Raw genomic sequence first — 114,130 nt, forward strand, 5'->3', positions numbered from 1 at the left:
CCATGATGCAGTCATGGCTCGAAATTGCACCGCGCCGAGCCCTCTCACCCCCCTAATTCGGATTCTTGCCCAGCCTCATCGGGCAAATCACGACGATCCTCTCGGCCATCCCGCTCGCGATGAAGAGGGGCGTTTCGGCCGATCGTCACGGAGCGTAGCAGCGGGGAGCGTTGGACGTGTCGGGTTCGGGGCTCTGCGCAAGCGAGCCGACGAATGAGCCTGGGACGTACGGTCAAGTCGCGTGGTCCTGGCCTCCCGATGCTGAGGTCAAGCCGGTTGATGATGCGGAGACGCGTCTCGCCGGTGATGGGGGCAAGACAGCCCGGTCCCCAGGGAGATCGCGAAGCAGCCGTTAAAACCAGCGCGCGGGGAAGGCCGGGTCGTCCGGCTGAACCGTGGTACCTGCCGCCTGCATTTTTTTCCGCAGGCGGGCCACGGACCTCAGTCGAGGTCCGGTCTTCCCCGCGCCCTCTCGTTTCTCGAGGGCGATGTCGGCAGCATGACCTGGGCGCGAATGGCGTCGCGGGACTGCGGTGGGCTGTTTGGAGAAATCGTGCAGTGGATGTGGTGCGTGGGCGCGGATACGTCGCGCTCGCGATGCTCATCACGCCTGTGAGGTGGAACGGCCATGCGACACACTCAGTGTCGTCCCGGCCTTGAGCCGGGACCCATCACCACCGGCGGATGTGTGAGGCACGCTGGTGGCTCAGGATGTGCCCAACACGTCTCCCTGTGGTTATGGATCCCGGATCTTCGCGCGCGATGCGCGCTCGTCCGGGACGACGGGGGAGTGTGGGGCGCGGGCTTGCCCTTGACGCCGAGATCGGAGGTCGTCCAGCGCGGACTACTTCCTGATCCGCACACCCTTCGTCGTGAAACGCTGCGGTCGCTGCTCCGGGCGCACCGGCCGCCGTGTCGTTGCGGCCTTGCCGGTGCCCGGCGGCTGATGCGCCGGCACCAGTTGCTCGGGGCGCGAGCCGATCAGGTCGCTGCGGCCCATCGCCCTGAGCGCATCGCGCAGCACCGGCCAATTGTCGGGGTCGTGATAGCGCAGGAATGCCTTGTGCAGCCTTCGCTGCCGCAGGCCCTTGATGGCTTCGACCTTGTCACTACCGCCGTGACGCACGCCGCGCAGCGGGTTGACGCCGGTGTGGTACATCGCCGTTGCGGTCGCCATCGGCGACGGCAGGAAGGTCTGGACCTGATCGGCGCGGTAGCGGTTCTTCTTCAGCCACAGCGCGAGGTTCATCATGTCCTCGTCGCTGGTGCCGGGATGGGCGGCGATGAAATACGGGATCAGGTAGTACTTCTTGCCGGCCTCCTTGGCGGCGGCGTCGAACATCTGCTTGAAGCGGTCATAGCTGCCGATGCCCGGCTTCATCATCTTGTCGAGCGGGCCGCGCTCGGTATGCTCCGGCGCGATCTTGAGATAGCCGCCGACGTGATGCGTGACCAGCTCCTTGATGTAGGCCGGGCTCTCGACCGCGAGGTCGTAGCGCACGCCGGAGGCGACCATCACGCGCTTCACGCCCTTGACCTCGCGCACCTTGCGATAGAGCCGGATGAGGTCGTCATGCGAGGTGTTGAGGTTCGGGCAGATCTCGGGGAACACGCAGGACGGCCTGCGGCAGGCGGCTTCGACCTTGGGGTCCTTGCACGCCATCCGGTACATGTTGGCGGTGGGGCCGCCGATGTCGGAGATCACGCCGGTGAAGCCCGGCGTCTTGTCCCTGATACGTTCGATTTCCTGCAGGATCGAGCCTTCCGAACGGCTCTGGATGATGCGGCCCTCATGCTCGGTGATCGAGCAGAAGGTGCAGCCGCCGAAGCAGCCGCGCATGATCGTCACCGAGAACTTGATCATGTCCCAGGCCGGGATCTTGGCATCGCCATAGGACGGGTGTGGCGCGCGGGCGTAGGGCAGATCGTAGACGCTATCCATCTCCGCCATGGTCAGCGGGATCGGCGGCGGGTTGAGCCAGAGGTCGCGGTCGCCATGACGCTGCACCAGTGGACGCGCATTGCCCGGATTGCTCTCCCGGTGCAGCACGCGCGAGGCGCGGGCATAGGCTTCCTTGTCGGCCTCGACCTGCTCGCAGGACGGCAGCCGGACGACGACGTCGCCCTTCTCGCGCGCAGCGCCTTCGTCGGCGGAGTCGAGATCGTCGGCATGCAGCTCGACAAAGCCCTCGGGCACCTTGCGGAACAGCGCGGTGCCGCGCACCGACTGGATGTCCTTCGGCGCTTCACCGCCGGCGATCCGGTGCGCGACCTCGATCACGGCGCGCTCGGCATTGCCGTAGATCAGGATGTCGGCCTTGGCGTCGGCGAGCACCGAGCGGCGAACCTTGTCGGACCAGTAGTCGTAATGCGCGATGCGGCGCAGCGACGCCTCGATGCCGCCGAGCACGACGGGCACGTCCTTGAACGCCTCGCGGCAGCGCTGGGCGTAGACCAGCGTGCAGCGGTCCGGCCGCTTGCCGCCTTCGCCGCCGGGCGTATAGGCGTCGTCGCTGCGGATGCGGCGGTCGGCGGTGTAGCGGTTGACCATGGAGTCCATGTTGCCGCCGGTGACGCCGAAGAACACGCGCGGCCTACCGAGCGCCTTGAACGGCTCGGCGGAGTGCCAGTCGGGCTGCGAGATGATGCCGACGCGAAAGCCCTGGGCCTCGAGCAGCCGGCCGATGATCGCCATGCCGAAGGAAGGATGGTCGACATAGGCGTCGCCGGTCACCAGCACGATGTCGCACGCGTCCCAGCCGAGCGCGTCCATCTCCTTGCGGCTCATCGGCAGGAACGGCGCAGGCTTCAGGTCCGCGCGATGGCGCGGCCAGGAACTCAGCGGTGGGGCGGTGAGGGCGATGTTCATCGCCCACGCATAGAGCCGCGGCGCTGCGAGTTCAACCGAAGCCCCGGTCGCAGGCGAGGGCAGGTGGTCAATTTGTCCGGAATGGTTCCCGCGGCGTTGCGCGGCCGACCTGACGTCGCAGTTCCTGCCGTCTCAGTTGAGGTGATGCGACGCGCCGTTGCGGCGCTTGAGCCAGCCGTGCCCGAAATAGGCCAGCAGCGCGGCTGCCGCGAGCATGATCCAGATCGAGGGCATCTTCGAGCGCGGGCTGCCGCCGGCCTCGCCGACCGTGACGGGCTCGGTCACCGACACCAGCCGCAGGCCGGCGGCGTCGGTCGCGCGGCGCATGTCGGCGATGGCGGAGTGGGGCAGCGGGTCGGCGGCGAACAGCCGACCTGTCGCCGGCCCCGGCTCGTCCGACGCGGCGAGGTCGCTCGGTGGCGGCTCGATCGAAGACTGCGCGGCCTGGCTGCCGGAGGGCAGCTGGGCGAAGGAGTTCAGGTTGGCCGGCCGATGCGGCTTCGGTCCGTGCTGCGCCATCCGGTCCGGCTTCTCGGCCCTGTCCATTTTCTTGGGCGTCATGCTCTGCGGCACCGCGACCCGCACCTGAGGCCGCGAATAGGACGCCGGCTGGGTGACGGCCAGCATGCGGTTGGACCAGGCCATATAGGCCTTGCAGAGATCGTTGCAGTACTGGCCGTTGACCATGTCGCCGTTGGCGGATCCGGCCTGCGCGGCGCCGGGCGCGGCAATGCAGATGACGGAGACCAGCGCGGCGACCGCTCCGAGCCTCGACGATGTCAAAACAGGCAATGCGCTCAACTGGCCGATCATCGCAATTTCCCCCGTCGCGGTTTCACGCCGTTTGGGGAATAACGACAGGCGGAATGGTCGAGAGTTGGATCAGATCGCGTCAACATCCGGATGAGTTGAGGTCAATTTGCTGATGCGAGGCGTTATCAATAATGGGCGGGCTTTGCTGTTCGACATCGACGGCACGCTCGCCGACACCGATGCGCTGCATCTGCAGGCCTTCAACGCGGTGTTTGGGCCGTATGGCCACGTGTTCGACCGCGCGCGGGCGGCCCGCGAACTGCTCGGCCGATCCAATTTGTCGATCTCCGCCCAATTTCTGCCGGATGAGGCGCCCGAGCGGCGCGCGGCGGTCATGGCGCAGAAGGAGGAGGTGTTTCGCAGCCTCGCCGCCGGCGCGCTGCAGCCGTTGCCGGGCCTGACGGCGCTGCTCGATCGGGCCGCGGCGGCGGCGATTCCGGTGGTGGCCGTGACCAACGCGCCGCGGGCCAATGCCGAGCTGATCCTGCACGGCCTCGGGCTGATGGACCGGTTTCGCGCCGTGATCATCGGCGACGAGTTGCCGCACGGCAAGCCGCACCCGCTGCCCTATCTGGAAGGCCTGCGTGCGATCGATGCCGTGCCGGAAAGGTCGGTCGCCTTCGAGGATTCCCGCGCCGGCATCGCGGCGGCGACGGCGGCCGGCATCGCGACCGTCGGCATGCGCACCAACCTTGGTCACGACGAACTGATCGCGGCGGGCGCGGCGCTCACTGCGGCGGCGTTCGACGAGGCCGACGTCCTGGATCTGGTGATGGCGCGGCTGGGAGAGAGAATGTGAGCCATGACCCGCTTCCGGCGACGATACCGCCGGCGGCGGAGCTGACATGTCGCTGACATCGGGCAACAGCTTGCGGTCACCGTCCTTGCGCGATGGTCTCGACGAACGTGGCCGCCGGGTTGGCCGTCACGAGATCAAGGTGAGACGCATGCGCAAGTTGTTGATCGCGGCTGGTCCCTCGGAACTGTCGTTCCGGCTGATGCTGCAGGTCGATGAGGAGGGATCCGCGTCCAGTCAGCGCGGCCGGCGCGGCAGCGGAGCCGGGCGAGCCAAGCGCGCCGATGGCCGCGCCAAGCGGTCGGCCCGGCGGTTTCGCTGGGCGCGGCCGTCGCGCGCAATGGCCGCCATCATTCGCGGCTTGCGGGCGACGCTGCAGGCTCTCTCTCCCGTGGAGATCCCGAGCGATGGGAGCGTACGGCAGGAGAGCTTGCGGGACATGTCGCCGGTTGCGCCGCGGCTTCGCGTCGTCAGAGGCTGCGGAGGAGCGCGCGAGGCCGCCGCCGTGCCGGCCGCCGCGCCCAATGCGATCTTCTGCGCTGCGGCCACGCCCCGCCATCACGTCCGGTCGATGGACACGCCACGCGCCCAGCGCCGGCGGCTGCGCGCGCGCTGATCGCGTCACCGCATGCGTGCCCTGCATGCTCTGTCCGTCGCACCTTGCTTGTCCGCAGCCCGATGCCGTGATTGAAACGGACGGTGCGCGCCAGGCTCGCTGTGCTCGCCTCGCAGGAGGACGGATCGATCATGTTCGTGGCGCGTGTCCTGTCGGTGGCTGCCGCCCTGCTGCTCGTGACCGCTTGCCTCGCGGCCGACACGCCCGGCGAGACCAGGGGCACGGTGCTGGAGCCGTCGTCGGCGAATCTCGCGCTGACCTGGAGCTTGGCCCATGTGGTGTTGCCGGCGGCGCTCGTCGGCGGACGGCGCTGGGAGGGGCATGCGGAGGACGCGCCCGACGTGATCGGGATCGCGCCGCTCGTGATCGTGATGCACGGGTCGAGCGGCGTCGCGCCGGCGGTGAAGGAGTTCCAGGCCTGGCTCGCCGATGAGCTCGGCGTGGCGTCGGTGGCGCCCGACAGCCTCGCGATTCCCGACCGGCTGACCTACGCCTCGCCGGTCGACGTCGCGATCTATGAGCGCGTCCACGCCTTGCGGCTGGCCGAACTGGAGAACGCGCTGAAGGCGTCGCGCGATTGGAGCTGGGTGGACCGGCTGCGGATCGTGCTGGCAGGCACCAGCGAGGGCGCGGTGGCGGTCGGCCGCTACGCCGGCAAGGATGTGGCGGCGCGGCTGATCTATTCGTGGTCGTGCGAGGACAACTACTTCGTCACCGCGCCCAGGCTCGGCATCGGCCCAAAGGAGCCGGTGCTGAACGCGATCTCGGCGCGCGATCCGTATTTCTCCGCGGCCAATCCCTGGAACAAGGACCGCGCCGTCACCGGCTCCTGCGCCGCCGCGCTCAAAGACGATGCGAAGGCGGAGGTGATGGTGATCGATGCCGACGTGCACACGATCCTGAACCGGCCGGAGGTGCGCGAGCGGAGCGCTCGATTCCTGCGCGGCGTGCTGGAGCCCTGATCGGGCGGGCGGAGGATTGACGAGTGCTGAGACTGCTCGTGCTCGAAGGCAACTCGCTGGACGGCCGGCGCCGCTGGGCCGAGGTCGCCGGCGCCACGCCGTCGGAGAGCTACGCGGCCGTGCTGCGCGCGCTGGCGCCGGACGCGGTGATCGACATCGCCACACCCGCCGATGCCGATGCGCGCCTGCCGCAGCCGATCGAGGCCTATCAGGGCATCGTCATCACGGGATCAGCGCTCAACATCTATCAGCGCGAGCCGGAAGCGCTGCGCCAGATCGAGCTGGTGCGGACGATCTTCGCGCGGGGCGTGCCGATGTTCGGCTCATGCTGGGGACTCCAGCTCGCGACCGTGGCGGCCGGCGGCGAGGTGTCGCTCAATCCGGCCGGCCGCGAGGTCGGCTTTGCGCGCAAGATCGCGCTGACGGATGCGGGCCGCGATCACCCGATGCATGCGGCGCGGGGTGCCGTGTTCGATGCACCGGCGATCCACAGCGACATCGTCACCCGGCTGCCGCCGGATGCGACGGTCACCGCGCACAATGCCATGAGCGAGGTGCAGGCCGCGGAGATCCGCAGCGGCCCCGGCCGGTTCTGGGGCGTCCAATATCATCCGGAATTCAGCCTGCAGGACGTCGCCTGGGTGATTCGCCGCATCGGCCAGCCGCTGGTCGAGGAGGGCTTCTTCGTCGATCCGGCGGAGCTCGAGCGCTACGCAGCCGATCTCGCCACCCTGCATCACGACCGCGCCCGGCGCGACATTCTGTGGCGGCTCGGGCTCGACCAGGACGTCGCGAATGACGGGGTCCGGCAGGCCGAGATCAGCAACTGGATCGCCTCGCTCGCGTGACGCTGAGAACGCTACCGCATGAACTGAATGATGAGCGGCGCCAGCGCCACGTTCATCAGCCCGACCAGCACCATCACGAGGCCGGCGATCGCGCCTTCCTCGCGGCCGATCTGGTGGGCGCGCGCGGTGCCCGCGCCATGCGCGCCGACGCCAAACAGCGCGCCCTTGGCGAGCGTCGAGCGCAGTGGCAGCCGCGCCAGCACGACGTCGCCGACGGCGGCGCCGATGATGCCGGTGAGCACGACGAACACGGCGGTGAGATCGGGGATGCCGCCGATCTCGCCTGAGACTTCCATCGCGAACGGCGTGCTCATCGAGCGCGGCAACAGGCTCAGACGCAGCTCGCCATCGATGCCGAGGACATAGGCCAGTGCCCAACTGGTCGCCACGGCGGTGAGGCTGCCCGCGACCATGCCGGCCAACAGCAGCGGCCAGCGGCGGCGGATCAGCGCGCGTTGCTCATAGATCGGCACGGCGAAGGCGACGGTCGCCGGGCCGAGCAGCGCCACCAGCCAATGCGTGCCGCGGATGTAGTCGCGATAGGAGACGTTGAGCGCGAGCGCCGCGATCATCAGCAGCGCGGGCGCCACCGCGAGCGGCATCAGCCACCAGCGCGGCCAGCGCCGGTGCATGCGCTTCGCCAGCAGATAGAGCAGGATCGTCGCGAGCGACCAGACCGCCGCCTGGATCAGCGGCTCACGCCACAGCGCGGCGAGGGTCATGACGCTCGGTCCAACGGTAGCAGAGGTCGACGGTGAGCGCAGTCACGCACATCACGGCGGTGGTGCTGACGACGATCAAGGCGAAGATCTTCAGGCCGAGCAGGCCGAACAGCTCGCGATGGTCGAGCAGCGCCAGCACCGCCGGCACGAAGAACAGCAGCATCTCGGCCAGCATCCAATTTGCGCCGCGCTTGATGCTGGCGACCTTCAATCCGCCTGCCAGGACCAGAGTGAGCGCCAGCGCCATTCCGATGATGCCGCCTGGCAGCGGCAGGCCGGTCGCCCGGGCCAGCGCCTCGCCGGCAGCCCAGAACAGGCCGAGCAGACCGATCTGCACCAGCCGGTTGCGGCGGAGCAGGCGATGAGCCCCAATGGAAATGCTGCGATGCATCATGTGGCGGCGTCCGTAAGTGATTGCGCGATCAAGGTATGCCGCATCGCAACATGTAGAAAGCGAATTGAATGAATGATATCAAGTCGAAAATCGAATACTGAGCCTGATTATGGAACTTCGAACCCTCAGGACCTTCGTCGAGGTCGTCCGCCAAGGCGGCTTCTCGCAGGCTGCCAAGGTGGTGTTTGCGACCCAGTCGACCGTGAGCAAGGCCGTAAAGCAGCTCGAGGACGAGCTCGGCCTGCCGCTTCTGGACCGGCTCGGCCACAAGAGCCGCATGACCGCGGCCGGCGAGATCGTCTATCGCCGCGCGATCCGGCTGCTGGCGGAGCGTGACGACCTGCAGGCAGAGCTCGCCGAACTGCGCGGCCTGAAGCGCGGCGTGCTGCGCCTCGGCCTGCCGCCGATCGGGTCGAGCACGCTGTTCGCGCCGTTGTTCGCGCTCTACCGCCAGCTCTATCCCGAGATCGAGATCCGCCTGGTGGAGCACGGCAGCGACCGGCTCAGCGAATTGCTGGCTGCAGGCGACATCGATTTTGCCGGCCTGCTGCCGCCCATCGCCGATGAGTTTGCCGCGCAGATCGTGCGCCGCGAGCCGCTGATGGCGCTCGTCTCTGTCAATCATTCGCTGGCCCGCCGCAAAACGATCACGCTCGCCGAGCTGCGCGACACGCCGTTCGTGCTGTTCGAAGCCGGCTTCGCGCTCAATCGTATTCTCCGCGAGGCCTGCCGCCGCAATGGCTTCGAGCCGGTGGTTGCTGCACGCAGCACGCAGATCGATTTCATTGCCGAGCTCGCCGGCGCCGGTCTCGGGGTTGCCTTCCTGCCGCGCATGATCGCGACCCAGCGCACGCAGGTGCCGATCAGTCTCGTCCTGCTTGACGAGCCCGGCACCGAATGGACGTTGGCGATGGCCTGGCGTCGTGGCGCCTATCTGTCGCCGGCCGCGGCGGCTTGGCTCCGGTTGGTGCGCGAGCGCGGCGAGGCGTGAGCATGAGTGCGGCGATGTCGCTTCATCTGCGAGGAACGTGCGGCGAGACGGTCGGTGTCGCCATGACGATTGGCGAGGACCTGAGCTCCACGCGTAGCTCGCAATGATCGAGCACTTGTCGCAACGACGCGAAAGCGGAGCCCGGAGAGGCGATCTCGGACGTGCGGACGGGAACGGCAAGAGCTGACGAAGGTTGCCTTCGCGCGCTGACTCGTTGATCTGCGCGAGTGGACAATCGATGAGTGAGGAAGATCACGAGCACCCAGATCGCAAACCGCGAGATCGCAGGGAGCTGCGCGACGCGGACGCTCCCGCGACGAAGCGGCCAGGCCCGGAAAGCATGCCTTCGGCTGGCCCGCATGCGCGGCCCGACCTGACCGACAAGGACAAGACTCCCGGCACTGGCATGTTGCCGGAGCCGGGCGACGCCAATCCCAGTCCCACAGGCTGACGTCCCGTGCGTGACTGAGTGCGCGGGAACCAGGGGTGCTTTGACGCGTTTCCGCCTGCTCCGAAAGAACGTGACACGCGCAGGCGTGCCGCGCGCTCATTGATTGAACCGGAGGGCAAGGATGTGCCGCTGGATCGCGTACCGCGGTGAGACGACCGCCTTCGAGCACTATGAGACCGAGCCGGAACACTCGCTGGTGACGCAGAGCATCCGCGCGCTGGAATCCACCGCAGGCACAAATGGCGATGGTTTCGGTCTCGGCTGGTACGGCGATCATCCCGAGCCCGGCCTGTATCGCGAGACACGTCCGGCGTGGTCCGATGAGAATCTCCGCTATCTTTGCCGGCACCTGCATTCACATCTGTTCTTCGCGCATGTGCGCGCCGCGACCGGCACGGCCGTGACCCGTCAGAACTGCCATCCGTTTGCCTGCGGCCGCTGGCTGTTCATGCACAACGGCTTCGTCGGGAGCTGGAACAGGCTGCGCCGCAAGATCGAGGCTATGATTCCGGACGCGCTGTATCCATCGCGGCTCGGCACCACTGATTCCGAAGCCGTGTTCCTCGCCATCGTCGGCGCCGGCATCGATCAGGACCCGATCGGTGCGACATCGAACGTGCTGCGCGCGCTCCGCCAGCTGGTCAACGAGGACGGCCTGCGTGAGCACCTGCGCTTCACGTCCGCCCTGTCGAATGGCCACGATCTCTACGCGTTTCGCTTCGCTGAGAATGATCGCGCCAACTCGCTCTACTACCGGGAAGATGGCGATCAAGTGATCGTCGTCTCCGAGCCTTTTGACAAGGAGCCGGACTGGATCGAGGTTCCGCCCGATCACGTGCTGGTCGCGCGCGCGTCCAGACCCGCCGAAATCGTTCCGCTATTTGCCACGGACTCTGCCGGTTTCGTCGCGGAACGCAAACGATCACAGAGGGTTGTCGGCGGCACATAACACAACAGAAACTGGATGATCCGCGATGTGCGGCATTTGTGGTGAAGTCAGGACTTCCGGACAGCCCGCGCTCGCGGCGCTCGGCCGAGTCAACGATGCGATGCAGGCGCGCGGTCCCGACGCCGCCGGCCTCTACGTGCAGGGCGGAATCGCGCTCGGCCACCGTCGTCTCAGCATTCTCGATCTATCAGCCGCCGCGCAGCAGCCGATGATCGATGCCGCGCTCGGCCTCGGCATCGTGTTCAATGGGTGCATCTATAATTTCCGCGAGCTGCGCGCCGAGCTGCAGGCGAAGGGCTATCGCTTCTTCTCCGACGGCGATACCGAGGTGATCCTCAAGGCCTATCATGCCTGGGGCAAGACCTGTGTTCAGCGCTTCAAGGGCATGTTCGCCTTCGCGCTGTGGGAGCGCGACAGCGGGCGCGTCGTGATCGCGCGCGACCGTCTCGGCATCAAGCCGCTGTACTACACCGAGGGGCCGGGCTTCCTCCGCTTTGCCTCGTCCCTGCCGGCGCTGCTCGCCGGTGGTGATGTCGACACCTCGATCGACCGAACGGCGCTGCATCATTTCTTCAGTTTTCACGCCGCCGTTCCGGCGCCCCGTACGATCCTCAATGGCGTGAAGAAGCTCGAGCCGGCGACGTTGCTGACGATCGAGCCCGATGGAGCGCAGCGCCGCGAAAGGTACTGGCAGTTCAGCGTCGGCGCGTCGCGCTCCACCGATCGCGCCATGAGTCAGGAAGAATGGTCGGATGCAATACTGGACGCGATGACATCGGCGGTGGACCGTCGCCGTGTCGCTGACGTGCCCGTCGGTGTGCTGTTGTCGGGCGGGCTGGATTCGTCGCTGCTGGTCGCGCTGCTGTCCAAGCTGGGACACGAGGACATCCGCACCTTCTCGATCGGTTTTGACGCGGTGGGCAAGCACACCGGCGATGAATTCCACTACTCCGACATCATTGCACGGACGTTCGGCACCAACCACGAGCAGATCAGGATCGGCGGCAACCGCGCGCTCGACGCCTTGCCCGATGCCATCGCCGCCATGTCTGAGCCGATGGTCAGCCACGACGCGGTCGCGTTCCATCTCCTGTCGTCGGAGGTCGCCAAGCGCGTCAAGGTGGTGCAGAGCGGGCAGGGCGCCGACGAGGTGTTCGGTGGCTACAGCTGGTATCCAGGCTTCCTCTCGGCCAACGATCCCGTTCAGCAATATCAGAATGCCTATTTCGACTGGACGCATTCGGATCTGCAGCGGCTGCTGGCGCCGGAGTTGCTCGGCGACGACGTGAGCCTGGCATTCGTGGAGCGCTTCTTCGGAGATCATGCCGGCGCCTCGGCGGCGGACAAGGTGCTGCAGATCGATGCCGAGATCATGCTGGTCGACGATCCCGTGAAGCGGGTCGACAACATGACGATGGCGTTCGGGCTGGAGGCCCGCGTGCCGTTCCTCGATCACGACGTGGTGGAGCTCGCCGCGCGCATGCCCGCCGAGCTGAAGGTGAAGAACGGCGGCAAGCACATTCTCAAGGAGGCGGCACGCCGCTGCGTGCCGGCGGAGGTGATCGACCGTCCCAAGGGATACTTTCCGGTGCCGTCGCTGCGCTATCTGCGCGGCCCGTTCCTCGACTATGTCCGCGACGTTCTCAACGACGAGAAGGCGCGCGCACGCGGCCTCTACCAGCGCGACCTTATCGACCACATGCTGCAAAACCCCGAAGCCGAGATGAGCCCCAAGGGACATTCGCGGCTGTGGCAGGCGGCCCTGCTCGAGGCATGGCTGCAGACTCACGGCATTTGACGTCTGACAGGATTGATCACATGGGATTGGATCCACGCATCTTGGAGAAGCTGCGGCTCGGCCTGAGCGATGACGAGCGTCGTCTGGTGATCCGCTCGGCCAGCGGCAGCGAGGAAGTCACGGAATATTCGTTCGGCATCGAGGAGGAGTACTTTCTCGTCGATGCGCAGACGCACGATGTCGCGATCCAGACCCCGGACGATCTGTTCGAGGCCGCCAACTGGTCGACCGGCGGACAGGCCATGCGCGAGATGCTGCAGGCGCAGCTCGAGGTCGCCACCAACGTGCATGTCGATGTCGGCGACGCGCGCGAGGAGATGAAATTCCTGCGGCGCGAGGTTGCCAGCGTGGCGAGTCAGTATGGCCTGACGATCCTGGCCTGCTCCACGCATCCGACCGCGAGGTGGCGCAGCTCACAGCCGAGTCCCAAGCCGCGCTACGCGGAGATGATGGAGGACCTTCGGATCGTCGGCCAGCGTAACATGCTGTGCGGCATGCACGTGCACGTCCAATTGCCGGACCCCGAGCGGCGGTTCGCGGTCATGCGGGCGATGATCCCGCATATCCCGGTGTTCGTCGCGCTATCTGCGTCCTCGCCGTTCTGGAATTCGCGCGAGACGGGCCTGAAGGGCTATCGGCTTGCCGCCTATGACGAGCTGCCGCGCAGCGGCCTGCCCGAGCTGTTCACCTCGAAGCAGCAATATGATCGCTATGTCGCGGCGCTGACGAAGTCCGGCGTGATGCCGGACGAGAGTCATGTCTGGTGGGCGATGCGGCCGTCGCTGCGGCATCCGACCTTGGAGTTGCGTGCGCCCGACGTCTGCACGTCGGTGGATGACGCCGTGGCGATTGCCTCGCTCTATCGCGTCCTGGCCCGCTACCTCTATCTCAATCCCGATCTTGCGGAGGCCGTCGGCAATGTCGAGCGCGCGATCGCGGTCGAGAACAAGTGGCGGGCGCAGCGCTATGGCACTGACTGTCTGTTCGTGACCGAGGACGGTCCGGTGACGGGCCAGGAGATCCTCAATCGCATGATCGCGGACGTCGCGCCGCATGCGGAGGCCCTGGGATGTCTCACCGAGGTCGAGCACTGCCGCATCATCATGCAGTTCGGCAGCTCGGCCGACTATCAGCTGCAGGCCTATCGCGAGTCCGGCGGACAGTTGTCGGCCGTGACGCGCTGGATCGAGGCGGCGACGGTGTCGCGCGCCGAGCCGCCGCGCTCACAGGCACCGGTCGAGCCGGCACAATGACGCGGGCCTAGGTCGGCTGCCTGATCACATGGCCGTCGCGCGCGATGAGGCGGCCGTCCTTGTAGACTGAGCGGCCCTTTGGCACGGCGACGACAGCCTGCGGAACGTGCTCGGCATCGAGGGTGACAAAGTCGGCCCGCGCACCGACGCGCAGGCCGTAGTCCGCAAGCCTCAAGGCCTTGGCGCCGGCCTCGGTGACGAGGTCAAAGGCCATCCGCAGCTCGTCATCGACATAGAAGCCGGAGCGATAGCCGACCATCATGGCGCGGTTCAACAGATCGCCGTCGCCATAGGGCCACCAGGAGTCGCGGATGTTGTCGTTGCCGCTGAACACGGTGACCCCCGCCGCACGCAACAGCGCCACGGGCGGGAAGGGCCGCGCGCCCGGCGCGTTGGTCATGATGGCGACGCCAGACGCCGCCAGGACGTCGGCAATCTTCTTCAGCGGGTCAGCAGGCACGTCGCCGAGGGCGTAGGCGTGGCTGACCGCGACGCGGCCTTGCATGCCGAGGGCGCGCGTGCGCGCCGCGATCTGCTCCAGCTCGAACAGGCCGAGCATGCCCGGATCGTGCAGATGGATATCGACATCGACGCCGTGCTTGTGGGCTGTGCCGAACACGACGTCGAGATGCCTTTCGACGTCGCGGTCGAAGCTGGCGGGATCGAGCCCGCCGACGAGGTTGGCGCCGAGCCTGATGGCCTCGTCGAGCAGCTCGGGTGTGCCCGGGCTCTTGAGGATGCCGCTCTGCGGAAAGGCGACGAGCTGGATCTCGATCAGCTCGCGATACTCGTCGCGGACGCGCAGGATCGTTTCCAGCGATGTGAGGCCGACGGAGCCGTCCACCATCACGTGGCTGCGCATCCGTGTCGTGCCGTGGCCGATACAAAGATCGAGCTGGTTGCGGGCGCGCACGTCCATCGGTGCAGCCGCGGCCATGTTCTGCGCCTGGAACGTGACGCGCTCATGCACGTCGAAGCCGTTGGTGCAGGGCTTGTGCGGCTTCCAGGCATCGCCGTAGAAGCTGGTGTCGAGATGGATGTGGCCCTCGACGAAGCCGGGCACGACCAGTGCGCCGCCGAGATCGATCACCTCGCGCGCCTCGGGGCGCTCGGTCTCAGCGAGAAGCCCGCTGATGCGGCCGCCGTCGACCGTAATCGCATGGCGCGCGCTGCGGTCGAGCCGCGCATTGATGAACAGCTTGTCGACGGCCATGCACAATCCTTCCCATCTATCCGCCAGCATCGGAGCCGCCGGAGGGCGGTCCGATGCTGGTGCCGATGAGACCACATTCTTGGCCAGGAGCCGCGACAGCCGCAAGCGTCTTCAGGCGGCGATCGCCTGCGGCAGTCCGGCGAGCCAGTCGCGCGCCAGCGTCACGTCCGCCTGCGACAACTGGTGCCCCGCCGGAAGCGTCGTGTGGGTCACGTCGGCGCCGGCCTCGGTGAGCTGCGTGCACAGCTTCGCCGAATTGCTGACGGGTACGATCGGATCAGCGAGCCCCGATAGCATCAGCACCGGCCGGCGCGCGAGCCTGGCGGCCGGAGGATGCGCCAGCGGCACCATGGCGCGGAACAGCACTGCACCGGTCAGCGCTTCCGGCTGCAGTAGCAGCAGCGCGGCGGCGATGTTGGCGCCGTTGGAGTAGCCGACCGCGAGCGGCGCTCCGATCCCGTAGTGCTGCCGCGCCGCGTCGATGAAGGCGCCGAGCTCCAGAGCGCGCCGGCGGACGTCGTCCTCGTCGAACACGCCCTCGGCAAGCCGGCGGAAGAAGCGCGGCATGCCATGTTCGAGCACCTGGCCGCGTGGCGACAGCAGGGCGGCGCCGGGCGACAGCGTAGTGCCGAGCGGCAGCAGATCGTTCTCGTCGCCGCCGGTGCCGTGCAGGAGCAGCAGTGGGGCTGCTCCCGGCGTGGTTGCGGGCTGGAAGCGGTGAGTGAAGGACAATGCCACGGTCATGATGCGGCCTCTTCGAGGTTGGGCAGCACGCCTTCGATCTGCTTGCGGTGCGATTCGAGGAAAGCGGGCAGCTTGAGGTTTCGTCCGAGCTCGGCGACCGGCTCGTCGACCGCGAAGCCCGGGATATCGGTCGCGATCTCGAACAGCACCCCGCCCGGCTCGCGGAAGTAGATCGAGCGGAAGTAGTTGCGGTCCTTCTGCTCGGTCGGATGCAGGCCGTGGCGATCGACCAGCCGCTGCGCCATCACGCCCTGTGCGGCGTCATCGGCGGCGCGGAAGGCGATGTGATGCACCGACCCGGCGCCCTGCGCGCCGCGGAGAAAGCCCCTGGCCTCGTAGATGTCGACCACGCTGCCCTCGGCGTCGCCCGGCGCCTTGAAGCGGATCACCGAGCCTTCGCGGCCCGTCTCTTCGAAGCCGAACACGTCGGTCAGCACGGCGGCAGTCCTCTCGGCGGAGTCGAGCAGCAGGGTCACGCCGTGGAAGCCGCGGATCGCGTGCTCGGCCGGAATGTCGCCATTGCTGTAGCCGGGCTCGTTCTCTGCGCCGGGGACGCCGACCAGCGCCAGCGCCATGCCATCCGGATCGGCGAACGGCAGCACCGACTCGCCAAAGCGCTTCTCCAGCGCCTCATAGGCGATGCCCTTCTCGGTGAGGCGCTGCGTCCAGTAGCTAAGGGAGCGCTGCGGCACCCGGAACGCGGTCTGGTGGGTCTCGCCGACGCCGCGGCGGCCCGGCCGCACGCCGGCCCAGGGGAAGAAGGTCAGGATGGTGCCGGGGCGGCCGGTCTCATCGCCGTAGTAGAAGTGATAGGTGCCGGGATCGTCGAAATTGACCGTCTTCTTGACGAAGCGCAGCCCGAGGTCGCGGGTGTAGAAGCCGAAATTGCGGATCGGATCGCCGGCAATCGCAGTCACGTGGTGCAGTCCGGGCATGTGGGTCTCCTGTCGATGGGCCGCCGAAAGGGCCGTTGAATTCCTGGGCGCAATATTGGCCGGCTTTGATTTGGAGACAATCCGTGCTCTTGTGACGTCTCTGTCTACGATTTGGCGACAATGGCAGGCCTATGGACAAGCTGAGCAGCCTGCGGGCCTTCGTGAAGGTGGTCGAGAGCGGCAGCTTCGCCGAGGCCGGCCGGCAGCTGCGGCTGTCGCGCTCGGCGATCTCGAAATATATCGGCGAGCTTGAGCAGAGCCTCGGCGTCCAGCTGATCGTCCGGACCACCCGCCATGCCAGCCCGACCGAGACCGGCCAGCTCTATTTCGAGCGCGCAGTCTCGATTCTCGCCGAGCTCGACGCCGCCGATCAGGCCGTCAGCCAGTCGCAGGCCGCGCCGCGCGGGCTCTTGCGCGTCAACGCGCCGATGTCGTTCGGCACCATGCGGCTCGGTCCCGTCGTCGCCGATTTCATGGCCCGCTATCCCGAGCTGCAGTTGCAGATCGTGCTGAGCGACGATCTGCTGGATCCCGTGCAGGACGGCTTCGACGTGACGTTGCGGATCGCCGAGCTGGAATCGTCGAGCCTAGTGGCGCGGCGGATCATGCCGGTGGAGCGCGTGATCTGCGCCGCGCCGGCCTATCTCGCGCGGCACGGCACGCCTGGCAGCCCGGAGGAGCTGCGTCGCCACACCTCTCTCACCTACGGTTTCCTGCTGACCGGCAATCAGTGGAAGCTCACCGGCCGCGACGGCGACCACTGGGTCCAGCCGGCGTGGTCGTTGTGCGTCAACAATGCCGAGGTGCTGCGCGACGTCGCCATCAAGGGACAGGGCATTGCGCTGATCCCGCGCTTCATCGCGGCGGACGCGCTCGAGAGCGGCGCGCTGACCGCGATCCTCGCCGATTACGCCGCGCCGCCGCTCGCGCTCTATGCGATCTATCCGCCGACGCGGCACCTCTCGGTGAAGGTGCGGCTGTTCATCGACTTCCTGGTCGAGCGCTTCGGCAAGGAGCGCGACGTGACCAGACCGTAGGCTGCAACTGAACTGGAAATCGCCTCGAACCTTTAACCGGGCGCTGATAGTGTTCCGAGCCGGCAGCAGAGAGGTAACGATGCATGGGGCGGCTGAGCACGCATATTCTGGATACGGTCAGGGGCAAGCCCGCGGCCGGCGTCGCGATCGATCTCGATGTCCTCGAACCGGACGGCTCCTGGCGCCGCGTCAAGCAGGTCCGGAGCAATGCCGACGGGCGCACCGACCAGCCGATGCTGGCGGACGATGACTTCGCCATCGGCACCTACATGCTGACCTTCCATATGGGCGCTTATTTCAGGACCCACGGCCTCGCCTCGGGCGACCCGCTGTTTCTCGATCTGATCCCGCTCCGCTTTTCCGTCGCCGATGCCAGCGCGCACTACCATGTGCCGCTGCTCGCGACGCCCTGGAGCTACCAGACTTATCGCGGGAGCTGAGCCGGATGAGTGCTGACGTCTATCCCCGCGATATGGTCGGCTACGGCCGCACGCCGCCGCATCCGCGCTGGCCGGGCGATGCCCGCGTCGCGGTGCAGTTCGTGATCAACTACGAGGAGGGCGGCGAGAACAACATCCTCCACGGTGACGCCGCCTCCGAAGCCTTCCTGTCCGAGATCGTCGGCGCCCAGCCCTGGCCGGGCCAGCGCCACATGAACATGGAGTCGATCTACGAGTTCGGCTCGCGCGCCGGCTTCTGGCGGCTGTGGCGGATGTTCACCGCGCGCAAGCTGCCGGTGACGGTGTTCGCGATCGCCACCGCGATGGCCCGCAGTCCAGACGCCGTGGCCGCGATGAAGGAAGCCGGCTGGGAGATCGCCTCCCACGGCCTGAAATGGATCGACTACCGCGATGTCCCCGAGGCCGACGAGCGCGCCGATATCGAGGAGGCGATCCGGCTCCATACCGAGCTGACGGGCGAGCGGCCGCTCGGCTTCTACCAGGGCCGCACGTCGGAGCGCACGCTCGACATCGTGTTGAATGAGCAGGGCTTCGTCTACAGCGCCGATTCCTATGCCGACGAATTGCCGTACTGGATCTCGGGGCCGCACGGCCCGCAACTGATCGTGCCCTATACGCTCGATGCCAACGACATGCGCTTCGCCACCCCCCAGGGCTTCAATTCCGGCGACCAGTTCTTCGCCTATCTGAAGGACAGTTTCGATACGCTCTACGCAGAGGGTGCGGAGAGCCCGCGCATGATGTCCATCGGGTTGCACTGCCGGCTGGTCGGCCGCCCCGGGCGCGCGGCCGCGCTGGCCCGTTTCCTCGACTATATCACGGGTCATGACAAGGTCTGGGTCGCGACCCGGCTCGACATCGCCCGGCACTGGATCCGGACGCATCCGCCGGCCGGCGCGTGGCGGCCGTCGCAGATGTCGCGCGTGCTGTTCGTCGAGCGCTATGGCGACATCTTCGAGCATTCGCCTGAAATCGCCGACCGCGCCTATCGCGCCGGCCTGTCCGCCTTCGACGACGCCGCGGATGCGCTGCATACGACGCTCATGAACGTCGTTCGCGCCATGAGCCGCGACGAGAAGCTGAAGCTGATCCGCGCCCATCCGGAGCTCGCCGGCCGCGAGGCGCTGGCGGGTGAGATGACGAACGACTCGATCGGCGAGCAGGGTCGGCTCGGCTTCACCTCGCTCTCGCGCGCCGAGTTCGAGCGCGTCGCCGACATCAACCGCCGCTATCGCGACAAGTTCGGCATGCCGCTGATCGTCGCTCTGGCGCTGCACGCCGACCGCCCCTCGGTCATCGCCGAGATGGAGCGTCGCATCGGCAACGACCCGGACACCGAGATCGTCAACGCCATCGACCAGATCGGTCACATCACGCGGGCGAGGTTGGCGAAGAAGTTCGATCAGGACTGAGCGAGGATCCGTTCGGCGTCGGCCGCGACATCGAGCAGCAGGCGGTCGCGGCCGCGGGCCGCGATGAGTTGCAGACCGAATGGCAGTCCGTGAACGTTGGTGCCGCAGGGGATCGAGATCGCCGGCACGCCGGCGTGATTGGCGTAAGGCGTGAACACCGCATGCGCGCGCGGGCTCGCCGGCTTGCCGCCGATCTTGGATGGGCCGAGCTGCGTGAATGGCCAGGCGACGCAGGGCACGGTCGGCGCCAGCAGCACGTCGGCCTGCGTGAAGAAGCTTGCGAAGGCCCGCGCGATCTGCGCGCTTGCCTCGAGCGCACGCGCGACATCGGCGCCGCTCAGGCCGAGCCCGCGCTCGATCTGCTTGGCGATATCGGGATCGAATTGCGCCGGATCATTGTGGAAGGCGTCGCCGTAGAGCGCGGCCAGCCCGGCATGCTGGAGCGGCATCACCGCGTCCTCGGCAAGGCCGGCCGGCCAGACGGGATCCTTGTCGACAATCGGCATGCCGCCGGCGCGGAGGCGGTCGACCGCCCGCTGCAGGCCAGCGCTGGTGTCGCCATCGACCGCGACGTCCAGCCCGAGCCGCGGCGAGAACGCCACGCGCAGCGGCGTTGCATGATCCGCCACGGCCACGTCGAACGTATCGGGATCGCGCGGGTCGGCGCCGGCCATGATCTCGAACGCAAGCCTGGCATCGCCGACATCGGTCGCGATCGGCGCGATCACCGAGATGCGCCAGAATGGCTCGGGGAATCCCGGCCCGTAGGGAATGGCACCGAACGACGGCTTGAAGCCGACCACGCCGACATGGGCCGGCGGCCGGCGGCTCGAGCCGCCGGCATCGGTGCCGATCGCGAGCGGCACGAGCCCAGCCGCCACCGCAACGGCGGGACCGCCCGACGAGCCGCCGGGCGTGAGCTGCAGGTCCTGCGGATGAACAGTCGGTCCGAACAGCTGCGAGGTCGTCACGCCCTTGCAGGCGAACTCGGAGGTTGCGCCGATGCCAACGATCACGGCGCCAGCGCGGCGCAGCCGCGCGATCGCGATCGCATCCTCGGGCGCGATGAAATCAGCGAACAGCCGCGAGCCCTGCGTGATGCACCAGTCCTCGACCCAGATGTTGTCCTTGACCACGATCGGCACGCCGGCGAGCGGCATTGCTTCGCCGGCGGCCACGCGCGCATCGACGGCATCGGCCTCGGCGCGCGTTCGCGCCGGATCTGTCGTGACGACGGCGTTGAGGTCACGGGCCGCGGCGATGCGCGCCAGCGCCTGCTCGGCCATCTCTCTGGCGGTGCTTTGCCGCGCCATGACGGCGCGTGCGATGTCACTCGCGCGCATGGGATCGCTCCATCAGCAGTACGGCTGTGCCTGCGGCCGCCGTCAATCCGAGTGCGACGAAGCTGCCGCCGAGGCCGACGCGGGGCGTCAGCAAGGCGACGAGCAGCGGCGCGGCGACGAGGCCGAGAAACGAGGCGGTGAGCACTGCACCTGTCGCCTCGGCGACGCGTCCGGGCTTGGCGAGATTGGCGATCTCGGCGATGAACACGCCGTTCCAGCCGCTCGCCGTCAGCCCGAACACGATCGTGAGCAGGACCAGGATCGACCGGCTCAGCAGCGGCCCCCAGAGACCGAGCAGCAGCGCGCAGACCGCCATGCCGACGCCTGCCATCACCAGCACGGTCCGCGCCGAGCGCAGGCGTGTCGCGACCACGCCCCAGCCCAGCCGTCCCATCAGGCCGGCGCCTTGCGCCGAGGCCAGCACCCAGCCGGCCTCGACATGGCTGAGCCCGAGCTCCGCCGTGCCGAAGCTGACGAAGCAGGTGTTGAGGATGACCTGCATGCCACTGAACGGAATCGAGGCGACCGCGAGCGCGGCCATGCGGCGGTCGGCGCTGATCAGTCGCAGCCGATCGGACAGGCCGAGCCGCGGCATGGCCGGCGGCGTGATCGCATAGGCCGGCCGCAGACGCTCGAAGCCGGCGAAGGCGATGGCGGCGCAGACGATCACGGCGGCATAAGCGGAACTCGGTGCCAGCAGCACGGCGATCGGCGGCAGCAGCAGCGAGCCGACGACGGCGCCGATCTGGCTGCCGGTCTGCCGGATCGAAAACACCATCGCGCGCTTCTCGGCCGGCACGAGACGTCCGAGCAGCGCTGAGCTTGCCGGTGTCTCCGGTCCGACCGCGAGCCCCAGCATCAGTCCGGCGCCGAGCAGGGCCCATCCACCCTCGAACAGGGCCAGCGACATGCCGGCGCAGACGGCGACCGCGCACAGCGCTGCGACGCGCAGCGAGCCGACGCGTTGGACCAGCGTGCCGCCCCAGAACGAGGAGACGAGGCTGATGGTGAAGGCCGCGGTGGAAAACAGCGACAGCTGCTCGATGCCGAGGCCGGCGCGCGGCGCGACGACGCCCGGCGCGAACAGCGCCAGCGACACCAGGGCCTGCAGCGCGTTCATCGCAGCGACCGCAGGCCACAGCGGCGCCGCTGGTGCTGACGCTTGCTTCGCGGCTATCATGCCGCGACAACCTGATGGCGGAGCACGAAATGGCCGGTGGAATCTCGGTTCATGCGGTTGATGTGGCGAACGGGCGCCCCGCGCGGGGCCTGCGCGTCGCGATCTGGCGCGTGACGCCGGATCGCACGCTGCTCGCGGAGGGACAGCTCGGCGCCGACGGCACCTTGCAGGCGCCGGTCGTCAAGGGTGACGGCGTCATCGCCGGCGAGTATGAGGTGCTGTTTCATGTCGGCGAGTTCTTCGGGGTTGGCGCTCAGACGAAATTCCTCACCACAGTGCCGTTTCGCTTCGCGATCGACAAGGTCGAGGAGCACTTTCATCTGCCGCTGAAATTCACCCCCTGGGGCTATTCGATCTTCCGTGGCGCTTAGGGAAGCGCGTCTGACGCTATATCGTAAACTCAACGAATAAGTTGCCCCGACGGTCGAGCCCGTCAATCAGTCGCTGGTCATGCCCGGGCTTGTCCCGGGCGTCCACGTCCCTCAGCGATCGCCGGCCGACGTGGATGGCCGGGACAAGCCCGGCCATGACGGCTTGGAGTTGGACGGGCACGAACTCCCAATTTCAGGAAGGGGCACTCAGCCTCAACCCGTCAGCCGCTTCGACAGGCCGGTGGCGCGCTCCATGATCGCCATCAGTGCGATGGTGGCGATGATCAGCACGCTCGACAGCGCGGCGATGGTGACGTCGAGCTTGCCCTCGAGGTCCTGCCACATCCGGATCGGCAGCATGTCGGTGGCGGCATCGCGCAGGAACAGCGACACCGGCACGTTGTCGAACGACGACATGAAGGCGATGAACGCACCGGAGATGATGCCGGGACGGATCAGCGGCAGCACGATGCGGCGGAACGTGTAGAGCCTGGAGGCGCCGAGGATCGCCGAGCTTTCCAGCAAGGTTGGCTCGAGCTGGGCCAGTGCCGCGACGGTGTTGCGGACCACATAGGGCACGCAGACGATGGTGTGGCCGATCACCAGCGTCAGCAGCGACACCGGCAGGCCGATCAGCGAGAAGAACATCAGCGCCGCCAGGCCGAAGGCGAGTGCCGGCAGTACCAGCGGCGACATGAACAACGAGTCGAGCAGCTTCGCAGTCAGGCTCTTGGAGCGCGAGATCGCGAGCGAGGCGGCCACGCCCAGCACGATGGAGAGCCCCGTCGACCACAGCGCGACGACGACGCTGTTGCGTGCGGCGAACTGCAGCTGCCAGGCGTTCCACAATTCGACGTACCAGCGCGCCGAATAGCCCAGCGGCGGGAATTTCAGCGAGAAGCCCGAGGTGAAGGAGACGATCACCACGACCAGCGACGGCGACACGACGAGGATCAGCGCCAGCACGGCGATGACCGTCATCACGATCTGGAAGCTCAGCGCTTCCCAGTTCCGCTGCCGGCCGCTCATCTGGCGTCTCCATAGCCGCGAGCACGGCGGCCGAGTGTCGAGAACAGCGCAACGATGGCGAGCACCGCGAACAGGAAGATGATCGAGATCGCCGCGGCGAACGGCCAGTTCTGCAGGGTCGAGGCCTGCTGGTAGAGATACATCGGCATGAACAGCATCTGCCCGCCGCCGACCAGGGACTGCGTGATGAAGGCGGTGATCGCGGCGGCATAGGTCAGGGTGCAGCCGGCGATGATGCCGGGCATCGACAGCGGCAGCATCACCTTGACGAAGGTGCGCCAGCTACCGGCGCCGAGTGAGGCCGAGGCGTCGGAGAGATTGGGATCGATGCGGCCGATCGCGGTGATCAAGGGCAGCACCATCAGCGGCATCTGCACCTGCGCCAGCGCCGCGATCAGTCCGCCCTGGGTGTAGATCATGCGCAGCGGCGCGCCGATCAGCCCGAGCGATTGTAGCACGGAGTTGATGATGCCCTGCCGGCCCAGGATCACGATCCAGGCAAAGGTGCGGACGACGACGCTGGTGAGCAGCGGCAGCAGCACGATCATGATGATCAGGGTCTGCACCCGGCTGCCCGAGCGCTGGTACAGCCAGGCGATGGGATAGCCGAGCACGAGGCAGGCGAGCGTCACCTCGGCGCCGAGCAGCAAGGTCGAGCCGAGCACGGCGAGGCTGAAGGGGTCGGTCAGGAACTTGATGTACTGGCCGAGCCCCCACACCGTCGCGGCGGTGTCGTTGTGCAGCGAGAGATAGAGCAGTTGCGCCAACGGCAGCACGAAGAAGATCGCGAACGCAGCAGCGAGGGGCAGCGCGAGCCCCAGGCTGAAGCTGGTCACGTCTCCAGGTGCTGTCGTGGCGCTCTTCATCGCGTCAGATCTTGATGTCGCGATTGAACTTCTCGATCCAGGATGCGCGCTGCTCGTTGATCTTCTTCCAGTCCTGGAACACGAACTTCTTCTTCAGCTCCGCGGTGTCCTTGGCCAGCACCTTGGCGATCTCGCCGGTCATGGCCACCTTGGTGTTGGTCGGCACGATCAGATAGGGCGAGTTCATCAGCGTGGTCTGCACCTCCGGCGACAGCGCCGCCTCGATCAGCTTGAAGGCGAGCTCCTTGTTCGGCGAGTTCTTGACGATGTGGATCGTGGTCTTGAAGGCGATGGCGCCTTCCTTGGGCGCCACGAACTCGACCGGCACGCCACGCGCTTTCAGGATCTGGATGGCGTTGAAATTGCCGGGCGAGATGTCGATCTGGCCTTGCTGGAACAGGGTCGCCAGGGCGCCGGGATTGGCGGCGACGGCGGCGAGGTTCGGCTTCAGCTCCTCCAGCGCCTTGAAGCCCTCGTCGACATTGGCCTCGGAGCCGCCGCGCATGCGCGCGATCTCGACCAGCCAGCCGGTGCCGAGCGTGGAGTTCAGGTTGGTGATGCCGACCTTGCCCTTGAACTCGGGCTTCCACAGATCGGCCCAGGAGGTTGGCGGCGTCTTCACCGTCTCTGGATTGTAGGTCAGGCCGACGACCTGGAAGAACGGCGCCGGGCCCATCGCGTCCTGCGCTTCCGGAATCAGGTCCTTGAAGTACGCGCTCTTGTCGGCCGGGAACGGATCGACGAGATCCTGGCCGATCGCGACCAGCGCCGGACCCGGATCGTGCAGCATGACGTCGATCGGCGGATTGGCCTTGGCCGCATTGACCTTGGCGATCTGATCGACCGACAGCATCGGGTCGAGCACGATGGCGGCATCGGCATTGGCCTTGCGGAACGCCGGCACGAGGACCGCCTTGTGCGCCTCCTCCCAACTGCCGGTGAAGGTCGCGAACACCAGCGGCCGCGCCTGCGCGAGGCTCAGGCCCGGGAAGGCGTGCATGGCTCCCAGCGTCAAGGCGCTGGTCAGGAGCCGGCGGCGATCAAGCATCATGTTTCACTCCGATGTGTCTGTTGGTCTATTGCGGGAAGACGGTGGCGAGGCCGGGTGCGATCGGTGCGACCCGCACCGGCGCGCCGGCATCGCGCAGTGGCGTGTCGCCGGTGCGGGCCTGCGAAATCTTGATGCTCGAGCCGTCGCTGGCCTTGATCTCATGGACCACGGTTGCGCCGAGCGGCAGCGCCATGCCGATCTCGCCGGCAAAGCCGGTGTCGTCGCTGACGAAGGTGAGATGCTCGGGACGCAGGCACACGGTGACCTTGTCTGAGGCACGTACCGGGGTGGGGGCGCGCGCGATGATCTCGCCGCCGGCCTCCAGGCCAACCTTGACACTGCCCGCGTCGGTCGCGATCACCGTCCCCTTCATCTTGTTCGCGGTGCCGACGAAGCTGTTCACGAACAGCGTCTGTGGCTGATCGTAGATCTCGGAGGGCGTGCCGAACTGCTCGAGATGACCATGGCTCAGAACGGCGACGCGGTCGGCCATCGACAGCGCCTCCTCCTGGTCGTGGGTCACGATCAAAGTTGTGATCCCGGCCATGCGCTGCAGCCGCTTGACCTCGATCTGCATGTCCAACCGCAAATTCTTGTCGAGCGCGGCGAACGGCTCGTCGAGCAGCAGGATCGACGGTTTGATCGCGAGCGCGCGCGCCAGGGCCACGCGCTGTTGCTGGCCGCCCGACAATTGCCGCGGCAGCCGCTCACCGAACGGGCCGAGCTGCACCATGTCGAGCAGCCGCTGCGCCTCCCTGTTGCGCGTGGCCTTGTCGACGCCGCGCGCGGCGAGGCCGTAGCCGACATTCTCGGTGATCGAGAGATGAGGAAACAGCGCGTAGTTCTGGAACACGATGCCGACCGCGCGCCGGTTGGGCGGCAGCGCATCGACGACGTCGTTGCCGATGATGACGCGCCCCTCGCTGTGGCCGATGAAGCCGGCGATGATGCGCAGCAAGGTTGTCTTGCCGCAGCCCGAGGGCCCAAGCAGGGCGATGATCTCGCCGCCTTTCACATCGAGATTGATATCGGATACGGCCACCGTGCCGCTGGCGAAGCGGTGGGTGATCCGATCCAGAACGAGCGACTTGGCTTCCGATACGCTGGCCATGGGCTTCCTGCTCAACTGATCTGAAAAAGCAAGAAGCGTGCCGCCTTTTCAGGCAACGAAGGCGGCTTGTGTACAGAAGAGAAAGTGGGGGTATGGGAGTATGACGGGATTCGCCCGAGCTCGCAGCTAACAAGATCTGGCTCGCTCTCTCCCCACGTCATTCCGGGCTCGCGCCGACAGCGTCCCGGAATGACGTGGGGAGAGAGCGTTGCGACTCACACGGCCCAACTACCCGTCGCGATGCTCCAGCCGCGCCGCGAGCGCTTCCGTCAGGCCCGTCGTCGGCTTCGCGGCCGGGCGGCGGAAGGTGCCGGCGGTGGCCTTGCGCATCTTCAACGCCAGCAGTGCCTCGGCCTGCTTCACCGCGGCGATCACCTGATCGACCACGGGCACGGGAATGCGGTGCGCGACGCGGGCCGCGAGCCCGGAGAGCGGTGCGCCGGCGAAGATCAGCACGTCGGCCTCGTTCTCCTCCACCGCGCGCAGCGCCAGCTCGACCAGCAGCTCTTCCTTCTCGTGCTGCACGTCGGAGATCTGCTTGAAGCTGCCGTCGAGCATGCGGATGCCGGCGCAGCGCTCCATCAGGCCGTGCATGCGCACGCACTCCTCGTACCAGGGACCCAGCGCCTGCGCGAAGGTGACGATGGCGAAGCGGCGTCCGGCCATGCAGGCGGTCAGCATCGCCGCCTCGGCAAGTCCGATCACCGGCACGTCGAACAGCTCGCGGGCCGCGAACAGGCCGGGATCGCCGAACGCGGCGATGATCGCGGCGTCGAACGTGCCGTTGCGCTCCGCCAGCATCTCCAGCGCGACGGCGCCGCCGATCTGCGCCTCCGCGCGGGTCGCGATATAGGGCACACCGCGCGGCGCGGTGCAGGGGATCAGGGTCGTGCCGGGTGCGGCAGCGTCGCGGCCGACCTGCAGCATCAGGTCGGTGATGTCGGTGCGGATGTTGGGATTGAGCAGCAGGATGTTCATCGGGCGCGCCTGATGGTCGGAAATGCAAGATTGCCGGAAATGCGAGCGCCTTGTCCACGCCCGGCGCAGCCTATCATGTCATCAGGATCAGGCGCGTGGGTCGCTCACTTGCTGGTCACATGCACGGCTGGCGTCGCGCCGCCGTTCCATTGACCGCCGATCGCGCGCTCGATCTGGGCCGCGAGCTGCAGCAGCAGGCCGTCGTCGGCCTGCTTGCCGATCGCCTGGATGCCGAGCGGCAGGCCGTGCTCATTGGTCGCGAGCGGCAGCGAGATCGCCGGGACGCCGCAGAGATTGGCGAGCGGCGTGAAGGCGAAGTTGCGCCACAGGTTCTCGAACCAGTCGAGCACGTCGGGATTGTCGCTGATGGTCAGGTATTCGGTGGTGCCGATCTTCGGCGTCGGCAGCGCCGTGATCGGGGTCAGGATGATGTCCCAGTCCTCGAAGAACGCGCCGAAGGCGCGCGACGTCGTATTGAACACCGCCTGCATCGCCGCACGCTCGGCGAAGCTGGTGCCCTTGCCCGCTTCCCAGATCCGGATGTTGATCGGCTCGATCAGGTCGGCTGGCGGCCGCCCGAGCTTGCGTGATGCGAGCAGGTTGTTGATGACGATCGCGAAGTTCGAGATGTAGCAGGTGGTTTGCGCCGCGAACGCCTGGCGGTAATCGACGTCGGGCAGCGCGTAGCCGATGTGGTGGCCGAGGCCCTCGAGGATTTTGCCCACACGCTCCAGCTCTGAAGCAATATGCGGCGTGGCGCGGTAGTCGCCCCATTGATGCGACAGCGCAATCCTCAGCTTGCCGGGATCGCGCTTGATCAGCTCGACATAGGGCTCCGGCGTGGTCCAATACGGCATGAACTCGCCGGGCGCGCCGCCGCGGCAATGATCGACGAATGCCGCGGTGTCGCGCACGCTGCGCGACTGGCAGCCCTGGATCGAGACCAGGCCGCTTAGATCCGACAGATGCGGCGCGATCGAGAACACGCCGCGCGAGACCTTCAGGCCGATATTGCCGTTGACGCCGGCGGGAATCCGGATCGAGCCGCCGCCGTCGGTCGCGTGCGCGATCGGCACGACGCCGGCGGCGACCATCGCCGCGCTGCCCGCCGACGAGCCGCAGGTCGTGTAGTCGGTATTCCACGGATTGCGCGTGACGTAGACGGCCGGGTTCTCGGCCGAGCTGCAGACGCCGAACTCCGGCGTGGTGGTGCGGCCCATCAGATTGAGGCCGGCCTTGCGCATCTTCGCCGTCAGGTGCGTGTCGGCGGCGGGACGGTTGCCGCGCATGAACAGCGAGCCCTGCTCCTGCAGCCGTCCGGCCATCGTCGGCCCGAGATCCTTCATCAGGAACGGCACGCCGGCGAAGGGGCCTGCGAGATTGGCGCCGGCCTTGCCCGGATCTTCCACGGCATCGGCGAAGACTTCGACCACGCCGGACAGCGCGGGATCGACTTTTGCGATTGCCTCGGCGGCCTGCCTTGCCAGCTCCGCCGCCGTCAGCTCGCCGCTGCGAACGCGCGCCGCCAGCGCCATGCCATCATGCCGGGCCCACTCGTCCCAGCTCATCGCCAACGTCATCTGTCTTCCGATCCTTGCGCGCCGACCATCGATGCTACGCGTTCGAACGGTGCGATGATCAGGCGCTGTTCCACTTCCGGCGCCGCGAACCTTAGTTTGCACGAGAGCCAAGTCAATCAGTCGCCCTGCATGCTGCCATACGATCCTATCATGCGGCGCGGCCGACGACCGTCCACAATGAAGCCGACATACGAGCCGTTCCGGAAAACGGGACCGCAGCCCGCGGCGCCGGACGTTGACGCTCGTCAAGGCCAGCGCATGGCGCGCGTGCTTGATGGGGTCATGGATATCCTGACCTTCGGTGCGGCGGGCGCAGCGCTGCTCGTTACGCCCGGCCCAACGAACACGCTGCTCGCCACTGCCGGTGCGAGTCGTGGCGTGCGCGCCTCCGTTCATCTGCTGCTCGCCGAGCTTGCCGGCTATCTGCTCGCGATCGCGACGCTGCGCATCACGCTCGGTCCGCTCGTCGCGACCGCGCCGCTGGTCGGACAGGCTCTCCGTGTCGTGGTCGTGCTCTATCTGCTGCACCTCGCTGCCGCGCTCTGGCGCCACGGCAGCAGCAGCAGCGCAAGCGATGCGGCGCCGGTCACCCTGCGCGGCGTGTTCATCACGACGCTGTTCAATCCAAAGGCCATCATCTTCGCTTTCACCTTGCTGCCGCCGGAAGGCGATGCGGCGAGCCTATGGCCGTTCTTGGTCGTGCTCGGACTCTCGACTGCGACGATCGGAGGAGCCTGGATCGTGCTCGGCGCGACGCTGCGCTGCGGCCTCGGGCATGTCGTGCCGGCGTCGCTCGGCTATCGCTGTAGCGCTGCGGCCCTGGCGCTGCTGGCCTGTGTGATCCTGGCGCCCGCCCTTGGCGCGCTGTGAACGGTTCCGCTTGTTACTGGTGCTGCCAGCGGACGCGCGCGCAGGCTAGACGACGCGGCCTGCAGCATTCGATCGGGATGCCGCAGGCCGCGTCGCGAAGCTATCAAGGACCTAGTTGAAGGCCATCGGCGCCGCGCTGGCCATCCAGCCGTCCGGCCGCGTGTTGCGGGCGAGCCGCTGGTAGCTCGGCGCACGGGCCTCGCGCGTGACACGAGCCGCCGCGCCGAACATCGCGGAACCGCCATTCGGGTTCACGATCGTGTAGCCGGCGATCGAGCGGGGATGTTCGCGGGTGACGTGGCCGCCGGAATTGCCGTCATGCACATACCAGATGTTGCCGGCGACCTGCTGCTGCAGGATCATGACGTGGCCGGACCGGACGGCAGCCATTCCCGGTGCGGGAGCTGCGCGCGGAAAGCGACGCCAGTTCGATGCGAGATTCAGCTCGGGAACGACCCGGCCGAACGTGTAGAGCGACGCTTCGCAGCCGCAAAAGGCATGCGGACATCCCGATGGGCGGCCGCCGACGACGCGACCTTCGCCGGGAATCGAGGCCATCGCGTTCATGTAGGAGTGGTGACGGTGCGAGTAGTGATGATGATGGTGACGAGGACGCGCCTCGGCTTGAACGGAGAGAGCCAGCAATGCGGCGACGACAATAACAACGCGGTACATTCGGAGGACTCCTGTACGCTGTGAAATCCCCCTGCCGCGCGCCAATCAACGTCTAAACATGTCTTCAAGGTGACCGAATCACCCCTGAGCCATGCAAATGCGGGACGGCGCTGCCCGCTCAGACTGGTTCCAAATCATTCGGAATGATTGACTCTCGACGTCGAGGATGACTCACAACAAATGAATGTTCCGCTTTGGGAAGGTCAGACTACCGACTAACAGCGCGGCGACCGCAGCTGGCCTTCAGTCGTCCTGATAGCTGCAAGGATGCAATCAGGATAAGCAATCAGGACAAGTAACATCCTCCACGCGTGCGGCGCTCTTGGACATTCCGTTCCAGACCACGACAGGAGATCGTCATGACCACGTTCCGCGGCAGCTGCCTCTGCGGCCAGGTCGGCTTCGAGGTCGACGGGCCGTTCGACAAATTCCTCAATTGCCATTGCTCGCGCTGTCGCAAGGCCAGCGGCACGGCGCACTCCTGTGAGGTCATCGTCAAGGCGGCGGCGCTGCGCTGGCTGCGTGGCGAGGCGAACGTCACGCGGTTCGACTTGCCCCGGGCGCGCAGTTTCGCCACCGCCTTCTGCAGCACTTGCGGCAGCCCGATGCCACATCTGACGCGCAGCGGCCGCGAGGCGATCATTCCCGCCGGAGGCTTCGATGAGCCGCTCGGCGCCGTTCCCGATCGCCACGTGCATTGGGCGTCCCGCGCCGACTGGTACGTCGATGGTGACGGGCTGGGCGTCGAGGACTGACACGATCAAGAATGCCGCTCGTCGGGCGACTCATGCCCCTCGTGCCGAGATCGGACAAGCCTGTCGAGGCGTCAGATACGCCCGATCGCCGCTGCGTCCGGAATCCGATTTCACGAGCAAGTTCAGGCTGATTTGGGCTGTCCAGTCCCGGCAGAAAAAATATCCCGCTTGGCAATTTCGGAAAATCATGATTTTTTGTCGCTGTCCCGCCTCATCGACGAGGGGCGCTGCGCGGTCGTCACGAAGCGTGGAGGTGGGATGTGATGGGCGGGCCGGTTTGCAGCGTGGTCATTCGCGCGGACGAACAACATCGGCTCGCACGGTCAAGTCGCGTGGTCCTGATACTCCGATGCCAGTATCAAGCCTGCGCCGGCGCCAACGGCGCCGCGTGGGTGACGGTGACCAGAAAGCCCGGCGCACCGGGGAGAATGCGAAGCAGCCGTTAAAGCCATCGCGCAGGGAGGGCCGGATCGTCCGGCTGGACCTGTGGTACCTGCCGCCTGCATTTTTTGAGCAGGCGGGCCACGGGCCTCAGTCGAGGTCCGGCCTTCCCTGCACCCTCGCTTTGGAGAGGGTGACTGCAAGAGCAATACTCGGACGCGAAAGCGGGTGCGAGGATGAGCTGCCACGCCGGCAAACTTCGTGGCCATCCCGCGCAGCGATGACGCAGTGATAAGGTGACAGGCCCACCGAATACTCCCGTGTCGTCCCCGCGAAAGCGGGAACCCATAAACACCGAAGCCTGCGCTGGACCGAGCTGGAGCCACAGCCGCGCATCATCACAGACGCCGCGGAGTATGGATCCCGGCGTTCGCCGGGAAGACAGCGGAGGATACGGCGAGCGATGACAACGCGGCACGGAAGCCCCTTTCCCATTGACCCCCTTCTCGATTGGCCTATCTCTTCAACACCGCAAAGAAACGGAACTGGATACCCTGATGACCGCACATCCGCGCAACTTCGATGCCGCCATCGATCCCGTCAAGCTCGACCGCCTGGCCGAGGTGGCGGTGAAGGTTGGCCTGCAATTGCAGCCGGGTCAGGATCTGCTGCTGACCGCGCCGTCGGTGGCGCTGCCGCTGGTGCGCAAGGTCGCCGAGCACGCCTACAAGGCCGGTGCGGGAATCGTGACCTCGTTCTTCTCCGACGAGGAGCTGACCTTGGCGCGCTACCGTTTCGGTCATGACAACAGCTTCGATCGCGCCGCCGACTGGCTCTACCAGGGCATGGCCAAGGCATTCTCGGAGAACACCGCGCGGCTCGCCATCGTCGGCGACAATCCGATGCTGCTGTCGGGACAGGATCCGGCCAAGGTGGCACGTGCCAGCAAGGCGAACTCCAAGGCCTACCAGCCGGCGCTGGAGAAGATCACCAATTTCGAGACCAACTGGAACATCATCGCCTATCCGAGCCCGTCCTGGGCCAAGCTGGTTTTCCCGGACGTGCCAGAGGAGGTCGCGGTGGCGAAGCTCGCCGATGCGATCTTCGCCGCGTCGCGCGTCGATCGCGAGGATGCCGTGTCCGCCTGGGAGCGCCACAACGCGGTGCTGCGCGAGCGCACCGGGTGGCTCAACGGCCAGCGCTTCAGCGCGCTGCATTACACCGGACCCGGCATGGACCTGACGATCGGTCTCGCCGACGACCACGAATGGGAGGGCGGCGCCTCGACCGCCAAGAACGGCATCACCTGCAATGCCAACATTCCGACCGAGGAAGTGTTCACGACGCCGCATTGCCGCCGTGTGTCGGGTCACGTCGTCAGCTCCAAGCCGCTGTCCTATCAGGGCACGCTGATCGACAACATCCAGGTCAGGTTCGAGGAGGGCCGCATCGTCGAGGCCAGGGCCTCGAAGGGCGAGGAGGTCCTGAACAAGGTGCTCGACACCGACGAGGGCGCGCGCCGGCTCGGCGAGGTCGCGCTGGTGCCGCACTCCTCGCCGATCTCCAAGAGCGGCCTGTTGTTCTACAACACGCTGTTCGACGAGAACGCCGCCTCGCACATCGCGCTCGGCCAGTGCTACTCGAAATGCTTCATCAACGGCACCTCGCTGTCGCCGGAGCAGATCGCCGCCCAGGGCGGCAACCGAAGCCTGATCCACATCGACTGGATGATCGGCGCGGCCGACACCGACATCGACGGCCTCCATGAAGATGGCCGTCGCGTGCCGGTGTTCCGCAAGGGCGAGTGGGCCTGATGCATGACGGGCCGGCGTCACGCGTGCACCGGCCCGAAACGAGCCGCGAGCGATGCTCGCGGCGGTGTCGTCGTCGGTCGAACGTGCCTACTGCTTGGCGCTGCCGGTGGTGGCCTGCACGTCGATCGTGATCCGCTCCGACATGACCGGCTTGTTGTGCGGGATGTGGCTCCAGTCGCCGAGCACGAGCTGCAAGGTGTGCTTGCCCGGCGTGAGATTGACCGAGGCTTCGGTCTGGCCCTTGCCGAAATGCACGTGGCCGGCATCGACCGGGATCGCCTCGTTGAGCGAGTCGCCCTCGAGCGCGGGCGCGTCGATCAGCAGGTGGTGGTGGCCGGTGTTGGGGGCCTCGGTGCCGGACGGGGCAACGCCCATGCCGGACAGGCCGAAACGGATCAGGACCGGCGAGGAGACGGTGTCGCCGTCCTTCAGGTTGATGAAGTAGGCCTTGGCGTTGTCGGGGGCGGGCGTTTCGCCCGCCATGACGAGGCTGGCGGTTGCAAGGGTGGCGGCGGACAGCGTGAGGGCGAGTGCGAGGCTCAGTCGGCGCATCCTGGGAAATCCTTATCTCTGCGAAGGCGGCAAATCTTTAAAGGCGACGGCACAACTCAGGATGGGCAGGGCGACCAGAGGGAAGCCTGTCCGCATCTTGCAGTGCGGTCAAAGAGTAGATCAGCAGGTTTGGCGAGGCCGCGAACAAATTGCGGCGTTCGCGTGGAGTTTATAGCGCTTGCGTGTTTGTGATGCGACGGCTGGTCGCGGCGATCGGTTCAAATCTTAACGACTTCGGAAAGCAGCCATTAGGTGCAATCGGCTACGGTCGCGGGCTCACGCCGCCGTTCAGCCGGTCATTTCAATCCGATGCATTTGAGGTCCAAGATGTCCCCGTCCTTGATCGAAACCGCCAATCTCGCCGTCGACCTGGCGCCCGCTCCGATCGAGCCGTCCTGGATCATCGAGGGCAGTCCGACCGCGACCTCCTGCACCATCGCACGCAGCAGCGACGGGCTGGGCTCGACCATCGTCTGGCATTGCACCGAGGGCAAGTTCAACTGGTACTACGATTTCGACGAGACGATCCTGATCCTCGAAGGCGCGATCGTGCTGGAGAGCGAGGGCATGCCGGCGAAGCGCTATGGGCCGGGCGACGTGATCTTCTTCCGCGACGGCGCCCATGCCAAATGGCATGTCGAGGGCCACGTCAAGAAGCTCGCCTTCTGCCTGAAGACGCAGCCCTACCTGCTCGGCCTCGCGGTGCGCGTGATCAACAAGCTCAAGCGCATGTTCCTGACGCCGGAAGGCCGCCGCGGCACCAGCCTCGCGGGCGCTTAGACCCCGTCGAGGATGATCACGGTCGGGACCTGTGGCAGCAGCTCGCGCGACATCTTCAAGCTGCGCTCGGCGCGGCGGTCGATCTCGAACTGCTGGCCGATCTTGCGCATGAACGCGTCGAGCGGCGTCGCGAAGCGGTGCATCGGCAGCACCACGGAGGCGCGCAGCCGCTTGGTGATCTCCGAGATGCCGTCGAGCGACATCGTGTAGGTGCCGTCGATCGGCACCATCACCACGTCGAGCCGGCCGATGGCGGCGAAATGCGTCTCGTCCAGCTTGACGTGCAAATGGCCGAGATGGCCGATGCACAGGCCGGCAACCTCGAAGATGAAGATCGAGTTGCCGTCCTTGATCATGTCGGCGCCGATGGAATCGCTGAAGTAGCGGCGGATGTCGGTGGTGATGTTGCGGATCAGCACGTCGCCGATCCGCTCGAAGATCTGGGCCGGCTTGCCGTCGTCGCCCCAGCCGCGCAGCACATGCGGGATGCGCGGATCGGGCGCCAGCGTGTAATGCGTCGAGTGCGCCCGGTTCATGGTGATCACGTCGGGCAGCCGTCCGACTTGATAAGCGCCGCTGTAGTCGGTGGCGATGCGGATGCCCATCGGCGTGTCGATGAAGTAGGTCGAGTGGCCGGCATAGGTGATGGTCACCTCGTTGCCGGCCGCCGCCGCCCGGCGCAAGCTGACAGGCGTGGCGCGCGGCGGGGCGCTGGCCATCGCCAGGCACTCGCTGGTGCGCGGCCCCGATTGCGCCACAGCGGGCGATGCGAACGAGACCAGGACGGCAAGCAGCGAGACCAGCGGGCGCAGCATGGCGGTTCCTCTTCAACAGCGCGTGTGAGTGTAGCGAGGAATCCGGATCAGAACTATCCTCGGCGCGACGTCCGGCTGGACAGGGCGGCGCAACGATGCGGGAGCATGGCATGACGGATCGGGTGTTGCGGCCGCTGCGGGAGATCGATGCAGGCGTGCTCCGCATCGCCCATTTCGAGAGCGGGCCGGCCGACGGCCCCGTCGTCATCTTGCTGCACGGCTATCCCTACGACATCCACTCCTACGTCGAGGTCGCGCCGCGCCTTGCAGCTCATGGCTGCCGCGTCATCGTCCCCTATGTGCGCGGCTATGGCCCGACGCGGTTCCGCGACGCATCGACGCCGCGCTCGGGGCAGCAGGCTGCGATTGGCGCCGACCTGATCGCGCTGATGGATGCGCTGGCGATCCCGCGCGCGGTGTTCGCCGGCTATGATTGGGGGGGCCGCGCGGCTTGCGTCGGCGCGGCGCTGTGGCCCGAGCGCTGCACGGGCCTGGTCTCCGTGAACGGCTACCTGATCCAGGACATTGCGCGGGCATTGGAGCCGGCGCCGGTGCCGCGCGAGTTCGCGTTCTGGTATCAATGGTACTTCCAGACCGAGCGCGGCCGCGCCGGGCTTGCCGCCAACCGCGCCGAGATCGCCAGGCTGCTGTGGCAGCAATGGTCGCCGCACTGGCGCTTCGACGACGCGACCTTCGCGCGCGCGGCGAAGGCGTTCGACAATCCCGATCACGTCGACGTCGTGATCCACAGCTATCGCCATCGCTACGGGCTGGCCGAGGGGGATCCGCGCTATCAGGAGCTGGAGCGGCGACTGGCGAGCCTGCCCGTTATCACCGTGCCCACGATCACGCTCGATGGCGACGCCGACGGCGTGATCCCGGCAACGGACGGCCAGGCGCATGCTGCGAAGTTCAGCAACCGGATCGGCCATCGCGTGATCGCGCGGGCCGGCCACAATTTGCCGCAGGAAGAGCCGGCGGCGTTCGCCGCCGCCGTGATGGAGGTGCTGCGCTGAACACTTCAGGTTCGTGCCGGCCTCAGCTTCCAGGCCGCGAGCAAGAGGCCCGCCGTCATCAGACCGCAGACGATGGCAGCCTCGGGCAGCGCGAGCGCCAGTGCCGCGGTCGCCGCCCAGCCGATCGAGGAGAACGCCTCGGCAAAGGTCGCCAGCCGCGACGAGGTCTGGCGGCGGCGGAACTGGCTGCGCCGCGCCTGGATCCGGAACCAGAGCTGGATGGCCGTGGAGGAGACGGTCGCGACCAGAACGGCAACGGCCGTGATCACCGCCTGCGCCGGCGCGACCCAGCCGAGCGCGAGCACGAGAGGCGCGAAGATCACCGCGATCGTGATCAGCACGACCTCGACCTTGGCGCGCACGATGCGCGTCGCCGGCAGCGGCGCCGTCGCCACCAGTTCGGGCGCGTCCTCGCCGGAGATGGTGAGCCAGGCGAGGCCGCCCGCGAGCTGGCCCGCCGCCATCACGACGACCGGCGTGATCAGGAACACCGCCTGCGAGCTGTCGGAGTAGCTGCGCCACAGCAGCAGCGCCGGAGGCACCAGATAGAGCAGTTGCATCAGCGTCTGCGAGATCAGCCAGGGATCGCGCCGCAGCAGCATGAACTCCTTGCGCCGCAGCGCCTGCTGCCGCGAGCCGCCCCGAAACGACCTGACGCGTGCGCCGGCGCGGCTGGAGATGCCCTGGGCCGCGGCGCTGATCGCGGTGTCGGCGAAGCGCGGCGAGAACACCGCCATGACGACGCCGAGCAACAGCAGGCCCGCCGCCAGCAGGATCAGCAGCGCCTGGCCGTCGCCGAGCGCCGCGCGGGCCGGCAGCCAAACAAGACTGTCGGGATCGGGCGCGATGGCGGCTGCGGCATCCGAGGTGAGGATGGCGAAGCGCGACAGCGTGCCGTAGGACACGATCGCCGCGATCTGCAGCACGATGACGAAGCCGGCGCCGATCACGGCGGCCAGGATCTGGGCGACCAGCCGCGTTCGCGCCGGGCCGATCAGGCGGAACAGGACGATCGTGATCGCAATGGCGATCGCCGCCGCCGACAGGCCGACGGCCGCGACCACGACGAACGCCGCGAGCCAGCGTGCGCCGCCCTCGATCAGCAGCACGTCGACGAACGGTGTCGCGAGCAGCAGCGCCATGCTGGTCACGGAGAGCGCGATGGCCGCGATCCGGACCGAAAAGATCTCGGCCAACCGCACCGGCGACGACATGATGAGATCGAGGTCGGCGCGCGCGTAGAACACGCGGGTGACGGATTCGATCGCCTGCGACAGCATCAGCGCCCAGGACAGCATGATGGTCGCGGTGATGACGATCAGCGCGGTCTTGTCGAGCGGCAGCTCGACATCGGCGTAGCGACCGACCACGACCCAGGCCGGCAGATGCATGAGGGCGCCGAACAGCACGAGACCGATGACGGCGGCCCGCGTGCGGCGGCGCCTGCCGGCCGTGATCATGCCGAGCCATTCCCGCCCGGCGAGCCTGAGCTCGTGACGGGCGAACCAGGCGAGCGTCGCCGCCCGCGTCATGCCGCGGACTCGACGTCGACCAGCGCGATGAACAGCTCCTCCAGGCTGGTGTCGGTGCGTCCGTTCTGCTGGCGCAGCTCGGCCAGAGTGCCTTCGGCGAGGACGCGCCCGGCGGCGATCACGCCGATCCGGTCGGCCATGCGCTCGGCGACTTCGAGAATGTGCGTGGTCATGATTACCGTGCCGCCGCGGCGGACGCGCTCGGCGAGCAGGCCCTTGACGTGCCGCGCCGACACCGCGTCCAGGCCCGTCAGCGGCTCGTCCAGGATGATCAGCCGCGGGTCGTGGATCAGCGCGCCGGCGAGCGCCACCTTCTGGCGCATGCCCTTGGAAAAGCCTTCGCAGCGCTCGTGCAGATGCGGCTCCAGCCCGAGCGAGGCCAGAAGCTCGGTTGCCGCGTTACTCGAGGTCGCGGGATCGATGCCCCACAGTCCGGCGACGAATTCGAGATATTCGAGCGGCGTGAGCTTGTCGTAGATCATGGGCTCGTCGGAGACCCAGGCCATCACCTGCTTGGCCGCGATCGGGTCGCGCAGCGCATCGATGCCGAAGATCTCGATCCGCCCGGCATCCGGGCGCAGCAGGCCCGCGACCATGCGCAGCGTCGTCGTCTTGCCGGCGCCGTTCGGGCCGACCAGTGCATAGAATTCGCCCGAGCGCACCACGAGGTCGAGTGCATCGACCGCCGGCCGTTCGAAACACTTCGTCAATCCTCGCACAGCGAGGGCGGGGCTGCCTGGGGTCATGACGGCACTATCGCCTCGTTCGGTTCGCGTCTGCAATGTGGATGCAACTCGTTGCGGCGCGGTGAACGAGCCGCCGCATCGTGTCCTTCGGCGCCGGCCGGTTCCGTCGGCGCACCGTCCGCATTCCTGCCGTGCTCGTCCCGCGAACTCCCGGCCACGTCTCAAGTTGTGGGCGCGCGGCAACGATGCGGCGATCGTCAATGGTTCACGGAAGCCGTCCCCTCAGGCGACAGCGCTCGGACCTCCGCCATCAGGGGCAAGGCCTGATACCGGGAGATGCCGGTCTCGTCGATCACGAACAACGGCCGCACCTGCCGCGCATCGCTGTCCTGGATCATCGCCATGCGCTGATTGTCGAGCATGAGCCAATGCCCGTCGAGGCGCGCCGCCGCGACGGCATGATCCTCGCCCCGGACGACATCGTGCAGGATCACGATCCGCAGATCGTCGGAGGCAATGCCAGCCATCCGAAGTGCGACGAACTTGGCGATCGCGTAGTCCTCGCAGTCGCCGGCACGGCGTTCGAACGTAGTGAGAGGGGAGGCCCACACGTCCATCTGGCCATATTGAGCGAGATCACTGGCCGGCCGGATGGCCAGATTGACCGCGCGATTGATCTCGCCGAGCCTGGCCCGTCCCGCGCGGAGACGGCCCTGATCGATGATCGCCAGCAGGCTGAGGGCGGCGAGGGAGACGCAGCGCTCGCGGTCGCCGTCGCACAGCGCAAGCTGCACGCGCTCGTCTTCGAGCTTGCGCGCGAGCGCCAACCACTTGTCGCGCAACGCGCCGGCCTCCAGGCCGACCCGCGGCAGGCCGAATGGTTCCGCCGTATCCTCGATGGCGGCTGCAAGCCCCAATGGCTGCGCGACAGGACCGGCGCTCGCTGGGCTGCCGATCCATATGGCGGCGCTGGCGGCCGCGGCCGCCAGCGAGGCGCGCATCAGCGCGAGAAAATTCATGTGACGCCCCGTGCCCGGATCTCGGCCGGCGCGACGCAGCGCCTGGCGGAACCGGATGCTTGTTGGGGGTCAGCATGGGTGCGGAGGCTTGGTCTCTGCTTAAAACGGGCGATCCGGCGACCAAATCGCAGGATTTACGCTGAACGTTGTGTTGCTCCGATGCGACAAATCCTAGCGAAAGCTGAGCGAGGGTCGCGAAGGTCAGGAGGGCTCGCGGTGAAGTTGTGCTTCGAACTCAGCTGCAGCTCCTGCCAAATTGATGCAATTCGCCGATTCTTTGTTCTCCCACCCGCAGTCCTCCACTTGAAATCCGTTGTCAGGGGTAAGCCGATGCGGATGTTGATGTCGGCAAAGGTATTGGATGGTCTATGAATACTTGGAATTACTTTGGTTTTCTGAAGTGATGCAAATTTTGACTTGGCAGATCTCGGACGGCGCCAGCTTTAAAGAGGGCGAAAACTCGACAACATCGTAGCGATCCCGCGGAAGTCGCCGTTTTTGGCCACCTGAAGCACAAGCTGAAGGTGGTTCCGCCAGACACTTGCCAGTGATATGCACGCCTTGAACACTCATTCTTATGTATTCATTAACCATAGTCGGTGGCCCCGTGAATTACGCTGGCAATTCTGACGCCGCGCTTTTCTCCGAAGGCCGGGGCGCCTCTTCGCACGGTCACGTGCGGCTGGAGGCCCCGCATGCCCATGCGCCGACGGACGCCATCGTCGTTCCGGACGCGCATTTTCTGTTCAATGCCGATTTCAAGCGGTCTGGCCTCGACCTGGTCCTCTCGTCCGATGGGCGCGAGATGGTGCTGCCGGACTATTTCAAGGGCGAGAAACGGGCGCCGCTGGCCTCGCCGGATGGCGCGCATCTGACCGGCGACCTCGTCAATGCGCTCTCCGGCGCGGTGCAGGTCAGCCAGGCCGGGGCGGCTGCGAGCGTGAGCAAGGTCATCGGCCATGTGACCAAGCTGCAGGGCACCGCGACCGTCATCCGCAACGGCGTTTCGATCCTCCTTCACAACGGCGACAACGTCGAGAAGGGCGACGTGGTCCAGTCCGGCTCGGATTCGACGCTCGGCATCACCTTCATCGACGGCACCGTGTTCGGCCTGTCGTCCAATGCGCGGATGGTGCTGAATGAAATGGTGTACGACCCCAACGGGTCGAACAATTCCTCGCTGATCAGCCTCGTTGCCGGCACGATCTCGTTCGTGGCCGGCGAGACCGCCAAGCACGGCGACATGAAGGTCGACACGCCCGTGGCGACCATGGGCATTCGCGGCACCGCCGTGCTGGTCGAGATCGACTTCACGGTGCCGGGGCAGGGCGGTCTGCCCGATGCCAAGTTCCAGGTGCTGGTCGAGCCCGATGGCCGCACCGGCTCCTACGTGCTGTTCGACAAGACGACGCTGCAGCCGATCGCTGTGGTGAATCAGGCCGGACAGCAGATCCAGATCAGCAACGGAATCGTGAATCAGAGCGCTGTGCCGCTCACGCCGGACATCCAGAAGCTCATCAACGACGTCTTCACGCTGAAGTTCACCGACAACACCAATCCGAAGTCGACAACCCATTTCACCGACATCGGGGTGCCGCAGACGCTGACGCCGTTGACCTTGCCCAATGGCACCAGCGCGACGCCGACCTATCAGGTGACCGACAATACGGGCTCGACACCCACGACGAGCTCGACGTCCGAGCAGCCGTCGCACATTCCGGGTGCGCCGGAGGTCAGGATTCTCGATGCCGGCGGCCGGCTGACCACGACCTTCGGTCTGGCCGAGCGGGCCGGTCAGACGGGCAACGGCGCCGACCTCGACACCGTCCTCACCCGCGTCAATTTCCTCGACGTCAATAACATCGACCGGCCGACGGTCTCGGTGAGCTTCAAGTCCTATGCGTTCAAGAGCGCGCAGCAGGCCGACGTCACGGCATCGCTGAACGCCCTGCAGTTGCAGGATGTCATGGCGACGGCCGTGAAGATCACGGTGGTGCCGGATCCGACCAACAAGAATTTCGGCTCGGCAATGCTGAGCTACAGTGTTCCCGACAACTACTTCGATTTTCTGGCCGCGGGCGAGACGCTGACGCTGACCTACGTCGTGCGCGTCGACAACAATTTCGCGCCGTCGAACGAGTATACCGAGGTGCCGATCACGATCACGGTGACCGGCACCAACGACAAGCCCGAGATCACGGCGAACGTCCCGGCCATCGCGTTCGAGGGCGGCACCAGCGTGCCCGGCGGGCCGCTCACCTCCGAGGACCCGACCTCCGGCACGCTGACGTTCAAGGATGTTGACCTCACCGACACCCATAGCGTGTCGGCCAAGCTGACCGGCGCGGTTCTTGAAAGCGGCGGCAGCATTCCGCCAGCGCCACTGGCGCTGTTCGAGCAGGCGCTGACGGCATCCCTGGCCTCCGACAGCACCGGCAGCGGCACCGGCAAGATCAACTGGAGCTTCGCCAACCTACCGGTCTATGTCGCCGATTTCATTCCCGCGGGTCAGAAGGTGACGCTCACCTACACGGTGACCGTGACGGACTCGCATGGCGCGACGTCGACCCAGACGATCACGGTGACGATCACCGGCACCGACGATCCGGCCGTGGTCTGGATCGCCACGACCCAGCCCGGCGAAAGCAGCGGCGGCCAGGTTCATTTGTGGAGCGACGGCGCGAACTGGGCAACCGGCCTGGCTCCGACCACCGATGATGACGTCATCATCATCACCGATCAGCTGCACGGCCTGACGCCGGCCTTTCCGGTGACGATCGATGACGACGCCTACGCCTACGCCAAATCGGTCACGCTGAATGATTTCGGCGGCGGCGCCGTTCCGGAGCTCGACAATAACGGCACGCTGACGATCAGCGGCGCACTGACGGCCAAGGCCGACTCGCGCATCTACAACTTCTCGGGTGCGACGATCACCGTCGGCGGCTCGGCGCAGATTCTCGAGCAAAGCGAGCTGCACAATGCCGGCACCGTGCTGCTGGCTGGCGGCGGCGTCTTCGGGGCGAACGCCGGCATCGTCAACACCGGAATGATCGAGCTGTCCGGCGGCACGCTGACCGTGCATGGTGACGTTGCGAACGCCGATGAGGACAGCTCCGGTCTCATCGAGGTCGACCTCGGCGCGACGCTGACTCTGGATGGCGGCAGCATCGATGGCGGCGCCATCGTCATCCAGGGCGCGCCGATCGTTCAGAACTTCGGAACGTTGGAGAGCGGCGGGGAGACACCCCAACCTGCCAACGGCCTGCTCGTTCTGAAGGGCGGAGCCGCGATCAGTGATGGCGAGCTGAAAAATTTTGGCTCGATCGAGGTCTCCGGCAGCGGCAACACCCTCTCGGACGAAGCCGTCACGAATGCCGGCCTGATCGATGTCGAGGCCGATGGTGAGCTTACGCTAAACGGCGGCACCAGCATCGATAATGCGGGTGGCAATATCACGGTCGAGGGCTCCGCGACCCTGACGCTATCGCATGCGGATATTACTGGCGGCACGCTGACCAACGAGTCCGGCGGAACGATAGCCCTGATCGGCCACGCCACGCTGAGCGGCGGCACGCTCGACAATTTCGAGACGATCGCCGTGTCCGGCAGCGGCAATGCGTTCGAGGACGAGACGATCACGAATGCGAACGCTGCCGCGATCACCATTGCGCTGAGCGGTGCACTCTCGCTGAGCGGCACGAGTATCGCCGGCGGCGCTGTCAGCAACGAAGGGACGATCTCCGTCGACGGCGACAGCACGATCGAGGGCAGCGCCGTCGCGGGTGGTACGCTGCTGATCGGCGAGACCGGCGCGTTCGCGGAGATCACGGCCATCCTGACGGTCAAGGGCAGCGCGTCATTGACCGACGTCGATATCGCCATCGGCGACGGCTCGATGCTTCAGGTCGCTGCAGAGGAGAGCGCAACACTGATCGGCGTCAGCGTCGACAACGGCGGCACTGTCCAGGTGGACGACGGCGCGCTGCTGCTGATCGAGGACAGCACGATCACCGGCGGCGATCTCGTCAACCACGGCATCGTGCATGTCGAGACCGCGGCTGCGACCACCTTCGACAACGTTACTATCGATAACACGGACGGTCAGATCATCATCGATAAGGATGGTGAGATGCCGGTGGAATCGATCCTGGTGCTCGACGGGAGCACGACGCTCACCGGCGGCACGTTGGAAATTCGGAGCGTCGGCACGCTGGAGATCGCCGGCAACGATGTGACCCTGTCCGGAATGGACGTCTGGAATTTCGGCGTCTGCACCGTCGACCTCGGTGCGATCCTCGACCTTGCCGATACCAAGGTGAGTCATGACGGCACGCTCTACATCTACGGCACGATCTCCGCGAGCGGGCTGAGCGGCATCGGCGGAACGATCTTCAACTATGGCACGATCGAGATCACGGCGGGCAAGTTCGAGATCGCCGGCGACGTCGAAGGCTCCGGGATCATCAAGGTCGATGCCGGCGCAACGCTGACGGTCGATGGTCACGTGGACCAGACGATCGACTTCAGCAGCGAGGGGAGCAGCGAACTCGTCATCGATGATGCCGGCTTCTCCGCCAAGATCGCCGGCCTCGGCGTCGACGACAGGATCGATCTGCAGACGATCAAGTGGAGCGAGGCGACAACGGCGTCTTACGATGCCGAGACGGGCGTGCTTACCGTCATCGACGGCCAAGGGCACAGCATTGCCCTGACGCTCGAAGGCGACTTCAGCGACTTGCATTTCGCGGGCAGCAATGACGGGCATGACGGAACGCTGATCACGCTGACGGCCGAAGACACGGCGCCTGTGATCGCGGATTCCGGCCGGCCCGGTACAATCACCGAAGCGACCGCGCAAACAGGGTCGTCCGATCAGCACAGCGTCGCCGGCAGCGTCAAGTTCACCGATGTCGACCTGACCGATCGGCCAACCGCATCGATCGGGGCGCAGAGCGTGACTTGGACTGCGGCCGATCAGCAGAAAGATTTGTCGAGTCAGCTGACGCCGGACCAGATCGCAGCGCTGGAACAGGCGCTGCACTTGAGCCAGGGCGGCAACGCCAACGATGGCAAGGTCGACTGGACTTATGCCATCACCGACGGCTCGCTCGATTTCCTCGGCGCCGGCCAGACCGTCACGGTCACCACCACGGTGACGCTCGACGACCATCAGGGCAAGAGCGCGACCTCGACGATCGTCGTCAACATCACCGGGACCAACGACCTGCCGGTCGTGACGAGCGAGGTGCAGGCGGCCGAAATCGCCGAGCGCGCGGCGATGTCCGGCTCGGATCTGCTCGACACTGTAAGCGGCGCGATCGCTTTCGAGGATGCGGACATCACCGATGCGCATGTCTTGAAGGTGACCGGCGTCGCGACCTCCGGCAACGACCACGGGCTGCCGTCGGATCTGTCCGTGCTCAAGAGCTGGCTGTCGCTCGGCTCGCTCACAGAATCCGGCAGTGGTGCGGGATCGCAGGCCTGGACCTTCGCTGCCAATGACAAGGTGTTCGACTATCTCGGTGTCGGCGAGCATGTCACGCTGACCTACACGGTCGCGATCGACGACGGTCACGGCGTCGTGGTCGATGTGCCCGTCACCATCACGGTCAACGGCGCAGAGGATGCGCCCGTCATCACAGGTGAAACGAACCCGACGGTCCAGACCGTCATCCTGGCCGAGCAGGCGAGGGTGCTCGCGAGCACCGCCAGCACCAATGCCGAGGGCCTGCCGACCGAAACGTTCGATCGCGTGTCGGCCGGCAACATCTCCGATAACGGGCGCGGCCACGGCAGCTTCTACAGCGAGGCGCTGCACGCGAGGTTCACGGCCAGCGGCAATGCGGGGATCGTGCACGGCTCCTCGCCGGTATCGGCGGCGCCCTACATGGTCGACGGTGTGGACAAGACCAACTATCTCAGCATCGGCAGCCACGCCCAGGAGACCATCACCTTCGACAGCGTCAAGAACAGCTTCGGGCTGTATTGGGGCTCGGTCGACAGCTACAACAGCATCTCCTTCTACAACGGCAACAAGCTGGTCGCCTCCTACTCGGGCAGCGAGGTCGCGCCGCTGCTCGCCAATGGCGGGCAGACGTCGCTGGCCTCGAACGGCTATGTCGAGTTCCTCGGCCTGTCGCCGTTCAACAAGGTGGTGCTTGCCAGCAGCCAGAATGCGTTCGAGCTCGACAACGTCTCGGCGGGCTACATCCCGGATCAGCCGGTGAAATTGGCGAGCGGCATGTCCGGCACCTTGACGGTGCTCGACGGGGATGTCGGCGACACGCTGACCGCTTCGGTGGTCGAAAATGGCGTGATCAAATACAATGGCTCTCTGAGCCTGCCTTCGAATGCCCACGTCCAGGCGCTGGCCGATGCCCACGCGATCACCTTCGACAGCACGAGCTCCGGTGGCGGCTCCGATGTCCTGCACTGGACATATCATCCGGCCGACGTGAACCTGGATTTCCTCAATTCCGGCGACACGCTGACCATCACCTATCAGGCGAAGGTCAGCGACGGCCACGGCGGCACGGCGACCAAGGCACTGACCGTCACGTTGGCGGGCAATGGTGCATCGACGGTCAACGGCACGGACCAGAGCGACAATTTCGTCAATGTCGGCGGTGGCGTGACGATCTTCGGCAAGGACGGCAACGACACCTTCGTCTTCAACCCGCATTTCGGCAGCGCCACGATCGGCGATTTCGACGTCAACAAGGACATCGTCGAGATCGATCACTCGCTGTTCGCCAGCGTCGCTGCGCTCGTGGCGTCGGCGCAGTCCGCCAATGGCGGCCACGATACGATCATCACCGATGCGGCGCATGATACGCTCACCCTCAAGGGGGTGACGCTTGAGCAGTTCAAGGCGCATCACGACGGTTTTCACCTCGTCTGAGCCCGCGCGCCCGCCGCGCGATGCGGACGGCGGCGTCGCCGAGCGGAACGCGGTCGGGATAACCGGACGACTCGGATCGCCGGCTTCGGCGTGATATCGGATGCTGCATGAAACGATTGAGAGCAGTTCCTCGGTGGTTCGCGCGCAAGTTCGGTTATGCGCGCATGATCTGCCTGCTGCTGCTGATCGGCTTCGCGGCGTTGCGTGTGGCAGACCCTGCCCTGGTGCAGGAGCTGCGCGTCCGGACCTTCGATACTTTCCAGGTGCTGAGTCCGCGGATCAAGACGCTGCGGCCGGTGACCATCGTCGATATCGACGAGAAGAGTCTCGCGAATCCCAAGCTCGGTCAGTGGCCCTGGCCGCGCACGCGGATCGCCGAGATCATCGACACTCTGACCCGACTCGGCGCCGTGGTAATTGCCTTCGACGTCGTGTTTGCCGAGCCGGACCGGCTCAATCCCGGGCTCGCGGCCGAGACTTTTTCAAATCTCGACGAGCCGACGCGCGAGAAGCTGAGGATATTGCCATCCAATGACCAGGTGCTCGCCGACGCGCTGAAGCGCTCGCGCGTGGTGCTCGGCGAATCCGGTGGTCCTGAGGCTCGTGCAGGCCTCGACAAGACTTTGCCTGTGACAGGCATCGCGACGCTGGGCCACAGCCAGGATGCAACGCCATTCATGTGGAATTTTCCCGGGCTGCTGCGCAACGTCCCCGTGATCGAGCATGCGGCCGCTGGTCGCGGCCTGTTCACCATCAAACCGGAGCGCGATGGCATCATTCGCCGGGTGCCGATGATCATGCTGGCTCAGGGGGATATCATGCCTTCCCTGAGCTTCGAGATGCTGCGGGTCGCGACCCGCACGGATACGATTCGGATCAGGACTGACAAGAGTGGCATCATCGGTCTTGGTCTGGGTGCTGTACAGATTCCGACCGACGCGAATGGGCAGCTCTGGCTGCATTATGCCGAGAGTGACCCATCGATCTACGTGTCGGCCATTGACGTTCTGGAGGGTCGGGTGCCGCCGGAGAAGATCGCCGGCAAACTGGTGCTGATCGGGCCATCGGCCACCGGCCTGAACGACATCAAGACCACGCCGATTTCTCCGGCCATGCCGGGCGTCGAGGTGCATGCTCAGGTGCTCGAGAGTGCTCTGACCGGTGCGATTCTGACGCCGCCCTATTGGGGACTCCCGGCCGAGTTCTTCGGTGCGCTCCTTCTCGGCCTGCTCGTGATCGTCTTCGCGCCGCAACTCGGCGCCGTCACACTCGTGGTGGTCGGGGCGCTGTTCGCGGCCGCTCTGCTCGGGATCTCCTGGTACTTCTACACCCAGCATCGGCTGCTGATCGACTTCACCTATCCGATGCTGTCGACGACGGCGATCTATCTGACGCTGATCTTCGCGAACTTCGTCCGCGAGCAGAACCAGCGTCGGCAGATGCGCTCGGTGTTCGGGCAATATCTGTCGCCGGTGCTGGTCGAGCAGCTTGCCCAATCGCCGCCGACGCTGGGCGGCGAGGAGCGCGAGATCACGGTGATGTTCTCGGACGTGCGCGGCTTCACCACGATCTCGGAGAGCTACAAGCACGATCCGCAGGGCCTGACACAGCTGATGAACCGCTTCCTCACGCCGCTGACCAACGCGATCATCGCTCGCAAGGGCTATGTCGACAAATACATGGGCGACGCCATCATGGCGTTCTGGAACGCGCCGCTCGCCGACAAGGATCATCAGATAAATGCCTGCGAAGCGGCGATCGACATGCTCGAGCGGATCGATCAGGTGAACGGCGAACGCGAGCAGGAGGCCGAGCATGGCGGCCACGTCTACATTCCGCTCAAGGTCGGAATCGGCCTCAACACCGGCATCGGCGTGGTCGGCAACATGGGCTCCGACCTGAAGTTCAACTATTCGGCGCTTGGCGACAGCGTAAACCTCGCCTCGCGCCTGGAGGGCCAGACCAAGGAGTACGGCTTTCCGATCATCGTCGGCTCGGCGACTGCGATGGCGGTGAAGGACAAGCTCGCGATCCTCGAGCTCGATTTCATCATGGTCAAGGGCAAGAGCGAGCCGGAAGTCATCTACGCCATCACGGGCCGCGAGGACGTGATGTATTCCGAGCGCTTCCAGTTGCTCCGCAACCTCACCATCGAGATGCTGGCGAGCTATCGCAGCCGCGATTGGGAAGGGGCGCTGGCCGCGATCGAGCGCGGCCGCAAGAGCGACCAGGGGCAAGACTTGGCCAAGCTCTATGATCTCTATGACGCACGCATCCGCAACTACCAGGTCAATCCGCCGCCCGAGGATTGGAACGGGGCGTACGCACTGCTGACGAAGTAGCAGGTGCTCCGTTCCCGAGTTCGCATCATGTCGCGGCGGCCTCGTTGGCCAGGTCCGGTGTCGGCGCGATGAGTATGCTCATCACTTGCAGACCACATAAGCCGAATAGGGCGGGCAACGCTTGCTGCGTTCTTCCGTGCCGGGGACGGGGCGGGTGGAATGCCGTGGCGGGAGGCTTCGCTTGGCACGCGGCAGCTTGCCCGGATCGTGCTTCGATGACGATGGGACGAAGGGGTTTCCAGGCCCATTGGATGATGTCTGGGCGTCCACCGCCGCGAGCTTGCCGATGAGTGCGAGCGACAGGATGACGAGCTTGACCGAACGATAGCGCGCTCCAGTCCGCGGGACGGGTACAAGGATAGCGCAATCGAGCAGGCGTCGAGCGCATTGCGTTTGTTGCGAGGTTGCAACAGGGGGATAAGAAGCAACTTGTGTCATGTGACGGCGATTGCATGAGTCTGCGCGAACTTATAGCATGGCTCTACTCAAGATAGAAAGAGCTGCAGAGGGGGGCATCGATGCAGTCTTCTGAGGACAGGAGTGCGGCTGGTTTGACGCAGGGCAGGCCGGCACGGGGTGCGATCAAGCGTCTCACTCTACCAGTTGCGGGCAGCCTCATCGCTGCTGTGGCTTGTGTGCTCGGGGCCGGCGCGGTGTCGGCCGCGGATCTCCCGGTCAAGGCGCCGCCTCCGCCGGTGTCGCTGTGGGAGTTCGAGGTCGGCGCCCGCTATTTCTACAGTTCGGGCCGCACCCGCTACACGTTGGGCGATCCTTTCGTCGCTGGCCAAACCAATTCTCTGCTGACCTACAAGAATCTCAACAGCCATGCCGGCGAGGGGTTCGCCAGGGCCGATCACAGTCTGGGTTTCTTCGCCAAGGGCTTTGCGGGCGGTGGCAACATCTTCAGCGGCAGGCTCAACGACGAAGACTTCCCGCCAGCCGTCATTCCGTACTCGAATACGGACAGCAGCGTGAACAGCGGCAGGCTCTGGTACGGCACGATCGACGCCGGCTACAATTTCTGGAGAGGGCCGGCGTTCAAGGTCGGCGGCTTCATCGGCTACAACCATTTCTACGAAACCGTCAACGCATACGGATGTATCCAGGTCGCGACCAATCCGTTTATCTGTGGTCTCGATCCTGTTGCGGGGGGCGTGCTGGTGCTCAGCAAGACCGAGAACTGGGATTCGCTCCGTGTGGGGTTGAACGGCGTCTTCAAGCTCGGCCAGAACTGGAACGTCACCCTCGATGGCGCCGTTCTGCCCTATGTCCGGCTGAGCGGATTCGACAATCACTGGCTGCGGCCAGACATCAATCCGCTTCCGCAATCTGGAAATGGCTGGGGCTACCAGCTCGAGGGCGTTGTGTCATACGACGTGACGAGAAATTTCAGCGTCGGCGTCGGTGGCCGCTATTGGTACGCCCGGACGACCAGTGGGACCACCCAATTTCCTGGAGTCCCGGGGTCGCCCACGACCTTCAGCTACGAGCGGTACGGTGGCTTTCTCCAGGCCTCCTACAAATTTGACTCGGGCGCCTTCGGGAAATGAAATATTGGCTATCGTGCTGAAGAGGAAGCCCGGCAAAACGCCGGGCTTCTTGCTTTGCGAGCGCGACAGCAGCCGGCCCGGTCAGTTATTCCGCCCCGATCGTCGTCAGGTCCTGGAACCAGTGTTGCGCCTGCACGAACTTCTTGATCTTCGGCGCTAGCGCGTGCGGGTTGGTGTCGTGCACGACCCAGACCAGCACCGCATCGTCGACCACAGCCGCATGCGCCTGCGCGATCAACTCGTCCTGCTTGGCTGGATCGAATGTCTGCTTGGCTTCAGCAATCAGCGCATCGACCTTGGGGTTCTTGTAGCCGCCCCAGTTGACGCCGGTGGGCGCGATCTGGTCGGAGGCGAAGAAGCGGACGATCGCGTAGAGCGGGTCCGATGTGACATAGGCGATGTTGTTGGCGGTGATGCCGGCGTTCATCTCGTCCGCCGCGCCCTTGCGCCAATGCGTGTACAGCGTCTCCAACTCGACGACCTTGAAGTCGACGTCGATGCCGATTTCCTTGAAGCTCTGCTGCAGATATTCGTTCATCGGCAGCGACAGCATCTGGCCGGTGCCACCCTGCGCGATGATGAAGGTCGTCTTCAGCGGCTTGGCTGGCGAATAGCCGGCCTCCTCGACCAGCTTCTTGGCGGCGGCGACATCATATTTCAGCTCGAAGCTCGGCTTGCCGAACCACGGGCTCGACGGGTCGACCTGGCCCTTGGCCGGCTTGGCCAGGCCGTTCATCAGCCCGACGACCTCGTCGCGGTTGATGGCGAGGTTGAGCGCCCTGCGCAGCCGGATGTCGGTCCAGGGCGATCCCGGCAGCACGCTGAGATGATAGTTCCAGACATGCGGCGTGACGTTGTCGACGAGCTTCATGCCGGCCGCCTTGAGCTGCGGCACGGCGTCCGGCGCCGGCGTCTCGATCAGGTCGACTTGGCCGGCGAGCAGCGCGTTGGTGCGCGTCAGCGCCTCCGGCATCGGCACCAGCACCAGCTTGTCCGTCTTCGGCAGCCGGTCCTTGTTCCAATATTCGGAATTCTTCGTGAGCTCGGCGAGCTCGCGCGGCACCAGCTTGGTCAGCTTGAACGGGCCGGTGCCGGAGGGCTGGCTGGCGAACTTGTCCCAGTCCTTGCCGAGCTTCTCATACTGCGCCGGGCTCGAAATCAGGAACCACAGCATCTGATAGGGGAAGAAGGAGTCGACCGTCTTGGTGGTGATCTCCACCGTGGAGTCGTCGATCTTGGCGTAGCGCGCCACCGACGGCAGCCGCGTCTTCACCTGCGCGCTCTGCCGCTTGTCGAACTGCGGTGCCTTATCGTTGAGCACCTTGTCCAGATTCCAGATCACCGCGTCGGCATTGAAGTCGCTGCCGTCGTGGAACTTGACGCCCTTGCGCAGGGTGAAGCGCCACTTGGTCTTGTCGGCCTCGTCGACCTTCCACTCGCTGGCGAGACCCGGAATCAGCTTGCCCGGTCTGTCGGCTGTGCTCATGTCCCACGCGACCAGCGGATCATAGATCGTATAGCCGGTAAACTGATAGGCGCCGGCGCCGCGATCGGGCTGGCCGGTCGTCAGCGGGATGTCGGCCATCGAGATGCCGTAGCGCAGAACGGTTTCGGCCCGCGCCGCGCCGGCAGAGAGGCCGAGCGCAAGCGCGGTGGCAAGCAGTGAGTTGAGGATACGCATGCGGGTGAAGCTCCGTGGCAATCGGATCAATTCGATCCGCGAAACCTGCAATCCGGGTGCCAAGCCCCGGTCGTGATCATTTGAGTACAAACGGTTGTGACCTCGCGTCGCAGGGCCGTGCGCGAAGGCACCGCTGGCATAGCCGTTGCATAACGATGCACAGAATTTAGCCAGCTTGATCGGAGATGTTGATCGTGCTTTCGCGTATTGCGACCTCAATGAAGGAACGTGCGGCTGTTGCGGCTGCCATGATGACGACGGTCTCGGTCCTCGCGCTGCCGGCGCAAGCCTGCGCGGAATCCGTGCTGCGCATCGGCATGACTGCGGCGGACATTCCGCGCACGCTCGGCCAGCCCGACCAGGGCTTCGAGGGCAACCGCTTCACCGGCCTCACCATGTATGACGCGTTGACGGCGTGGGACCTGTCGTCGGCGGACAAGCCGAGCGTCGTCATTCCCGGCCTCGCCGCCGAATGGAAGGTCGACGACGCCGACAAGACCAAATGGACGTTCAAGCTGCGTCCCGGCGTCACCTTCCATGACGGCGCGCCGTTCAACGCCGATGCCGTGGTGTGGAACGTCGAGAAGGTGCTGAAGCAAGACGCGCCGCAGTTCGATCCGAGCCAGGTCGGCGTCACCGCCTCGCGCATGCCGACGCTGGCGTCGGCGCGCAAGATCGACGATCTCACGGTGGAGCTGACGACCAAGGAGCCGGACAGCTTCCTGCCGATCAACCTCACCAACCTGTTCATGGCGAGCCCGACCAAGTGGCAGAAGCTCTATGAGGCCGCGACCGGCGCCGACGACAAGGCGAAGTCGCAAGCCGCCTGGGCCGCCTTCGCCAAGGACGCCTCTGGCACCGGCCCGTGGAAGATGACCAAGTTCACGCCGCGCGAGCGGCTGGAGCTGTCGAAGAACGAGGCCTATTGGGACAAGGCGCGCGTGCCGAAGTCCGACAAGATGATCCTGCTGCCGATGCCGGAAGCCAATGCGCGCACCGCGGCGCTGCTGTCGGGTCAGGTCGACTGGGTCGAGGCGCCGGCGCCGGATGCGCTACCCGAGATCAAGCAGCGCGGCTTCAAGCTCTACGCCAATGAGCAGCCGCATGTCTGGCCCTGGCAGTTCTCGCGCGTCGAAGGCTCGCCCTGGAACGACATCCGCGTCCGCAAGGCCGCCAATCTCTGCATCGATCGCGAAGGCCTGAAGGATGGTCTGCTCGCCGGACTGATGGTGCCGGCGACCGGCACCTTCGAGAAGGGCCATCCCTGGCGCGGCAATGTCACCTTCGAGATCAAGTACGACAAGGCGGCCGCACAGAAGCTGATGCAGGAGGCCGGCTACGGCCCGAACAAGAAGCTCGAGGTCAAGACGCAGACCTCGGCGTCGGGCTCGGGCCAGATGCAACCGCTGCCGATGAACGAATATCTGCAGCAGGCGCTGGCCGAGTGCTATTTCGACGTCAAGCTCGACGTCATCGAGTGGAACACGCTGTTCACCAACTGGCGCCGCGGCGCCAAGGATCCCTCGGCCAACGGCGCCAATGCCACCAACGTCACCTATGCGGCGATGGATCCGTTCTTCGCGCTGGTCCGCTTCCTGCAGTCATCGATGGCGCCGCCGGTGTCCAACAATTGGGGCTTCATCAACAATCCGAAGTTCGACGAGCTGGTGAAGAAGGCGCGCCAGACCTTCGATCCCACCGAGCGCGACAAGGCGCTCGCCGAGCTGCATGCGGCCTCGGTCGACGACGCGGCGTTCCTCTACGTCGCCCACGACGTCGGCCCGCGCGCCATGAGCCCGAAGGTCAAGGGCGTGGTGCAGCCGAAGAGCTGGTTCATCGACTTCTCACCGATCTCGGTGGAGCCGTGATCTTGATAGAGGGGTAGTCTCTGCACGTGCGCCGTTGCGCTCCCTCCCCCCTTGTGGGGGAGGGTCGGGGAGGGGGGTATTCCGGCGGGAGTCTTCGTGTGGACCCCCACCCCCGACCCCTCCCCGCAAGGGGGAGGGGAGTTCCATTGGCACCTTCTTTCACCAAGGAGAAGGTCAGAACAAGGTGACTCGTGCTCTCTTATGCTGCCAGGCGGATGGTCTATGCGATTCCGATCATCATCGGCGTCGCGCTCGTCTGCTTCATGCTCGTTCACATCACGCCCGGTGATCCCTTGGTCGCGGTGCTGCCGGCCGACGCGTCGCAGGAGCTCGCGCAGCAGCTCCGCGTCGCCTATGGCTTCGACAAGCCGCTGCCGGTGCAGTTCGGGCTATGGCTGTGGCGCGCGGTCAATGGTGATCTCGGCAGCTCGATCGCGACCGGTCGCCCCGTGCTGGCGGAAGTGCTGCGCGCGGTGTCCAACACTGTCACGCTCGCGATCGCGGCCGCCATCATCGGCTTCTCGCTCGGCCTGTTCTTCGGCCTCGTCGCCGGTTATTTCCGCGATAGTTGGATCGACAAGGTCGCGACCTCGATCGCGATCGCCGGCGTCTCGGTGCCGCATTACTGGCTCGGCATGGTCCTGGTGATCATCTTCTCGGTCGAGCTGAACTGGCTGCCCGCGGTGGGCGCGGGTCCGTCCGGCTCGGGCGCCTGGGCGTGGGACTGGGCGCATATCCGCTTCCTGGTGCTGCCCGCGATCACCACGTCGGTGATCCCGATGGGCATCATCACCCGCACCGTGCGCGCGCTGACGGGCGACATCCTGAGCCAGGATTTCGTCGAGGCGCTGCGTGCCAAGGGGCTGCGCGAGACCCATGTGTTCCGCCATGTGCTGAAGAATGCCGCACCGACGGCGCTGGCGATCATGGGGCTGCAGCTCGGCTACATGCTCGGCGGCTCGATCCTGATCGAGACCGTGTTCTCATGGCCCGGCTCTGGGCTGTTGTTGAACTCGGCGATCTTCCAGCGCGATCTGCCGCTCTTGCAGGGCACGATCCTGGTGCTCGCGATGTTCTTCGTCATCCTCAACCTCGTGGTCGACATCGCGCAGGCCGCGATCGATCCGCGCATCAAGCGAGGCTAGTGCGGTGAGCGTCAGTCCTACGAGCACGATGAACGACGCCTCGCTGCAGGCCGCACCGGTCGCGAACGCACGCGGCTATTGGGCGACCGTCGGCCGCCGCATCGTCAGGGACAAGGTCAGCATGGTCTGCGTCGCGGTCCTGATGCTGATCCTGCTCTCCGCTTTGCTCGCGCCCTATCTGCATCTCGCCGATCCCTATCAGGGCTCGATGATCCGCCGCCTGCGCCACATCGGCACGCCGAGCTATCCGCTCGGCACCGACGAGCTCGGACGCGATATGCTGGCGCGGCTGATCTATGGCGGCCGGCTGTCGCTGCTGATCGGCATCTCGCCGGTGATCCTCGCCTTCGGCATCGGCACGCTGCTCGGCCTCGTCGCCGGCTATGTCGGCGGCTGGGTCAACACCGCGATCATGCGCACCATCGACGTGTTCTACGCCTTCCCCTCGGTGCTGCTGGCGATCGCGATCTCGGGCGCGCTCGGCGCCGGCATCACCAACTCCATCGTCTCCTTGACCATCGTGTTCGTGCCGCAGATCACCCGCGTCGCCGAGAGCGTCACCACGGGTGTGCGCAACCGCGATTTCGTCGAGGCGGCGCGGGCCTCCGGTGCCTCATCGTTCACGATCATGCGCGCGCACATGCTCGGCAACGTGCTCGGGCCGATCTTCGTCTACGCCACCGGCCTGATCTCGGTATCGATGATCCTCGCTGCGGGCCTCTCGTTCCTTGGTCTCGGCACCAAGCCGCCGGAGCCGGAATGGGGCCTGATGCTGAACACGCTCCGCACCGCGATCTACGTCAATCCGTGGGTGGCGGCGCTGCCGGGCGTGATGATTTTTGCTGTCTCCATCTGCTTCAACCTGCTCAGCGACGGCCTGCGCAGCGCCATGGACATCCGGAGCTGATGATCATGAGTGAAGCAACGGCAGTCACCGGCCTGGAGCCGATCGAGGACCTCGGCGGCAAGGCGCAGCCGCTGCTGCGGGTCGATCGTCTGACGAAACACTTCCCCGTCCGTGGCGGGCTGTTCGGTGCGCGCAAGACGGTGCGCGCGGTCGACGATGTCTCGTTTGCCATTGGCAAGGGCGAGACCGTCGGCATCGTCGGCGAATCCGGCTGCGGCAAGTCGACGACGGCGCGGCTCTTGATGCACCTGATGGAGCGGGATGCCGGCGAGATCATCTTCGACGGCCGCCAGGTCGGGCATGAGATGTCACTGCGCGAGCTGCGTCGCGGCATGCAGATGGTGTTCCAGGATTCCTATGCCTCGCTCAATCCGCGGCTGACGATCGAGGAGTCGATCGCGTTCGGGCCGAAGGTGCACGGCATGACCGACATCGCGGCACGGGCGCTCGCCCGCGAGCTGCTCGGCAAGGTCGGCCTGAGGCCCGAAACCTTCGCCAACCGTTATCCGCACGAGATCTCCGGTGGTCAGCGCCAGCGCGTCAACATCGCCCGCGCGCTCGCGCTGTCGCCGCGCCTGGTGATCCTCGACGAGGCGGTGTCGGCGCTCGACAAGTCGGTCGAGGCGCAGGTGCTGAACCTGCTGATGGACCTGAAGCGCGAGTTCGGCCTGACCTATCTGTTCATCAGCCACGACCTCAACGTCATCAACTACATCTCCGATCGCGTATTGGTGATGTATCTCGGCGAGGTCGTCGAGCTCGGTCCGGTCGAGCAGGTCTGGGCCAAGCCGGCGCACCCGTATACGCGGGCGCTGCTGGCGGCGATGCCGTCATCCGATCCGGACCGGCGCACCGAGACGCCGCCGCTCTCGGGCGATCCGCCGAACCCGATCGATCCGCCGGCCGGCTGCCGTTTCCACACCCGCTGCCCGTTTGCGGAAGCGCCCTGCTCGAATGTCGCGCCAAGATTGACGGAGCTGGATACAATGGGCCATCAGGCCGCCTGCCACATGGCGATCCCAGGTTCGGGACACAGCCGGGCGCCGGCCGCCTGACGGGCAGACACCAGCAGCGAGAAGCGGAATGACCAGACCCACGCCCCAACAAGTCAGTGCCATCGCGGAGGCCTCCGGGCTGCCCGTCGACAAGGAGGTTGCGACCCGCATCGCCGACTCGATCGGACCGGCCTTCGACAACTTCGCCGCGGTCGCCGGCACCCTGCCGTTCGACCTGGAGCCTGCGAGCTACGTCGTGGCGCAGACGCTGAAGGTGGGCCGATGAGCACCGAACCTTCCTTGATGACCCTGACCGACGTCGCGAAGGCGATCGCGGACAGGAAGCTCTCTTCGGTCGAGGTGACGCGCTCCTGCCTGCACCGCATCGCGCAATGGCAGCCGAAGCTGAACGCCTTCATGGCGATCGAGTCCGAGCCGGCGTTGAAGGCGGCCGCCGAGGCCGATTCCGCCCTGGCCAAGGACGGCCAGAAGGGCCCGCTGCATGGCGTGCCGCTCGCCCACAAGGACATGTACTACGAGGCCGGCCACATCTCGACCTGCGGCTCGCTGATCCGGCGCGACTTCGTGGCGACGACGACGTCGACCGCGCTGCAGCGGCTGAAGGATGCCGGATCGATCCGGCTCGGCACCTTGCAGATGGCCGAGTTCGCCTATGGCCCGACCGGCCACAACGCGCATTACGGTCCGGTGCACAATCCCTGGAAGCTCGGCTACGTCACCGGCGGCTCGTCGTCCGGCTCCGGCTCGGCGGTCGGCGCGCGTCTCACCTTTGCGGCGCTCGGCTCCGACACCGGCGGCTCGATCCGCATGCCCGCGAATTTCTGCGGCGTCACCGGCCTGAAGGTCACCTGGGGCCGCGTCAGCCGCGCCGGTGCGATGCCGCTGTCGCAGTCGCTCGACACGGTCGGACCTCTTGCTCAGACTGCCGAGGATTGCGCGTTGCTGCTCGGGCTGATGGCCGGTCCTGATCCCGAGGATCCGACCGCCAGCTCCGCGACCGTGCCGGACTATGTCGCGGCCACCCAGGCCTCGATCAAGGGTCTCAGGATCGGCGTGCCCAAGGCGTTCTATGTCGACGACCTCGATCCTGAGGTGGCGCACTGTCTCGATGCGACGATCGCGGTCCTGAAGACCGAGGGCGCCGATGTGGTTCAGGTCGAGCTGCCGGATCAGCGCCAGCTCACCGCGGCCTGCCAGCTCGTGCTAGCGGTCGAGGCGGCCGCCTTCCACAAGCGCTGGATGATCGAGCGGCCGCAGGACTACGGCCCCCAGGTGCTGATGCGGCTGCAGAACGCGCTGGCCGTCTCCGGCGTCGCCTATCTCGAAGCGCTGCGTTGGCGCGGTGCTGCCCTGGCGGCGCATGTCGCAGCGACGTCAGGCGTCGATGCGGTGGTCGCACCGGTGTCGCCGCTGGTGACACCTTCGATCGTCGAGAGCGACGTTGGCGGCGCGCCGGGTGCGGAGGCCGTGATCCAGCGCATCACCCGCTTCACCCGCCCGGTGAACTATCTCGGCCTGCCATCGCTGGCGATCCCGACCGGCTTCACGTCGACGGGTCTTCCGGTCGGCATGCAACTGATCGGCCGCTCGTTCGATGAGGCGACGATCCTGACCATCGGCGCCGCCTTCCAGCGCGCGACTGATTTCCACGCCAGGGTGCCGACGCTGCCATGAGGGAGACCTGTGCATACCGTCCGACGATCTCACCCTCCCCTGGAGGGGGAGGGTCGATTGCGCATGGCATGCGCAATCGGGGTGGGGTGACGGCCTCTCCCCTTGGAAGCGAGTCCATGGAGGGGCTGTCACCCCACCCCGTCTCGCATTCCCGCTGCGCTTCGTGCGAGCCGACCCTCCCCCTCCAGGGGAGGGTGGCAGCTCACTTCGCAATTGGCCACGGCGTTCCTGACGGCAAGGTGAGATAGCCTCCCCATGACCAACCTCGTCGAGATCGACAATCTCACCATCCGCTTCACCGGCGAGCGCACCGTGCATGCGGTGAACGACGTCAGCCTGTCGCTCGGCGACGGCGAGGTGCTCGGCCTGCTCGGCGAGTCCGGCTCGGGCAAGAGCGTGACGATGCGCGCGCTGATGCGGCTGCTGCCGAACAAGCGGACGCAGATCTCAGGCAGTGTCAAGGCGCTGGGCCGCGACGTGCTGGCGATGAACGACGAGGAGCTGTCGCAGTTTCGCGGCCGCTCCGTGTCGATGATCTTCCAGGAGCCGGGGCTTGCACTCGATCCGGTCTATACCATCGGCCGGCAGATCGCCGAGACCGTCATGCGGCACGAGGGCAAGAGTTTTGCAGAAGCGCAGGCGCGGGCGCTGGAGATGCTCGACGTCGTCAGGATTCCCTCGGCGAAGCGTCGCCTGGAGTCCTATCCGCACGAGATGTCCGGCGGCATGCGCCAGCGGGCGATGATCGCGCTGGCGCTGGCGTGCCGGCCGAAAGTGTTGCTGGCGGACGAGCCCACCACCGCACTCGACGCCACCGTGCAGATCCAGATCCTGCTGCTGCTGCGCGAACTGCAGCGCGAGTTCGGCATGTCCGTCATCTTCGTCACCCACGACATCGGCGTCGCGATCGAGATCTGCGACCGCCTCGCCGTGATGTATGCCGGAGAGATCGTGGAGCAGGGCAGCTTGCGCGAGATCGTGCGCCAACCCGTGCACCCCTACGCGCGCGGCCTACTGGCTTCGACGATCCACGGTGCCAAGCGCGGCGAGCGGCTGCAGACCATTCCCGGCACGCCACCCTCGCTCGACCGGGCGCCGCGGAGCTGCTCGTTCGCACCGCGCTGCAGCCTGGCGCAGCCGCGCTGCTCGGAGGCGATGCCGCCGAACATTGCGCTCGGGCCGCAGCGGCTGGCGCGCTGTATCCTGGCCGAGGCGCCGGCAAGTGTGGCGGCGACGTAACGGTTCGCCCGAAACGCGCTACTCACCGGCCGAAACCGTGCATCGCGTGTCGAAGCGTCGCGGCGGCCTCGCTAAGGTGCTGGCACGCGTGGGACCGATCGTCCGCGCCGGATGAGGACGCGCCATGCACGTATCGAACGAAGGTATCCTGGTCATTCTGTTCGTTGGCCTGGTTGCAGGCTGGCTCGCGGGCAAGATCGTGCGCGGCACCGGCTTCGGGCTGGTCGGCGACATCGTGATCGGCGTGCTCGGCGCTTTGGTCGCGAGCCTGATCTTCCCGCGGCTTGGCGTCCGGATCGGGACCGGCCTCGTGTCGGAAATCGTCTATTCCGCGCTCGGCGCCATCATTCTTCTGTTGGTGGTGCGGCTCGTGCGGACCGGCGGGCGGCTCTAGGGCTTGCGATCCGGCGTGGCTGAACGTTTGCACTGCGCCACGCGACATACCCAAGCACATAGCTAATTTACGCTAAAGTGAGCATCGTTGGACGCTCACCGCAGGAATCAGTATATTTCGCCTTGTTTGCCGCCAGTTTGTGCTTTTGATCGGCGGTCATGCAGCTCATTTGATCAATTGAAGAGATGGTGGTGATGGCGGCCGCACCTCACGTGAGGCAATCCGAGCTCAGCGATGCCTTGCGCGGTTGCCGCAGCGCCTTCATCGGCGTTGGGGCGATGAGCTGCATCATCAACCTGCTCTACCTTACCGGCTCGATCTTCATGCTCGAGGTCTACGACCGGGTGCTGCCCAGCCGGTCCGTGCCGACCCTGATCGGCCTGATCATCATCGCCGCCGGGCTTTACGCCGCTCAGGGCGCGCTCGACATGATCCGTAGCCGTATTCTCGGCCGCATCGGCACCGCCCTGGATGAGAGCCTGAACGCGCGGGTGTTCGACACCGTGGTGCGGTTGCCGCTGGCGGCCGGCGGTCGCAACGAAGGGCTGCAGCCGTTGCGCGACCTCGACAACATCAGGAGCTTTCTCGGCAGCCAGGGGCCGGGCGCGTTCTTCGATCTGCCGTGGCTGCCGCTGTATCTGGCGATCTGCTTCGCCTTTCACGTGATGCTCGGCGTCACCGCGCTGGCCGGCGCCATCATCCTCGTCACCCTGACGCTGATCACCGAATTCCTCACCCGCACTCCCGCCAAGGAGGCGATGGGGCTCGCCGCCCGCCGCAATGATCTCGCCACCGCAAGCCGGCGCAACGCGGAGGTGCTGGTCGCGATGGGCATGACCGGGCGCATGCTGTCGCGCTGGAGCGAGACCAACGAAAAGTATCTCGCCGGCAACCAGCGCGCCAGCGACGTCGCCGGCGGTCTCGGCGCCATCGCCAAGGTGCTGCGCATGATGCTGCAGTCCGCGGTGCTCGCGGTCGGCGCCTATCTCGTGATCCATCAGGAGGCGACCGCGGGCATCATCATCGCCGGCTCGATCCTGAGCGCGCGGGCGCTGGCGCCGGTCGATCTCGCGATCGCGCATTGGAAGAGCTTCGTTGCCGCGCGTCAGAGCTGGCGCCGTCTCAGCCATCTGTTGCAGACGATGCCGCAGCGACCGGCGCCGACCCTGTTGCAGCCGCCGGTCGGCAAGCTCTCGGTCGAGGCCATCTCGATCGTCGCGCCCGGCGATCAGAAGGCGATCGTGCAGGACGTGAGCTTCGCGCTGTCCGCCGGCAACGGCCTTGGCATCATCGGCCCGAGCGCGTCGGGCAAGTCGTCGCTGGTCCGCGCGCTGGTCGGCGTCTGGCGTCCGGTGCGCGGCCATGTCCGGCTCGACGGCGCGGCGCTCGACCAATGGTCGACGGACGAGCTCGGCCGCCACATCGGCTATCTGCCGCAGGATGTCGAACTGTTCGGCGGCACCGTGGCGCAGAACATCTGCCGCTTCGATCCGAAAGCCTCCGCTGACGGCATCATCGCCGCCGCCAAGGAGGCCGGCGTGCACGACATGATCATCAAGATGCGCGACGGCTACGATACAGAGATCGGCGAGCAGGGCGCCGCGCTCTCGGCGGGCCAGGCGCAGCGCGTGGCGTTGGCGCGCGCGCTCTATGGCAATCCGTTCCTGATCGTGCTCGACGAGCCCAACTCCAATCTCGACACCGAAGGCGACGAGGCGTTGTCGCGCGCGGTGCGCTCGGCGCGGGCGCGCGGCGCGATCGTCGTCATCGTCGCACACCGGCCGATCGGCATCGAGGCGGTGGACCAGGTCCTGGTCATGAAGGACGGCCGCGCGCAGGCCTTCGGTCCGAAGGAGACGGTGCTGGCGCAGGTGCTTCAGCCGCGCCCGCCGGCACCGATCAAGATCGTCTCGGAGGCCGGAGTGACGAAGTCATGAGCAGTCAAGTCGTCGCAGGTCCTCTTCCGAGGGCGCGCAAGCCGGAGAGCGTGCGCGAGTCGATAAGGCGTCACCTGCTGGTCGGCATGGGCGTCGTCGTTGCAGTCGCCGGCGGGCTCGGCGGCTGGGCCGCGACGCAGCAGATCTCCGGCGCGCTGATCGCGCCGGGCCAGATCGTGGTCGAATCCAACGTCAAGAAGGTGCAGCATCCGACCGGCGGCGTGGTCGGCGAGCTCAGGGCGCGCGACGGCGACGTCGTCAAGTCCGGCGACATCGTTGTCAGGTTGGACGACACCGTGACCAAGGCGAGCCTCGCCATCGTCACCAAGAATCTCGACGCGCTGCAGGCGCGCGCCGCCCGGCTCGAGGCGGAGCAGCGCGGCTGGGCCAAGATCCTGTTCCCGCCGCAGCTGCTGCAGCGGTTGAGCGATCCCGACGTCAACAGCCTGCTCGCCTCCGAGACCAAGCTGTTCGAGGTCCGCGTCAACGGCCGCGTCGGGCAGAAGGCGCAGCTGCGCGAGCGCGTCACCCAGCTGAACGAGGAGATCGAGGGCCTCTCGGCGCAGGTCAGCGCCAAGGACCAGGAGATCGCGCTGGTGCAGAAGGAGCTCGATGGCGTGCGCCAGCTGTATGAGCAGCATCTGGTGCAGCTGTCGCGCCTGACCGCCCTGGAGCGCGACGCCGCCCGCCTCAATGGCGAGCGCGCGCAGTTCATCGCGGCCCGCGCCCAGGCCAAGGGCAAGATCAGCGAGACCGAGCTGCAGATCATCCAGGTCGACAAGGACATGGTGAGCGAGGTGTCCAAGGACCTGCGCGAGACCACCGACAAGATCGGCGAGTTTGTCGAGCGCAAGGTCACCGCCGAGGACCAGCTGCGCCGCGTCGACATCCGCGCGCCGCAGGACGGCATGGTGCTGCAGTCGACCGTCCACACCGTGGGCGGCGTCATCACCGCGGGCGACGCCATCATGCTGATCGTGCCGCAGAGCGACGACCTCCAGGTCGAAGCCAAGGTCAATCCGCAGGACATCGACAAGCTGCAGGTCGGCCAGAAGACTTTGCTGCGGCTCTCCGCCTTCAACCAGCGCACCACGCCGGAATTGAATGGCGTCGTCAGCCGCGTCTCGCCCGACGTCACCACCGACCAGCGCACCGGCCAGAGCTATTACACCATCCGCGTCTCAATGCCGCCGGAGGAGATCGCCCGGCTCGGCGACGTCAAGCTGATTCCGGGCATGCCGGTCGAAGCCTTCGTCCAGACCGGCGACCGCACCGTGATCTCCTACCTGATGAAGCCGCTGCACGACCAGCTGATGCGTGCGTTCCGGGAGAAGTGAGGCAAGGGCGATCACGCCGCTGCTTCGAGACCATTGGCGCTGCCCCAAACTCAGTGTCATCCCCGCGAACGCGGGGATCCATAGCCACCGGCGGACATTGGCTTGCCCGAGGGCTCAACGTGTGGCCTGCCTCAAGCGAGATCACGCGGTATGGGTCCCGGGTCTGCGCCCGCTGACGCTTTGCGTCACCGGGCTTGCCCGGGACGACACCGATTTTATTGGTCGAGCTTCGTCAGCAACAGCTCCAGCGCGCTTTTCGCGAACAGCTGCATGTTGGCAAAGCGGTCGCTGCGGCCGCTCTCCAGGGTGACTACAGCGGTCGCGGGGCCGGCCACCGCGAAACAGGCATGGCCAGCGGCGTCGCCATAGCGGTTACCGGTCGGGCCGGCCGCGCCGGTCTCCGACAAGCCCCAATCGGTCGCAAACCGTGTCCTGATCTGCCGCGCCAGCAGCTCCGCATAAGGCTCCGACGCCGAGCGAATGCCCTTCATCGCCTCGTCCGGAATGTCCATCAGCACGCGGCGGGCGTCGCGCGTATAGACCACGGCGCCGCCGAGGAAATAGGCGGAGGCGCCGGGCACCGCGAGCAGCGCCGCCGCGATCAGGCCGCCGGCGGAGGACTCCGCAACGGCAATGGTCTGCTTGTTGGCGATCAGCCGCGCCGCGACCTTCTCGGCGACAGCGATGAGGTGCTGCATGGCGGTCATCCTTCGGCAGCGTCGACACCCGCTGCCGCCGGCTGCTGTTCATTCCCCACCATCATGCGCCGAAAGCGCGCGCCAAGGAAGGCGCTGCCCCTCGCAGCGATCACGCAATGACCGGCTCGCGCGCCGCGACGGCCTGGCGGCCGCCGCGATAGACGGTCATCGCTGCGATGATACCGAGCACGGCGGCGCACATCAGCCAGTAGCCGGGCGAGGCCTTGTCGCCGGTCTTGTTGATGAGCCAGGTCGAGACCGTCGGCGTCGCGGTGCCGAACAGCCCAGCCGCCAGCGCAAAGGCGATCGAGAAGCAGGTGGTGCGGACATGCGCAGGCACGATCTCGACCAGGCAGCCCAGCATGGTGCCGCTGTAGACGCCGAAATAGAACGAGAACAGCATTTCGACCGCGAGCAGCTTGCCGAAGCTCGGCGCCGCCGCGAGCCAGTGCAAGGCGGGATAGGCGGTCAGCAACGCCAGAGCCGCGATGGTCACCAGCACCGGCTTGCGTCCGATCCGATCCGACACCGCGCCGCCAACCGGATTCCATAAGAAGTTGGTTACGGCGACCAGCAAAGTGACGAGCAGTGAATCCGCCGCCGACAGCTTCAGCTCCTTGCCGAAACCGGGACCGTAGACGGTGATGAAGTAGAACATCGTCGTGGTCAGCACTGCGATCATCATGCCGAGGATCACGATGCGCCAGTTCTCCAGCGCCGAGGCGAATACTTCGCGCGCGGTCGGGTGCTTCTTCATCGCGAGGAAGGCCGGCGTCTCCTCCAGCGTGCGGCGCAGGAAGAAGATCAGCGGAATGATCAGGCAACCGATGAAGAACGGGATGCGCCAGCCCCAGGCCGCCACCATGTCCGCCGGCATGGCCTGGTTGAGCACATAGCCGATGACCGACGCGACGAAGATCGCGACCTGCTGGCTGGACGACTGGAACGAGGTGTAGAGGCCGCGATTGCCGGGCGTGGAGATCTCGGACAGATAGACCGACACGCCGCCGAGCTCGACGCCGGCCGAGAAGCCCTGCAACAGCCGCCCGAGCAGCACGATGATCGGGGCCGCGATGCCGATCGTCGCATAGGTCGGGCAGAACGCGATGACAACGGTGCCGACCGCCATGATGCCGAGCGTCACGATCAGGCCCTGGCGCCGGCCGATCTTGTCGACATAGGCACCGAGCACGATCGCGCCGACCGGCCGCATCAGGGCGCCGAGCCAGAACACGCCATAGGCGTTCAGCAGAGATGCAGTCTCGTTCTCCGATGGGAAGAACGCCTTGGCGATGATCGGGGCATAGAACCCGAACAGGAAGAAGTCGAACTGCTCGAGGAAATTGCCGCTGGTGGCGCGCAGGATCGCGCCGATGCGCGAATGGATCGTAGCCGGCTGCGGGATTGACGTTGAGGACACGCGGGGAAACTCCTACCGTCGAGAGGCTCGTGCGGAGGATTTCTACGCCGGCCGAAGGGAAAGGTGCGACAATCTGCCACACCAAGCCATGGCGGCCAATAGCTTTGCGCTCAAGGCGCCCTAGGCCTGAACAGAATTGCCGGCGGCCGACTTCTGCTGCGTTGCATCCTTCAGCCATTGCCGGAACGCCTTCAGCTTCGGCGGATCGGTTCGTCCCTCCGGGGTCACCAGATAGAACCCGGCGTCGCTCGGCAGCGCCATCTTGAACGGCACCACCAGCCGGCCCTTGGCGATGTCGTCCTGGACGTAGGCTGTGCGGCCGATCGCGACGCCGAGCCCGTCGATCGCAGCCTGGACGGTCATCAGCGACAGGTCGAAGCTCAGCCGGCCCTGCCTCGACATCTCCACCGGCAGACCCGCCGCGGTCAGCCAGAGCCGCCAGTCGTCGTCATAGCCGCCGCTGGCCTGCAGCAGCGTGTGATGCGCGAGGTCCTCCGGACAGCGTAGCGGCTTGTCGCCCTGCAGCAGCGCCGGACTGCACACCGGAAACAGCTCGTCGGCCATCAGCCATTCGGCCCGGACGCCCGGCCAGTGGCCGCGGCCATAGCGGATCGCAGCGTCGACGTCGTCCTTGCGGAAGTCGACCAGGGTGGTCGAGGTCGTGATCCGCACGTCGATGCCGGGATGGGCTTCCTGGAATGCCGTCAGCCGCGGCAGCAGCCATTTGGCGGCCAGCGAGGCGATGGTGGAGACCGTCAGCACCTTGGCGTTGTCCTTGCGCACCAGCCGCTCGGTCGCCAGCCGGAGATCGTCGAACGCCGCCCGCACCAGCGGGAGATAGTCGCGGGCCTGCGGCGTCAACGCCAAGCTACGGTTCTGGCGGACGAAAAGGCGCAGCCCGAGCTCATCCTCCAAGCGCTTGATCTGATGGCTGATCGCGGTCTGCGTCACGTTCAGTTCGGAGGCCGCGCGGGTGAAGCTCAGATGCCGCGCCGCGGCCTCGAACGCCCGCAATCCATTCAGCGACGGCAGCCGGGTCACTCAGGGTCTCCCGTTTGCATGACGTTATATCATCCGAAGCGGTAGTAAATGTCGTTTGTAGATGAAAGGCAAGCCTCCGATAGTGCAGGTTCAGTGCAATACAGGAGGCTTTCATGTCTTTCTACGTCTCCTCGTCAATGACGAAACATCATACTCCCGGCTTCTGGTCGGGGGTGGCCGAGCTACTCGCCGCCTGGCGCCTCCGCTACCGCACACGGCACGAGCTGGCGCAATGGTCGGAGCGCGACCTGCACGACCTCGGCCTGTCCCGTAGCGATATCGCCGCCGAGATCGACAAGCCGTTCTGGCGGGGTTGAGCCCCTCACTCGTCCCGTCGCGCCGGCGCCGCTCCGCAAAGGAGGGCGCCGGCAATTTGATCTCCGCCGGAGTCCGTCATGCCGACGTCCGCCGTTGCCGATTTCGCCGCCGCGTCCAACGCCATTCACACCCGGCGTGGCGACGAGGTGCGGCTGCGCTTCGTGACATCGGCTGATGCCGAGGCGCTGCAGACCTATGTGCGCTCCTTGAGCCCGCGCTCGCGTCACAAGCGTTTCCTCGGCGCGCTGAGCGAACTGCCTCCGGCTGTGCTCGACGATTTCGTCGCGCTCGGCCGCAACGACCGTTACAGCCTGATCGGCGTGATGGATCACGACGGCGTCGAGAGCATCGTGGCCGAAGCGCGCTACGCGCTCGACCGCGATACCGGCCGCGTCGAGTTCGGCCTGTCGGTGCAGGACCGCTGGCAGGGCCACGGCATCGGCCCGGCGCTGATCGCGAATCTCGAGCGCCGCGCGGTTGCGCTCGGCGGCGTCACGCTATCGGGCGATGCGCTGCGTACCAACGACGTGATGATTGCGCTCGCCAGGAAGTCCGGCTTCGATCTTCGCCAGTATCCCGATGACTGGACCTTGGTGCGATTCGAGAAGGAGCTGAGGCACCGGTCTACGGAATCGCCAAGCGGCGGCCTGAGGGTAGTGGACCGTGAGCCGCGCATCATAGCACATTCATGATATGACGTCCGTCATGCCACGCGCAGGCGGAGTATCCCATGCGCTGCGGTCTGTCCACGTTCCTCTCCGCGAGCTGCGCGTACTGGATCGCCCGGTCAAGCCGGGCGATGACAGTCGTTGTGAGGCGAGCATCGGCAATCGAATGACTACGCCGCGCCTCAAAACATCTCCACCCACGGCCTGAGCTCGATCTCCCAGCTCCAGGCGCTGCGCGGCTGCTGAAGCACGCTCCAATAGCTGGCAGCGATGGCGTCCGGGTCGAGCATCGAGTCCGGGCGCTCGGCGGGCTCCTGCCTTGCCGCACTCCTGATCCCGCCGTCGATGACGAAGTGCGCGACGTGGATGCCCTGCGGCGACAGTTCGCGCGCCATGCTCTGGGCGAGGCCGCGCAGCGCGAACTTGCCCATCGCGAACGGCGCCGACTGGGCGTAGCCCTTCACGCTGGCGGAGGCGCCGGTGAACAGGATGGCGCCGTGCTTGTTCGGCAGCATGCGCTGTGCCGCCTGCTGCGCCACCAAGAAGCCGCCGAAGGCGCTGACGGCAATCGACTGCTGCACGTCGGCCGGCACGAGATCGGTGAGCGCTCCGCGCGCCCGCGCGCTGGCATTGTAGACCACGAGATCAGGCGCGCCGATCTCGCGCTCGACGATGCCGAACAGCCGCTCGACCTCCTCCGGATTGGTCGCATCGCAGGGGTAGGCGCGGGCGCCGGTCTCGTTGCAGAGCGCGCCGAGCTTCTCGATCTTGCGCGCAGCCAGCGCCACGCGGATCTTCTCGCGCGCGAACAGCCGCGCCAGCGAGGCCGAGAGCCCTTCGCCGGCACCGACGATGAGGGCGATCTTGTAGGCTGGGATATCCATGGGCAGGTCCTTGGGCCAAAGCGTCCGCAGGAATCAAGCTAATGCACCGGCGGCCGACTTCCTACGGCTCGTCCCCACATTTTTGCCACGCGCCCTCAGGTGGGGCGCGGCTGCAATCCGGCGAGGCAACCAATCTCCTCCAGCACGACGTCGAGTCGGCTTCGATCGTGCAGGAACGCGTATTTGCCGCGGAGCATGGCCAACGAGCGCGCATGATATTTCTGCGGCTTCTGTGTCCACGTGAAGTCACCCAGCTGCACGCTGAAGACGTCGCGCTGTCCCGCCAGTGCCTGCTCGTTGGCGAGCGTCCACGGCATGAACAGCGCGCCGACTTGGCGGGTCAGGATCGGCATCAAGGTCAGTGACAGTTCCGGCCACAGCTCGAACTCGCCTTCGGCGCGCGGCCATAGCATGCGGTGGATCCAGGCCAGCACATGCGGCGCGCGGCCTTCGATCAGGGCGCCGGCGGTCGGATCGGTCCACAGCTCGTAGAGCTGGCCCCACAGTCCGAAATCGCCGTAGGCCGGACGGTGGCCGAACAGATACGGCCTGACCGAGAGATGTCGTTCGAGCAGGTCGAGCATTTCGGCAAAGCCCTGCTCGATCTGCGGCGCGTTGATCTCGTTCGAGCCGACATACCAGAGCCGCTCGACCATGCGGGCGCGGACTTTATCCGCCACTTCGCCGCACTCGGCCTCGTCCGCCCTGGGGGCGCGGATGCGGGCGATGCGTCCGGCCGAGGCGCGCTGATCGAGATCACGGGCCCAGCGATAATGGAACATCCACTTGTTGCCCCACTCGTCGCCGAACTCCTCGATCAAGGCCGAGATGAAGCTCGTCAGCGCGTCGCCGGGATGAATCGTGGGTTGCGGAAAGTCGAGCTCCAGCGCGTCGATGATCGGCGTCGAATCCTGCATCGGCACCTCGCCGGGGCCGACCACCAGCGGAATGATCGGCAGCTTGGCGTGCCGCGCGAACTCCGCCTCGCTTTCCGCATTGCGCAATATCCATTGATGCGGAATGCCCTTGTAACGCAGATACGATCGCACCTTGACCGAATAGGGCGACATCTCCGCCCCGAAGATGCGATAAACCTCCGTCGGCTGATTGGTCATGGATCTGCTCCCGGTTCGGCGCACGCCGCTGCTTGTTGTGTATCCCATCAGGCGCAACCTGTCGAAGAGTCCATCAGAGACTTGCGGAAACGAACGAGGGCTTAACGATCATGCATCAGTTCCTGAAACGCGATGACGTGATGACCGGCGGCGCGAGGCCGGAGTTGCTGGCGCCCGATACCACGGGGCTGAACTTCTATCGCGCGGATCCGGCGCTCACCGATCTCCTGCGCATCCATCTGCCCGAGACGCTGTTTCGGCACCTCGTGCCGCATCTCGACCGTCTCGGCGAGCTCGCCGGCTCCTATCTCGACGAATGCGCCCGCTTGGCTGACCGTCATGGCCCCGTGCTGCACCAGCGCGACCGCTTCGGCCGCGACGTGCAGTGGGTCGAGTATCATCCCGCGTATCGCGAGCTGGAGCGCGCCGCCTTTAGCGAGTTCGGCATTCATGCGATGTCGATCCGCAAGGGCATTCTCGGCTGGCCGAGCAAATATCCCGTCGCGGCAAAGCACGCCTTCACCTTCCTGTTCAACCAGGCGGAGTTCGGTCTGGGCTGTCCGATCAATGTCACCGATGGCTGCGCCAAGCTGCTGGCGAGCTTCGGCAGCGACGGGCTCAAGGCCAAGTACCTCGATGGCCTGACGCAGACCGACATGAGAAAGCTGACCCAGGGTGGCCAGTTCATGACCGAGAAGGAGGGCGGCTCCGATGTCGGCACTTTGACGACGGTCGCCGTCCCGGAGGGCGACCATTGGCGCCTGCATGGCGAGAAATGGTTCTGCTCCAATGCCGATGCGAAAGTGGTGATGCTGCTGGCGCGGCCGCAAGATGCCGAAGCGGGAACGCGCGGCGTCGGCCTGTTCTTGATGCCGCGCTTCCTCGATGACGGCAGCCAGAACCACTATCGGATCGTGCGCCTCAAGGACAAGCTCGGCACCCGCTCGATGGCCTCGGGCGAGATCAAGCTGGAGGGCGCGATCGCCTATGCGGTCGGGCGGCTCGATCGCGGCTTCGTGCAGATGGCCGAGATGGTCAACTCGTCGCGTCTCTCCAACGGCGTCAAGTCGACTGCGCTGATGCGGCGGGCTTGGCACGACGCGATCACGGTCGCGCGCAACCGCGTGGTGTTCGGAAAACGCATCGTCGACCTGCCGCTCGGGCGGCGGCAACTGCTGAAGATCCTGCTCGCGACCGAGCAGGCGCTGTCGATGAGCTTCCTCACCGCCGACGCGCTCGACCGTGCCGAGGCCGGCAGCCAGGAGGCCGCGGCGCTGCTGCGCATCCTGACGCCGACATTGAAGTTCCGTGCCACGCGCGACGCGCGCAAGGTCTGCGGCGATGCCTTGGAGATGCGCGGCGGCATCGGCTATGTCGAGGAGTTCGTCACCGCGCGGCTGCTGCGCGACGCCCATCTCGGCTCGATCTGGGAGGGCACCGGCAACATCGTCGCGCTCGATGCGCTGAAGCGCGCCGTGGGCCGGCACGGTGCGGAGGCCGCGCTGGCAGCCGACCTGCATGCGCGGCTCGACGACAGCGCCGCCGTGCCGCAGGCCTGGCGCGATCAGCTGCATCGACTCGTGGATCGTGCCGTGGGCTTTGCGCGCGAGGTCGCGGGACGCGCCGACAATGAGTCCGAAGCGCGCCGCGCCACCAGCCTGCTGTATCACGTGGCGAGCGCCGTCTCGACGACCTGGGAAAGCGCGCGCATCCACGCGATGCGCGGTGACGCGCGCAGGCTGTTGCTGGCGAAGCTCATCGTCGCGCACCGGCTGACGCCGTCCGATCCGTTCCGGCTCGCGGAAAATAGGATGGATGATGCCATCGCGACACTGCTGCTCGGCGAACGTACCGCTGATATGGAGGAGGTTGGCGAACTGCTGTCAGCGGCGTAGGCTTGCCGCGACCAACAACAAACAAGATCGGGAGAACGCCAATGAAAGCCGCCGTGCTGATGGAGGTCAACAAGCCGCTGGTGATCGAGGACATCAGTGTGCCCAAGCCGGGGCCGCGGGAAGTGCTCATCCGCACGGCGGTGGCCGGTCTCTGCCATTCCGACCTGCACTTCATCGAAGGCCTGTATCCGCATCCGCTGCCCGCCGTGCTCGGCCATGAATCGGCTGGGATCGTCGAGCAGGTCGGCGCCGACGTAACCTATGTGAAGCCGGGCGATCATGTCGTCACGTGTTTGTCCGTGTTCTGCGGCACCTGCGACAACTGCACGACGGGCCGCCCGGTGCTGTGCACCGATACGACGGTGAAGATGCCGCCCGGCGCCTCCAACCGGCTGTCATGGGGACGAAGTGAGAAGCTGCACCAGTTTCTCAACCTCTCGTCCTTCGCCGAGCAGATGCTGGTGCACGAGAATGCGATCGTGAAGATCCGCCCGGACATGCCGCTCGACCTCGCGGCGCTGATCGGCTGCGGCGTCATCACCGGCTATGGCGCCGTCGTCAACACGGCGCGGGTGCAGGCCGGCGAGACCGTGGCCGTGATCGGCTGCGGCGGCGTCGGCATGGCTGCGATCAACGGCGCCGAGATCGCGGGCGCGGGCCGTATCATCGCCATCGACACCAATCCGGCCAAGCTGCAGCTTGCGACGAAACTGGGTGCGACTGACATCATCAATCCCGCTGAGGGCGACGTCGTGGCGCAGGTGCGCGAGCTCACCAAGGGCGGCGTGCATCACGCCTTCGAGGTGCTCGGGCGCAAGGAGACCGCCGAGCAGGCTTTCGCGATGCTGGCGCCTGGCGGCACCGCGACCATCGTCGGCATGATCCCGTTCGGCCAGAAGATCGAGCTGCACGGCTTCGACTTCCTGCGCGAGCGCCGCATCCAGGGCTCGTCGATGGGCTCGAACCACTTCCGCGTCGACATGCCCCGTCTCGTTGAGTTCTATCTGCGCGGCAAGCTGCATCTGGAGGACTGGATCTCCGCCAAGCTGAAGCTGTCCGAGATCAACGAGGGCTTTGCCAACATGAAAGCCGGCAAGACGCTGCGCAGCGTGATCATGTTCGACGCGTGAGGTGGGTGGTCGGGTGTGAGGCAGGTGATGAGGTTCGGCGGGTCTGCCTATTAGTTACCCGTCATGCCCGGGCTTGACCCGGGCATCCAGCCTCTCTGGAAGATGGATGGCCGGCCTGGCCATGACGATGTAGGACGACGGCGGAATTTGGCTAGGCGTTGTTGAAGAAGCCCGATCGCGAACTAGTCCGCAAACAGCGGCGGCGGGACGAAGCCGCCGAACTCGCGCTCGATCAGCTCGGCGAGCTTGAGCGGCGTGCGATCCTCGAAGAACGGGCCGACGATCTGCACCCCGACCGGCAGGCCGTCGGCAAGCCCAAGCGGAATCGCGGTGGCGGGCAGTCCGGGCAAGGTGGCGATGCCCGGCCAGGCGAGCTGATCGGTGTAGCAGTGCTCGACGCCGTCGATGCTGATGCGGCGCTGCTCCTGGTCGGGCGAATGGTCGTGCGGATAGGCCGGCGTCGGCATGATCGGGCAAATCACGGCATCGAAATGCTCGAACAGCGTTCGCCATTGCGCGCGCAGCCGCGCCCGCGCCCCGCCGGCCTGCACCCAGTCGCGATGGCTGAGCGCGATGCCGCGCAGCCGCTCGGCCGCGAGGCTCGCTGCCTCCTTCGGCAATTGCGCGGCCGCGTGGCTGGCGCCGGCGTGGACCTCCGCCGGCATGGTGGCGCCGATGAAGCCGAGCAGCATGCGCATGTAGAGCCGGCTCGATGCGGCGAAGTCCGGCAGCAGCGGGCTCTCCGTCGTGACGCTGACGCCGGCCCGCGCGAGGTCGGCCGCCAGCCGCTCGATCGCGCCGCGCACGGCGCTGTTGGTCGGCAGCAGCGGATCGCTCGCGACCACCAGCACGCGGAAATCCTGCAGGCGACCGTGACGCGGCGGAGGCAGGTCGAGGCGAAACGCCTTGCCGGCTTCGAGCGGGTCGGGGCCCGCGATCACATCGAGCAGCAGCGACAGATCAGCGGCCGAGCGGGCCATCGGGCCGACGACGGCGAGGTCCGCCTCGCCCGGCAGCGGCTGAAACGGCGGTGGCGTGTGGCCGCGCGAGGCCGCGAGGCCGTAGGTCGGCTTGTGCGCGGTGACGCCGCAATGAAACGCGGGGACCCGGAGCGAGCCGCCGATATCGGAGCCGAGCGACAGCGAGCCGTAGCCGGCCGCCAGTGCCGCGGCCGATCCGCCGGACGAACCGCCTGGCGTGCGGCCGAGATCGTAGGGATTGTTGGTGGTGCCGTAGATGTCGTTGTAGCTCTGCCAGTCGCCGAGCCCGAGCGGCACGTTGGTCTTGCCGAGCACGATGCCGCCGGCATCCTTCACGCGCGTCACCGTCAGCGCATCCTCGGCCGCGATGAAATCCCTATGCTGCGGAAAACCCCAGGTCGTCGGCAGGCCGGCGACGTTGTAGGATTCCTTCACCGTGAGCGGAAGGCCGAGCAGGGGCCGCCGTTCGCCGCGCGCCAGCGCCGCGTCGGCGACGTCAGCGGCAGCGAGCGCGCGCTCGAAATCGCGCACGCAGACGGCGTTGATCTCGGAGTCATGACGTTCGATGCGGTCGATGGCGAGCTTGGTCAGCTCCACCGACGAGATCTGACGATCTGCCAATGCCTTCGCCGTGTCGACGGCGGTTGCGAACGTCCATTGCGGTGCGGCCAAGGTCGATCCTCCCGGTGCGATGTTTGCCGGGAGTCTTAACCGATGCGGATGGCGATCGCTTGACCAAAATTGCGGACTATCCTCTAGCCCGGCAGCATCCGCTGCATGACGCGGTCGCGATAGATGAAGACGTGCGCGATCGCGGCGGCGACGTGAACGACGATCAGGATCAGCAGCAGCCATTCGGATGCCTGGTGCAGCCCGTCGATGGCGCGGTTACCGGCCGGGTTGCGCGCGGCCAGCATAGGCACCGGAAGCAGGAAGAAGAACGACACGCTCCAGCCGCGGAACGAGGCGAACAGCCAGCCGGTGATGGTGCTCGCCAGCACCATCACATAGAGCATCCAGTGCACGACCTCCGAGCTCAGCCGCTGCCAGGGCGGCAGTGAGCTCTCCGGTGCGACGGGGTGGGTGAGCCGCCAGAAGAAGCGCACCAGGATCAGCGCGAGGATGGTGAGACCGAACGAGATGTGCAGGATCATCGGCGCGCCGGGGGGTGTGTTCGCGTGCAGGTCCGGCATCAGCCAGCCGATCGGATACTGGATGGCGAGCAGCGCCACCGCCAGCCAGTGCAGGATCTTCGCGGGCGTGCCGTAATGCAAGCGTGGCGTCATAACGAGTTTTCCGTTGTGATCGGTCTGGCGCCATCAGCCTCGCGGCTGGACGTTTCGCAAGACGCCGGGGTGCGGATGCTAGGCCGCTCCTATGAGAATTCCGACGCCGAGCACGATGATGCCGCCGAGCACGATCTGGAACACCGCCTGCAGGAACGGCGTGTCCATGTAGCGCGCGCGGATGTAGGCGATCGCCCACAGCTCGAAGAATACGACGAGACTGGCGATCGCGGTCGCAATCCAGAACGCGTTGGTCCAGGAGTCCGGGACGAGATAGGGCATCGTGTGCCCCAATCCGCCGAGCGTGGTCATCGCGCCGCACACGGCGCCGCGCAGCCACGGCGAGCCGCGGCCCGTCAGCGAGCCGTCGTCGGACAGCGCCTCGGCAAAGCCCATGCTGATGCCGGCACCGATCGAGGCGGCGAGACCGACCAGGAAGGTCTGGAAGTTCTGATGTGTGGCGAAGGCGGCGGCGAACAGCGGCGCCAGCGTCGAGACCGAGCCGTCCATCAGGCCGGCGAGACCGGGCTGGACATATTGCAGCACGAACACGCGCCGCCGCGTCTCGTCCTCCTTGTGCCGGACGTCCGGGCTGAGGATCTTGTCGGTCAGTTTCGCCGCGACCTTCTCGTGGCCCTTCTCGGCCTCGGCGAGATCGCCGAGCAGCCGGCGCACGCCGACGTCCTTGGCCTGCTCGGCGGCCTTGGCGTAGAAGCGCTCGGCCTCGAACTCCATCGTGCCGACCTCGCGGCGGATGGCGTCGAGCGACAGGTTCTTGGTCAGCCAGATCGGCCGGCGCTGCATGAAGCCCTTGACGTTCTCGCGCCGGATCGGCGGCAGGTTCTTGCCGAAGCGCTCCTCATAGAGCTCGAGCAGCATGTGGCGGTGGCCCTTCTCCTCCTCGGCCATCTGCTCGAACAGCTTGGCCGAATCCGGATAACGTTCCGCCAGATCCTCCGCGAAGCTCATATAGATGCGGCCGTCTTCCTCTTCGGCCGAGATCGCGATTGCCAGGATCTCGCGCTCGGTGAGGTCGGCGAAGTTCTTCATTCCAAGGTCCCCGGATCTCTCGCTCTCAACATTCGAGTGTTTAGAACGTTTCTAAAGTCTATATGGATTTGCCGCACCGCGGTCAAACTCCGGCCGCTGATTGGTCGCGAAACCCTTTCGTGACGTCGCATTCAAGCTCCAGTCATGGAACTGCGAGGATAGTCCGTCGTTCGCGTTCCGCTCAGCCACCTAAGGAGTTCCAATGGATAGCGTCAAATATCGGCTCAACGATCCAGGGTTGGCGCCGCGCCGCACCCGGATGGACATCCCGGGCTGGGCGGGCGAACGCCAGCCACGCGCGAATGGCTCGCATGAGCAGGTCTGGCATTGCGTACCATTCTCGGAAGGTGCGCAATATGGCATCGAGCTGTTTTATCCCTACGACTTCGAGCTGCAGGTCACCACGCGCGACGGCAAGCTGGAGCTGTCCGGCGACTGGGGCGAGCCGCCGAGCCCGAGCCTGCAATGGCCGCCATTCCGCAATTTCGGCGATGCCTTCTACACCTACCAGATCCTGCTCGATCTCAAGGTGCCCAACGGCTTTGCGATCCGGACCGAGCCGCATCCGCGATTCTACACCGACCGCACCGACACCTGCCCGATCGCGGTGCCGGCGCTGGTGCGCAGTTTCTGGCCGATGCTGTTCTTTTGTGTGTTCAAGGCGCCTGCCGAGGGCCGGACCCACGTCTTCCGCCCCGGCGAGCCGTTCGCGCAGGTGATCGTGATTCCCGAGGAGGCGAACTTCACCGTCGAGCCGATGAGCCCCGACGAAGCGGCGGAACGCGAGCTGCAGTCACGCCGGATCCATGCCAGCCGGCCGGTGCTCGCCAAGGACACCGAATGGGTGTCGAGCACCGATACGGTGTTCGACGGCACCTACCGCCACCTGCATCGCGCCGCGAAGGAGAAGGCGCGCAAATCGTGAGGACGCTCTGCTGACATGAAAGAGGCGCCGACCTCGCGGCCGGCGCCCCGTCAAACCATCATCGCGATGCGATCAGTAGCGATCGTAGTACCAGTGATGGTGGTGATGATGGTGATGGTGGTGATACCAGCGCCGCGGCGGCACCACGTAGACGCGCGGACCATAGCCGTAGCCATAGCCATAGCCGCGCCAGTAGCCATGGTGGTGATGGTGATGATGATGGTGGTGATGGTACCATTGCGCGAGCTGAACCTTCGGCTCGGCCGTCGGCGGTCCCTGCTCGTCGAGTGCTTGAAGCACCTTGGCGGCGTTCGGAATCGGCTCGAGCAGGTCGGCGTAGGAATTGGCCTTCAGGACATCGGTCGGGGCGGGAGCCGCCGACGCCTGCGCCGTGCCGAGCGCGCCGACAGCGGCGACCGCGCCCAACAAGCCTGCGATCTTCTTATCCATAAATCATCTCCTGATGCGCATCGCCCGGATGCAGAAACGTCAACCCCGAATGTTCGTTCCTCGATTCGCCTGATAGTTCGAAACGGCGTCCGAAATCAGGCTGTCAGTCTGTTCAGGAACGTTAACAGGAGCTCATTGACTCGTTCATGTTGCTCCTGCTGCACCCAATGACCGGCGCGATCGATCAGCTCGCACAGCATCATGTTGGTGCACACTCGGGATTGCATCGCCTCAAACACGCCGGGCCGTTGGTAGATGCCCCAGTCTTGCAGGCCCGAGATGAATGCAGACGGAACGTCGATGGTGAGATCCGACCACGTCTGCAATTCAGCGTCGAATAGGCCGGACGTGCCGCAGCGGTACCACTGCAGTCCGCCCTGGAAGCCGTTTCGTTCATATTCGGCGGTGTAGACAGCGAGTTCATGGTCCGGCAGCCAGCGATTCGCCGCGATCGCCGCCGCATCTGGCATCTCCTCGGCGACGGTCCCGGCCATCGTCTTGCCGAGGTCCATTACGTAGTAGGTCGGTAGCTTCGCGAGCTCGCTCGCGCTCCACGCCTGCAGCGGGTAAGGGGCGTTGCCCGCCCAGTCCGCGCTCTTGTGATGGTAATAGGCGCGCAGGAAGTCATGCAGTCCCTGCGGCGCCCGATGCATGTCCGTATTGGCCTGCCGCGTCGCGTAGTACCATTGATAGTGCTTGCGCGGCCGCGGCAGCGCGGCCAGTTCGCGATGCACGGGATCCTCCTGCGGCGCGAGCGGATGACCGGCGATGTCGAACGGTGCTGCCGGTGGCCCCGGGAACGGTGCGCTCATCATCACGACCGATCGAAAGACATCGGGGCGGATCACCGCGCACCACGCCGCGACGGGGCTGCCGAAGTCGTGGCCGATGACAGAAGCGACATGGCGATGGCCGAATGCATAGACCACGCCAAGCGCATCACGCACCAGATTGGTGAATCGAAACGGCGCGAGATCGTCGTCATAGTCGGCGCTCCACCCCGTGGTGCGGCCATAGCCGCGCTGGTCCGGCGCCAGCACGTGATATCCGGCGGCGGCCAACGCCGGCATCACCTTGCGCCAGCTATAGGCCAGCTCGGGAAAGCCGTGTAGCAGCAGCATACAGGGGCGGCCGGGCGTCTCGAAGCCGGCTTCCAGCACGTGCATGCGCAGGCCGTTGATGCCGTCGACGAAGCGCGAGCGGATCGTGGATGGGAGGGGAAGCGGGGGAAGGGACTGGGACATGGCGTGCACTCTCCTCGCGTCGTCCCGGCCAAGCGAGCGAAGCGAGCGCGAGCCGGGATCCAGGGATCCATAACCACAGGCGCTCATGTGGCGCCAAGCTGGAGCTTATACCCTTCGCATCATCGGCTGCGGTGGCTATGGTTCCCGGCGCAAGGCCGGGACGACAGCTACCGTTATTGGAGCTATGCCGCGCCCTTCTTCGGCCAGTAGCGCTCGCGCAGGTGGCGCTTGACCAGCTTGCCGGTCGGCGTGCGCGGCAGTTCCGGCTCGAAGTCGATCGAGCGCGGGCACTTGATCGGCGACAGATGCTGGCGGCAGAACAGGATCAATTGCTCTTCGAGCGCCTTGCCGGCGCGCGCCATGTCGTGCGGCTGCACCACCGCCTTGACCTCCTCGCCCATCTCCTCGTTGGGAACGCCGAACACCGCGACGTCGGCCACCTCCGGGTGGGTGATGAGGACGTCCTCGGTCTCCTGCGGGTAGATGTTCACGCCGCCGGAGATGATCATGTAGGACTTGCGGTCGGTGAGATAGAGGAAGCCGTCGGCATCGAGATAGCCGACATCGCCGAGGGTCGACCAGCCCTTGTCATTATAGGCGCGCTTCGTCTTCTCCGGATCGTTGTGATAGGAGAACACAGGTGCGTCGGCAAAGTAGACCGAGCCGATCTCCCCGATGGGCAGCTCCTGGTCGTCCTCGCCGAGGATCTTGATCTTGCCGACGACGGCACGGCCGACGCTGCCGCGGTGCTCCAGCCACTGCTTCGAGGTGCAGACGGTGACGCCGTTGCCTTCGGAGCCGGCATAATATTCAATCAGGATCGGACCCCACCATTCGATCATCCTGGCCTTGACGTCGACCGGGCAGGGCGCTGCGGCGTGGATCGCACCCTTCAAGGTCGAGACGTCGTAGCGCTTGCGGACGTCCTCCGGCAGCTTGAGCATGCGCACGAACATGGTCGGCACAAGCTGTGACTGCGTGACCTTGTATGTCTCGACGAGCTTCAGGAACTCCTCGGCGTCGAAATGCTCCATGATGATCGAGGTGCCGCCGAGCACGGATACCATCATGTTGAAGCGCAGCGGCGCAGCGTGATAGAGCGGTGCCGGCGACAGGTAGATGCTGTCGGCGTTCATGCCGCACATGTCGGCGCAGAGCACGCGCAGGAACTGGTTCGGCTGATCGATCGGATTGCCTTCGAAGTCCTTCTTGATGCCCTTCGGCCGTCCCGTCGTGCCCGACGAGTACAGCATGTCATAGCCGGCGACCTGGTCGGCAATCGGCGTCGTCGGCTGGGCACCAGCCTCCTTGTCCCAGGAGCGGAAGCCGGGCTCGGGCTCGTCGACCATGAAGAACAGCGGGCCGTCCGTGCCGCTCACGAGATCGCGGACCTGCTCGGCGCATTTCGGCGAGGTGATGAAGACCTTGGCGCCGCAATCCTTGATGATGTAGGCGATCTCGTCCTTGGTGAGATAGCGGCTGATCGCGGTATAGTAGAGACCGGAACGCTGCGCGGCCCAGGCGATCTCCATGAAGGCCAGCCGGTTCTCCATCAGGAAGGCGATATGGTCGCCGGCTTTCAGGCCCAGCGCACGAAAAAGCTGCGCGCCCTGATTGGAGAGCTCGTCGAGCTCGCGATAGGTGATGGCCTTGCCGCTGCCGGCCATCTGATAGGCGATCTTGTCGGGATGGCTTCGGGCGTGGATGGAGGGGTGGGTCATGAGGGCACACCGCTTGATCAGGATGGCTGTCGTCCCCGCGAAAGCGGAGACCCATAACCACCGAATGAAATTGGGAAGCGAGCTGGAGCTCCAGCTCAGCTCGACCACGAACACGTGGGAGTATGGGGCCCGGCGCAAGGCCGGGACGACACCATTGCTGTAGCGAGGACTACAGCCGCTCCACGATCGTCACGTTCGCCATGCCGCCGCCTTCGCACATCGTCTGCAACCCATAGCGCTTGTTGCGGGCCTTCAGCGCATGCAGCAGCGTGGTCATCAGCTTGGTGCCGGAGCCGCCGAGCGGATGGCCGAGCGCGATGGCGCCGCCATTGACGTTGAGCCTGTCAGGATCGGCGCGGGTTGCCTTCAGCCACGCGGTCGGCACCGATGCGAAGGCCTCGTTGACCTCGTAAAGATCGATGTCGTCGATCGACATGCCCGCCTTCTGCAGCGCGCGCTGCGTCGCCGGCAGCGGCGCCTCCAGCATGATCACGGGGTCGCCGCCCATCATGGTCATGTGGTGGACGCGGGCCAGCGGCTTGACGCCGAGCGACTTCAGGCCGCGCTCGTTGACGACCATGACGCCGGACGCGCCGTCGCAGATCTGGCTGGCCGTGGCCGCCGTCAGCCTGCCGTTCTCGGCGATCAGCTTGACGTTTCTGATGCCGTCGAGGCTGACGTCGAAGCGGATGCCCTCGTCGATGTGGTGGGTGTCGGTCGAGCCGTCGGTACGGGTGATCTGGAGCGGGATGATCTCGTCCTTGAAGTGCCCTGCTTGCGTGGCGGCAATCGCGCGCTGATGGCTGTTATAGGCGTATTCGTCGAGCTCATCCTTGGAGAGACCGTACTTCTCCGCCATCATTTCCGCGCCGGTGAACTGGCTGAACTGGATGTTCGGATAGCGGCTCTCGATGCCAGGGCTCTTGTAGTGCCCGAAGCCGTTCTTCGCCGGCAGGGTCGATGACAGGCCCATCGGCACCCGGGTCATCGACTCCACGCCGGCGGCGATCACGACATCCATCGCGCCGGACATCACCGCCTGCGCAGCGAAGTGCAGCGCCTGCTGCGACGAGCCGCACTGCCGGTCGATCGAGGTGCCCGGCACGCTCTCCGGCAGCTTCGAGGCCATCACCGCATTGCGCGCGATGTTGTTCGATTGCTCGCCGGTCTGCATGACGCAGCCCATGATCACGTCCTCGACCTGGTCCGGCGCGGCGCCGGAGCGATCGACCAGCGTATCCAGCACCTTCGCAGCGAGATCGGCCGGATGCCAGCCGGCCAGACGGCCACCCTTGCGGCCGCCGGCCGTGCGTGCGGCCGCGACGATGTAGGCTTCCGCCATGACGTGTCCTCCCTAGACTTGGTGTTCGTGATTGCGCGCGATTTAAATGCTCCAATGTCGGTTAGTCAATCGATCAATTAACTCTTGAGATCAACTCCGGCTTCGGCTTATCTGCCGCGATCAATTGCGAGATGCGTCTTGGGACCTCAGCTCCAGAACAGCGTGCCGGAAAAGCTTCCCGCGGGACGGAATGCCACCGCGGAGAAGCTGCTGGACGCAGCGAGCGAGCTGATGATTCAGAGGTCCTCGATCGAAATTTCGCTCAGCGACATCGCCCAGAAGTCCGGCGCCAACGCCGCCCTGGTCAAATATCATTTCGGCAACAAGGACGGGCTGCTGTTGGCGCTGCTCGCCCGCGATGCTGCGACCGAGGTCGCCAATCTCGATTATCTGCTGGCGCAGCCGCTTGCGCCGACGGCCAAGCTCAAGCTGCACATCAGCGGCATCATCCGCGCCTATCACCGGTTTCCCTACATGAACCGGCTGATCCACTATCTGCTGCACGAGAGCAGCGCCGAAGCCGCGGATGAAGTGTCGAAGTTCTTCGTCGCGCCGCTGTTGGATTTCCATCGCCGGCTGATCGAGGAGGGCGTCGCCAAGGGCGAGTTCCGCGCCGTGGATCCGGTGCTGTTCTATACCAGCCTGATCGGCGCCTGCGATCATCTGTTCTTCGGCCGCCACGCGATGTCGCGCGCGATCGGCGTCGGCCCGGTCACCGATGATGTCTGCCGTCAGTACATCGCCCACATGGAGGCGCTGATCTGCGGCGGAATGTTGAAGAGGGCGAATGGCGAATAGGGAGTAGCGAATAGAGGTTCGCCCTATTCGCTACTCCCCATTCGCTATTCGCAAACAAAAAACGTCCAAGGAGGAAGCGTATTATGCAGTTGAACAACGTTGCCGTTCTCATCACCGGCGGTGGCTCGGGCCTGGGCGCCGCCACGGCGCGCGCCATGGCTGCCAAGGGCGCCAAGATCGCCGTGCTCGACCAGAGCAAGGAGAATGCGGAGAAGGTTGCCGCCGAGTTGAAGGGCGTCGCCATTCATGCCGACGTCACCGACGAGGAGCAGGTCAAGGCCGGCATCGCCAAGGCGGAAGCGGCGCATGGCGTCGCCCGCGTGCTGGTCAACTGCGCCGGCATCGGCGGCTCGCAGCGCATCGTCGGCAAGGACGGCGTCTATCCGCTCGCGAAGTTCGCCCGCATCATCAACGTCAACCTGATCGGCACCTTCAACGTGCTGCGGCTGTTCGCCGAGCGCCTCGTCACCGCCGAGCCGATCGGCGAGGAGCGTGGCGTCATCATCAACACGGCCAGCGTTGCCGCGTTCGAGGGCCAGATCGGACAGATCGCGTATTCGGCCTCGAAGGGCGGTGTCGTCGGTCTGACGTTGCCGGCGGCGCGCGATCTCGCCAGCCAGAAGATCCGCGTCAACACCATCGCGCCCGGCCTGTTCCTGACGCCGCTGCTGATGGGACTGAACGAAGAGGCGCGCAAGAGCCTGGGCGCCCAGGTGCCACATCCGGCCCGGCTCGGCGACGCCTCCGAGTACGGTAACCTCGCCGTCCACATCGTCGAGAATCCGATGCTGAACGGCGAGACCATCCGCCTCGACGGTGCCATCCGCATGGCGCCGCGCTAGCGGCAAGCTCCGCTGTCGTCCCGGCCTTGCGCCGGGACCCATACGCCGCGGCGTCTGAAACAGGCAATCTGACAGACGCCGTAGGTACAACACAAGCCGGTGGCTATGGATCCCGGCGTTCGCCGGGATGTTACTAAGGGTGGAGCGCGCGTCATGTCCCAACCGCTGCTGATCGAGCACGACAATGGTGTCGACCGGGTGACGCTCAATCGTCCGGACAGCCTCAACGCGCTCGATCCGGCGCTGATCGACGCGCTCAATGCCTATTTCGAAAGCCTGCAGCGCAATCGCACCACGCGGGTCGTCGTGCTGAAGGGCGCCGGCAAGAACTTCTGCGCCGGGCTCGATCTGAAAGCCGCGATGCAGCGTCGCGGCGGTGTCAATGAGCCCCCTGGCGTCACCGAGTCGTTGGATTCGCAGCGGCGCATCGCCGATATCGTGATGCTGATGCGGCGTTGTCCGCAGCCGATCATTGCGCTGGTGCAGGGCGCAGCCGCCGGCGGCGGCTTCGCCCTGGCGCTCGCGGCCGACATCCGCATCGCGTCGCGCTCGGCGCGGATGAACTGCGCCTTCATCAAGCTTGGCTTAGGGGGCTGCGACATCGGCACCAGCTACTTCCTGCCGCGCCTCGTCGGCGTCTCCGTCGCGTCTGAGCTCATTCTCACCGGCCGCTTCATCGGCGCCGAGCGCGCGCTGATGGTCGGGCTGGTGTCGGAGATCGTCGAGGACGACATGCTCGACAGCGCGGCCGCGCCCTTCGTCGATGCGATGATGACGGCCTCGCCGGTCGGACTTCGACTCTCGAAGGAATGCCTCAACATGAGCGTCGATGCGTCGTCGATCGAGGCCGTCATCGCCATGGAGGATCGCAACCAGGTGCTGTGCAGCCGCTCCGAAGATTTCAAGGAAGGTATTCAAGCCTTTCTTGAGAAGCGAAAGCCGGTCTATACCAACCGGTAGATATCAAGATCCGCAAAGGACGATATTTCGGGAGACGCAAAATGGACGGGACGGCAGCGAAGGTGCTGGAGAAGCCGGCATTCCGCAAGGTCAACTGGCTGGCGCGCGACATCGATGTCATCAGGCGCGGTGACGGCGTCATCGTCATCAAGTCGCGCATTCCGCTGCAGGCCTATGAGCCGCATTTGGCGGCGCCGCTCGCCCGCTGGGCCAAGGAGACGCCGACGCGGACCTGGCTCGCGCAACGTGGCGGCCCCGATCGTCGGTGGCGCAAGCTGTCCTATGCCGAGGCGAAACGGACCGTCGACGGGCTGACGCAGGGCCTGCTCAATCTGAAACTCGACGGCCGCCCGGTCGCGATCCTCTCCGGCAATTCAATCGAGCATGCGCTCATCACCATGGCCGCGATGCAGGCCCGTTCGCCGGCCGCTCCGGTGTCGCCGGCCTATTCGTTGATGAGCCATGATCATCTCAAGCTCAAATATCTGTTCGGGCTGGTGAAGCCGGGCGTTGTCATGGTGCAGGACGGCCCGACCTTCGAGAAGGCGTTGAAGGCGCTCGATCTCGACGGCGTCACCGTCATTCATGTCACGCGTCCGTGCGAGGGCATCCCCAGCGTCAGCTTCGCCGATCTCGCCGCGACGCCGGTCACCGGCGAGGTCGATGCCTCGATCGCGCAGATCACGCCGGATACCGTCGGCAAGCTCTTGTTCACCTCCGGCTCGACCGGCATGCCCAAGGCGGTCATCAACACCCAGCGCATGATGTGCGCCAATGCGGCGATGATGATGCAGACGCGGCCCCGCGGGCCTGATGCGCCGGTCTCTACCGTGCTCGACTGGATGCCGTGGAATCACACCATGGGCGGCAACGCGCTGTTCAATCCGCTCTTGATCGAGGGCGGCACGCTCTACATCGATGACGGCCGGCCGATGCCCGGCATGTTCGACGAAACCATCCGGAACCTGCGCGAGGTCTCGCCGACCTATTACGCCAACGTCCCCGCCGGCTATGCGGCGCTCGCGGCGGCGATGGAAAAGGACGACGCGCTGTGCCGCTCCTTCTTCAAGGATCTGGGCATCATGGCCTATGGCGGCGCGCGGCTGCCGGACGATCTGTACGAGCGCATGCAGGCGCTGGCGGTCAAGACCACCGGCGAGCGCATCGTGTTCTACACCGGCTGGGGCTCGACCGAGACGGCGCCGACCTCGACCGGCACCTATTGGAACACGGAGCGGGTCGGGCTCATCGGCCTGCCGTTCCCCGGCGTCGAGCTGAAGATGGTGCCGACCGGCGACAAGTACGAGCTGCGCCTGCGCGGCATCAACGTGATGCCCGGCTATTTCGGCCAGCCCGAGCTGACGAAGAAGGCGTTCGACGAGGAAGGGTTCTACTGCATCGGCGATGCCGGCGTGTTCGTCGATCCCAATGACCCGGCGCAAGGAATCATCTTCGCCGGCCGCGTGGTCGAAGATTTCAAGCTCACGACAGGCACCTTCGTCCATGTCGGCTCGCTTCGCACCGATGCGATCGCAGCCGCAACGCCGGCGATCCACGATGCGCTGGTGACGGGGCAGGACCGCGAATATGTCGGTCTCCTGGCCTGGCCCAATCTGCACGCCTGCCGCCAGTTGGTCGGTGATCCCAATGCGACGTTCGAGGATGTGGTGAAGCATCCTGCCGTCATCGACTGCGTCCGCCGTGGTCTCGAAGCCCATAATAAAGAGTGCGAGGGCGCGACCAGCCGGCGCATCGGCCGCGCCATGTTGATGGTCGAGCCGCCCTCGATCGATGGCCATGAGCTGACCGACAAGGGCTACATCAACCAGCGCGCCGGTCTCGAACGCCGCGCCGCGCTGGTCGAGCGGCTCTACGCGGCCGAGCCCGACAGCGACGTGATCGTGCTGTGATGACGCATTTTGAAACCGTCATTCCGGGGCACTCGCGCAGCGAGTGAACCCGGAATCCAGAGATAAATCAGATCGAGATTCCGGGTTCGATGCTGCGCATCGCCCCGGAATGACGATCAGGAAGCAGGTGAGGCCATGAACTTCGATTTCTCCGACGACCAGAAGCAGCTGCGGGACCAGGCGCGGAAGTTCCTCGCCGAGAAGTGTCCGCCCAAGGCGGTGCGTGTCGTGCTCGACGGCAAGGAGCCATACGACCGCGCGCTGTGGAAGGGCTTTGCCGAGATGGGCTTCCTCGGCGTGGCCATTCCGGAAGAATATGGCGGCGCGGGCGCCGGCCATCTCGAGCTCTGCGTGATCGCCGAGGAGGTCGGCCGCGCGCTGGCGCCGGTGCCGTTCTCGTCCACGGTCTATCTCGCCGCCGAAGCGCTGATGCTGGCTGGCAGCGATGCGCAGAAGCAGACCTGGCTGCCGAAAATAGCGAGCGGCGAGGCAATCGGCACGCTGGCGCTGTTCGAGGGCACCGGTAATCCGTCGCCGAAAGCGATCAAGTGTGAGGCCGCCAACGGCGTGCTCAACGGCACCAAGAAGCCGGTCGCCGACGGCGCCATCGCCGATCTCATCATCGTTGCCGCGCGTACCGGCTCGACCGGCCGCGACAGCGACATCTCGCTGTTCCTGGTCGACACCAGGGCGGGCGGTGTCGAAGCGAAGGCGCTGACCAATCTCGATCCGACCCGCGGCCAGGCCGAGCTCACCTTCAAGAACTGCAGGGCGGAGCCGCTCGGCGCCGCCGGCGAGGGCTGGAGCATCATCACCCAGGTGCTCGATCGCGCCGCGGTGCTCACCGCCTTCGAGCAGGTCGGCGGCTCCGACCGCGCGTTGGAGATGGGCCGCGACTACGCGCTCGACCGCATCGCCTTCGGCCGGCCGATCGGCTCGTTCCAGGCGGTCAAGCACATGCTCGCGGACATGTACGTGTCCGCGACCTTGGCGCGCTCGAATTCCTATTACGGCGCCTGGGCGCTCTCGACCAACGCTCCTGAGCTGCCGGAGGCCGCGGCCTCAGCGCGCATCAGCGCGACGCAAGCCTTTCAACACTGCGCCAAGAACAACATCCAGGTCCATGGCGGCATGGGTTTCACCTGGGAGTTCGACTGCCACATGTACTACCGCCGCGCCAACGCGCTCGCGCTCGGTCTCGGCAGTCTGTCCTATTGGGAGGACCAGCTGATCGACCGCATGCGCAAGCGCAATGCGGCGTGAGGTAAGGTGAGAACTCGTAGGGTGGGCAAAGCGAAGCGTGCCCACCATCGCGTCATGTGATTGCAACGGTGGGCACGGCGCGCTGCGCCTTTGCCCACCCTACGAAAGCAGGGTTTGACCATGAACTTCGATGACACCCCGCAGGAGGCTGCATTTCGCAGCCAGGCCCGCGTCTGGATCGCCGCCAATGCGCCCAAGCAGTATGAGGACGAGCTGCGCGCGACCTCGCTCGGCCGCGTCGCGCTGAAGAACGCTGACATTCTCGACGTCGCCAAGGCTTGGCAGAAGAAGAAGGCGGAGGCCGGCTGGGCCTGCCTGCATTGGCCGAAAGACTATGGCGGCCGCGGCGCCTCGCCGATCGAGCGCGTGATCTGGCAGCAGGAGGAGGGGCCCTACGGCAAGCTCTCCGGCATGTTCATCATCGGCCACGGCATGTGCGGCCCGACCATGATGGCCTACGCCTCCGAGGCGCATAAGCGGCAGTATCTGCCGCCGCTGGCCTCGGGCGAGAAGGTCTGGTGCCAGCTGTTCTCCGAGCCGGCCGGCGGTTCCGACGTCGCCGGCCTGCGCACCCGCGCCGAGAAGCGTGGCGACGACTGGATGATCAACGGCCAGAAGATCTGGACCTCGGGCGCGCATTATTCCGACTACGGCATCCTGCTGACGCGCACCGATCCGACGGTGCCGAAACACAAGGGGCTCACCATGTTCTTCCTGGACATGAAGAGTCCGGGCGTCGAGATCAGGCCGATCAAGCAGGCCAGCGGTCACTCCGATTTCAATGAGGTCTATTTCACCGACGTCGTGATCCCGGACTCGCAACGGCTCGGCGCCGTCAATGACGGCTGGAACGTCGCGCTGACAACGCTGATGAACGAGCGCATGTCGATCGGCGCCGGTGTCTCCACCGGTTTCCCGGAGCTGTTCGACTTCTGCTCGAACGTCATGCTCGATGATCGGCCCGCGATCGAGGACCGCAACGTTCGCTCAAAGCTGGCGAACTGGGCGGTGAAGGCGAGCGGACTGAAATACACCAGCATCCGTGCCATCTCGGCGCTGTCGAAGGGCGAGCGGCCGGGACCTGAGAACTCGATCGGCAAGCTGGTGGCGGGGCCGATGATCCAGGACGTCGCGGCTTACGCGCTGGACCTGCAGGGTGCCGCCGGCGTGCTGAGCGGCCCGGAGGCTGAGCTCGCCGGAAAATTCCAGGCGATGCTGTTGCGCGCGCCCGGCACCCGCGTCGAAGGCGGCACCGACGAGATCATGCGCAACATCATCGCCGAGCGCGTGCTCGGGTTGCCGGGTGACATCCGTGTCGACAAGGACGTGCCGTTCAATCAGGTGCCGACCCGGGGACGAAACTAACACGTGCAGTCGTAGGGCGGGTTAGCGCAGCGTAACCCGCCGTCAGCTCGTACAACGCTGATCAAGTGGCGGGTTACGCCTTCGGCCAACCCGCCCTACGCATCGGGAGTGAGGGTTAGACCATGAACTTCGACGACACCCCGCAGGAAGCCGCCTTTCGCGACACCGCGCGCGCCTGGGTCGCGGCCAACGCGCCGAAGGAGCTGGAGGAGGAGCTGGCGAGCTCCTCGCTCGGGCGTATCCGGCTCAAGCATGCCGACATCGTCGAGGTCGGCAAGGCCTGGCAGAAGAAGAAGTCCGATGCCGGTTGGGCCTGCCTGCACTGGCCGAAGGAGTATGGCGGCCGCGGTGCGACGCCGATCGAGCGCGTGATCTGGCAGCAGGAGGAGGGCGTGTACGGCAAGCTGACGCAGCCGTTCCAGATCGGCGAGGGCATGTGCGGCCCGACCGTGATGGCCTATGGCAGCGAAGAGCACAAGCGGCGCTATCTGCCCAAGCTCGCCTCCGGCGAGGAGATCTGGTGCCAGCTGTTCTCCGAGCCGGCGGGCGGCTCCGACGTCGCGGGTCTGCGCACCCGCGCCGAGAAGCGCGGCGACGACTGGCTCATCAACGGTCAGAAGATCTGGACGTCGGGCGCGCACTACTCGGATTACGGCCTGCTGATCACGCGCACCGATCCCAACGTGCCCAAGCACAAGGGCCTGACGATGTTCTTCCTGGACATGAAGAGCCCGGGCGTCGAGGTCCGCCCGATCAAGCAGGCCAATGGGATGCAGGAGTTCAACGAGGTCTATTTCACCGACGTGGTGATCCCGGACAGCCAGCGGCTCGGCGCGGTCGGCGACGGCTGGAACGTGTCGCTGACCACCTTGATGAACGAGCGCATGTCGATCGGCGCGCGGCTCGCCACCGGCTTCCCGGAGATGTTCGAGTTCTGCGCCAATCTGATGACCGAGAGCGGACTCGCCATCGACGATCGCGCCACGCGCTCGAAACTGGCGTCGTGGGCGGTCAAGGCCAGCGGGCTGAAATACACGAGCTATCGCGCGATCTCGGCGCTGTCCAAGGGCGAGCGGCCGGGACCTGAGAATTCCATCGGCAAGCTGGTCGCCGGCGTCATGCTGCAGGATATCGCAACCTACGCGATGGATCTCGAAGGCGGCGCCGGCGTGCTGACCGGCGCGGACGAGGCGGTGACGCAGGGCCAGTTTCAGCAGATGCTGCTGACCTCGCCCTCGATGCGCATCGCCGGCGGCACCGACGAGATCCTGCGCAACATCATCGCCGAGCGCGTGCTCGGCCTGCCCGGCGATATCCGTGTCGACAAGGACGTGCCGTTCAACAAGGTGCCGACCAAGGGGCGGAGCTAATCCCACGGCATCACGACGACTGTCATTCCGGGGCAAGGCCGTAGGCCCTGAACCCGGAATCTCGATGTCGGCTTGGGTTTATTCTGAACAATGTCGAGATTCCGGGGGCGGCCGCCCCGGAATGACGGGGTGTGGAGGGCGAGCACAACGCGAGCGCCTCCGATCGAACTGTACGGAAGGTTGTCATGTCATCAGCGGCGCCAAAGTCAGAGCAAGATCCCATCACCATTCTCGAAGAGCTGATGGCCGCGCGCTTCTCCTGCCGCAGCTTCCGCGCGGAGCCCGTGCCGCGCGCCACCATCGAGCGCATCCTGGCGGCGGCGCAGAAAACCGCGTCATGGTGCAACAGCCAGCCCTGGCTGGTCGAGATCACGTCGGGCCCGGCGACTGAGGCTTTCCGGAAGGTGATGTATGCGGCGGCCTCCAGCGGCAAGCCGGCGTCAGGCGACTTCCCGTTTCCGCGCGAATACACCGGCGTCTATCTGGACCGGCGGCGCGAGAGTGGATTCCAGCTCTACAACGCGCTCGACATCCCGCGCGGCGACAAGGCCGGCTATGCCCGGCAGGCGCTGGAGAACTACAACTTCTTTGGCGCGCCGCATGTGGCGATCATCCACAGCGACGAGGCGCTCGGCACCTACGGCGCGATCGACTGCGGTGGCTACGTCACGAGCTTCATGCTGGCGGCGCAGGCGCTCGGCATCGCCACCGTGCCGCAGGCGGCGCTGGCATTTCATTCCGACGTGGTGCGGCAGCATTTCGGATTAGGTGACGACCGCAAGGTGGTCTGCGGCATCTCGTTCGGTTATCCCGATCTCGGTCACAAGGCGAACTCCTACCGCACCAGCCGCGCCGCGGTTGCCGAGACGGTCCGTTTTCACGACGAATAACTTCGCGTCCGTAAGTCGTGCGTGCGTATTTGTTGCCGGCGGAGTTCCGTTTTGCGGGACTCCGGACGGGGCAAGACGACCCACGAGTCCCTTTTTGTAAACCGAGTTTGCTGAACAGGGAGCAGCTCGGGCGGCGGTGCCATGATTTTGCCGAGCTGTCGTCCACGTTCGGCGAGCGCGTTTCGGCAACGATGCTCGCGCTCTCCTGCCCGACCTTCACATCGAAAGCCGCTCTGAAATCAACAGTTTGTCCGCGATCCGCCAATCGAGGCTCACTGCTGCAGGGACCGGAGGGGTGGCAAGGGTCGGTGCAGGAGCGCTAGTGGTTGCTGTTGCCCGATTTGGGCGCGCATTTTTCCCTGAGCTCGTGGGCTTCAAGCAATGATATTGACAAAATCCTCTCCAACATTTTGAGTTGCATTGCCCGAGCGTCAACGATGCAAAATTGTAGTAGCTCGATGATCTTCTCGATTGAAGGTTCAGTCACGGCTCAAAACCTGAAGTGTCAGCGATGGATTCCATGAATACGCCCTCCAACCTTTACGTCCTCGAGGTGGATGAGGCGACGCTCCTTGGTCACCGCCTCTTGAAGGCTTTCCATAAGCTCAGGCTGAAGCGGCACCGGGAACAGCTCATTGCGCTGGCTGAGCGGCTCGTGGAAGATGAAGAAAGATATCCGGCAGGGCCTGGCGGCTGACGTCTTCGAGTCCTTGCCACGTCAGCGTCGGCCGCGTCAGGCCGATCTGCTTGCAGAGTGACTTCCACGTCGTTTCATCGCAGTCGACGAGCACGGCCATTACCGACATCCCATCCATCATGTGAGGTACGCCGAGCGGCCGCGCCTTCCAGCCGCACTTCTCGAACCGCGGCAGCCACCAGGTTTCGAGCACGATCGAAAAGCCGGTCAACCCGATCGAGATGCCGTACTCCATGATCGCAGTCAGCAGCAGCATGTCGATCCGCGGGCCCGCATGCTCGCCGCGGCGCTCGGGGATCACGAAGATGCGCGACAGCTCGTAGACGTCGGGGCGCTGGATCGTGCCGCGCAGATTCAGATACGGGAAGATGTCGCTCATCAGCGTCGGCATCAGCGTTGGCACCGCGCGCATCGAGCCGATCAACTGGCCGTTGTCGATGCAGAACAGATAGACCGAATCCTCGGTGTCGAACTGATCGATCTCGCGCCCGTCGGGACGATCGAGCGCCATCCACTTGCGCTGCTTGACGTAGATCTCGTGGCGCAGCCGGTAATACGGATCGAAATATTTCTCGTACAGAGCGCGATTATCTTTTCGAACGACATGAATCTCAGGCATCGAAACCCCCGGTCGTCTGAATCAAATTGGGGTTTGCAGATTGCCGATGCGCTCGAATTGATCCAGTGGGAGAAACGACAGATCAGATCGATATCTCGCCGTTGACAAGAGCGGTCGCGACCGTCGCCGTCTTGTTCTTGGTTGCTAGCTTGCGCTGTGCTTCTTCCAGATGCCACCGGACGTTGCGTTCGGAGACACCGAGGATGCGCGCCGTCTCCCACGCGGTCTTGCCGCGCGCCGCCCAGCTCAGCACCTCGGCCTCGATTCGCGACAGGCGTCGGCTCTGGTTGCTCGCGGCGGAGCGCGCCAATGCGCGCAGCCTGCTGTGCGTGAAGATGCTGATCAGGTGCAGCGCGCCCCGCGCGTCGGGGGCGAGATTCGGATTTTCGCCTGCAAGGCTGACGGCGCCCACGGCATCGTCGTAGTGAATGGGAACGCAGAAGCCTTCGTTCAACCGGAAGTCCTTCGCGCGCATCATCACCTCATGCGCGCCGGGCTCGTCCTCGCGGTTGTAGGGCACCTCCGTCCATGCGAATGGATTCAATGTCGAGATGCAGTGCCGCGGAATCGGATCGCAGCGGTGGAATTGCTCGCGCGCATACATGTCGAACCATTCCCGCGGCCAGCCGTTGGCGAGAATGGTCTGCTGCAGCGATTGGCCCGAGGTCGGCACGCCGGCCATGATGTAGGCGTGAAAGCCCAGGTCGCTGATCATCTTCTCGAACTGGGAGAGCACGCTTGCGCTGGTCTTCGACGCCTCGATCGCATCGACGTACTCCAGAGCTCGTCGTCCCCAATACGCGTCCATCACTTGCATGTGAAAGTCTCCGCCCGCGGTTCAAGCTAGCCACGGACAAAAAGCTGTCAACCGCAAATTGGAGATTTAGGTCGATAGTTCGTTGAGCGTGTGTCAGAACACCGGCTGGATACAGACGTTTGCATGCAAAATTTATCAGTTCGGAGCGCAGCTGCGCTCAGAATCTTGGCATTCTCTTCTCTGCAAACGATTTCACGCCTTCGCGGATCTCGGCTCCGCTCATGCTGTCCTGATGCCTGCGGCGAGCGGCCGCATCGTCGAGGGCTCCGCGGGCAAATTCGTTGATGGCGCGCTTCATGCCGCGCATGGCCGACGGAGCGTTGCCGGCCAGAATGGCCGCCAGCCGGTCGACCTCCGCATCGAGCGCATCGGCCGCCACCAAGCCGGTGAGATAGCCGATGCGCAGCATCTCAGCCGCGTTGATCTTCTCCGCCGTCAGGAACAGACGCTTCGCATTGTCGATGCCGAGACGGGACACGTAGCGCTTGATGCCGTTGGGGTAGTAGTGCAGCCCGAGCCGCGCCGCCGGCATGAACATCTCGCTCGTATCGACCCCGATCCGGAAATCGCAGGCCAGCGCCAGATCGGTCGAACCGCCATAGACCCCGCCGTTGAGCCGGCAGATCGTCGGCAGAGCGAGGTCCTCCAGCCGGTCGACGACCTCCTCGAATGCCGGGCTGGAAGCCTCGGCTGTATCCGCCGGCGTTGTGCCGATGGCGCCAAGGTCGAAGCCGGCGCTGAAGGCGCGTCCGGTGCCGGTCAGGACCAGCACGCGCAAGGCCGGGTCGGCCTCGACCTGGTCGAACAGCGCCAGCAGCGCGCCGAGATCCTCCGGCTGCAGCCGGTTGAGATGGCGCGGACGGTTGAGCCGAATGGTGGCGCGGGCGCCGTCGATGATCAGGAGCGGCTTGCTCGGCGCGTCATCGGCCTGGGAGGTCCGTCCGGTCGTCATGTCCTGTTCTCCATGGTTCGGCGCTTGGCCTCGGCATCGATGCTCTGCGCCAGATCGGGGTGGCGTGCCATCAGCACGCGGAAATCGACGAGGTCGAGGACCAGCAGCTTCGACAGCCCGGTCGTGCTGATGTCGGCCGAGCGCAGGTTGTTCCCGAGCAGCGCCATCTCGCCGAAGAACGCGCCCTCGCCGAGCCGGACCTTCTTGCCGGGAAGGTCGACCTCGACCTCGCCGGAGGCGATGAAATACATGCAGTCGCCCGGCTCGCCCTTGCGGATCACGGTGGCGCGCGGCGGCAGGTCGATGGTGCGCAGCATCTGCGCAACGTCGGCGATCGTGGAGGGCCCGAGGCTGGCGAAGAACGGTACCCTGCTGACCGATTTCCAGGTCTTCAGAAAGTTGTCGCGCCGGGTTTCCGCGGCGAAGGCGGTGGCCAGGATGCCGGTCCACAGGCCGAACACGCCGAGGCCGGAGATCATCACCGTGGCGGCGACCACCCGCCCGAGCGGCGTGATCGGCACCACGTCGCCATAGCCCGTGGTGGTGAGGGTCGCGACGGCCCACCATAGCGCGGACGGGATGGTGCCGAAGGTGGCCGGCTGCTCGTCGTGCTTGAGCGCGTATTCGGCGACCGATCCGAGAAACAGCACCAGCAGGAACAGCACCAGCACCGACAGCAGCGGGCGTGCTTCGACCACGAGCACCCGGCGGAGCTGGCGCAGGCCCGGGACGCCGGGGATCACCTTGAGCACCCAGATGACCGCCAGCAGCCACGCGGTGCGTACCTCCATGCCCGAGACCAGCGCGACCGGAACGGCAAGGCCGGAGAGCGTGTCCAGCAGCCCCCGGCCCGACATCAGGTAGGCGGCGGCGCGCTGCGCCCGCGCCGCCTGCTGAACCCGAACGGCCCATTCGACGACGAAAAAGACAAGGCATCCCCACAGCAGGGCGATGATCCAGCGCCGTCCAGCTTCGTAGGCCGGGTCCATCGTCAACAGCACCGTGGCGCTCATGCCGAGCGCCACGGCCACATGGGCCGCTCTGGTCATGTTGCGCCCGGCCAACGCGGTGACGAATGCCGCCAGGGCAGGGTGCTGCGGTTTGGTCATGGGCGGCGGGCGTCAGTCGCTGGTCTCAGAGCCGCAGGAGATCGCGGCGGCGTCAAGGTGCCCCGATCGGGGAAATCCCGTCAACGATGCGGGTCGGTCGGTTGGGCAGCGTCATCCGGCAGGTCCAGCCGTTCTACTTCGAGCGGGGAATTTTTCCGTGCCGGCTCAAATACCGGTTCAAACGTCGTCTGATCGCCGTATATCAGAGGTCGGCATGGACACGCTAAATTAGCCAAAAGGAGGCCGGAACCGAGCGTCCGCCCTCCCGCGTCCCAAGAGTCTGGTTGATCCCGATGGATACCTCACACCTGGTCGAACATGCGGGCGCCGCCGGCAGCCTCTTCGCCTCGATCTTCGTGGTCGCCACGCTGTCGATGCGGACGATGATTCCGCTGCGGGTTTTCGCCATCCTCACCAACATCGTCCTGATCGCGACTGCGGTGCCGATGCACAACTATCCGGTCCTGATCCTGCACGGGGTGCTGCTGCCGCTCAACAGCTACCGGCTCCACCAGATGCTGCAGCTGGTCCGCGACGTGAAGCAGTCGGTCAACAGCGACCTCTCCATGGAATGGCTGAAGCCGTTCATGACCGAGCGCAAATGCGGTCCCGGCGAGGTGCTGTTCTACAAGGACGAGAAGGCCGACAGCATGTACTACATCGTCAGCGGCCGCTTCCGCCTGGTCGAATCCGGTATCGAGCTGCCGGTCGGTGCGATCGTCGGCGAGTTCGGCATGATCTCGCCGTCCAATACGCGCACGCAGACACTGGAATGCGTCGAGGGCGGCCTGATCCTGTCGGTCTCCTACGACCAGGTCGAGCAGCTCTACGTCCAGAACCCCGCCTTCGCCTTCTACTTCCTGCGCCTCGCCAGCGCCCGGCTGTTCCAGAACATCGAAACGCTCGAGCGGCGTCTGGCGCAACAGACCACCGCGCCGGCGCCCGTCGCCAAGCCGGCGTGATCCGGGAGCCTGAAGCCCAGTGAAAAGCGTCCGGTCCTCGCTGCGATATCTCTTCGCCGACGTCATCGGCGGCGACGATGGCGAGCCGCCTTTTCTGCCTCAGGGCCTTCCTGACGCCGCCGTGCCGGCGGTGAGCGATGGCATCCATCTGCTGATGGAGTATCAGGGCGCGAGCTACGCGCAGCTCTATGTCGATCGCATCAAGCGGTTCGTGCGCAGATCGAACGTCGATGCCGGCATGCTGTCCGAGATCGCGCAACTGCTGGCCGCCCGCATGGCCTATGAGGATCCGATCCGGATCGCCCAGCTCAGATTGATCAGCCTCGACATGGGGCGGCGCCCGGGGGGGCGCGAGAGCGACGACGTCAGGAGGTTCCGCCTCGACGAGCTGATCGGTGCGCTGCCGCAAGCCGTGGCGGAATCGTTGCTGGCAGTCTTCGAGCAGATCGGCTGGCTGGGTCGGCGCCGGGTCAAGGTCCGCTTTTCGGTCCGATCGCGGTTGGCCATTCGCCGCCTCAAGCTGATGGCCGGCCTGCGGCGCTGGCGGCTGCAGTCGGTGCGCTATGGCGAGGAGCGCGCCTGGGCCGAGCGGTGGCTGCACATGATCGCGCGCGCGCTGGACAAGCAGCCTGCGGCGGCGCCCGCCGTGATCGCGACGGCGACCATGATCCAGGGGCAGGGCGACGGCTACCGGCAGGGTCTCGCCGATTGGCATGCCATCATCGATGGCCTGGCCAAGCCCACCTTCGATGGCGTCCTGCCGATCTCGGATCTTGCCTCCGCCATCGCCGAGGCGCGCGCCGTTGCGCTGGCAGAGCCGGGACAGGGGGCGCTGAAGCGGACCATCGCGCAGATCCGGGCGAGGGCGCTCTCAGTGCCGAAGGCCAACGCCGCGGAATGACGCCGCCGCAGCGACGGTTGCCGCGGCGTGGGTAACCTTACCCCCGGCGGGATTGCCGCGAAGGGTAGCAGGGTGCGATTTGAAGTTCCCTTTCGCGTGCAATTCGCTACCGGAGATGTCATAAGCGTCGCATACGCGTCGAATTGGCCGGGTATTCTCATCAGATTGCGCTGAACGCCTCCAGTTCCCCGTGCGTCCAAGGTTGGGTTCCAAGGGTCAGTCGTAGCGAGAGCGTCAGCTTTGTCTTTTCCCTCTTTGTCGTCGCAGGTTCCGGTTGGTGCGCTGGTCGGCTGGATGCTGCTGCTGACCTTCAAGCACATCATTGGCGACTTCGTGCTGCAGAACGCCTGGATGGCCTATGGCAAGGACCAGCGGAAGGGCTGGGCGCTGCCGCTGTTGGTGCACTGCCTGATCCATCTCGCCGTCGCCATGGTCCTGATCCTGATCGTCGCGCCGAGATTCTGGTTCGTCGCCGTGATCGACTTCGCCATTCACATCACCATCGATCGCCTGAAGGGCATCTGCTCATCGCGGTTCGGCATGAATACCGAGCACCCCTGGTTCTGGACCCTGATCGGCGTCGATCAGGCGCTGCATCACCTCACCGGCTTCGGGCTCTCGATCTTCATGGCCGCGAACGGCTGAGCCCGGCCACGGCGCGTCTCGGCGCACCGGCCGCGGCAGCCCCCGTGTCAAGCCGGGGGTGGGACGACCGTTCGGTTTGGTTAACCGACCGTTAGCGATTCGCGCTGCATCGTCGCGGCATGGCAATCAAACCGATGCTTCAAAGCCGCGATGCGTTCGAGAGCGATTCGTGCCCGGTCGGCGACGAGCTTCTCGGCGAGCTCTACCGTGCCGACGCCAACGGGCTGCCCGCGCTGGTCGAGAGCGTGTCCGCCGATGTGAGGGCCATGCTGGCGCTGTTCTGCTACAGGCGCACGCATCTTCACCCGCTGGCGCTTGCGATTGCATCCACCTGCAGCGAGCAGGACCTGTCGCAGTTCGGCGGCCGGGTCGGATCGGCGCTGTATGCGCAATCCCGCGGGGGCCGGGCGGGTCCGGCCAGCACGACCTCGAGCCGCAAGCCGATCTCGCTGTCGACCAAGCCGCTCTCGGTGATGAAGCCGTTCGAGGACGATCTCGACGACAGCCCCGAGCCGGTCATGGCCTGACTTCCCGTCTTCCTCGCCTTTGGCTCAGGCGAGCACTTGCAGCCCGAACTTGCGTCGGGCCATCGCGCATTCGGCGTCACCGGGCATGCAGGTCCGGCACACCTCGGGGCGGATCGCGTAGATCCGGCACGCGACGGAACGCGCGATTTCGCCATCGAGCGCGCAGCAGCGGTCGCCGTCGCAGCGCATGCCCGACAGCCGCTCGTTGACCAGCTCCGCCGGGATGAGGTCGAGCGCGGCATCTTCCTCGATGGTGAAGCGCGGCCAGTTCGACGAATACGCGCAGCACGCGCCGCAGCTCTGACAGGGGCTGACGTCAAGGTCATCGGGCATCGGTTCAGACATCCTTGGGAACCTCCCACACCAGGCTGCGCCGCCATTTGGCGCGCAGCGCCTCGCGCCTTTCCGGATATTTGTCGTCGAGATAGTCCGCCTCGACGACACGGTCGGTCCTGAAGCTGCGGAAGTCGTGGCGCAGCTCGCACCAGGCAGCGAGGATGCGGACCGCGTCGTGATAGCCGATCGCGATCGGCCAGATCACGCGCTCGCTGTCGCGGCCCTGCTCGTCGCGATAGCGCAACCTGATCTTGCGGCCCTCGTGGATCTGCGAGCGTGTGCGCGCCATGTCGATGTGGTCCGGCTCGCGCATCCACGGCCGCGGGGCGCGACTCGCCGGCTCCAGCACGAACGGCCGCAGCCGCTCCGGCACGGTGTCGGCGATCTTGGCCATCAGGTCCTCCGCCGCGCGCGCCAGCACCGGGTCGGCATTGACCGCGACCCATTGCGCCCCGAGCACCGCCGCCTCGATCTCGTCCGGCGTCAGCATCAAGGGCGGCAGATCGAAACCTTTCTCCAGGATGTAGCCCATGCCGGCCTCGCCGCGGATCGGCACGCGCTGGCCGATCAGCGTGGCGATGTCGCGATAGATCGTGCGCTTCGAGGTCTCGAGCTCGGCCGCGATCGCATCCGCCGTCAAGGGGCGGCGCGTGCGTCTCAGCACCTGGATGATCTGGAATAGCCGGTCGGCGCGTCTCATGGTGTGTCCTGCATGGGCGAGCACCCCCGCCGATGCTGACAGGATGCTGGCAGCAGCCCGCCTTTATACCGGGTCAACAACGAGATTGAAGGGGTGATGTCGATGATGATGTTTTATGGCCTTGGCCTTGCCACCACGCTACTGCCGCTGCTGACACCATGGTGGCAGCAGCATGCTCGTAGCGTCCGGCGTCTGCTCAGGAAGTCGGGAGTGCTGTCATGATCACATTGTTCGGTTTGGGCGCGGGCTTCGGCCTGCCGGAGATCAGCCCCTTCGTCACCAAGACGGAGGTGCAATTGAAGATGGCGGGCCTCGCTTTTCGGAAGCAGCGGGCGATGCCGCCGGCCTCGCCGAAGGGGCAACTGCCCTTCATCGACGACGGCGGCGAGCTGATTGCCGATTCGACCTTCATCCGCGCCCATGTCGAGCGCAAATATGGCTTCGACTTCGATCATGGACTCGACGTGCGCGCGCGGGCGCAGGCCTGGGGGTTCGAGCGCATGATCGAGCATCACCTGTATTTCGCGCTGGTCGGAGCGCGCTGGGTCGATCCGGTCAACTTCGCCAAGGGGCCGGCGCATTTCTTCGACGGCGTGCCAGCCGACAAGCGCGAGAAGCTGCGCGAGGACGCGCAGTTTCGCGTCGCCGAGAACTACCTGATCTCCGGGCTCGGCCGCCATGCGCCGGATGAGGACGTCGATCTCGCAGCGCGCTCGCTGCGCGCGCTGTCGGTGCAGCTCGGCGACCGGCCCTATCTGATGGGCGACCGTCCGTGCGGCACCGATGCGACGGCGTTCGCCGTCATCGCCGGCATTCTCACCCCGTTCTTCGAATCTGAGCTGCGCCGGCGCACCGAAGGCTTTGCCAACCTCGTCGCCTATGCCGACCGGATGATGGCGCAATATTACCCCGAGTTCGAGTGGGGCGGGGCAGCCGAGGCGGCGTGAGCTGATCAGTCGAGTCCCACTCACCGTCATTCCGGGGCAAGGCCGCAGGCCTTGAACCCGGAATCTTGATGTCGTCTTGCGTTCGTTGTTAACAATCTCGAGATTCCGGGGTTCAATCGCCAGTGCGCCGCTGCGCACTGGCGGTTGCCCCGGAATGACTAACAAGCCAAAGGCGCGGCCCGCAGCGCGCAGGACCTAGGCGGAGGGCTTGCTCTCGCCCTTCAACTTCGCCAGCTCGGCCTCGAGCTCCGCGATGCGAGCATCGCGAACCGCCAGCGCTTCCGCGACGTCGGCCGCGTCGAACTTCTGCGGGATGTGCTGCGGGCAGTTGGTGTCCCACGCGCTGATCGTGAACAGGATGACGTGCTCGGGCCGCGCCTTGTAGCCCCTCGGCATCAGCGAGGCCGTCAGCGCGGCATCGTCCTCCACCACCCGCGCCGTCCCCCAGATCTTCACCCGGCGGCGATGCGCGTAGTCCATGATGAAGATGTAGGCGTGCGGGTTCTCCGACAGATTGCCCTGGGTGATATATTGCCGGTTGCCGCTGAAGTCGGCGAAGGCCAGCGTGTGGCTGTCCAGCACCTTGAGAAAGCCCTTCGGTCCGCCGCGGTGCTGGATGTAGGGCTGGCCGTCGGCCGAGGCGGTCGCGAGATAGAAGCTCGTGGCCTCGGCGAGGCGGCCGGCGAGATCGGCGTCGACCGCGTGGCGAAAGCCGCGGCTCTGCTCCACATGCGCGTAGCTCTCGCGCGACCCCTTGCGCGTCTGGATCGCCTTCACGGCGGGTGAGAACATGACATCGCCCGGTGCCTCGATGGATGTCTGGGTCATCGCAATGACTCCTTGTCGCTGCGGCAGTGACTGCCGCCATCCCGTCAATATGGTCCCAATCCCCCCGGGAAATAATCTGGCCAGTTGACATTGGATCGTTGCAGATGTTGCAATAATCCCATGGACCGCATCGACGCCATGCAGGCTTTCGTCACCGTCGCCGAGCTGAATGGCTTCGCGCCGGCGGCGCGCCGGCTCAAGCTGTCGCCATCGGCGGTCACCCGTTTGGTCGCCGCGCTCGAATCGCATCTTGGCGTCCGCCTGCTCCAACGGACGACGCGCTCGGTGACGCTGACCGATTCCGGACGACGCTATCTCGAACGCGCTGGCCGCATTCTGGCCGATCTGGCAGAGGCGGAGCGCGCCGCGGAGAGCGAGCGCCTGCAGCCGGTGGGGCGGTTGGTGGTCTCGGCGCCCGTCGGCTTCGGCCGGCTCCATGTCGGTCCTATCATGGCTGCGTATCTGAGCCGCTATGCCGAGGTCGCGGCCGAGCTGCGCCTCGAGGACCGCCAGATCAATCTGGTGGAGGACGGCGTCGACTGTGCCGTTCGTATCGGCCATCTCGGCGATTCGTCGCTCGTGGCCCGCCAGGTCGGCAGCATGCGCCGGATCGTGGTCGGCGCTCCCGCCTACTTCAAGGTCCATGGTGAGCCGCGGACGCCCGAGGCGCTGGCGAAGCACCAGACCATCCAGTTCGGCCCGTCCGACGAATGGCGCTTCGTCAAGGACGGCAGGGAGCTGCGGATTGCGGTCAGCCCGCGGCTTGTCACCAACAATGCCGACGCAGCGATCCAGTATGCCGAGGCGGGCGGCGGCGTGACACGGGTGATGGCCTATCAGGCAGCGGACATGCTGCGCGGCGGCCGCCTCAAGCGGGTGCTGGCGAAATACGAGCCGCCGCCACTCCCCATCCACATCGTGTTTCCGAGCTCCCGCCTGCTCTCCGCCAAAGTGCGCGCCTTCATCGACCTAGTGACCACGACCTGCGACTGGCGCTTCGGCTGAAAGCGACTACAACGCAACAACCCCCCGTCATTCCGGGGCAAGGCCGAAGGCCTTGAACCCGGAATCCCGATGTTGTCTTGCCTCTGTTCTTCATCACCTCGAGATTCCGGGTTCAATCGACAACGCGCAGATGCGCGTTGCCGATTGCCCCGGAATGACGAGTCGATGCGATTGCGCCGACCTTGGTGCGACACTGGTCTTGATGCGAAGGCCCGGCGGTTTCGATCACTCCTTCTTCGGCACCACCCGGAAGGTCGCGTTCGCACGCGCGATCACGGCGTCATCGGCCAGCACCAGGCTCTGCACGAAGCAGACGGTGCGCCCGCTCTTGATGACGTCGCTCTCGACGCTGAGCCACTGCCCGGTCCCAGCGCTGCCGATGTAGTCCACCGCGAGGTTGATCGTCACCAGCGACGCCTCCCAGCCAAGCGCCTGGGCGCAGCTATAGCCCATCGCATTGTCGGCCAGCGATGCGATCAGCCCGCCATGGATCAGCCCGCGCGAATTGGTGTGCGGCGTGGCAAGCCGCAGGCCGAGGATGACGGCCTTGTCGGTTTTCTTGGCGTAGAGCGGCTCCCAGGGATCGGTGAACGGGCTCTTGCGGAAATGCGGTTCGAATCCGGCGGGGATGCTGCTCATGCGTGTCTCGATCGTTGCTGGCAATGTCCGCAGTCAACGACATCAGCGCGGATTTTGCACCGCCTACAAAGTTTCAAACGCCTTTTGCGCGGGCGTTTGACGCGTTGCGCATCGGATGCACGGGATGGGCCGCGCGCGATGTCGCCGGGCGTCCGGTGCGGCCCTGCGGCAATTTCGTGGTGCGATACTCCCGCCGTACAATTTCGGGTGCAGGCGAGATCCTTAACGTGTTAATGAAATGGCCATGTGCCTGCAACTTTCGTCTGCCAGACTTGCGCTGGCGGGCGCTATAGGCTCCGCTTGGCGCGTGCACTGGTGACCAACCTGCCGCCGTGCTTGCAATGATGCTTATATGCTATAACAATGAAGCAAAGGGCCCTCGAAGGCCCAGTGATGGAGGAGACGATCCCGATGAGGAAGACGCTTCTGGCGTTGGCTCTGGCCGCCGGTGTGACCCCCGCGCTTGCGCAGGACAAGACATTCGAATTGAAGATCTCGCACTGGGTGCCGGCGAGCCATCCGCTGCAGAAGGCGCTGGAGGACTGGGCCGCGTCGGTGGAGAAGGCCTCGGGTGGCACCATCAAGGGCAAGGTGTTCCCGGCCCAGCAGCTCGGCAAGGCCTTCGATCATTACGACATGGCGCGCGACGGCATCGCTGATGTCACTTATGTGAATCCCGGCTATCAGCCTGGCCGTTTCCCGATCATCGGCGCCGGCGAGTTGCCGTTCCTGATTTCCGACGCCAAGGGTGGCTCGGAAGGTTTGGACGCGTGGTATCGCAAATATGCCGAGAAGGAGATGAAGGACGTCAAGTACTGCCTCGCCTTCGTCCACACGCCGTCGGCTTTCCACACCCGCACCAAGAAGGTCGTCGTGCCCGAGGACGTCAAGGGCATGAAGATCCGCCCGGCCGATGCCACGATCGCCAATTTCGTCACCCTGCTCGGCGGCACCAACGTGCAGTCGTCGGCACCGGAAGTGCGCGACATCATCGAGCGCGGCGTCGCCGATGGCGTCACCTTTCCGGCGGGCTCGCTGGTGCTGTTCGGCGTCGACAAGGTCACGAAGTACCACATGGATGCGCCGTTCTACGTGACGACCTTCGTCTTCGTCATGAACAAGGACAAGTACAACCAGATGTCGGCGACGCAGAAGAAGGCGATCGACGACAATTGCAACACGGAAGCCGCCGGCAAGGTCGGCGAGCCCTGGGGCAAGTTCGAGGACGCCGGCGTCGACAAGATCAAGGCCGAGTCCGGCCAGGAGGTCTACAAGCTGTCGCCGGAGCAGACCGCCTTGTGGAAAAAGGCCTCCGAGCCGCTGTTCAAGACCTGGGCCGATGGCGTCAAGAAGACCGGCGTCGACGCCGAGGCCGCCATGACCGAGCTGAAGGCCTCGCTCGCCAAGTACAAGGCGCTGGCGCAGTAGCGATCGAGATCATCGCAGATGCTGCGCCTCCCGCCTCATTCCGATGGATGCGGCAACAGGCGCGCCCTCGACGCGTGCTCCTCACCCCAACCCTCTCCCCGCATCCGCCTTCGCTCTTCGAGCTACGGCGGACAAGAGCGGGGCGAGGGGGCCCACCGCCTGCTGAGCAACAGCTCGCGCTCAATCTTCAGGTTTACGACTAAGATCAAACGGGGACGCCATGCAGCGCGCCTTCATGGACCGGATCATCGACGGGATCGAGTGGATCGCCGCGTTCTTCGTCGGCATCGTCGCGCTCGACATCTTCTTGTCGGTGCTGCTCCGCAACACGCTGAACTATTCGATCCCCGATTCCTTCGACATCGGGCGGATGCTGCTCGGCATCCTGATCTTCTGGGGCATTGCCGCGACATCGTACCGCGGCACCCACATCACGGTGGACCTCATCTGGGGCAATGTCGGCCCGCGCTATCAGCGCTGGATCGACATCTTCGCAACGCTGGTGCTGCTGTTCGTCGTCACGGTGCAGACCTGGACCCTGTTCGACAAGGTGCGCGGCACCTATGAGGACAACGTCCTCACCTTCGATCTGCACATGCCGACCTGGCCGTTCTTCGCCATCGCCTGGATCGGCGATGTTTCGGCGGTGCTCCTGATCGCGATCCGGACCTATCGCCTGATTTTCCACCCCGAGGAGATTCATGACCCTCAAGTCAAGCCCACGGAGTAGCGCCGCATGAGCACGGATGCGGTTGCCGTCATCGGCTTCGTTGCGCTGTTTGCGCTGATGCTGCTGCGCGTGCCGGTGGGCATGGCGATGGGACTCGTCGGCGTGTCGGGCTTCGCCTATCTCGTCAACGGCACGGCCGCGTTGAAGCTGGTCGGCCAGACCTCGATGCGCACGGTCACGGACTACACGTTCGGCGTGATCCCGATGTTCCTGCTGATGGGAACGTTCGTGTCCAACTCGGGCATGAGCCGCGAGCTGTTCCGCGCCGCCAACGGCTTCGTCGGCCATCTGCGCGGCGGGCTCGGCATCGCCACGGTCGCGGCCTGCGGCGGCTTCGCCGCGATCTGCGGCTCGTCGGTGGCGACCGCCGCGACGTTCTCGGCCGTGGCCTATCCGGAGATGCGCCGCTTCGGCTATCCGCAATCCTTCGCCACCGGCGTCATCGCCGCCGGCGGCACGCTCGGCGCGATGCTGCCGCCCTCCACCGTGCTCGCCGTCTACGGCATCATCACCGAGCAGGACATCGGCAAGCTGTTCATCGCCGGCATCATCCCCGGCCTGCTCGCCATGACCATGTACATGATCACCATCACGGTGATCGGCCGCGTCCGGCCGGATTTCCTGCCCAAGGGCGAGGCGCTGCCCTGGAGCGAGCGTATCAAGGGCCTCAAGGGCATCTGGGCGCCGATGCTGCTGTTCCTGTTCGTGATCGGCGGCCTCTACGGTCTCCCCTTCCTGCCGCGCTTCACGCCGACCGAGGCCGGCGGCGTCGGCGCCACCGGCGCGTTCCTGATCGGCGTGTTCACGGGACGGCTGAACAAGGACAAGATCCTGGCCTCGCTGCTGCAGGCCACGCGCACCGCGGCGGCCGTGTTCACGGTGCTGATCGGCGCCTTGATCTTCGGCTACTTCCTGACGGTGACGCAGACGCCGCAGAAGGTGACCGAATTCCTCACCGGTCTAGGCCTCGGGCCCTACGGGGTGCTGGCGCTGATCATGGTGATGTATCTCGTCCTCGGCTGCCTGATGGACGCGATGGCGATGATCATCCTGACCGTGCCGATCATCTTCCCCGTCATCTCCCATCTCGGCTTCGATCCGATCTGGTTCGGCGTTATCATTGTGATGACCGTCGAGCTCGGCCTGATCCATCCGCCGGTCGGCATGAACGTGTTCGTGATCAAGAGCGTGGTGAAGGACGTGTCGTTCTCGACGATCTTCAAGGGCGTGCTGCCGTTCGTCGCGACCGACCTGATCCGGCTGGTGATCCTGATCGCCTTCCCGCTGCTCGCCACCTGGCTGCCGCAACAGATGATGAACCGCTGATGACAGCGCCCATCCTCGACACCCGCTACGTCTTCACCCTCACCGTCATGATCGGCGAGGTGACCTCCGCCGGCGAGACCGGCATCGGCGTGCGCCGGATCATTCCGATCCATGGCGGCGAGGTGAAGGGGCCGGGCCTCGCGGGTGAAGGCATCAGCGGCAAAATCTGCAACTTCGGTGCCGACTTCCAGATCATCCGTCCCAACGAGCTGATCGATCTCGAAGCGAAGTATGCGTTCGAGACCGACGATGGCGCCACCATCTACGTCGAGAACCGCGGCATCCGCTTCGGGCCGGTCGAGCTGCTGCAGAAGCTCAAGCGCGGCGAGCCTGTCGATCCCAAGCTGATCTACTTCCGCACCCACCCGCGGTTCGAGACAGGCCATCAGAAATATCGCTGGCTGACGGAGCGCATCTTCGTCGGCTCCGCCGCGCGGCATCTGGACCGCGTCATCGTCGACGTGCACATGGTGTCGTAGGCGACGCTCTGCCGTGGAAGGACTGTGGGCCGCTCTTCTGTGCGGCGCGATCACGTACGGGGTGGCGCCGCTTGGGGCCTCATGGTTCGAGACGCGCCGCGAGCGGCGCTCCTCACCATGAGGGTTGAGATCTCGCGACGAAATCAGCCCTCGTCCTGAGGAGCCCGCCGGAGGCGGGCGTCTCGAAGGACGGTGGAGGGCACACTGCCGCTGCACGCGATCGTTAAATGCGATCGCCCCCCTCTTGCGGAAGAGGGGGGCTGAGATGTGAAGGCAACGATGTCCAGGCGAGACGAAATGCTTAGTCCTCGTCGTCCCAATCCGAAGCCCTGCGGTAGCCGTGGTCGCAATTGCGATCGCGGTGAGCCGGCACGTAACTGTAGCCCTCGTCGCCGTAGCCGTCATACGCCGCATCGCGATAGTGGGAGCGGTATTGGTAGTGGGGCCGGTATTGGTATTGGGAGCGGTAGACCGGCGCAGGCTCATACGCTTGCGCTTCCGACGCCAGCGCGCCGCCGATGAGAGCTCCGACGAGCAGGCCGCCGATCAGCGCCCCATTGCGTCCGTCGTGCGCCTGGGCTGGCGCCGAACCGGCGAACAGGGTTGCGGTCACGGCGAGAGCGGCGATGCCGCCTGCGAGAGATGTCTTCAGCGAAACCATGGTCCCCTCCATTGGGAAGTGTGGTGACGTTCTACATGGCGCGCTTTGAAGCCGTGCTGAATGCGACGTTGTCGGCCGTTCATCTGCGAAGCCGCCAGCCTTTGCGGGCCGGAGCGCCCCTTGCGAGCATCAGCAGCCGTTTGGCGTTGGATGACGATGGGACGTCGCCACGGAGAGCGAAGCACTGTCTGGCGATGCCATACGGCGCTTCAGGAAGTCAGAAAAATACTTGCGCATTTCCGAAAAACGTGATTGTATCACCCCATCCCGTCCCAAGCCGAGGGGCGTTGCGCGCGATCGTCACGACACGCGGGGCGGGGAGCGGTGGCCGCGATGATGCCGCAGCGTGTCTTCGGATGCGTGGACGAACGGCATGGCGCGGACGCGAAGTCGTGTGGTCCTGACCTCCCGGTGCCGAGGTCAAGCGCGCGACGAGGGCGTTGCCCTCGCGCGGGCGACGGGGTCAAGTCAGCCGGTCCCCGGGGAGAGCACGAAGCAAGCGTGAGAACCATCGCGCAGGGAAGGCCGGGTGAGTCCGGCTGCACCTGTGGTACCTGCCGCCTGCATTTTTTTTCGCAGGCGGGCCGCAGGCGTCAGTCGGCGCCTGGCCTTCCCTGCGCCCTCTGCACAAGAGGGGGATGACCATCAGCAAGCCCCGGGCGTGATTCCGCCGCGGGAATGCCGCATCATGTCATTTGCCTTTGCACCGACCCGCCTTACGATGAGCCGCGCACCGCATCGGATAGTTCATGCCGGCGCCACTCATTTTGCATCGCACAACACGATGTTCGGCGCCGCTTATTGACTCCCGTCGAGATCGTTATAAAACATAACTATTCTGAACAGGACACAATCAAGCGATGGGAAACGCCGACACCGCCACGCCAGCGGGCGATCCGTCTCTGCTGCAGATCGAGCAGCAGGGCGCCGTCCTGACGATCGGGCTCAACCGCCCGGCCAAGCGCAATGCGCTGAATGACGGCATCATCCTCGCCATCGGCGATTGCTTCACCAGCCTGCCTGAAGACGTCCGCTGCGTCGTGATCCACGGCATCGGCGACAATTTCTCCTCCGGCCTCGATCTCTCCGAATTGCGCGAGCGCGACGCGACCGAGGGCCTGGTGCATTCGCAGATGTGGCATCGCGTGTTCGACCGCATCCAGTACTGCCGCGTGCCGGTGATCGCCGCGCTGAAGGGCGCCGTCATCGGCGGCGGCCTCGAGCTCGCCTGCGCCGCGCATATCCGTGTCGCCGAGCCGTCGGCCTACTTCGCGCTGCCCGAAGGCCAGCGCGGCATCTTCGTCGGCGGCGGCGGCTCGGTGCGGCTGCCGCGCCTGATCGGCGTCGCCCGCATGATGGACATGATGCTGACCGGCCGGGTCTATTCGGCCACCGAAGGCTCGTCCTACGGCTTCGCACAATATCTCGTCGAGGCCGGTGCCTCGATGACCAAGGCGATGGAGCTGGCGGCGAAGATCGCGAACAACGCGCCGCTGACGAATTTCGCGGTGCTGCAGGCGCTGCCGATGATCGCCGAGGCCAATCCGCAGACCGGCCTGCTGATGGAATCGCTGATGGCCACCGTCGCGCAGAGCGACAAGGAGGCCAAAAATCGCATCCGCGCCTTCCTCGATCACAAGACCGCAAAAGTGAAGCCGACGTGACATGACCGCACAAACAATAACAAGCACACAGGGAGGAACGGACAACACGGCGCGCACCGCCAGTGTTCATCCGTTGCGCGCGATCTCGTTCAACGACCCGGCCGTCACGGTCGACCGCCGCGACGACGGCACCATCTATCTCCGGCCGAAGCAGCCGCTCGGCGACTATCCGCAGCGGATCACCGACCGGCTGCATCACTTCGCCAAAGCCACGCCTGAGCGCGTGTTCATGGCCGAGCGCGTCGGGCCCGAGGGCTGGCGCGAGCTGACCTATGCCACACTGCTGGCGGCGAGCCGGCACATCGCGTCGGGGCTGCTCGCGCGCGGGCTGTCGCCGGACCGGCCGGTCATGATCCTGTCGGGCAATTCGATCGACCATGCGCTGGTCGCGTTCGGCGCGCTCTATGCCGGCGTCCCGTTCTGCCCGGTGTCGCCAGCCTATTCGCTGGTGTCACGCGACTATGGCAAGCTCGCTTATCTGATGAAGCTGCTGACGCCGGGCCTCGTCTTCGTCGACGACGCCGACAAGTTCGCCGACGCGCTCGTCGCCAACGTGCCCGAGGGCACCGAGATCGTGGCGTCGTTCGGCTCGGTGCCGGGCCGCAAGATCACGATGCTCGCCGATCTGATCGCATCGCCGCTGTTCGGAGGCCTCGATGCCGCCCACGACAAGATCGGCCCGGACACGATCGCGAAGTTCCTGCTGACCTCGGGCTCGACCGGCAACCCGAAGGCCGTGATCAACACCCAGCGCATGATCTGCGCCAACCAGGTGATGATCCGCGAGACGCTGGCGTTCCTGAAGGACGAGCCGCCCGTCATCATCGACTGGCTGCCCTGGAATCACACCTTCGGCGGCAACCACAACATCGGGCTGACGCTGTTCAATGGCGGCTCGATGTATCTCGACCAGGGCAAGCCGGTGCCGGGCGGGATCGAGGAGACCGTGCGAAACCTGCGCGAGATCTCGCCGACGGTCTATTTCAACGTCCCCAAGGGCTACGAGTCGCTGCTGCCCTATTTCCGCGAGGACGCGGCGTTGCGGAAGTCCTTCTTCCAGCGGCTGCATGCGATGTTCTTCTCCGGCGCCGCGCTGGCGCCGCATGTCTGGAACGAGCTCGACGAGCTCTCGGTGGCCGAGACCGGCACTCGCGTGCCGATGCTGACGGGCCTCGGCTCGACCGAGACCGCACCGTTCTTCATGTCGGTCAATCCACGCACCAGCCGCTCCGGCCATGTCGGCCTGCCGGTGTCGGGCAACGAGGCCAAGCTCGTGCCCAACAACGGCAAGATGGAGGTGCGGGCCAAGGGGCCGAACGTGACGCCGGGCTATTGGCGCCTGCCTGAGGTCTCGGCCGCGGCCTTCGATGACGAAGGCTACTACAAGATGGGCGACGCGCTGAAGCCCGTCGATCCCGACGACTTCAATGCCGGCTTCGACTTCGACGGCCGTGTCGCCGAGGACTTCAAGCTGGCGTCCGGCACCTGGGTCTCGGTCGGCCCGTTGCGGGCGCGCTTCGTCGCGGCCTGCGCGCCGCTGGCGCGCGACGTGATCATTGCCGGCATCAACCGCGACGAGATCGCGGCCATCGTCGTGCTCGATCCCGACGGCTGCCGGCTGATCAATGCGACCTTGCCGTTCGACGATCTCGCCGCCACGGCGGCCGATCCGCTGATCATCGAGGCCTTCCGTGAGCGCTTCGCAAAATTCCTGCAGACCGCGACCGGCTCGTCGACGCGCATCACGCGCGCCGTCCTGCTCGGCGTGCCGCTGTCGATCGACAAGGGCGAGGTCACCGACAAGGGATCGATCAACCAGCGCGCCGTGCTGGAGCACCGCAAGGACCTGATCGAACGCATCTACGCCGCGACGCCGGACGACGACATCATCATCGCCGGCTGATCGACGCATCCAAGGGAGAAACGACATGTTGTTGAAGGATCAGGCCGCCATCGTCACCGGCGGCGCTTCCGGCCTCGGGGCCGCCACCGCCCGCAAGCTCGCTGCCCAGGGCGCCAAGGTCGCCGTGTTCGATCTCAATGCCAAGCTGGCCGAGGAGGTCGCCGCCGAGATCAAGGGCGTGGCCGTGGTTTGCGACGTTTCCGATGCCGCCGGCGCGGAAGCCGCCGTCGCCAAGGCGGTCGAGGCGCTCGGCCAGCAGCCGCGCGTGCTGGTGAACTGCGCCGGCATCGGCGTCGCCAAGCGCGTCGTCGGCCGCGACGGTCCGATGCCGCTGGCCGATTTCGAGAAGGTCATCAAGGTCAACCTGATCGGCTCGTTCAACATGCTGCGTCTGGTCACCAACGGCATGACCAAGCTGGAGCCGCAGGCGACCGGCGAGCGTGGTGTCGTCATCAACACCGCCTCGGTCGCGGCCTATGACGGCCAGATCGGACAGTCCGCCTATTCGGCCTCGAAGGGCGGCATTGTCGGCATGACCCTGCCGATCGCGCGTGAGCTCGCACAGTTCGGCATCCGCGTGCTGACCATTGCGCCCGGCCTATTCCTGACGCCGCTGCTCGCCAACCTGCCGCAGGAGGCCCAGGACTCGCTCGCCGCCGCGATCCCGTTCCCTCGCCGCCTCGGTCACGCCGATGAGTTCGCCGCACTTGCGCTGCATATGGTCGAGAACGCCTATCTGAACGGCGAGGTCGTCCGCCTCGACGGCTCGCTGCGCATGGCGCCGAAGTGATTTTCCGTCATTGCGAGCAGCGTAGCGACGACGTATCCGCCGCAGCCCATCGGGCGAAGGCGGAAGCAATCCAGAGTCCCGACCCGGCCCTGGATTGCTTCGCTTCGCTCGCAATGACGGAGAGAGCCGTAGGGTGGGCAAAGCGCAGCGTGCCCACCGGCCCGGAAAATGGTGGGCACGGCGCGTCGCGCCTTTGCCCACCCTACCGACCGTTGTTGTTGGCGTAGCGAGGCTTAATCGATGTTCGTTCACCGCCGCGACGTGCAGATCCAGTGGGGCGACTGCGATCCCGCCAACATCGTCTACTATCCGCGCTATTTCGCGATGTTCGACGATGCGACCTCTGTCATGTTCGAGGCGGCCGGGTTTTCCAAGCAGGACATCGTCCGCCGCTACGGCCTGGTCGGGATCCCCATGGTCGACACCCGCGCCAAGTTCTACATCCCCTCCACCTATGGCGACTGGATCACGATCGAGAGCCGGATCGAGAGCATCAAGCGCTCCTCGTTCGACGTCACCCACAAGGTGTTCAAGGGCGAGGCGCTGGCGCTCGAGGGGTTCGAGACCCGGGTGCTGGTCGGGCGCGATCCGGTTGACCCGGACAAGCTGAAATCGGCGCCTTTTCCAGAGGAGATGCGGGCCAAGTTTCTCGAGGGCTGACGCGCGGCATTGGGTGCGACATGCGGCCGTCTTAAGGATGAATCGTCGTCGTGCTTTGGTCGACTGGTGAGAGGTGATCTTCTCGTGTTCAATGCTATGATCACGTTTGGATACGCATCGGCCGGCCGAGATGGAAGACGCCCCTGTCGGGGCGGGACTGCAAACAGGATCGGCGGATCACGAGCTGAACCGAAAAGATTGAGGGAGGATTTTATGAGGAAGGCCTATCTGGCGGCGGCTGGCGTCATCGCGATGCTGGCATCAGCGCCGGCGCTGGCGCAGACCAGCGAGATCACCATCGGCATCACCACGACCACGACGGGGCCGGGCGCGGCGCTCGGCATCCCCGAGCGCAATGCGCTCGAGTTCGTGCCGAAGGAGATCGGCGGCGTGCCGCTCAAGGTGATCGTGCTCGACGACGGCGGCGATCCGACCACGGCGACGACGAATGCGCGGCGCTTCGTGACGGAGTCGAAAGCCGACATCATCATGGGCTCGGCGCTGACGCCGCCGACCATCGCGGTCTCCAACGTCGCCAATGAAGCCGGCATTCCGCATTTCGGCCTGGCGCCGTTCCCGGTCACGCCCGAGCGCACCAAATGGTCGGTGGTGATGCCGCAGCCGGTGCCGATCATGGGCAAGGTGCTGTACGAGCACATGAAGGCGCACAACATCAAGACCGTCGGCTACATCGGCTATTCCGACTCCTACGGCGATCTCTGGTTCAACGATCTGAAGAACCAGGCGGTGCCGATGGGCATCACGATTGCCGATGAGGAGCGGTTCGCGCGTCCCGATACTTCGGTCACCGGCCAGGTGCTGAAGCTGGTTGCCGCCAATCCGGACGCCATCCTGGTCGGCGCCTCCGGCACCGCCGCGGCGCTGCCGCAGACCGAGCTGCGCGAGCGTGGCTACACCGGCCTGATCTATCAGACCCATGGCGCCGCGAGCATGGACTTCATCCGCATCGCCGGCAAGGCGGCGGAGGGTGTGATCATGGCGTCCGGTCCGGTGATGTCGCCGGAGACGCAGGACGACAGCGCGCTCACCAAGAAGCCGGGCATGGAGCTCAACAAGGCCTATGAGGGCAAATATGGCCCGAACAGCCGCAGCCAGTTCGCCGGCCACTCGTTCGACGCGTTCGAGATCCTCAAGCGCGTGATTCCGGTGGCGCTGAAGACCGCCAAGCCCGGCACGCCGGAGTTCCGCGAGGCCATCCGCCAGGCGCTGCTGACCGAGAAGGACCTGGCGGCCTCGCAGGGCGTCTACAACTTCACCGAAAAGGACCGCTCCGGCCTCGACGACCGCGCCCGCATCATCCTGACCGTGAAGGACGGAAAATACGTCCCGGCGAAGTGAGCTTGCGGGGATCATAGCTTCGATCAGGAAAGGCCGGCTCGGTGAGCCGGCCTTTCGGCCATCAGGACCATGACTTTTAGAGTTTTTGCCGGAAAGCCCGCCATGATCCCTGCGCCCACTGGAGCCACCCGGCTGCACATCATCATCGGCGATCCGATCGCTCAGGTGCGCGCGCCGGCCGGCGTCAGCCAGGCCTTTGCCGATCGCGGCAGCGATGCG

General features: G+C 65.8%; 102 protein-coding genes (1 of these 102 cut by a window edge). 59 read left to right on the forward strand and 43 right to left on the reverse strand.

Annotation, left to right across the window (positions count from 1 at the left end):
* Positions 1–844: 844 nt before the first annotated feature.
* Positions 845–2,869 (reverse strand): YgiQ family radical SAM protein, encoded by a 2,025-nt coding sequence (locus QX039_RS23765; RefSeq protein ID WP_315734895.1) that lies wholly within the window; start codon positions 2,867–2,869, stop codon positions 845–847.
* Between the two features lie 132 nt (positions 2,870–3,001).
* Complete coding sequence (locus QX039_RS23770) at positions 3,002–3,682, reverse strand: hypothetical protein (RefSeq protein WP_315734894.1); 681 nt, start codon at positions 3,680–3,682, stop codon at positions 3,002–3,004.
* A 106-nt stretch (positions 3,683–3,788) separates the two neighbouring features.
* On the opposite strand from QX039_RS23770, the gene QX039_RS23775 reads away from it, so the two are divergent.
* The 4 genes from QX039_RS23775 to QX039_RS23790 all read left to right on the forward strand — a co-directional run bounded on the left by QX039_RS23775 (position 3,789) and on the right by QX039_RS23790 (position 6,904).
* Positions 3,789–4,481, forward strand: a complete 693-nt coding sequence (locus tag QX039_RS23775) for an HAD-IA family hydrolase (RefSeq protein ID WP_315734893.1) — start codon at positions 3,789–3,791, stop codon at positions 4,479–4,481.
* A 148-nt stretch (positions 4,482–4,629) separates the two neighbouring features.
* Positions 4,630–5,094 carry a hypothetical protein gene (locus QX039_RS23780; protein ID WP_315734892.1) on the forward strand — a complete coding sequence of 155 codons (465 nt, stop codon included), beginning with the start codon at positions 4,630–4,632 and terminating at the stop codon, positions 5,092–5,094.
* A 131-nt stretch (positions 5,095–5,225) separates the two neighbouring features.
* Positions 5,226–6,056, forward strand: coding sequence for a hypothetical protein (locus QX039_RS23785; RefSeq protein WP_315735703.1), 831 nt, complete (start codon positions 5,226–5,228; stop codon positions 6,054–6,056).
* Positions 6,057–6,079: 23 nt separating this feature from the next.
* Positions 6,080–6,904: a type 1 glutamine amidotransferase gene (locus QX039_RS23790; RefSeq protein WP_315734891.1), complete on the forward strand. Its 825-nt coding sequence runs from the start codon at positions 6,080–6,082 to the stop codon at positions 6,902–6,904.
* An 11-nt stretch (positions 6,905–6,915) separates the two neighbouring features.
* Here the strand turns inward: QX039_RS23790 and QX039_RS23795 are convergent, their stop codons facing one another.
* Positions 6,916–7,626, reverse strand: coding sequence for an LrgB family protein (locus tag QX039_RS23795; RefSeq protein WP_315734890.1), 711 nt, complete (start codon positions 7,624–7,626; stop codon positions 6,916–6,918).
* Positions 7,601–8,020, reverse strand: coding sequence for a CidA/LrgA family protein (locus QX039_RS23800; RefSeq protein ID WP_315734889.1), 420 nt, complete (start codon positions 8,018–8,020; stop codon positions 7,601–7,603). Before QX039_RS23800 ends, QX039_RS23795 begins: the two co-directional genes overlap by 26 nt.
* A 109-nt stretch (positions 8,021–8,129) precedes the next feature.
* Here QX039_RS23800 and QX039_RS23805 point away from each other — a divergent pair, with 109 nt between their 5' ends.
* The 4 genes from QX039_RS23805 (at position 8,130) to QX039_RS23820 (ending at position 13,462) form a co-directional block, all read left to right on the forward strand.
* Positions 8,130–9,011 carry a LysR family transcriptional regulator gene (locus QX039_RS23805; protein ID WP_315734888.1) on the forward strand — a complete coding sequence of 294 codons (882 nt, stop codon included), beginning with the start codon at positions 8,130–8,132 and terminating at the stop codon, positions 9,009–9,011.
* Positions 9,012–9,583: 572 nt separating this feature from the next.
* Positions 9,584–10,411 (forward strand): class II glutamine amidotransferase, encoded by an 828-nt coding sequence (locus tag QX039_RS23810; protein WP_315734887.1) that lies wholly within the window; start codon positions 9,584–9,586, stop codon positions 10,409–10,411.
* Positions 10,412–10,436: 25 nt separating this feature from the next.
* Positions 10,437–12,209: an N-acetylglutaminylglutamine amidotransferase gene (locus QX039_RS23815; RefSeq protein WP_315734886.1), complete on the forward strand. Its 1,773-nt coding sequence runs from the start codon at positions 10,437–10,439 to the stop codon at positions 12,207–12,209.
* Positions 12,210–12,229: 20 nt separating this feature from the next.
* Positions 12,230–13,462 carry a carboxylate-amine ligase gene (locus QX039_RS23820; RefSeq protein WP_315734885.1) on the forward strand — a complete coding sequence of 411 codons (1,233 nt, stop codon included), beginning with the start codon at positions 12,230–12,232 and terminating at the stop codon, positions 13,460–13,462.
* A 7-nt stretch (positions 13,463–13,469) separates the two neighbouring features.
* Here QX039_RS23820 and QX039_RS23825 read toward each other — a convergent pair whose 3' ends face one another.
* The 3 genes from QX039_RS23825 to QX039_RS23835 form a co-directional block, all read right to left on the reverse strand.
* Positions 13,470–14,675: an amidohydrolase family protein gene (locus tag QX039_RS23825; RefSeq protein ID WP_315734884.1), complete on the reverse strand. Its 1,206-nt coding sequence runs from the start codon at positions 14,673–14,675 to the stop codon at positions 13,470–13,472.
* A gap of 111 nt (positions 14,676–14,786) precedes the next feature.
* Entirely contained in the window at positions 14,787–15,419 is a 633-nt protein-coding gene (locus QX039_RS23830; RefSeq protein WP_315734883.1) for an alpha/beta hydrolase, read from the reverse strand.
* A complete protein-coding gene (locus QX039_RS23835; RefSeq protein WP_315734882.1) occupies positions 15,416–16,354 on the reverse strand; it encodes a ring-cleaving dioxygenase in 939 nt (312 codons plus the stop codon). The genes QX039_RS23830 and QX039_RS23835 overlap by 4 nt, the downstream gene beginning before the upstream one ends.
* Positions 16,355–16,485: 131 nt before the next feature.
* On the opposite strand from QX039_RS23835, the gene QX039_RS23840 reads away from it, so the two are divergent.
* The 3 genes from QX039_RS23840 (at position 16,486) to puuE (ending at position 19,264) form a co-directional block, all read left to right on the forward strand.
* Positions 16,486–17,391 carry a LysR family transcriptional regulator gene (locus tag QX039_RS23840; RefSeq protein WP_315734881.1) on the forward strand — a complete coding sequence of 302 codons (906 nt, stop codon included), beginning with the start codon at positions 16,486–16,488 and terminating at the stop codon, positions 17,389–17,391.
* A gap of 83 nt (positions 17,392–17,474) precedes the next feature.
* Positions 17,475–17,831, forward strand: a complete 357-nt coding sequence (gene uraH / locus QX039_RS23845) for a hydroxyisourate hydrolase (RefSeq protein WP_315734880.1) — start codon at positions 17,475–17,477, stop codon at positions 17,829–17,831.
* 5 nt (positions 17,832–17,836) lie between these two features.
* Entirely contained in the window at positions 17,837–19,264 is a 1,428-nt protein-coding gene (gene puuE, locus QX039_RS23850) for an allantoinase PuuE (protein ID WP_315734879.1), read from the forward strand.
* Here the strand turns inward: puuE and QX039_RS23855 are convergent.
* Complete coding sequence (locus QX039_RS23855; protein ID WP_315772679.1) at positions 19,255–20,607, reverse strand: amidase; 1,353 nt, start codon at positions 20,605–20,607, stop codon at positions 19,255–19,257. The two genes, puuE and QX039_RS23855, sit on opposite strands and share 10 nt — an antisense overlap.
* A complete protein-coding gene (locus QX039_RS23860; protein WP_315772677.1) occupies positions 20,594–21,787 on the reverse strand; it encodes an MFS transporter in 1,194 nt (397 codons plus the stop codon). Before QX039_RS23860 ends, QX039_RS23855 begins: the two co-directional genes overlap by 14 nt.
* Positions 21,788–21,816: 29 nt before the next feature.
* On the opposite strand from QX039_RS23860, the gene QX039_RS23865 reads away from it, so the two are divergent.
* Positions 21,817–22,158 carry a hydroxyisourate hydrolase gene (locus QX039_RS23865; RefSeq protein WP_315772685.1) on the forward strand — a complete coding sequence of 114 codons (342 nt, stop codon included), beginning with the start codon at positions 21,817–21,819 and terminating at the stop codon, positions 22,156–22,158.
* Between the two features lie 213 nt (positions 22,159–22,371).
* Here the strand turns inward: QX039_RS23865 and QX039_RS23870 are convergent, their stop codons facing one another.
* The 6 genes from QX039_RS23870 to QX039_RS23895 form a co-directional block, all read right to left on the reverse strand.
* A complete protein-coding gene (locus QX039_RS23870) occupies positions 22,372–23,187 on the reverse strand; it encodes an ABC transporter permease (RefSeq protein ID WP_315772675.1) in 816 nt (271 codons plus the stop codon).
* On the reverse strand, positions 23,184–24,053 hold the full coding sequence (locus QX039_RS23875; protein WP_315772673.1) for an ABC transporter permease: 870 nt from the start codon (positions 24,051–24,053) through the stop codon (positions 23,184–23,186). The genes QX039_RS23870 and QX039_RS23875 overlap by 4 nt, the downstream gene beginning before the upstream one ends.
* Positions 24,054–24,057: 4 nt before the next feature.
* On the reverse strand, positions 24,058–25,104 hold the full coding sequence (locus QX039_RS23880) for an ABC transporter substrate-binding protein (protein ID WP_315772671.1): 1,047 nt from the start codon (positions 25,102–25,104) through the stop codon (positions 24,058–24,060).
* Between the two features lie 25 nt (positions 25,105–25,129).
* Positions 25,130–26,215 carry an ABC transporter ATP-binding protein gene (locus QX039_RS23885; RefSeq protein WP_315772669.1) on the reverse strand — a complete coding sequence of 362 codons (1,086 nt, stop codon included), beginning with the start codon at positions 26,213–26,215 and terminating at the stop codon, positions 25,130–25,132.
* Between the two features lie 228 nt (positions 26,216–26,443).
* Entirely contained in the window at positions 26,444–27,193 is a 750-nt protein-coding gene (locus tag QX039_RS23890) for an aspartate/glutamate racemase family protein (protein WP_315772667.1), read from the reverse strand.
* A 104-nt stretch (positions 27,194–27,297) separates the two neighbouring features.
* Positions 27,298–28,773, reverse strand: coding sequence for an amidase (locus QX039_RS23895; protein ID WP_315772665.1), 1,476 nt, complete (start codon positions 28,771–28,773; stop codon positions 27,298–27,300).
* A 282-nt stretch (positions 28,774–29,055) separates the two neighbouring features.
* Between QX039_RS23895 and QX039_RS23900 the strand changes: the two genes are divergently transcribed.
* On the forward strand, positions 29,056–29,643 hold the full coding sequence (locus QX039_RS23900) for a LysE family transporter (protein WP_315772663.1): 588 nt from the start codon (positions 29,056–29,058) through the stop codon (positions 29,641–29,643).
* A gap of 111 nt (positions 29,644–29,754) precedes the next feature.
* Here the strand turns inward: QX039_RS23900 and QX039_RS23905 are convergent, their stop codons facing one another.
* The gene (locus tag QX039_RS23905; RefSeq protein WP_315734861.1) at positions 29,755–30,318 is read right to left on the reverse strand and encodes a hypothetical protein; all 564 of its coding nucleotides are present in this window, start codon (positions 30,316–30,318) and stop codon (positions 29,755–29,757) included.
* Between the two features lie 359 nt (positions 30,319–30,677).
* Here QX039_RS23905 and QX039_RS23910 point away from each other — a divergent pair, with 359 nt between their 5' ends.
* Positions 30,678–31,073 carry a GFA family protein gene (locus tag QX039_RS23910; protein ID WP_315734859.1) on the forward strand — a complete coding sequence of 132 codons (396 nt, stop codon included), beginning with the start codon at positions 30,678–30,680 and terminating at the stop codon, positions 31,071–31,073.
* 938 nt (positions 31,074–32,011) lie between these two features.
* Positions 32,012–33,268 carry an aminopeptidase gene (locus QX039_RS23915; protein ID WP_315734857.1) on the forward strand — a complete coding sequence of 419 codons (1,257 nt, stop codon included), beginning with the start codon at positions 32,012–32,014 and terminating at the stop codon, positions 33,266–33,268.
* Between the two features lie 87 nt (positions 33,269–33,355).
* Here QX039_RS23915 and QX039_RS23920 read toward each other — a convergent pair whose 3' ends face one another.
* Positions 33,356–33,820: a DUF4399 domain-containing protein gene (locus QX039_RS23920; protein WP_315734855.1), complete on the reverse strand. Its 465-nt coding sequence runs from the start codon at positions 33,818–33,820 to the stop codon at positions 33,356–33,358.
* A 327-nt stretch (positions 33,821–34,147) separates the two neighbouring features.
* On the opposite strand from QX039_RS23920, the gene QX039_RS23925 reads away from it, so the two are divergent.
* A complete protein-coding gene (locus QX039_RS23925) occupies positions 34,148–34,600 on the forward strand; it encodes a cupin domain-containing protein (RefSeq protein WP_315734852.1) in 453 nt (150 codons plus the stop codon).
* On the opposite strand, the gene QX039_RS23930 is transcribed toward QX039_RS23925, so the two are convergent.
* Entirely contained in the window at positions 34,597–35,415 is an 819-nt protein-coding gene (locus QX039_RS23930; RefSeq protein WP_315734850.1) for an MBL fold metallo-hydrolase, read from the reverse strand. The two genes, QX039_RS23925 and QX039_RS23930, sit on opposite strands and share 4 nt — an antisense overlap.
* 110 nt (positions 35,416–35,525) lie before the next feature.
* Between QX039_RS23930 and QX039_RS23935 the strand changes: the two genes are divergently transcribed.
* Positions 35,526–36,431, forward strand: coding sequence for an alpha/beta hydrolase (locus QX039_RS23935; protein WP_315772661.1), 906 nt, complete (start codon positions 35,526–35,528; stop codon positions 36,429–36,431).
* A 5-nt stretch (positions 36,432–36,436) separates the two neighbouring features.
* Here QX039_RS23935 and QX039_RS23940 read toward each other — a convergent pair whose 3' ends face one another.
* The 3 genes from QX039_RS23940 to QX039_RS23950 all read right to left on the reverse strand — a co-directional run bounded on the left by QX039_RS23940 (position 36,437) and on the right by QX039_RS23950 (position 39,668).
* Positions 36,437–37,963 carry a permease gene (locus QX039_RS23940; protein ID WP_315772659.1) on the reverse strand — a complete coding sequence of 509 codons (1,527 nt, stop codon included), beginning with the start codon at positions 37,961–37,963 and terminating at the stop codon, positions 36,437–36,439.
* Positions 37,960–38,709: an ABC transporter ATP-binding protein gene (locus QX039_RS23945; protein WP_315772658.1), complete on the reverse strand. Its 750-nt coding sequence runs from the start codon at positions 38,707–38,709 to the stop codon at positions 37,960–37,962. Before QX039_RS23945 ends, QX039_RS23940 begins: the two co-directional genes overlap by 4 nt.
* Before the next feature lie 197 nt (positions 38,710–38,906).
* Positions 38,907–39,668 (reverse strand): transglutaminase-like cysteine peptidase, encoded by a 762-nt coding sequence (locus tag QX039_RS23950; RefSeq protein WP_315772656.1) that lies wholly within the window; start codon positions 39,666–39,668, stop codon positions 38,907–38,909.
* Positions 39,669–40,275: 607 nt separating this feature from the next.
* Between QX039_RS23950 and QX039_RS23955 the strand changes: the two genes are divergently transcribed.
* The 3 genes from QX039_RS23955 (at position 40,276) to QX039_RS23965 (ending at position 50,464) form a co-directional block, all read left to right on the forward strand.
* Positions 40,276–46,572 (forward strand): VCBS domain-containing protein, encoded by a 6,297-nt coding sequence (locus tag QX039_RS23955; RefSeq protein WP_315772654.1) that lies wholly within the window; start codon positions 40,276–40,278, stop codon positions 46,570–46,572.
* A 107-nt stretch (positions 46,573–46,679) separates the two neighbouring features.
* A complete protein-coding gene (locus QX039_RS23960; protein WP_315772652.1) occupies positions 46,680–48,914 on the forward strand; it encodes an adenylate/guanylate cyclase domain-containing protein in 2,235 nt (744 codons plus the stop codon).
* A 518-nt stretch (positions 48,915–49,432) separates the two neighbouring features.
* Complete coding sequence (locus QX039_RS23965) at positions 49,433–50,464, forward strand: hypothetical protein (RefSeq protein WP_315772650.1); 1,032 nt, start codon at positions 49,433–49,435, stop codon at positions 50,462–50,464.
* An 85-nt stretch (positions 50,465–50,549) separates the two neighbouring features.
* Here QX039_RS23965 and QX039_RS23970 read toward each other — a convergent pair whose 3' ends face one another.
* Positions 50,550–52,145 carry an ABC transporter substrate-binding protein gene (locus tag QX039_RS23970; protein WP_315772648.1) on the reverse strand — a complete coding sequence of 532 codons (1,596 nt, stop codon included), beginning with the start codon at positions 52,143–52,145 and terminating at the stop codon, positions 50,550–50,552.
* 218 nt (positions 52,146–52,363) lie between these two features.
* Between QX039_RS23970 and QX039_RS23975 the strand changes: the two genes are divergently transcribed.
* The 10 genes from QX039_RS23975 to QX039_RS24020 all read left to right on the forward strand — a co-directional run bounded on the left by QX039_RS23975 (position 52,364) and on the right by QX039_RS24020 (position 63,662).
* On the forward strand, positions 52,364–54,013 hold the full coding sequence (locus QX039_RS23975; protein WP_409998893.1) for an ABC transporter substrate-binding protein: 1,650 nt from the start codon (positions 52,364–52,366) through the stop codon (positions 54,011–54,013).
* 191 nt (positions 54,014–54,204) lie between these two features.
* Positions 54,205–55,158 (forward strand): ABC transporter permease, encoded by a 954-nt coding sequence (locus QX039_RS23980; RefSeq protein ID WP_315772647.1) that lies wholly within the window; start codon positions 54,205–54,207, stop codon positions 55,156–55,158.
* 28 nt (positions 55,159–55,186) lie between these two features.
* On the forward strand, positions 55,187–56,065 hold the full coding sequence (locus QX039_RS23985) for an ABC transporter permease (protein ID WP_315735697.1): 879 nt from the start codon (positions 55,187–55,189) through the stop codon (positions 56,063–56,065).
* Positions 56,066–56,070: 5 nt separating this feature from the next.
* Entirely contained in the window at positions 56,071–57,120 is a 1,050-nt protein-coding gene (locus tag QX039_RS23990) for an oligopeptide/dipeptide ABC transporter ATP-binding protein (protein ID WP_315734826.1), read from the forward strand.
* A gap of 28 nt (positions 57,121–57,148) precedes the next feature.
* Entirely contained in the window at positions 57,149–57,346 is a 198-nt protein-coding gene (locus QX039_RS23995) for a hypothetical protein (RefSeq protein WP_006611297.1), read from the forward strand.
* Positions 57,343–58,755 (forward strand): amidase, encoded by a 1,413-nt coding sequence (locus QX039_RS24000; protein ID WP_315734823.1) that lies wholly within the window; start codon positions 57,343–57,345, stop codon positions 58,753–58,755. Before QX039_RS23995 ends, QX039_RS24000 begins: the two co-directional genes overlap by 4 nt.
* Before the next feature lie 255 nt (positions 58,756–59,010).
* A complete protein-coding gene (locus QX039_RS24005) occupies positions 59,011–59,994 on the forward strand; it encodes an ABC transporter ATP-binding protein (protein WP_315734818.1) in 984 nt (327 codons plus the stop codon).
* A 124-nt stretch (positions 59,995–60,118) separates the two neighbouring features.
* On the forward strand, positions 60,119–60,388 hold the full coding sequence (locus QX039_RS24010) for a GlsB/YeaQ/YmgE family stress response membrane protein (protein ID WP_315713716.1): 270 nt from the start codon (positions 60,119–60,121) through the stop codon (positions 60,386–60,388).
* 194 nt (positions 60,389–60,582) lie between these two features.
* Positions 60,583–62,325: a type I secretion system permease/ATPase gene (locus QX039_RS24015; protein ID WP_315734816.1), complete on the forward strand. Its 1,743-nt coding sequence runs from the start codon at positions 60,583–60,585 to the stop codon at positions 62,323–62,325.
* A complete protein-coding gene (locus tag QX039_RS24020; RefSeq protein WP_315734814.1) occupies positions 62,322–63,662 on the forward strand; it encodes an HlyD family type I secretion periplasmic adaptor subunit in 1,341 nt (446 codons plus the stop codon). The genes QX039_RS24015 and QX039_RS24020 overlap by 4 nt, the downstream gene beginning before the upstream one ends.
* Positions 63,663–63,877: 215 nt before the next feature.
* Here QX039_RS24020 and QX039_RS24025 read toward each other — a convergent pair whose 3' ends face one another.
* The 3 genes from QX039_RS24025 to QX039_RS24035 all read right to left on the reverse strand — a co-directional run bounded on the left by QX039_RS24025 (position 63,878) and on the right by QX039_RS24035 (position 66,821).
* Entirely contained in the window at positions 63,878–64,360 is a 483-nt protein-coding gene (locus tag QX039_RS24025; protein ID WP_315734812.1) for a CinA family protein, read from the reverse strand.
* A gap of 109 nt (positions 64,361–64,469) precedes the next feature.
* On the reverse strand, positions 64,470–65,780 hold the full coding sequence (locus QX039_RS24030) for an MFS transporter (protein WP_315734810.1): 1,311 nt from the start codon (positions 65,778–65,780) through the stop codon (positions 64,470–64,472).
* A gap of 120 nt (positions 65,781–65,900) precedes the next feature.
* The gene (locus QX039_RS24035) at positions 65,901–66,821 is read right to left on the reverse strand and encodes a transcriptional regulator GcvA (protein WP_315734808.1); all 921 of its coding nucleotides are present in this window, start codon (positions 66,819–66,821) and stop codon (positions 65,901–65,903) included.
* Between the two features lie 113 nt (positions 66,822–66,934).
* Between QX039_RS24035 and QX039_RS24040 the strand changes: the two genes are divergently transcribed.
* Complete coding sequence (locus QX039_RS24040) at positions 66,935–67,138, forward strand: DUF1127 domain-containing protein (protein WP_315734806.1); 204 nt, start codon at positions 66,935–66,937, stop codon at positions 67,136–67,138.
* Between the two features lie 78 nt (positions 67,139–67,216).
* Complete coding sequence (locus tag QX039_RS24045; protein ID WP_315734804.1) at positions 67,217–67,831, forward strand: GNAT family N-acetyltransferase; 615 nt, start codon at positions 67,217–67,219, stop codon at positions 67,829–67,831.
* Positions 67,832–67,989: 158 nt separating this feature from the next.
* On the opposite strand, the gene QX039_RS24050 is transcribed toward QX039_RS24045, so the two are convergent.
* Positions 67,990–68,691, reverse strand: coding sequence for an SDR family NAD(P)-dependent oxidoreductase (locus QX039_RS24050; RefSeq protein WP_315734802.1), 702 nt, complete (start codon positions 68,689–68,691; stop codon positions 67,990–67,992).
* A 95-nt stretch (positions 68,692–68,786) separates the two neighbouring features.
* The gene (locus tag QX039_RS24055) at positions 68,787–69,806 is read right to left on the reverse strand and encodes a glutathione S-transferase family protein (protein ID WP_315734800.1); all 1,020 of its coding nucleotides are present in this window, start codon (positions 69,804–69,806) and stop codon (positions 68,787–68,789) included.
* A 110-nt stretch (positions 69,807–69,916) separates the two neighbouring features.
* Here QX039_RS24055 and QX039_RS24060 point away from each other — a divergent pair, with 110 nt between their 5' ends.
* Both QX039_RS24060 and QX039_RS24065 read left to right on the forward strand, forming a co-directional pair.
* Positions 69,917–71,701: an acyl-CoA dehydrogenase family protein gene (locus tag QX039_RS24060; RefSeq protein WP_315734798.1), complete on the forward strand. Its 1,785-nt coding sequence runs from the start codon at positions 69,917–69,919 to the stop codon at positions 71,699–71,701.
* A gap of 41 nt (positions 71,702–71,742) precedes the next feature.
* Positions 71,743–72,831, forward strand: coding sequence for a Zn-dependent alcohol dehydrogenase (locus tag QX039_RS24065; RefSeq protein WP_315734796.1), 1,089 nt, complete (start codon positions 71,743–71,745; stop codon positions 72,829–72,831).
* A gap of 182 nt (positions 72,832–73,013) precedes the next feature.
* Here the strand turns inward: QX039_RS24065 and QX039_RS24070 are convergent, their stop codons facing one another.
* The 3 genes from QX039_RS24070 to mbfA form a co-directional block, all read right to left on the reverse strand.
* Positions 73,014–74,483, reverse strand: a complete 1,470-nt coding sequence (locus QX039_RS24070; RefSeq protein ID WP_315734794.1) for an amidase — start codon at positions 74,481–74,483, stop codon at positions 73,014–73,016.
* A gap of 83 nt (positions 74,484–74,566) precedes the next feature.
* Positions 74,567–75,097: a cytochrome b gene (locus QX039_RS24075; RefSeq protein ID WP_315734792.1), complete on the reverse strand. Its 531-nt coding sequence runs from the start codon at positions 75,095–75,097 to the stop codon at positions 74,567–74,569.
* Between the two features lie 78 nt (positions 75,098–75,175).
* Entirely contained in the window at positions 75,176–76,147 is a 972-nt protein-coding gene (gene mbfA, locus QX039_RS24080) for an iron exporter MbfA (RefSeq protein WP_315713729.1), read from the reverse strand.
* Between the two features lie 202 nt (positions 76,148–76,349).
* Here mbfA and QX039_RS24085 point away from each other — a divergent pair, with 202 nt between their 5' ends.
* Positions 76,350–77,072, forward strand: coding sequence for a hypothetical protein (locus tag QX039_RS24085; RefSeq protein ID WP_315734790.1), 723 nt, complete (start codon positions 76,350–76,352; stop codon positions 77,070–77,072).
* A 72-nt stretch (positions 77,073–77,144) separates the two neighbouring features.
* On the opposite strand, the gene QX039_RS24090 is transcribed toward QX039_RS24085, so the two are convergent.
* The 4 genes from QX039_RS24090 to QX039_RS24105 all read right to left on the reverse strand — a co-directional run bounded on the left by QX039_RS24090 (position 77,145) and on the right by QX039_RS24105 (position 81,829).
* On the reverse strand, positions 77,145–77,522 hold the full coding sequence (locus QX039_RS24090; RefSeq protein WP_315734788.1) for a hypothetical protein: 378 nt from the start codon (positions 77,520–77,522) through the stop codon (positions 77,145–77,147).
* A 95-nt stretch (positions 77,523–77,617) separates the two neighbouring features.
* Positions 77,618–78,688, reverse strand: a complete 1,071-nt coding sequence (locus QX039_RS24095; RefSeq protein ID WP_315735695.1) for an alpha/beta hydrolase — start codon at positions 78,686–78,688, stop codon at positions 77,618–77,620.
* 260 nt (positions 78,689–78,948) lie between these two features.
* Entirely contained in the window at positions 78,949–80,487 is a 1,539-nt protein-coding gene (locus QX039_RS24100) for an acyl-CoA synthetase (protein WP_315734786.1), read from the reverse strand.
* 169 nt (positions 80,488–80,656) lie between these two features.
* Entirely contained in the window at positions 80,657–81,829 is a 1,173-nt protein-coding gene (locus QX039_RS24105; RefSeq protein WP_315734784.1) for an acetyl-CoA C-acetyltransferase, read from the reverse strand.
* Positions 81,830–81,967: 138 nt separating this feature from the next.
* Between QX039_RS24105 and QX039_RS24110 the strand changes: the two genes are divergently transcribed.
* The 8 genes from QX039_RS24110 to QX039_RS24145 all read left to right on the forward strand — a co-directional run bounded on the left by QX039_RS24110 (position 81,968) and on the right by QX039_RS24145 (position 91,227).
* Positions 81,968–82,627 (forward strand): TetR family transcriptional regulator, encoded by a 660-nt coding sequence (locus QX039_RS24110; protein ID WP_315734782.1) that lies wholly within the window; start codon positions 81,968–81,970, stop codon positions 82,625–82,627.
* 83 nt (positions 82,628–82,710) lie between these two features.
* Positions 82,711–83,469 carry an SDR family NAD(P)-dependent oxidoreductase gene (locus tag QX039_RS24115; RefSeq protein WP_315734780.1) on the forward strand — a complete coding sequence of 253 codons (759 nt, stop codon included), beginning with the start codon at positions 82,711–82,713 and terminating at the stop codon, positions 83,467–83,469.
* 153 nt (positions 83,470–83,622) lie between these two features.
* The gene (locus QX039_RS24120) at positions 83,623–84,429 is read left to right on the forward strand and encodes an enoyl-CoA hydratase/isomerase family protein (RefSeq protein ID WP_315734778.1); all 807 of its coding nucleotides are present in this window, start codon (positions 83,623–83,625) and stop codon (positions 84,427–84,429) included.
* A gap of 41 nt (positions 84,430–84,470) precedes the next feature.
* Entirely contained in the window at positions 84,471–86,339 is a 1,869-nt protein-coding gene (locus QX039_RS24125) for an AMP-binding protein (protein ID WP_315734776.1), read from the forward strand.
* Between the two features lie 135 nt (positions 86,340–86,474).
* Positions 86,475–87,602, forward strand: a complete 1,128-nt coding sequence (locus tag QX039_RS24130; protein WP_315734774.1) for an acyl-CoA dehydrogenase family protein — start codon at positions 86,475–86,477, stop codon at positions 87,600–87,602.
* A gap of 120 nt (positions 87,603–87,722) precedes the next feature.
* The gene (locus QX039_RS24135) at positions 87,723–88,967 is read left to right on the forward strand and encodes an acyl-CoA dehydrogenase (RefSeq protein ID WP_315734772.1); all 1,245 of its coding nucleotides are present in this window, start codon (positions 87,723–87,725) and stop codon (positions 88,965–88,967) included.
* Positions 88,968–89,089: 122 nt separating this feature from the next.
* A complete protein-coding gene (locus tag QX039_RS24140; protein WP_315734770.1) occupies positions 89,090–90,337 on the forward strand; it encodes an acyl-CoA dehydrogenase in 1,248 nt (415 codons plus the stop codon).
* A gap of 242 nt (positions 90,338–90,579) precedes the next feature.
* Positions 90,580–91,227, forward strand: a complete 648-nt coding sequence (locus tag QX039_RS24145) for a nitroreductase (protein WP_315772681.1) — start codon at positions 90,580–90,582, stop codon at positions 91,225–91,227.
* 632 nt (positions 91,228–91,859) lie between these two features.
* Here QX039_RS24145 and QX039_RS24150 read toward each other — a convergent pair.
* From QX039_RS24150 to QX039_RS24165, 4 genes are all read right to left on the reverse strand, one after another.
* Positions 91,860–92,543, reverse strand: a complete 684-nt coding sequence (locus tag QX039_RS24150) for an acyl-homoserine-lactone synthase (RefSeq protein WP_315753569.1) — start codon at positions 92,541–92,543, stop codon at positions 91,860–91,862.
* 82 nt (positions 92,544–92,625) lie between these two features.
* Positions 92,626–93,360 carry a LuxR family transcriptional regulator gene (locus tag QX039_RS24155; RefSeq protein ID WP_315772646.1) on the reverse strand — a complete coding sequence of 245 codons (735 nt, stop codon included), beginning with the start codon at positions 93,358–93,360 and terminating at the stop codon, positions 92,626–92,628.
* Positions 93,361–93,517: 157 nt separating this feature from the next.
* Positions 93,518–94,312 (reverse strand): enoyl-CoA hydratase/isomerase family protein, encoded by a 795-nt coding sequence (locus QX039_RS24160; protein ID WP_315772645.1) that lies wholly within the window; start codon positions 94,310–94,312, stop codon positions 93,518–93,520.
* Positions 94,309–95,421, reverse strand: coding sequence for a cyclic nucleotide-gated ion channel (locus tag QX039_RS24165; protein WP_315772643.1), 1,113 nt, complete (start codon positions 95,419–95,421; stop codon positions 94,309–94,311). Before QX039_RS24165 ends, QX039_RS24160 begins: the two co-directional genes overlap by 4 nt.
* Before the next feature lie 293 nt (positions 95,422–95,714).
* On the opposite strand from QX039_RS24165, the gene QX039_RS24170 reads away from it, so the two are divergent.
* The 4 genes from QX039_RS24170 (at position 95,715) to QX039_RS24185 (ending at position 98,456) form a co-directional block, all read left to right on the forward strand.
* On the forward strand, positions 95,715–96,383 hold the full coding sequence (locus QX039_RS24170) for a cyclic nucleotide-binding domain-containing protein (RefSeq protein ID WP_315713745.1): 669 nt from the start codon (positions 95,715–95,717) through the stop codon (positions 96,381–96,383).
* 19 nt (positions 96,384–96,402) lie between these two features.
* A complete protein-coding gene (locus tag QX039_RS24175; RefSeq protein WP_315772641.1) occupies positions 96,403–97,284 on the forward strand; it encodes a DUF6537 domain-containing protein in 882 nt (293 codons plus the stop codon).
* A 294-nt stretch (positions 97,285–97,578) separates the two neighbouring features.
* On the forward strand, positions 97,579–97,929 hold the full coding sequence (locus QX039_RS24180; RefSeq protein ID WP_315735691.1) for a DUF3307 domain-containing protein: 351 nt from the start codon (positions 97,579–97,581) through the stop codon (positions 97,927–97,929).
* Positions 97,930–98,063: 134 nt separating this feature from the next.
* On the forward strand, positions 98,064–98,456 hold the full coding sequence (locus tag QX039_RS24185) for a hypothetical protein (protein WP_315735689.1): 393 nt from the start codon (positions 98,064–98,066) through the stop codon (positions 98,454–98,456).
* 24 nt (positions 98,457–98,480) lie between these two features.
* Here the strand turns inward: QX039_RS24185 and QX039_RS24190 are convergent, their stop codons facing one another.
* Together QX039_RS24190 and QX039_RS24195 are read right to left on the reverse strand one after the other, a co-directional pair.
* Positions 98,481–98,801: a YkgJ family cysteine cluster protein gene (locus tag QX039_RS24190; protein WP_315734757.1), complete on the reverse strand. Its 321-nt coding sequence runs from the start codon at positions 98,799–98,801 to the stop codon at positions 98,481–98,483.
* Positions 98,794–99,492, reverse strand: a complete 699-nt coding sequence (locus QX039_RS24195) for a YafY family protein (protein ID WP_315734755.1) — start codon at positions 99,490–99,492, stop codon at positions 98,794–98,796. The genes QX039_RS24190 and QX039_RS24195 overlap by 8 nt, the downstream gene beginning before the upstream one ends.
* Positions 99,493–99,710: 218 nt before the next feature.
* Here QX039_RS24195 and QX039_RS24200 point away from each other — a divergent pair, with 218 nt between their 5' ends.
* On the forward strand, positions 99,711–100,439 hold the full coding sequence (locus QX039_RS24200) for a glutathione S-transferase family protein (RefSeq protein ID WP_315734752.1): 729 nt from the start codon (positions 99,711–99,713) through the stop codon (positions 100,437–100,439).
* A gap of 195 nt (positions 100,440–100,634) precedes the next feature.
* On the opposite strand, the gene QX039_RS24205 is transcribed toward QX039_RS24200, so the two are convergent.
* Positions 100,635–101,267 carry a pyridoxamine 5'-phosphate oxidase family protein gene (locus QX039_RS24205; RefSeq protein ID WP_315772639.1) on the reverse strand — a complete coding sequence of 211 codons (633 nt, stop codon included), beginning with the start codon at positions 101,265–101,267 and terminating at the stop codon, positions 100,635–100,637.
* Positions 101,268–101,387: 120 nt separating this feature from the next.
* Between QX039_RS24205 and QX039_RS24210 the strand changes: the two genes are divergently transcribed.
* A complete protein-coding gene (locus tag QX039_RS24210) occupies positions 101,388–102,272 on the forward strand; it encodes a LysR family transcriptional regulator (protein WP_315772638.1) in 885 nt (294 codons plus the stop codon).
* A 225-nt stretch (positions 102,273–102,497) separates the two neighbouring features.
* On the opposite strand, the gene QX039_RS24215 is transcribed toward QX039_RS24210, so the two are convergent.
* Complete coding sequence (locus QX039_RS24215) at positions 102,498–102,911, reverse strand: PaaI family thioesterase (protein ID WP_315772637.1); 414 nt, start codon at positions 102,909–102,911, stop codon at positions 102,498–102,500.
* Positions 102,912–103,322: 411 nt separating this feature from the next.
* Here QX039_RS24215 and QX039_RS24220 point away from each other — a divergent pair, with 411 nt between their 5' ends.
* From QX039_RS24220 to QX039_RS24235, 4 genes are all read left to right on the forward strand, one after another.
* Positions 103,323–104,339: a TRAP transporter substrate-binding protein gene (locus QX039_RS24220; protein WP_315772636.1), complete on the forward strand. Its 1,017-nt coding sequence runs from the start codon at positions 103,323–103,325 to the stop codon at positions 104,337–104,339.
* 220 nt (positions 104,340–104,559) lie between these two features.
* Entirely contained in the window at positions 104,560–105,069 is a 510-nt protein-coding gene (locus QX039_RS24225; RefSeq protein ID WP_315753543.1) for a TRAP transporter small permease, read from the forward strand.
* 6 nt (positions 105,070–105,075) lie between these two features.
* Positions 105,076–106,395, forward strand: coding sequence for a TRAP transporter permease (locus tag QX039_RS24230; protein ID WP_315734739.1), 1,320 nt, complete (start codon positions 105,076–105,078; stop codon positions 106,393–106,395).
* Positions 106,395–106,874, forward strand: a complete 480-nt coding sequence (locus tag QX039_RS24235) for a DUF3237 domain-containing protein (protein ID WP_315734737.1) — start codon at positions 106,395–106,397, stop codon at positions 106,872–106,874. The genes QX039_RS24230 and QX039_RS24235 overlap by 1 nt, the downstream gene beginning before the upstream one ends.
* Positions 106,875–107,175: 301 nt before the next feature.
* Here QX039_RS24235 and QX039_RS24240 read toward each other — a convergent pair whose 3' ends face one another.
* Positions 107,176–107,535 (reverse strand): hypothetical protein, encoded by a 360-nt coding sequence (locus tag QX039_RS24240; RefSeq protein WP_315734735.1) that lies wholly within the window; start codon positions 107,533–107,535, stop codon positions 107,176–107,178.
* Between the two features lie 860 nt (positions 107,536–108,395).
* Between QX039_RS24240 and QX039_RS24245 the strand changes: the two genes are divergently transcribed.
* The 6 genes from QX039_RS24245 to QX039_RS24270 all read left to right on the forward strand — a co-directional run.
* Entirely contained in the window at positions 108,396–109,199 is an 804-nt protein-coding gene (locus tag QX039_RS24245; protein WP_315772634.1) for a crotonase/enoyl-CoA hydratase family protein, read from the forward strand.
* 1 nt (position 109,200) lies between these two features.
* Complete coding sequence (locus QX039_RS24250; RefSeq protein WP_315734730.1) at positions 109,201–111,102, forward strand: feruloyl-CoA synthase; 1,902 nt, start codon at positions 109,201–109,203, stop codon at positions 111,100–111,102.
* A 25-nt stretch (positions 111,103–111,127) separates the two neighbouring features.
* On the forward strand, positions 111,128–111,892 hold the full coding sequence (locus tag QX039_RS24255) for an SDR family NAD(P)-dependent oxidoreductase (protein ID WP_315734728.1): 765 nt from the start codon (positions 111,128–111,130) through the stop codon (positions 111,890–111,892).
* A 240-nt stretch (positions 111,893–112,132) separates the two neighbouring features.
* Positions 112,133–112,552 (forward strand): thioesterase family protein, encoded by a 420-nt coding sequence (locus QX039_RS24260; RefSeq protein ID WP_315753531.1) that lies wholly within the window; start codon positions 112,133–112,135, stop codon positions 112,550–112,552.
* Between the two features lie 213 nt (positions 112,553–112,765).
* Positions 112,766–113,911 (forward strand): ABC transporter substrate-binding protein, encoded by a 1,146-nt coding sequence (locus QX039_RS24265; protein WP_315734724.1) that lies wholly within the window; start codon positions 112,766–112,768, stop codon positions 113,909–113,911.
* Positions 113,912–114,013: 102 nt separating this feature from the next.
* Positions 114,014–114,130, forward strand: the 5' portion of a protein-coding gene (locus QX039_RS24270; protein ID WP_315772632.1) for a shikimate dehydrogenase. The gene runs 690 nt beyond the window's last position; the window shows 117 of its 807 coding nt (coding positions 1–117); the start codon lies at positions 114,014–114,016; its stop codon lies beyond the right edge, outside the window.

Source organism: Bradyrhizobium sp. SZCCHNR1043 (assembly GCF_032489675.1).
Classification (GTDB): Bacteria; Pseudomonadota; Alphaproteobacteria; order Rhizobiales; family Xanthobacteraceae; genus Bradyrhizobium.

Bases quoted from the DNA above. Each gene is read 5' to 3' on its own strand.
- QX039_RS24185 (WP_315735689.1), top strand. From the start codon at position 98,064: ATGCTTCAAAGCCGCGATGCGTTCGAGAGCGATTCGTGCCCGGTCGGC.
- QX039_RS24000 (WP_315734823.1), top strand. From the start codon at position 57,343: ATGAGCACCGAACCTTCCTTGATGACCCTGACCGACGTCGCGAAGGCG.
- QX039_RS23785 (WP_315735703.1), top strand. From the start codon at position 5,226: ATGTTCGTGGCGCGTGTCCTGTCGGTGGCTGCCGCCCTGCTGCTCGTG.
- QX039_RS24215 (WP_315772637.1), bottom strand. From the start codon at position 102,911: ATGAGCAGCATCCCCGCCGGATTCGAACCGCATTTCCGCAAGAGCCCG.
- QX039_RS24045 (WP_315734804.1), top strand. From the start codon at position 67,217: ATGCCGACGTCCGCCGTTGCCGATTTCGCCGCCGCGTCCAACGCCATT.
- QX039_RS24265 (WP_315734724.1), top strand. From the start codon at position 112,766: ATGAGGAAGGCCTATCTGGCGGCGGCTGGCGTCATCGCGATGCTGGCA.
- QX039_RS24240 (WP_315734735.1), bottom strand. From the start codon at position 107,535: ATGGTTTCGCTGAAGACATCTCTCGCAGGCGGCATCGCCGCTCTCGCC.
- QX039_RS23995 (WP_006611297.1), top strand. From the start codon at position 57,149: ATGACCAGACCCACGCCCCAACAAGTCAGTGCCATCGCGGAGGCCTCC.
- QX039_RS23890 (WP_315772667.1), bottom strand. From the start codon at position 27,193: ATGAACATCCTGCTGCTCAATCCCAACATCCGCACCGACATCACCGAC.
- QX039_RS24055 (WP_315734800.1), bottom strand. From the start codon at position 69,806: ATGACCAATCAGCCGACGGAGGTTTATCGCATCTTCGGGGCGGAGATG.
- puuE (WP_315734879.1), top strand. From the start codon at position 17,837: ATGAGTGCTGACGTCTATCCCCGCGATATGGTCGGCTACGGCCGCACG.
- QX039_RS23920 (WP_315734855.1), bottom strand. From the start codon at position 33,820: ATGCGCCGACTGAGCCTCGCACTCGCCCTCACGCTGTCCGCCGCCACC.
- QX039_RS23855 (WP_315772679.1), bottom strand. From the start codon at position 20,607: ATGCGCGCGAGTGACATCGCACGCGCCGTCATGGCGCGGCAAAGCACC.
- QX039_RS24210 (WP_315772638.1), top strand. From the start codon at position 101,388: ATGGACCGCATCGACGCCATGCAGGCTTTCGTCACCGTCGCCGAGCTG.
- QX039_RS23930 (WP_315734850.1), bottom strand. From the start codon at position 35,415: ATGCTGCGCCCGCTGGTCTCGCTGCTTGCCGTCCTGGTCTCGTTCGCA.
- QX039_RS24165 (WP_315772643.1), bottom strand. From the start codon at position 95,421: ATGACCAAACCGCAGCACCCTGCCCTGGCGGCATTCGTCACCGCGTTG.
- QX039_RS23835 (WP_315734882.1), bottom strand. From the start codon at position 16,354: ATGCCCGGACTGCACCACGTGACTGCGATTGCCGGCGATCCGATCCGC.
- QX039_RS23820 (WP_315734885.1), top strand. From the start codon at position 12,230: ATGGGATTGGATCCACGCATCTTGGAGAAGCTGCGGCTCGGCCTGAGC.
- QX039_RS23825 (WP_315734884.1), bottom strand. From the start codon at position 14,675: ATGGCCGTCGACAAGCTGTTCATCAATGCGCGGCTCGACCGCAGCGCG.
- QX039_RS23795 (WP_315734890.1), bottom strand. From the start codon at position 7,626: ATGACCCTCGCCGCGCTGTGGCGTGAGCCGCTGATCCAGGCGGCGGTC.
- QX039_RS24125 (WP_315734776.1), top strand. From the start codon at position 84,471: ATGGACGGGACGGCAGCGAAGGTGCTGGAGAAGCCGGCATTCCGCAAG.
- QX039_RS24010 (WP_315713716.1), top strand. From the start codon at position 60,119: ATGCACGTATCGAACGAAGGTATCCTGGTCATTCTGTTCGTTGGCCTG.
- QX039_RS23805 (WP_315734888.1), top strand. From the start codon at position 8,130: ATGGAACTTCGAACCCTCAGGACCTTCGTCGAGGTCGTCCGCCAAGGC.
- QX039_RS23870 (WP_315772675.1), bottom strand. From the start codon at position 23,187: ATGAGCGGCCGGCAGCGGAACTGGGAAGCGCTGAGCTTCCAGATCGTG.
- QX039_RS23965 (WP_315772650.1), top strand. From the start codon at position 49,433: ATGCAGTCTTCTGAGGACAGGAGTGCGGCTGGTTTGACGCAGGGCAGG.
- QX039_RS23865 (WP_315772685.1), top strand. From the start codon at position 21,817: ATGGCCGGTGGAATCTCGGTTCATGCGGTTGATGTGGCGAACGGGCGC.
- QX039_RS23840 (WP_315734881.1), top strand. From the start codon at position 16,486: ATGGACAAGCTGAGCAGCCTGCGGGCCTTCGTGAAGGTGGTCGAGAGC.
- QX039_RS24050 (WP_315734802.1), bottom strand. From the start codon at position 68,691: ATGGATATCCCAGCCTACAAGATCGCCCTCATCGTCGGTGCCGGCGAA.
- QX039_RS23910 (WP_315734859.1), top strand. From the start codon at position 30,678: ATGACCACGTTCCGCGGCAGCTGCCTCTGCGGCCAGGTCGGCTTCGAG.
- QX039_RS24085 (WP_315734790.1), top strand. From the start codon at position 76,350: ATGGATAGCGTCAAATATCGGCTCAACGATCCAGGGTTGGCGCCGCGC.
- QX039_RS23830 (WP_315734883.1), bottom strand. From the start codon at position 15,419: ATGACCGTGGCATTGTCCTTCACTCACCGCTTCCAGCCCGCAACCACG.
- QX039_RS24230 (WP_315734739.1), top strand. From the start codon at position 105,076: ATGAGCACGGATGCGGTTGCCGTCATCGGCTTCGTTGCGCTGTTTGCG.
- QX039_RS24150 (WP_315753569.1), bottom strand. From the start codon at position 92,543: ATGCCTGAGATTCATGTCGTTCGAAAAGATAATCGCGCTCTGTACGAG.
- QX039_RS23960 (WP_315772652.1), top strand. From the start codon at position 46,680: ATGAAACGATTGAGAGCAGTTCCTCGGTGGTTCGCGCGCAAGTTCGGT.
- QX039_RS24130 (WP_315734774.1), top strand. From the start codon at position 86,475: ATGAACTTCGATTTCTCCGACGACCAGAAGCAGCTGCGGGACCAGGCG.
- QX039_RS24245 (WP_315772634.1), top strand. From the start codon at position 108,396: ATGGGAAACGCCGACACCGCCACGCCAGCGGGCGATCCGTCTCTGCTG.
- QX039_RS23800 (WP_315734889.1), bottom strand. From the start codon at position 8,020: ATGATGCATCGCAGCATTTCCATTGGGGCTCATCGCCTGCTCCGCCGC.
- QX039_RS24205 (WP_315772639.1), bottom strand. From the start codon at position 101,267: ATGACCCAGACATCCATCGAGGCACCGGGCGATGTCATGTTCTCACCC.
- QX039_RS23810 (WP_315734887.1), top strand. From the start codon at position 9,584: ATGTGCCGCTGGATCGCGTACCGCGGTGAGACGACCGCCTTCGAGCAC.
- QX039_RS24235 (WP_315734737.1), top strand. From the start codon at position 106,395: ATGACAGCGCCCATCCTCGACACCCGCTACGTCTTCACCCTCACCGTC.
- QX039_RS23985 (WP_315735697.1), top strand. From the start codon at position 55,187: ATGAACGACGCCTCGCTGCAGGCCGCACCGGTCGCGAACGCACGCGGC.
- QX039_RS24020 (WP_315734814.1), top strand. From the start codon at position 62,322: ATGAGCAGTCAAGTCGTCGCAGGTCCTCTTCCGAGGGCGCGCAAGCCG.
- QX039_RS23940 (WP_315772659.1), bottom strand. From the start codon at position 37,963: ATGACGCGGGCGGCGACGCTCGCCTGGTTCGCCCGTCACGAGCTCAGG.
- QX039_RS23815 (WP_315734886.1), top strand. From the start codon at position 10,437: ATGTGCGGCATTTGTGGTGAAGTCAGGACTTCCGGACAGCCCGCGCTC.
- QX039_RS23905 (WP_315734861.1), bottom strand. From the start codon at position 30,318: ATGTACCGCGTTGTTATTGTCGTCGCCGCATTGCTGGCTCTCTCCGTT.
- QX039_RS23975 (WP_409998893.1), top strand. From the start codon at position 52,364: ATGAAGGAACGTGCGGCTGTTGCGGCTGCCATGATGACGACGGTCTCG.
- QX039_RS23780 (WP_315734892.1), top strand. From the start codon at position 4,630: ATGCGCAAGTTGTTGATCGCGGCTGGTCCCTCGGAACTGTCGTTCCGG.
- QX039_RS23885 (WP_315772669.1), bottom strand. From the start codon at position 26,215: ATGGCCAGCGTATCGGAAGCCAAGTCGCTCGTTCTGGATCGGATCACC.
- QX039_RS23860 (WP_315772677.1), bottom strand. From the start codon at position 21,787: ATGATAGCCGCGAAGCAAGCGTCAGCACCAGCGGCGCCGCTGTGGCCT.
- QX039_RS24090 (WP_315734788.1), bottom strand. From the start codon at position 77,522: ATGGATAAGAAGATCGCAGGCTTGTTGGGCGCGGTCGCCGCTGTCGGC.
- QX039_RS23900 (WP_315772663.1), top strand. From the start codon at position 29,056: ATGGATATCCTGACCTTCGGTGCGGCGGGCGCAGCGCTGCTCGTTACG.
- QX039_RS24145 (WP_315772681.1), top strand. From the start codon at position 90,580: ATGGCCGCGCGCTTCTCCTGCCGCAGCTTCCGCGCGGAGCCCGTGCCG.
- QX039_RS24105 (WP_315734784.1), bottom strand. From the start codon at position 81,829: ATGGCGGAAGCCTACATCGTCGCGGCCGCACGCACGGCCGGCGGCCGC.
- QX039_RS24225 (WP_315753543.1), top strand. From the start codon at position 104,560: ATGCAGCGCGCCTTCATGGACCGGATCATCGACGGGATCGAGTGGATC.
- uraH (WP_315734880.1), top strand. From the start codon at position 17,475: ATGGGGCGGCTGAGCACGCATATTCTGGATACGGTCAGGGGCAAGCCC.
- QX039_RS24255 (WP_315734728.1), top strand. From the start codon at position 111,128: ATGTTGTTGAAGGATCAGGCCGCCATCGTCACCGGCGGCGCTTCCGGC.
- QX039_RS24095 (WP_315735695.1), bottom strand. From the start codon at position 78,688: ATGCACGTGCTGGAAGCCGGCTTCGAGACGCCCGGCCGCCCCTGTATG.
- QX039_RS23765 (WP_315734895.1), bottom strand. From the start codon at position 2,869: ATGAACATCGCCCTCACCGCCCCACCGCTGAGTTCCTGGCCGCGCCAT.
- QX039_RS23915 (WP_315734857.1), top strand. From the start codon at position 32,012: ATGACCGCACATCCGCGCAACTTCGATGCCGCCATCGATCCCGTCAAG.
- QX039_RS24195 (WP_315734755.1), bottom strand. From the start codon at position 99,492: ATGAGACGCGCCGACCGGCTATTCCAGATCATCCAGGTGCTGAGACGC.
- QX039_RS24100 (WP_315734786.1), bottom strand. From the start codon at position 80,487: ATGACCCACCCCTCCATCCACGCCCGAAGCCATCCCGACAAGATCGCC.
- QX039_RS24120 (WP_315734778.1), top strand. From the start codon at position 83,623: ATGTCCCAACCGCTGCTGATCGAGCACGACAATGGTGTCGACCGGGTG.
- QX039_RS24005 (WP_315734818.1), top strand. From the start codon at position 59,011: ATGACCAACCTCGTCGAGATCGACAATCTCACCATCCGCTTCACCGGC.
- QX039_RS23945 (WP_315772658.1), bottom strand. From the start codon at position 38,709: ATGACCCCAGGCAGCCCCGCCCTCGCTGTGCGAGGATTGACGAAGTGT.
- QX039_RS24025 (WP_315734812.1), bottom strand. From the start codon at position 64,360: ATGCAGCACCTCATCGCTGTCGCCGAGAAGGTCGCGGCGCGGCTGATC.
- QX039_RS23950 (WP_315772656.1), bottom strand. From the start codon at position 39,668: ATGAATTTTCTCGCGCTGATGCGCGCCTCGCTGGCGGCCGCGGCCGCC.
- QX039_RS24075 (WP_315734792.1), bottom strand. From the start codon at position 75,097: ATGACGCCACGCTTGCATTACGGCACGCCCGCGAAGATCCTGCACTGG.
- QX039_RS24115 (WP_315734780.1), top strand. From the start codon at position 82,711: ATGCAGTTGAACAACGTTGCCGTTCTCATCACCGGCGGTGGCTCGGGC.
- QX039_RS23880 (WP_315772671.1), bottom strand. From the start codon at position 25,104: ATGATGCTTGATCGCCGCCGGCTCCTGACCAGCGCCTTGACGCTGGGA.
- QX039_RS23875 (WP_315772673.1), bottom strand. From the start codon at position 24,053: ATGAAGAGCGCCACGACAGCACCTGGAGACGTGACCAGCTTCAGCCTG.
- QX039_RS24220 (WP_315772636.1), top strand. From the start codon at position 103,323: ATGAGGAAGACGCTTCTGGCGTTGGCTCTGGCCGCCGGTGTGACCCCC.
- QX039_RS24180 (WP_315735691.1), top strand. From the start codon at position 97,579: ATGCTGCTGCTGACCTTCAAGCACATCATTGGCGACTTCGTGCTGCAG.
- QX039_RS24065 (WP_315734796.1), top strand. From the start codon at position 71,743: ATGAAAGCCGCCGTGCTGATGGAGGTCAACAAGCCGCTGGTGATCGAG.
- QX039_RS23970 (WP_315772648.1), bottom strand. From the start codon at position 52,145: ATGCGTATCCTCAACTCACTGCTTGCCACCGCGCTTGCGCTCGGCCTC.
- QX039_RS23935 (WP_315772661.1), top strand. From the start codon at position 35,526: ATGACGGATCGGGTGTTGCGGCCGCTGCGGGAGATCGATGCAGGCGTG.
- QX039_RS23895 (WP_315772665.1), bottom strand. From the start codon at position 28,773: ATGACGTTGGCGATGAGCTGGGACGAGTGGGCCCGGCATGATGGCATG.
- mbfA (WP_315713729.1), bottom strand. From the start codon at position 76,147: ATGAAGAACTTCGCCGACCTCACCGAGCGCGAGATCCTGGCAATCGCG.
- QX039_RS24160 (WP_315772645.1), bottom strand. From the start codon at position 94,312: ATGACGACCGGACGGACCTCCCAGGCCGATGACGCGCCGAGCAAGCCG.
- QX039_RS24260 (WP_315753531.1), top strand. From the start codon at position 112,133: ATGTTCGTTCACCGCCGCGACGTGCAGATCCAGTGGGGCGACTGCGAT.
- QX039_RS24015 (WP_315734816.1), top strand. From the start codon at position 60,583: ATGGCGGCCGCACCTCACGTGAGGCAATCCGAGCTCAGCGATGCCTTG.
- QX039_RS23925 (WP_315734852.1), top strand. From the start codon at position 34,148: ATGTCCCCGTCCTTGATCGAAACCGCCAATCTCGCCGTCGACCTGGCG.
- QX039_RS24135 (WP_315734772.1), top strand. From the start codon at position 87,723: ATGAACTTCGATGACACCCCGCAGGAGGCTGCATTTCGCAGCCAGGCC.
- QX039_RS24040 (WP_315734806.1), top strand. From the start codon at position 66,935: ATGTCTTTCTACGTCTCCTCGTCAATGACGAAACATCATACTCCCGGC.
- QX039_RS24155 (WP_315772646.1), bottom strand. From the start codon at position 93,360: ATGCAAGTGATGGACGCGTATTGGGGACGACGAGCTCTGGAGTACGTC.
- QX039_RS24250 (WP_315734730.1), top strand. From the start codon at position 109,201: ATGACCGCACAAACAATAACAAGCACACAGGGAGGAACGGACAACACG.
- QX039_RS24140 (WP_315734770.1), top strand. From the start codon at position 89,090: ATGAACTTCGACGACACCCCGCAGGAAGCCGCCTTTCGCGACACCGCG.
- QX039_RS24060 (WP_315734798.1), top strand. From the start codon at position 69,917: ATGCATCAGTTCCTGAAACGCGATGACGTGATGACCGGCGGCGCGAGG.
- QX039_RS24190 (WP_315734757.1), bottom strand. From the start codon at position 98,801: ATGTCTGAACCGATGCCCGATGACCTTGACGTCAGCCCCTGTCAGAGC.
- QX039_RS24200 (WP_315734752.1), top strand. From the start codon at position 99,711: ATGATCACATTGTTCGGTTTGGGCGCGGGCTTCGGCCTGCCGGAGATC.
- QX039_RS23990 (WP_315734826.1), top strand. From the start codon at position 56,071: ATGAGTGAAGCAACGGCAGTCACCGGCCTGGAGCCGATCGAGGACCTC.
- QX039_RS23770 (WP_315734894.1), bottom strand. From the start codon at position 3,682: ATGATCGGCCAGTTGAGCGCATTGCCTGTTTTGACATCGTCGAGGCTC.
- QX039_RS24170 (WP_315713745.1), top strand. From the start codon at position 95,715: ATGGATACCTCACACCTGGTCGAACATGCGGGCGCCGCCGGCAGCCTC.